The 115,343-nt window shown below is 30.7% G+C and carries 102 protein-coding genes, 2 tRNA genes and 3 pseudogenes (2 of these 107 cut by a window edge); 51 read left to right on the top strand and 56 right to left on the bottom strand.

Features of this window, described 5'->3' with window-relative positions; genetic code table 11:
• The 6 genes from BST83_RS16270 to metG all read right to left on the bottom strand — a co-directional run.
• On the bottom strand, positions 1 to 26 hold the 5' portion of the coding sequence (locus BST83_RS16270) for a YiaD family glycine zipper/OmpA-like lipoprotein (RefSeq protein WP_104810687.1). Its footprint begins 682 nt before the window's first position; the window shows 26 of its 708 coding nt (coding positions 1-26); its start codon is at positions 24 to 26; the stop codon falls past the left edge of the window.
• 5 nt (positions 27 to 31) lie between these two features.
• Positions 32 to 490 (bottom strand): lipocalin family protein, encoded by a 459-nt coding sequence (locus tag BST83_RS16265; RefSeq protein ID WP_104810686.1) that lies wholly within the window; start codon positions 488 to 490, stop codon positions 32 to 34.
• A 166-nt stretch (positions 491 to 656) separates the two neighbouring features.
• On the bottom strand, positions 657 to 1,559 hold the full coding sequence (locus tag BST83_RS16260; protein WP_104810685.1) for a histone deacetylase family protein: 903 nt from the start codon (positions 1,557 to 1,559) through the stop codon (positions 657 to 659).
• A gap of 88 nt (positions 1,560 to 1,647) precedes the next feature.
• Complete coding sequence (locus BST83_RS16255; RefSeq protein ID WP_104808311.1) at positions 1,648 to 2,550, bottom strand: IS1595 family transposase; 903 nt, start codon at positions 2,548 to 2,550, stop codon at positions 1,648 to 1,650.
• 33 nt (positions 2,551 to 2,583) lie between these two features.
• Positions 2,584 to 3,951 carry a hypothetical protein gene (locus tag BST83_RS16250; RefSeq protein ID WP_104810684.1) on the bottom strand — a complete coding sequence of 456 codons (1,368 nt, stop codon included), beginning with the start codon at positions 3,949 to 3,951 and terminating at the stop codon, positions 2,584 to 2,586.
• Between the two features lie 13 nt (positions 3,952 to 3,964).
• Positions 3,965 to 6,022 carry a methionine--tRNA ligase gene (metG, locus tag BST83_RS16245; protein WP_104810919.1) on the bottom strand — a complete coding sequence of 686 codons (2,058 nt, stop codon included), beginning with the start codon at positions 6,020 to 6,022 and terminating at the stop codon, positions 3,965 to 3,967.
• Positions 6,023 to 6,159: 137 nt separating this feature from the next.
• On the opposite strand from metG, the gene BST83_RS16240 reads away from it, so the two are divergent.
• Genes BST83_RS16240 through BST83_RS16230 form a run of 3 tightly spaced genes read left to right on the top strand, consistent with a single transcriptional unit; the run spans position 6,160 to position 8,162 of the window.
• Entirely contained in the window at positions 6,160 to 6,780 is a 621-nt protein-coding gene (locus BST83_RS16240) for a hypothetical protein (RefSeq protein ID WP_240614796.1), read from the top strand.
• Positions 6,770 to 7,774: a S66 peptidase family protein gene (locus BST83_RS16235; RefSeq protein WP_104810683.1), complete on the top strand. Its 1,005-nt coding sequence runs from the start codon at positions 6,770 to 6,772 to the stop codon at positions 7,772 to 7,774. Before BST83_RS16240 ends, BST83_RS16235 begins: the two co-directional genes overlap by 11 nt.
• Before the next feature lie 28 nt (positions 7,775 to 7,802).
• A complete protein-coding gene (locus BST83_RS16230) occupies positions 7,803 to 8,162 on the top strand; it encodes a YraN family protein (RefSeq protein ID WP_104810682.1) in 360 nt (119 codons plus the stop codon).
• Positions 8,163 to 8,165: 3 nt separating this feature from the next.
• Here BST83_RS16230 and BST83_RS16225 read toward each other — a convergent pair whose 3' ends face one another.
• The gene (locus BST83_RS16225) at positions 8,166 to 9,536 is read right to left on the bottom strand and encodes a TlpA family protein disulfide reductase (protein WP_205853597.1); all 1,371 of its coding nucleotides are present in this window, start codon (positions 9,534 to 9,536) and stop codon (positions 8,166 to 8,168) included.
• Between the two features lie 102 nt (positions 9,537 to 9,638).
• Between BST83_RS16225 and BST83_RS16220 the strand changes: the two genes are divergently transcribed.
• Positions 9,639 to 10,436 (top strand): SDR family oxidoreductase, encoded by a 798-nt coding sequence (locus BST83_RS16220; protein ID WP_104810680.1) that lies wholly within the window; start codon positions 9,639 to 9,641, stop codon positions 10,434 to 10,436.
• On the opposite strand, the gene BST83_RS16215 is transcribed toward BST83_RS16220, so the two are convergent.
• Positions 10,433 to 10,792: a hypothetical protein gene (locus BST83_RS16215; protein ID WP_104810679.1), complete on the bottom strand. Its 360-nt coding sequence runs from the start codon at positions 10,790 to 10,792 to the stop codon at positions 10,433 to 10,435. The genes BST83_RS16220 and BST83_RS16215 overlap by 4 nt on opposite strands.
• An 81-nt stretch (positions 10,793 to 10,873) precedes the next feature.
• Here BST83_RS16215 and BST83_RS16210 point away from each other — a divergent pair, with 81 nt between their 5' ends.
• A complete protein-coding gene (locus BST83_RS16210) occupies positions 10,874 to 11,398 on the top strand; it encodes a CvpA family protein (RefSeq protein ID WP_104810678.1) in 525 nt (174 codons plus the stop codon).
• 242 nt (positions 11,399 to 11,640) lie between these two features.
• On the opposite strand, the gene BST83_RS16205 is transcribed toward BST83_RS16210, so the two are convergent.
• The 18 genes and pseudogenes from BST83_RS16205 to BST83_RS21565 form a co-directional block, all read right to left on the bottom strand.
• Positions 11,641 to 12,012, bottom strand: coding sequence for a carbonic anhydrase (locus BST83_RS16205; RefSeq protein WP_240614795.1), 372 nt, complete (start codon positions 12,010 to 12,012; stop codon positions 11,641 to 11,643).
• 80 nt (positions 12,013 to 12,092) lie between these two features.
• Positions 12,093 to 13,955, bottom strand: a complete 1,863-nt coding sequence (locus BST83_RS16200; protein ID WP_104810677.1) for a SulP family inorganic anion transporter — start codon at positions 13,953 to 13,955, stop codon at positions 12,093 to 12,095.
• 96 nt (positions 13,956 to 14,051) lie between these two features.
• On the bottom strand, positions 14,052 to 14,447 hold the full coding sequence (locus BST83_RS21580) for a DUF2490 domain-containing protein (protein WP_367889183.1): 396 nt from the start codon (positions 14,445 to 14,447) through the stop codon (positions 14,052 to 14,054).
• Positions 14,448 to 14,496: 49 nt separating this feature from the next.
• Positions 14,497 to 14,679: a DUF2490 domain-containing protein gene (locus tag BST83_RS21575; protein ID WP_367889182.1), complete on the bottom strand. Its 183-nt coding sequence runs from the start codon at positions 14,677 to 14,679 to the stop codon at positions 14,497 to 14,499.
• A gap of 46 nt (positions 14,680 to 14,725) precedes the next feature.
• Entirely contained in the window at positions 14,726 to 15,355 is a 630-nt protein-coding gene (locus tag BST83_RS16190; RefSeq protein WP_104810676.1) for a carbonic anhydrase family protein, read from the bottom strand.
• A gap of 13 nt (positions 15,356 to 15,368) precedes the next feature.
• The gene (locus BST83_RS16185; RefSeq protein ID WP_104810675.1) at positions 15,369 to 16,157 is read right to left on the bottom strand and encodes a universal stress protein; all 789 of its coding nucleotides are present in this window, start codon (positions 16,155 to 16,157) and stop codon (positions 15,369 to 15,371) included.
• Between the two features lie 6 nt (positions 16,158 to 16,163).
• Positions 16,164 to 17,756, bottom strand: a complete 1,593-nt coding sequence (locus BST83_RS16180; RefSeq protein WP_104810674.1) for a SulP family inorganic anion transporter — start codon at positions 17,754 to 17,756, stop codon at positions 16,164 to 16,166.
• Between the two features lie 85 nt (positions 17,757 to 17,841).
• Complete coding sequence (locus BST83_RS16175) at positions 17,842 to 18,147, bottom strand: hypothetical protein (RefSeq protein ID WP_240614794.1); 306 nt, start codon at positions 18,145 to 18,147, stop codon at positions 17,842 to 17,844.
• Between the two features lie 50 nt (positions 18,148 to 18,197).
• Complete coding sequence (locus BST83_RS16170; protein ID WP_104810672.1) at positions 18,198 to 18,956, bottom strand: tetratricopeptide repeat protein; 759 nt, start codon at positions 18,954 to 18,956, stop codon at positions 18,198 to 18,200.
• 91 nt (positions 18,957 to 19,047) lie between these two features.
• Entirely contained in the window at positions 19,048 to 20,817 is a 1,770-nt protein-coding gene (locus BST83_RS16165) for a BatD family protein (protein WP_104810917.1), read from the bottom strand.
• 21 nt (positions 20,818 to 20,838) lie between these two features.
• Positions 20,839 to 21,651 (bottom strand): tetratricopeptide repeat protein, encoded by an 813-nt coding sequence (locus BST83_RS16160; RefSeq protein WP_104810671.1) that lies wholly within the window; start codon positions 21,649 to 21,651, stop codon positions 20,839 to 20,841.
• Between the two features lie 3 nt (positions 21,652 to 21,654).
• The gene (locus tag BST83_RS16155; RefSeq protein WP_146092185.1) at positions 21,655 to 22,701 is read right to left on the bottom strand and encodes a vWA domain-containing protein; all 1,047 of its coding nucleotides are present in this window, start codon (positions 22,699 to 22,701) and stop codon (positions 21,655 to 21,657) included.
• A 34-nt stretch (positions 22,702 to 22,735) separates the two neighbouring features.
• Positions 22,736 to 23,038: a four helix bundle protein gene (locus tag BST83_RS16150; RefSeq protein WP_302849494.1), complete on the bottom strand. Its 303-nt coding sequence runs from the start codon at positions 23,036 to 23,038 to the stop codon at positions 22,736 to 22,738.
• A gap of 99 nt (positions 23,039 to 23,137) precedes the next feature.
• Entirely contained in the window at positions 23,138 to 24,145 is a 1,008-nt protein-coding gene (locus tag BST83_RS16145) for a vWA domain-containing protein (protein ID WP_104810670.1), read from the bottom strand.
• Positions 24,132 to 25,046, bottom strand: coding sequence for a hypothetical protein (locus BST83_RS16140; protein WP_104810669.1), 915 nt, complete (start codon positions 25,044 to 25,046; stop codon positions 24,132 to 24,134). Before BST83_RS16140 ends, BST83_RS16145 begins: the two co-directional genes overlap by 14 nt.
• Before the next feature lie 7 nt (positions 25,047 to 25,053).
• Positions 25,054 to 25,923 carry a DUF58 domain-containing protein gene (locus tag BST83_RS16135; protein ID WP_104810668.1) on the bottom strand — a complete coding sequence of 290 codons (870 nt, stop codon included), beginning with the start codon at positions 25,921 to 25,923 and terminating at the stop codon, positions 25,054 to 25,056.
• Positions 25,924 to 25,998: 75 nt separating this feature from the next.
• On the bottom strand, positions 25,999 to 26,448 hold the full coding sequence (locus BST83_RS21570) for an AAA family ATPase (RefSeq protein WP_367889200.1): 450 nt from the start codon (positions 26,446 to 26,448) through the stop codon (positions 25,999 to 26,001).
• Between the two features lie 63 nt (positions 26,449 to 26,511).
• Positions 26,512 to 26,882, bottom strand: a pseudogene (locus BST83_RS21565) (AAA family ATPase); the annotation flags it as partial.
• Positions 26,883 to 27,127: 245 nt separating this feature from the next.
• On the opposite strand from BST83_RS21565, the gene BST83_RS16125 reads away from it, so the two are divergent.
• The 4 genes from BST83_RS16125 to BST83_RS16110 all read left to right on the top strand — a co-directional run bounded on the left by BST83_RS16125 (position 27,128) and on the right by BST83_RS16110 (position 34,798).
• Positions 27,128 to 27,691, top strand: coding sequence for an RNA polymerase sigma factor (locus BST83_RS16125; protein ID WP_104810667.1), 564 nt, complete (start codon positions 27,128 to 27,130; stop codon positions 27,689 to 27,691).
• 69 nt (positions 27,692 to 27,760) lie between these two features.
• Complete coding sequence (locus tag BST83_RS16120; RefSeq protein ID WP_104810666.1) at positions 27,761 to 28,750, top strand: FecR family protein; 990 nt, start codon at positions 27,761 to 27,763, stop codon at positions 28,748 to 28,750.
• A 20-nt stretch (positions 28,751 to 28,770) separates the two neighbouring features.
• Positions 28,771 to 31,707, top strand: a complete 2,937-nt coding sequence (locus BST83_RS16115; protein ID WP_104810665.1) for a TonB-dependent receptor — start codon at positions 28,771 to 28,773, stop codon at positions 31,705 to 31,707.
• A 391-nt stretch (positions 31,708 to 32,098) separates the two neighbouring features.
• The gene (locus BST83_RS16110) at positions 32,099 to 34,798 is read left to right on the top strand and encodes a TonB-dependent receptor (RefSeq protein ID WP_104810664.1); all 2,700 of its coding nucleotides are present in this window, start codon (positions 32,099 to 32,101) and stop codon (positions 34,796 to 34,798) included.
• A gap of 514 nt (positions 34,799 to 35,312) precedes the next feature.
• Here the strand turns inward: BST83_RS16110 and BST83_RS16105 are convergent.
• Positions 35,313 to 36,311 (bottom strand): IS1595 family transposase, encoded by a 999-nt coding sequence (locus BST83_RS16105; RefSeq protein WP_104809245.1) that lies wholly within the window; start codon positions 36,309 to 36,311, stop codon positions 35,313 to 35,315.
• A gap of 131 nt (positions 36,312 to 36,442) precedes the next feature.
• Here BST83_RS16105 and BST83_RS16100 point away from each other — a divergent pair, with 131 nt between their 5' ends.
• The gene (locus BST83_RS16100) at positions 36,443 to 37,141 is read left to right on the top strand and encodes a class I SAM-dependent DNA methyltransferase (protein ID WP_170062802.1); all 699 of its coding nucleotides are present in this window, start codon (positions 36,443 to 36,445) and stop codon (positions 37,139 to 37,141) included.
• Here the strand turns inward: BST83_RS16100 and BST83_RS16095 are convergent.
• Positions 37,114 to 38,016 (bottom strand): IS1595 family transposase, encoded by a 903-nt coding sequence (locus BST83_RS16095; protein WP_104808686.1) that lies wholly within the window; start codon positions 38,014 to 38,016, stop codon positions 37,114 to 37,116. The genes BST83_RS16100 and BST83_RS16095 overlap by 28 nt on opposite strands.
• A 135-nt stretch (positions 38,017 to 38,151) precedes the next feature.
• Here BST83_RS16095 and BST83_RS16090 point away from each other — a divergent pair, with 135 nt between their 5' ends.
• Positions 38,152 to 38,685: a GNAT family N-acetyltransferase gene (locus BST83_RS16090; RefSeq protein ID WP_104810662.1), complete on the top strand. Its 534-nt coding sequence runs from the start codon at positions 38,152 to 38,154 to the stop codon at positions 38,683 to 38,685.
• Positions 38,686 to 39,327: 642 nt separating this feature from the next.
• Here BST83_RS16090 and BST83_RS16080 read toward each other — a convergent pair.
• The 12 genes from BST83_RS16080 to BST83_RS16025 all read right to left on the bottom strand — a co-directional run bounded on the left by BST83_RS16080 (position 39,328) and on the right by BST83_RS16025 (position 48,317).
• A complete protein-coding gene (locus BST83_RS16080) occupies positions 39,328 to 40,371 on the bottom strand; it encodes an IS5 family transposase (protein WP_104808384.1) in 1,044 nt (347 codons plus the stop codon).
• Between the two features lie 39 nt (positions 40,372 to 40,410).
• A complete protein-coding gene (locus BST83_RS16075; RefSeq protein WP_104810661.1) occupies positions 40,411 to 40,947 on the bottom strand; it encodes an IS630 family transposase in 537 nt (178 codons plus the stop codon).
• Between the two features lie 13 nt (positions 40,948 to 40,960).
• Positions 40,961 to 41,455: a winged helix-turn-helix domain-containing protein gene (locus tag BST83_RS16070; protein ID WP_104810660.1), complete on the bottom strand. Its 495-nt coding sequence runs from the start codon at positions 41,453 to 41,455 to the stop codon at positions 40,961 to 40,963.
• Between the two features lie 139 nt (positions 41,456 to 41,594).
• A tRNA-Leu gene (locus BST83_RS16065) sits at positions 41,595 to 41,683 on the bottom strand.
• Between the two features lie 17 nt (positions 41,684 to 41,700).
• Positions 41,701 to 41,772: transfer RNA gene (locus BST83_RS16060), tRNA-Gly, on the bottom strand.
• 295 nt (positions 41,773 to 42,067) lie between these two features.
• A complete protein-coding gene (locus BST83_RS16055; RefSeq protein ID WP_104810659.1) occupies positions 42,068 to 42,517 on the bottom strand; it encodes a 6-pyruvoyl trahydropterin synthase family protein in 450 nt (149 codons plus the stop codon).
• Positions 42,518 to 42,617: 100 nt separating this feature from the next.
• The gene (locus BST83_RS16050; RefSeq protein ID WP_104810658.1) at positions 42,618 to 44,114 is read right to left on the bottom strand and encodes a GH3 auxin-responsive promoter family protein; all 1,497 of its coding nucleotides are present in this window, start codon (positions 44,112 to 44,114) and stop codon (positions 42,618 to 42,620) included.
• Positions 44,115 to 44,116: 2 nt separating this feature from the next.
• Positions 44,117 to 44,917: a M23 family metallopeptidase gene (locus BST83_RS16045; protein ID WP_240614793.1), complete on the bottom strand. Its 801-nt coding sequence runs from the start codon at positions 44,915 to 44,917 to the stop codon at positions 44,117 to 44,119.
• 107 nt (positions 44,918 to 45,024) lie between these two features.
• The gene (nadD, locus tag BST83_RS16040) at positions 45,025 to 45,609 is read right to left on the bottom strand and encodes a nicotinate (nicotinamide) nucleotide adenylyltransferase (protein WP_104810656.1); all 585 of its coding nucleotides are present in this window, start codon (positions 45,607 to 45,609) and stop codon (positions 45,025 to 45,027) included.
• 93 nt (positions 45,610 to 45,702) lie between these two features.
• Positions 45,703 to 46,284 (bottom strand): guanylate kinase, encoded by a 582-nt coding sequence (gene gmk / locus BST83_RS16035; protein WP_104810655.1) that lies wholly within the window; start codon positions 46,282 to 46,284, stop codon positions 45,703 to 45,705.
• A 92-nt stretch (positions 46,285 to 46,376) separates the two neighbouring features.
• Positions 46,377 to 47,243: a YicC/YloC family endoribonuclease gene (locus tag BST83_RS16030; RefSeq protein ID WP_240614792.1), complete on the bottom strand. Its 867-nt coding sequence runs from the start codon at positions 47,241 to 47,243 to the stop codon at positions 46,377 to 46,379.
• A 159-nt stretch (positions 47,244 to 47,402) separates the two neighbouring features.
• Positions 47,403 to 48,317, bottom strand: coding sequence for a DMT family transporter (locus tag BST83_RS16025; RefSeq protein ID WP_104810654.1), 915 nt, complete (start codon positions 48,315 to 48,317; stop codon positions 47,403 to 47,405).
• Positions 48,318 to 48,599: 282 nt separating this feature from the next.
• On the opposite strand from BST83_RS16025, the gene upp reads away from it, so the two are divergent.
• Positions 48,600 to 49,253, top strand: coding sequence for a uracil phosphoribosyltransferase (gene upp / locus BST83_RS16020; RefSeq protein WP_104810653.1), 654 nt, complete (start codon positions 48,600 to 48,602; stop codon positions 49,251 to 49,253).
• 52 nt (positions 49,254 to 49,305) lie between these two features.
• Here the strand turns inward: upp and BST83_RS20835 are convergent, their stop codons facing one another.
• Positions 49,306 to 50,175: a DUF6427 family protein gene (locus BST83_RS20835; RefSeq protein WP_104810652.1), complete on the bottom strand. Its 870-nt coding sequence runs from the start codon at positions 50,173 to 50,175 to the stop codon at positions 49,306 to 49,308.
• Positions 50,176 to 50,216: 41 nt separating this feature from the next.
• Between BST83_RS20835 and BST83_RS16010 the strand changes: the two genes are divergently transcribed.
• The 3 genes from BST83_RS16010 to BST83_RS16000 all read left to right on the top strand — a co-directional run bounded on the left by BST83_RS16010 (position 50,217) and on the right by BST83_RS16000 (position 51,643).
• Positions 50,217 to 50,438 (top strand): DUF6341 family protein, encoded by a 222-nt coding sequence (locus BST83_RS16010; protein WP_104810651.1) that lies wholly within the window; start codon positions 50,217 to 50,219, stop codon positions 50,436 to 50,438.
• Between the two features lie 9 nt (positions 50,439 to 50,447).
• Entirely contained in the window at positions 50,448 to 51,119 is a 672-nt protein-coding gene (trmB, locus tag BST83_RS16005) for a tRNA (guanosine(46)-N7)-methyltransferase TrmB (protein WP_104810650.1), read from the top strand.
• Positions 51,120 to 51,313: 194 nt separating this feature from the next.
• Positions 51,314 to 51,643 (top strand): MGMT family protein, encoded by a 330-nt coding sequence (locus tag BST83_RS16000; protein ID WP_104810649.1) that lies wholly within the window; start codon positions 51,314 to 51,316, stop codon positions 51,641 to 51,643.
• Here the strand turns inward: BST83_RS16000 and BST83_RS21180 are convergent.
• The gene (locus BST83_RS21180) at positions 51,638 to 51,760 is read right to left on the bottom strand and encodes a hypothetical protein (RefSeq protein WP_302849471.1); all 123 of its coding nucleotides are present in this window, start codon (positions 51,758 to 51,760) and stop codon (positions 51,638 to 51,640) included. The two genes, BST83_RS16000 and BST83_RS21180, sit on opposite strands and share 6 nt — an antisense overlap.
• A gap of 124 nt (positions 51,761 to 51,884) precedes the next feature.
• Here BST83_RS21180 and BST83_RS15995 point away from each other — a divergent pair, with 124 nt between their 5' ends.
• From BST83_RS15995 to BST83_RS15910, 17 genes and pseudogenes are all read left to right on the top strand, one after another.
• On the top strand, positions 51,885 to 53,024 hold the full coding sequence (locus BST83_RS15995; RefSeq protein ID WP_104810648.1) for an Mrp/NBP35 family ATP-binding protein: 1,140 nt from the start codon (positions 51,885 to 51,887) through the stop codon (positions 53,022 to 53,024).
• A 4-nt stretch (positions 53,025 to 53,028) separates the two neighbouring features.
• Positions 53,029 to 53,265 (top strand): NifU family protein, encoded by a 237-nt coding sequence (locus BST83_RS15990; RefSeq protein ID WP_104810647.1) that lies wholly within the window; start codon positions 53,029 to 53,031, stop codon positions 53,263 to 53,265.
• Between the two features lie 259 nt (positions 53,266 to 53,524).
• A pseudogene (locus tag BST83_RS15985) lies at positions 53,525 to 54,579 on the top strand (NAD(P)/FAD-dependent oxidoreductase).
• A gap of 628 nt (positions 54,580 to 55,207) precedes the next feature.
• Complete coding sequence (locus tag BST83_RS15975; protein ID WP_104810645.1) at positions 55,208 to 56,365, top strand: homogentisate 1,2-dioxygenase; 1,158 nt, start codon at positions 55,208 to 55,210, stop codon at positions 56,363 to 56,365.
• Positions 56,366 to 56,543: 178 nt separating this feature from the next.
• A complete protein-coding gene (gene hppD / locus BST83_RS15970) occupies positions 56,544 to 57,704 on the top strand; it encodes a 4-hydroxyphenylpyruvate dioxygenase (RefSeq protein WP_104810644.1) in 1,161 nt (386 codons plus the stop codon).
• 148 nt (positions 57,705 to 57,852) lie between these two features.
• Entirely contained in the window at positions 57,853 to 58,770 is a 918-nt protein-coding gene (locus BST83_RS15965; RefSeq protein ID WP_104810643.1) for a tryptophan 2,3-dioxygenase family protein, read from the top strand.
• Positions 58,771 to 58,914: 144 nt separating this feature from the next.
• Positions 58,915 to 59,646, top strand: a complete 732-nt coding sequence (locus tag BST83_RS15960) for a DUF3108 domain-containing protein (protein ID WP_367889181.1) — start codon at positions 58,915 to 58,917, stop codon at positions 59,644 to 59,646.
• Positions 59,647 to 59,748: 102 nt separating this feature from the next.
• Positions 59,749 to 61,017, top strand: coding sequence for a M23 family metallopeptidase (locus BST83_RS15955; RefSeq protein WP_104810641.1), 1,269 nt, complete (start codon positions 59,749 to 59,751; stop codon positions 61,015 to 61,017).
• Positions 61,018 to 61,020: 3 nt separating this feature from the next.
• On the top strand, positions 61,021 to 62,589 hold the full coding sequence (gene pgi, locus BST83_RS15950) for a glucose-6-phosphate isomerase (RefSeq protein WP_104810640.1): 1,569 nt from the start codon (positions 61,021 to 61,023) through the stop codon (positions 62,587 to 62,589).
• A gap of 301 nt (positions 62,590 to 62,890) precedes the next feature.
• Positions 62,891 to 66,094, top strand: coding sequence for a TonB-dependent receptor (locus BST83_RS15945; protein WP_240614791.1), 3,204 nt, complete (start codon positions 62,891 to 62,893; stop codon positions 66,092 to 66,094).
• 331 nt (positions 66,095 to 66,425) lie between these two features.
• Positions 66,426 to 68,978: a TonB-dependent receptor gene (locus tag BST83_RS15940; RefSeq protein WP_104810638.1), complete on the top strand. Its 2,553-nt coding sequence runs from the start codon at positions 66,426 to 66,428 to the stop codon at positions 68,976 to 68,978.
• A 12-nt stretch (positions 68,979 to 68,990) separates the two neighbouring features.
• Positions 68,991 to 69,293 (top strand): hypothetical protein, encoded by a 303-nt coding sequence (locus tag BST83_RS15935; protein WP_104810637.1) that lies wholly within the window; start codon positions 68,991 to 68,993, stop codon positions 69,291 to 69,293.
• A 74-nt stretch (positions 69,294 to 69,367) separates the two neighbouring features.
• The gene (locus tag BST83_RS15930; protein ID WP_104810636.1) at positions 69,368 to 70,129 is read left to right on the top strand and encodes a hypothetical protein; all 762 of its coding nucleotides are present in this window, start codon (positions 69,368 to 69,370) and stop codon (positions 70,127 to 70,129) included.
• A 98-nt stretch (positions 70,130 to 70,227) separates the two neighbouring features.
• Entirely contained in the window at positions 70,228 to 70,650 is a 423-nt protein-coding gene (locus tag BST83_RS15925; protein ID WP_104810635.1) for a hypothetical protein, read from the top strand.
• 52 nt (positions 70,651 to 70,702) lie between these two features.
• A complete protein-coding gene (locus BST83_RS15920) occupies positions 70,703 to 71,380 on the top strand; it encodes a lysophospholipid acyltransferase family protein (protein WP_240614790.1) in 678 nt (225 codons plus the stop codon).
• Between the two features lie 7 nt (positions 71,381 to 71,387).
• The gene (locus BST83_RS15915) at positions 71,388 to 72,368 is read left to right on the top strand and encodes an acyl-ACP desaturase (protein WP_104810634.1); all 981 of its coding nucleotides are present in this window, start codon (positions 71,388 to 71,390) and stop codon (positions 72,366 to 72,368) included.
• 200 nt (positions 72,369 to 72,568) lie between these two features.
• Positions 72,569 to 73,612: an IS5 family transposase gene (locus BST83_RS15910; RefSeq protein WP_104809756.1), complete on the top strand. Its 1,044-nt coding sequence runs from the start codon at positions 72,569 to 72,571 to the stop codon at positions 73,610 to 73,612.
• A gap of 88 nt (positions 73,613 to 73,700) precedes the next feature.
• Here the strand turns inward: BST83_RS15910 and BST83_RS15905 are convergent, their stop codons facing one another.
• On the bottom strand, positions 73,701 to 74,264 hold the full coding sequence (locus BST83_RS15905) for a GNAT family N-acetyltransferase (RefSeq protein WP_104810633.1): 564 nt from the start codon (positions 74,262 to 74,264) through the stop codon (positions 73,701 to 73,703).
• A gap of 9 nt (positions 74,265 to 74,273) precedes the next feature.
• The gene (locus BST83_RS15900) at positions 74,274 to 75,056 is read right to left on the bottom strand and encodes a nitrilase family protein (protein WP_104810632.1); all 783 of its coding nucleotides are present in this window, start codon (positions 75,054 to 75,056) and stop codon (positions 74,274 to 74,276) included.
• Positions 75,057 to 75,125: 69 nt separating this feature from the next.
• On the opposite strand from BST83_RS15900, the gene BST83_RS15895 reads away from it, so the two are divergent.
• Positions 75,126 to 77,864 (top strand): PD-(D/E)XK nuclease family protein, encoded by a 2,739-nt coding sequence (locus BST83_RS15895; protein WP_104810631.1) that lies wholly within the window; start codon positions 75,126 to 75,128, stop codon positions 77,862 to 77,864.
• On the opposite strand, the gene BST83_RS15890 is transcribed toward BST83_RS15895, so the two are convergent.
• A complete protein-coding gene (locus BST83_RS15890; RefSeq protein ID WP_104810630.1) occupies positions 77,865 to 78,656 on the bottom strand; it encodes a universal stress protein in 792 nt (263 codons plus the stop codon).
• A gap of 94 nt (positions 78,657 to 78,750) precedes the next feature.
• Here BST83_RS15890 and BST83_RS15885 point away from each other — a divergent pair, with 94 nt between their 5' ends.
• The 3 genes from BST83_RS15885 (at position 78,751) to BST83_RS15875 (ending at position 82,483) form a co-directional block, all read left to right on the top strand.
• Positions 78,751 to 80,082, top strand: a complete 1,332-nt coding sequence (locus tag BST83_RS15885) for an MATE family efflux transporter (protein WP_104810629.1) — start codon at positions 78,751 to 78,753, stop codon at positions 80,080 to 80,082.
• Between the two features lie 176 nt (positions 80,083 to 80,258).
• On the top strand, positions 80,259 to 81,668 hold the full coding sequence (locus tag BST83_RS15880) for a sensor histidine kinase (RefSeq protein WP_104810628.1): 1,410 nt from the start codon (positions 80,259 to 80,261) through the stop codon (positions 81,666 to 81,668).
• Positions 81,669 to 81,700: 32 nt separating this feature from the next.
• On the top strand, positions 81,701 to 82,483 hold the full coding sequence (locus tag BST83_RS15875; RefSeq protein ID WP_104810627.1) for an enoyl-CoA hydratase/isomerase family protein: 783 nt from the start codon (positions 81,701 to 81,703) through the stop codon (positions 82,481 to 82,483).
• A 100-nt stretch (positions 82,484 to 82,583) separates the two neighbouring features.
• Here BST83_RS15875 and BST83_RS15870 read toward each other — a convergent pair whose 3' ends face one another.
• Positions 82,584 to 83,168 carry a hypothetical protein gene (locus tag BST83_RS15870; protein ID WP_104810626.1) on the bottom strand — a complete coding sequence of 195 codons (585 nt, stop codon included), beginning with the start codon at positions 83,166 to 83,168 and terminating at the stop codon, positions 82,584 to 82,586.
• Positions 83,169 to 83,361: 193 nt separating this feature from the next.
• Here BST83_RS15870 and BST83_RS15865 point away from each other — a divergent pair, with 193 nt between their 5' ends.
• Positions 83,362 to 84,234, top strand: a complete 873-nt coding sequence (locus BST83_RS15865; RefSeq protein WP_104810625.1) for an AraC family transcriptional regulator — start codon at positions 83,362 to 83,364, stop codon at positions 84,232 to 84,234.
• A gap of 6 nt (positions 84,235 to 84,240) precedes the next feature.
• Positions 84,241 to 84,414, top strand: a complete 174-nt coding sequence (locus tag BST83_RS19955) for a hypothetical protein (protein ID WP_170062801.1) — start codon at positions 84,241 to 84,243, stop codon at positions 84,412 to 84,414.
• 103 nt (positions 84,415 to 84,517) lie between these two features.
• Here BST83_RS19955 and BST83_RS15860 read toward each other — a convergent pair whose 3' ends face one another.
• From BST83_RS15860 to BST83_RS15850, 3 genes are all read right to left on the bottom strand, one after another.
• Positions 84,518 to 85,177 (bottom strand): HD domain-containing protein, encoded by a 660-nt coding sequence (locus BST83_RS15860; protein WP_104810913.1) that lies wholly within the window; start codon positions 85,175 to 85,177, stop codon positions 84,518 to 84,520.
• A gap of 1 nt (position 85,178) precedes the next feature.
• Positions 85,179 to 85,418 (bottom strand): hypothetical protein, encoded by a 240-nt coding sequence (locus tag BST83_RS15855; RefSeq protein WP_104810624.1) that lies wholly within the window; start codon positions 85,416 to 85,418, stop codon positions 85,179 to 85,181.
• Between the two features lie 92 nt (positions 85,419 to 85,510).
• Positions 85,511 to 85,921 (bottom strand): BrxA/BrxB family bacilliredoxin, encoded by a 411-nt coding sequence (locus BST83_RS15850; protein WP_104810623.1) that lies wholly within the window; start codon positions 85,919 to 85,921, stop codon positions 85,511 to 85,513.
• A gap of 154 nt (positions 85,922 to 86,075) precedes the next feature.
• Here BST83_RS15850 and BST83_RS15845 point away from each other — a divergent pair, with 154 nt between their 5' ends.
• From BST83_RS15845 to BST83_RS15805, 9 genes are all read left to right on the top strand, one after another.
• Complete coding sequence (locus BST83_RS15845) at positions 86,076 to 86,834, top strand: TerB family tellurite resistance protein (protein WP_104810622.1); 759 nt, start codon at positions 86,076 to 86,078, stop codon at positions 86,832 to 86,834.
• Between the two features lie 147 nt (positions 86,835 to 86,981).
• Entirely contained in the window at positions 86,982 to 90,461 is a 3,480-nt protein-coding gene (ileS, locus tag BST83_RS15840; RefSeq protein ID WP_104810621.1) for an isoleucine--tRNA ligase, read from the top strand.
• Between the two features lie 4 nt (positions 90,462 to 90,465).
• Positions 90,466 to 90,843: a TraR/DksA family transcriptional regulator gene (locus tag BST83_RS15835; RefSeq protein ID WP_104810912.1), complete on the top strand. Its 378-nt coding sequence runs from the start codon at positions 90,466 to 90,468 to the stop codon at positions 90,841 to 90,843.
• A 53-nt stretch (positions 90,844 to 90,896) separates the two neighbouring features.
• The gene (locus tag BST83_RS15830) at positions 90,897 to 91,550 is read left to right on the top strand and encodes a hypothetical protein (RefSeq protein WP_104810620.1); all 654 of its coding nucleotides are present in this window, start codon (positions 90,897 to 90,899) and stop codon (positions 91,548 to 91,550) included.
• Between the two features lie 34 nt (positions 91,551 to 91,584).
• On the top strand, positions 91,585 to 92,202 hold the full coding sequence (locus tag BST83_RS15825) for a lipoprotein signal peptidase (RefSeq protein ID WP_104810619.1): 618 nt from the start codon (positions 91,585 to 91,587) through the stop codon (positions 92,200 to 92,202).
• Between the two features lie 101 nt (positions 92,203 to 92,303).
• The gene (locus BST83_RS15820; RefSeq protein ID WP_104809756.1) at positions 92,304 to 93,347 is read left to right on the top strand and encodes an IS5 family transposase; all 1,044 of its coding nucleotides are present in this window, start codon (positions 92,304 to 92,306) and stop codon (positions 93,345 to 93,347) included.
• A gap of 474 nt (positions 93,348 to 93,821) precedes the next feature.
• The gene (locus BST83_RS15815) at positions 93,822 to 94,088 is read left to right on the top strand and encodes a DUF4230 domain-containing protein (RefSeq protein ID WP_104810618.1); all 267 of its coding nucleotides are present in this window, start codon (positions 93,822 to 93,824) and stop codon (positions 94,086 to 94,088) included.
• Positions 94,089 to 94,303: 215 nt separating this feature from the next.
• Positions 94,304 to 96,100 (top strand): excinuclease ABC subunit UvrC, encoded by a 1,797-nt coding sequence (gene uvrC, locus BST83_RS15810; RefSeq protein WP_104810617.1) that lies wholly within the window; start codon positions 94,304 to 94,306, stop codon positions 96,098 to 96,100.
• Positions 96,097 to 98,295, top strand: a complete 2,199-nt coding sequence (locus BST83_RS15805) for a patatin-like phospholipase family protein (protein WP_104810616.1) — start codon at positions 96,097 to 96,099, stop codon at positions 98,293 to 98,295. The genes uvrC and BST83_RS15805 overlap by 4 nt, the downstream gene beginning before the upstream one ends.
• Before the next feature lie 52 nt (positions 98,296 to 98,347).
• On the opposite strand, the pseudogene BST83_RS15800 reads toward BST83_RS15805, so the two are convergent.
• Positions 98,348 to 100,602: pseudogene (locus tag BST83_RS15800) on the bottom strand (inorganic phosphate transporter).
• Between the two features lie 458 nt (positions 100,603 to 101,060).
• On the opposite strand from BST83_RS15800, the gene BST83_RS15790 reads away from it, so the two are divergent.
• Positions 101,061 to 102,059, top strand: a complete 999-nt coding sequence (locus BST83_RS15790) for an IS1595 family transposase (protein ID WP_104810615.1) — start codon at positions 101,061 to 101,063, stop codon at positions 102,057 to 102,059.
• Positions 102,060 to 102,386: 327 nt separating this feature from the next.
• Here the strand turns inward: BST83_RS15790 and BST83_RS15785 are convergent, their stop codons facing one another.
• The gene (locus BST83_RS15785) at positions 102,387 to 102,704 is read right to left on the bottom strand and encodes a hypothetical protein (RefSeq protein WP_104810614.1); all 318 of its coding nucleotides are present in this window, start codon (positions 102,702 to 102,704) and stop codon (positions 102,387 to 102,389) included.
• A 546-nt stretch (positions 102,705 to 103,250) separates the two neighbouring features.
• Here BST83_RS15785 and BST83_RS15780 point away from each other — a divergent pair.
• Positions 103,251 to 105,956, top strand: coding sequence for a TonB-dependent receptor (locus tag BST83_RS15780; protein WP_170062800.1), 2,706 nt, complete (start codon positions 103,251 to 103,253; stop codon positions 105,954 to 105,956).
• 118 nt (positions 105,957 to 106,074) lie between these two features.
• Positions 106,075 to 107,244, top strand: a complete 1,170-nt coding sequence (locus BST83_RS15775; protein ID WP_104810612.1) for a beta-helix domain-containing protein — start codon at positions 106,075 to 106,077, stop codon at positions 107,242 to 107,244.
• Positions 107,245 to 107,500: 256 nt separating this feature from the next.
• On the opposite strand, the gene BST83_RS20830 is transcribed toward BST83_RS15775, so the two are convergent.
• The 4 genes from BST83_RS20830 to BST83_RS15755 all read right to left on the bottom strand — a co-directional run bounded on the left by BST83_RS20830 (position 107,501) and on the right by BST83_RS15755 (position 112,809).
• Positions 107,501 to 107,641 (bottom strand): hypothetical protein, encoded by a 141-nt coding sequence (locus tag BST83_RS20830; protein ID WP_240614789.1) that lies wholly within the window; start codon positions 107,639 to 107,641, stop codon positions 107,501 to 107,503.
• A gap of 75 nt (positions 107,642 to 107,716) precedes the next feature.
• A complete protein-coding gene (locus tag BST83_RS20190) occupies positions 107,717 to 110,548 on the bottom strand; it encodes a TonB-dependent receptor (protein WP_205853596.1) in 2,832 nt (943 codons plus the stop codon).
• A gap of 142 nt (positions 110,549 to 110,690) precedes the next feature.
• On the bottom strand, positions 110,691 to 112,091 hold the full coding sequence (locus BST83_RS15760; protein ID WP_104810611.1) for a T9SS type A sorting domain-containing protein: 1,401 nt from the start codon (positions 112,089 to 112,091) through the stop codon (positions 110,691 to 110,693).
• 271 nt (positions 112,092 to 112,362) lie between these two features.
• Positions 112,363 to 112,809, bottom strand: coding sequence for a cation transporter (locus BST83_RS15755; protein WP_104810610.1), 447 nt, complete (start codon positions 112,807 to 112,809; stop codon positions 112,363 to 112,365).
• A gap of 156 nt (positions 112,810 to 112,965) precedes the next feature.
• On the opposite strand from BST83_RS15755, the gene BST83_RS15750 reads away from it, so the two are divergent.
• Positions 112,966 to 113,838 (top strand): DMT family transporter, encoded by an 873-nt coding sequence (locus tag BST83_RS15750; protein ID WP_104810609.1) that lies wholly within the window; start codon positions 112,966 to 112,968, stop codon positions 113,836 to 113,838.
• Between the two features lie 77 nt (positions 113,839 to 113,915).
• Here BST83_RS15750 and BST83_RS15745 read toward each other — a convergent pair whose 3' ends face one another.
• Positions 113,916 to 115,343, bottom strand: partial view of a M16 family metallopeptidase gene (locus BST83_RS15745; RefSeq protein WP_104810608.1) — the 3' portion only. Its footprint extends 621 nt past the window's final position; only the last 1,428 of its 2,049 coding nucleotides appear in the window; its start codon lies off the right edge, out of view; the stop codon is at positions 113,916 to 113,918.

Below are 115,343 nucleotides of genomic sequence, written 5' to 3'. Positions count from 1 at the left end.
GTTATTTTAGTGATTAAATTTTTCATCTTAATTATTGTTTTGTAAAGTTCATATTAATAATAAATTGTTTTTCGTCTACATTTAAGTACTGTTTCCATTGCATTGTAGTTTCAGATAATTCTGTTAATTGCAATCTAAAGCCAGCTTTGTTTTCGTTATTTTTTGGTTTTAGTAAAAAGTCGTAATATCCAGAAGCTGCATCAATTTCTTGAACTACAAAAATAAAATCTCTTTCTCCAGATACACAATTTGTGCTATTTATGGTATACGTTCCTGTGTTGTTATTTGGTACAAACTTCCATGAACTACCTTCAAAACATTCTTTTGGAGCATCTTTAAACATAGTCACTTTATAATCACCAGTTTTACTGTAAACAATTTTATTTAAGGTCCAATTTCCTTTAATAATCTTTTCTTTTGTTCTTACATTTTTTGAGGCACCGCAAGAGAACAGTATCAATGAGAGTGCAACTACTATTAAATTTTTCATAATTTATATTTTTGTTAGACTGTAAATTAACAAATAACTACATCACAAATTTTTTATATTAATTAAATTAACTAAATTTTTCACGAGATAATTGCCTGGTTATTTTGAGGTTTTTTTGTGCATCTTATTAATATACAAATTCTTCTATTTTATTTTTATAAAACCATTAAAAATAAATTTCTTGTGCTACTCTAAAGGTATTTGCATGTGCATTTACAATAATATTTACATCTTTAGAATATCCACCGCCCATAGAGCACATCACCGGAATTTTATACTCAAAACAAGTTTGTAATACAAATCGATCACGTTCTTTACAACCCTCTATGGTTAAGGCAAGTTTGCCTAATTTATCAGTTTCAATAACATCAACACCACATAAGTAATAAATAAAGTCTGGTTTTTCTTGGTTGATGAGTTTTGGTAAGGTTTTTTCTAAGATGGATAAATATTCAGCATCTTTTGTGTTATTTTCTAGTGCAATATCTAAATCAGATTTTTCTTTTACAAACGGATAATTGCTTTTTCCGTGCATCGAAAAGGTAAAAATAGAAGCGTCATTTTGAAAAATTTCTGCGGTTCCGTTTCCTTGGTGCACATCTAAATCTACAATCAGAATTTTATGTGCCAAACTTTTGTTCTGTAAATATTTTGCAGCAATTGCCTGATCATTTAACATACAAAAAGCTTCACCACGGTTAGAAAATGCGTGATGTGTGCCACCAGCAATATTCATCGCAATTCCGTGTTTTAGCGCAAATTCAGACGCTTTCATGGTTCCGTCTGCGATGATCATTTCTCTTTCTACTAAAACTTCGGATAAAGGAAAACCAATTTTTCTCGCTGCTTTTTGTGATAAAGTAATATTTAGTAAATCAAAAAAATAATCTGAATCATGAACCGTAAAAAAATGTTTATTGTTGGGTATTTCTGGTTCAAAGAAGTTTTCTTCTACACAAGTTCCTTCGTAGAGTAATTGTTGAGGTAAAAGGTCATATTTTTCCATTGGAAAACGATGACCTTCTGGTAACTCGTGTTTATAAATAGGATGGTACGCTATTTTAAGCATGAATTTATTTTTAATCTGTAAATTTTCTAAAGATAAATTCTTTTGAAAATGACATATATTCTGTTTTTATGTAAAAATCTTTATTGAGTTATACGCTTAGCATCTGTTTTATTTGATTTTGATATATTGGTTTACTTTCTACCATTCTATTAATCGTTTTATGAAATATGCTGGTTTTAAATTGAGATCGATTAATTCTAAAACAAAACTCATCAAAGTATGCTTGAATATGCCATTTACTTACATGAGTTGGTATTGCTCTCAACCATGACTTAACTTGCATAATCACAATGTGTAATTGTTTGAAATTAGCACCATTATTACTATATATTTGGTCAATGTCATACATCTCTTTTAAAGGTTGGTAACCTCTCCATTTATCAGTTACTATTTTAGCAGATGTACTTATATGCTCTTCAAATATCGGGGTTAATGATTTTGCAGAATAGTCTTTGATGGATCTGATATAAACTCTTTTAACTTTATTGCCATCTGTTAATTCTACTGCGATAACAGCCTTTTTCTTTTTCGTATCATAACTTCTTCCTTGTTTGCCTTCTTCTTTCCCTCCAACAGTAAATTCATCAACATGGATTAATTTCTCTAAAGGATATTTTTGACTGCTTTTCATTGCTTTACGCACTTTTTGCATGAAATACCACGCTGTTCCTTGGCGAATGCTAAAACGTTTTCCCATTTGAATACTTGAAATACTTTTACTACTTGTACTCATTTCAAAAACCACACAAAAGGCTTTTTGCAATCCAAATTTAACTTTATGAAATAAGGTGTTTGCAGTGGCGCTTTCTACGTGTTGACAGTTATAACAATGGTATCTATAATCTACTTTTTCACAGCCTTTGGTATGACCACATTTCATACAAGTAAATCCATCTTGCCATTTTATTTTGGCTAAATACGCTTTACACGCAGCATCATTTGGTAATTCTTTTATAAAGTTTAGTATATCTTGACCTTCAAATTGTTCCATATCTCTTGTTTTAAAGGTTATAATATATGGAAATTAAATGACTAACTCAAAATCTTTATATTTAAAAACGGTACTTCCTTTATTATTAGACTTAAAATCTATCATTTTATCAAAAGCATTTTCTTTAATTTCTCCTTCAACGTGGTTAAAGTTCTCATCAAACAAAGATTCTATTCTGGTTGTTTTATTATTAGAAAAAGAGTTAAATGCAATTTGAGTCGGATTAAAAAATACAGTGGCAGAACCAATAGTGCCCAGTGGAATTCCGCCAAAAGGCATCATCATTCCTCCGCTTGATTTTTGAACAATATAACCGCCAATAATTACATGATATTGATTGTTCACTTTTCTTGCAGAAATGCCCGAATTCCCTTTCGAAATTCTTTTTAAAAAACGATTTGTTTTGCCTAGCTCTCTATAGGCGTCATACATTCCGCCTTCTTGAATAATTGCGGTATTTTTAAAAGTGATTTCTTCGTCTTTACTTGCTGAATATTCTTTAATTAAATTGCCAGTTTCAAAATCTAAAATTTCAACAGAAAATTGATCTTTTGTTACTGCAATTGTAAAAATATTTTTACCATTTAAATAAGAATTTGTTCTTTTTGCTTTCTCGCCTAAAGCCGGTTTATTAAACTGAAATGAATCCGCTTTATAAGTGTCTAAATCTATTTCTAAAACTTGAGTAAACATTTTATGATGATCTAGTGTAAAAAATATCGAATTTTCTCTTACAAACATTTTTGTTTCTTCAGAGGTTAATTCTATCGAATTTGGGGTGTTTTCTTCAAACTTTTTAAGATCATTTCCTGTAATTAAAAATGACAAAATATTCGTGTTTTTTCCTTTATAGTCAATAAATCTTAGAGCAGAAATATCAATATCATTTTTTATAGGAGTTCCGTATTCATCAAAAGAATAGAGATACAAATGGTTTTCTAATTTTGATCCAGAAATTAAATAAAATTGGTTTTTAGAATTGACAGTTTGTATAAACTCTTCATCTTCACCTATTGAAAACTCTTTTAATGAGGTAGCACCGTCTTTAAAAGAAAAGTTAACAAAGGCGAAATTATTTTGATTTTTATCGGTTAAAAATACACGGTATGAATCATTTTTAGAAGCACTAGAGCCAATTAAAACTTTATATTTTCTACTTTTTTCTTCGGATGTTATTTTTGCTATAACTTTAAAATTTGCATCAACTTTATACCCATAAACGTTTTTAGCATCGGCTACAAAAAAAGCGATTTCGTTGGTTTCTGTGTTTACAACCGGAATTACATCTTTAATATCAGAAGAAGAGGTTTTTAAATCGTTGTTAAACGAAAGCACTGTTTCTTGTGAAAATGTTGCAATACTAAAACTTAAAATAATTAAACTTAAAAAATTCTTTATCATATTTTCATCTTTTCTAGCTTACTTTTTGCCCGTTTTTAACGGTCTTTTCTGGCTCAACAAATGCTAATTTTCCATCAGGCGTGTCTGTCATTAAAATCATTCCGTTGCTTTCTATGCCTTTAATTTTTCTTGGCGATAAATTGATTAATACAGAAACTTGTTGACCAATAATTTCTTCTGGCGAAAAACTTTCTGCAATTCCGGATACAATCGTTCTTATATCGATACCAACATCCACTTTTAATTTTAATAATTTTTTGGTTTTAGCCACTTTTTCGGCTTCTAAAATAGTTCCAATTCTGATGTCTAGTTTTGTGAAATCTTCAAAATCAATTGTTTCTTTTTGAGGTTCTACAACTCTTTTTTCATCTTCATTTGCTTTTTTAGTCGCAATTAATTTTTCTAGTTGCGCTTCAATAGTTTCGTCCTCAATTTTAGAAAATAATAATTCTGCTTGATTTATTTGATGATTTGCAGGCAATAAAACGGCTTTTTCTGAAACGTCTTCCCAAGTTAACTTGTTAGTACGAATATTTAAAATACCTTTCAATTTATCCGAAGTAAAAGGTAAAAAAGGTTCAGAAACGACTGCTAATGAGGCAGATATTTGCAATGCAACAAATAAGATTGTTTTTACGCGTTCTTCATCAACTTTAATTACTTTCCAAGGCTCTTCATCCGCTAAATACTTGTTTCCAAGTCGGGCTAAATTCATTAATTCTTGGCTCGCTTCTCTAAAACGATATCTTTCAATCGATTTTCCAATACTATTCGGAAACTCTTTTACAGCAGCCAAAGCATCTTCATCAGCTTCTGAGAAATCTTTAGGAGAAGGCGCAACTCCGCCATAATATTTGTTGGTTAAAACGACAACTCTGTTAATGAAATTACCAAAAATGGCAACTAATTCGTTGTTGTTTTTTGCTTGAAAATCTTTCCAAGTAAAATCGTTGTCTTTACTTTCTGGCGCGTTCGCTGTTAACGTATAACGTAAAACATCTTGTTGGTTAGGGAAATCTTCTAAATATTCGTGCAACCAAACTGCCCAGTTTTTAGAGGTTGATAATTTATTTCCTTCTAAATTTAAGAATTCATTTGCAGGCACATTATCTGGTAAAATATAGTCGCCATGCGCTTTTAACATCGCAGGGAAAATAATACAGTGAAAAACAATATTGTCTTTCCCTATAAAATGAACCAGTTTCGTATCGTCTTTTTTCCAATAATCTTCCCAGTTTTTTCCTTCTCTTGCTGCCCATTCCTTGGTAGATGAAATGTAGCCAATTGGTGCATCAAACCAAACATACAACACCTTGCCTTGAGCGTCTTTTAACGGGACAGGAATTCCCCAATCTAAATCTCTAGTTACAGCTCTTGGGCGTAAACCATCTTCCACCCAGCTTTTTACTTGTCCGTACACATTTGGTTTCCAATCGTTTTTATGACCTTCTAAAATCCATTCGCGTAAAAAATCTTCATGTTTATCTAAAGGTAAAAACCAGTGTTTCGTTTCTTTTACCGTTGGTGCATTGCCTGTAATTGCAGATTTTGGATTGATTAAATCTGTTGCGTTATGACTTGTTCCGCAGCTTTCACATTGATCGCCATAACTTTCTTCAAAGCCACATTTTGGGCAAGTTCCTACCACAAAACGATCTGCTAAAAACTGATTTGCTTCTGCATCATACAATTGTGCTGAAATTTCTTCAATAAATTCGCCATCAGTATACATTTTTTTAAAAAATGCTGATGCCGTTTCATGATGAATTTTAGCGGAAGTTCTTGAGTAATTATCAAAAGAAATTCCGAAATCTTCAAAAGATTTTTTGATAATTCCGTGATATTTATCGATAATGACTTGCGGCGAAACACCTTCCTTTTTGGCTTTCATTGGTATGGCAGCACCATGTTCATCAGAACCAGAAATGTATGCAACATCGTTACCCGTTAAACGTAAATAACGCGCATAAATATCTGCAGGAACGTATACACCTGCTAAATGACCAATATGAATTGGACCATTTGTATATGGCAAAGCGGCTGTAATTGTATATCTTTTAGGAGCACTCATGTGATCTTTTGTTTTAATTTTGGACTGGTTTTTGAAGTGCAAAAGTACGGAAAAGCAATTTTTAAATCCGATAGAAAATAGATACATTTACATTGATTAGATATTTGGTTTGTTAGGCATTAGAAAATTGATTTATTTTGAATCGAAGAATATTAATTAGTACTTTATTTTTGATGATATTTTCATCAACAATTGCGCAAGAAAAGTTAGATTCTATAAAAGGAAAAGACAATCCAATTGTATTTGGCGATTTCCTTGTTGGATATTCAAATACAGGAAAAACTGCAATTACGGTTGGTTTGAATCTTAATTATCAATTAAAAAATGATTTGTACACCTTTAGAACTTCAGAAACTACGAGTATTGATAAAATAGATTGGTTTCTTTTTATTCCAATTTCTATTGTAAGTAATACAACAACGGAATATGCTTTACTATATGGGAAAAGGCATGTTGAAGACGGATTGGCGTATCACTTTTCTGGCGGAATTTCTTACAATATAAATGAAGATGTGAATGGTAAAATTAAAACAAAGGATACCTTTGCAGGATTCCCTTTAGAAATAGGAATGAGCTTTTTTAAACCAAGAAAGGAAAGATTTAGAATTTTTTACGGATTAATTCCGGTTGGTAAACCAACAAGTTTTGGAAGATCTTTTGGATTTAAATTATACGCAAACATTGCTAAAAAATCGTATGTTGGTTTAGGCTTAACATTTGGATTAGGTTGGCACAAAATATATGAGAATGAAAAATAATGTAATCCCTTTTTTATTGTTGATGACTTTTTCATCCGCATTTGCTCAAAAGAAATTTAAAACACCTCCCTATTTAAAAGTTGGCGATTCTATAGCAATTATTGCACCCGCAGGAATTTTAAAAAACAAGGAAGAAACGATTCAAAAAGCAAAAGAATTAGCAGAAAGTTGGGGATTAAAAGTTGTTTTAGGTAAAAATTTGTTTAATCAGAATAATCATTTTTCTGGTACAGATGACGAACGAACTCAGGATTTTCAAGAAGCTTTAGACAATAAAAATATCAAAGCAATTTGGGCAGCAAGAGGCGGATACGGCTCTGTTAGAATTTTAGATAAACTTGATTTTACGAAGTTTAAAAATAGTCCAAAATGGGTTATTGGCTATTCGGATATTACTGCGTTTCACACTCATATTCATACTTTAAAAGTAGAAACAATTCATGGGATGATGGGCACAAATTTAGGTGAGAAACCAGAGGATATTATTGAAACAATTTCATCATTTAAAAAGGCGCTTTTTGGCGAAGAAATTGCGTATTCAATTCCATCATCAATATATAACCGCGTTGGCATTTCGGGAAAATCTGGGCAAGTTGTGGAAGGTCAAATTATTGGTGGGAATATTTCTATTTTAGCCTCTATGTTAGGTTCTAAAAGTCAAATAAATACGGATGAAAAAATTCTTTTTATTGAAGAGATTGGAGAATATAAATATGCTGTAGATAGAATGTTACAAAGCTTAAAACGTGCTAGATATTTTACCAAAGTAAAAGCGGTGGTTGTTGGTGACATGTCAAGAATTAAAGCAAACTCAACAGAATGGGGAAGTTCTATAGAACAATTAATTTTGGATGTTTTGCCAAAAGATATCCCTGTTTTATTTAATTTTCCGGCAGGTCATGAACCAGATAATAGAGCTTTGATTTTTGGCAGTAAAGTTTTGTTAACGATTGGAACTGGCATTGAGCAGTCCACTTTAAAGTTTTTAAAGTAAATTAGTCATGAAAAATGAATACTAATAAATGGCAGAGCACAACGAACTTGGTAAAAAAGGAGAAAAATTAGCAATCGATTTCTTAATTGAAAATGACTACAAAATTTTAGAAAAAAATTACCGTTATTTAAAAGCCGAAGTAGATATTATTGCCAGAAAAAAAGATGTTTTACTAGTAGTGGAAGTTAAAACAAGAAGTTCTGATTATTTTGGAAATCCGCAAGATTTTATTACCCCCAAAAAGATAAAACTATTAGTTTCTGCAATTGATTATTATGTAGTTCAAAGAGACTTAGATGTAGAAGTTCGTTTTGATATTATTGCGATTATCCATCAAAAAAACAAGACAAAAATTGAACATTTAGAAAATGCTTTTTTTCATTTTTGATAGTTATTTAGTGTCAAAATATTCTTTTACATCCTCTATTTCATCCGGTTTCGCAATAATTTTTTTATTTTTATCTAACACAAAATAAGTTGGTGTAGAAAAAATTTGATAGGTTTTAGCAGTTTCATTCTGCCATTTATTTAAACCCAACACGTTATGCCAACCGAATAAATTGGTCTTAGAATAGTTTTCCCAAACAAAAGCATCATCTTCTAAAGCAAAAGCAATTACTTTTATACTCTTCTTGTTTTTTAAATAGGTGTGTAGCTGCGGCATTTCTCGCATGCAATGAGAACAACTTGTACTCCAAAAAGCCAAGACATATTTTTCTGCATCATTTAAAGTTGAAAGCTTTAAAGTTTTTCCGTTTTCTTTCCAAGAAAAATCTGGCGAAATTCTACCAATTTCAGTAGCAAATAAAGCTATTTTTTCTACTTTAAATTTTTGATTCTGTAAAATTTCTGGTAGTTTATTGTATTTATTTTCAAATAGATAATCTATTATTTCTAAATTTTTATAGCCTTCAAATTGCACTATTAAAAACTCAATAATATCTCTTTTATAAGCCTGATTTTTAATTTTAGAAAGTACTGTTTCTATCGATTCTTTATATAGTTTTTGTTGAGTTCTATTGTCATCAGAATAATTAATATAAAAGACGTAAGACACAATTCTATCTGTTAAAAAAGAAGAATTTAATAGGGTTTTATTAGAAAAATCTAATTTGTCAAAAAATGTATTTTTAATGTTAAAAAGATATGCATCTACAGAAGTTAGAATCTCGGCAGAATTATTTTGAACACTAGCTTTTATAATCGGAGCAATATACTTTTCTTTTGAGGTCTCTATGAATTTATTTTGAATGGTATTTACCTTTTTATAAGCATTTTTATAGGCCGTTTTTAAGTTTGATTTTGGGTTTTGAACCGCTGCAATTTGTATAGAATCTAATTTCCCCTGTGCTGTAGAAATCGCTGTTATATATTCCCTGTACAACTTATTTTCTGATGATTTTGAAAACGTAACAGATTGCTCTGGAGAATCTGGGTTAAAAGTAAATGAAATGTTTTCTTTGTTGTAAAAAAAGTCTAAAAACCCTTCACCTTCAGTTCTGTAATTAATTCTATATGCACCCGCTTTTGCTTGCGGTTTTAGTGTAAACTCAAAACGACCAACCGCTTGTTTTTTTCCATTAACCGCAATAGAATCTGTTTTTATAGTCGTGTTGCCAACAAAAACTTGCTTTGTGCCTTCGATTCTATATAAAATGACCCAATCGCTGTCTATTTTTGGGTTCATAGCACCTTTTATAAAATGTTGCGCATTTGTTATAGAGGAGATAAATAGGATAAAATAAAGAATATTTTTCATCATTTTTTTATATTTTGTTTTCTGAATTTTATGTTCAAAAAACGCATCAAATGTACTATTTATGTATCAATTTAAGTATATTGTAACGTTAAATATAAATTAATTATGAGTTGTTTTTCTGATAAAATAATATGGATAACTGGCGCTTCTTCAGGGATAGGAAAAGCTTTGGCAATAGAGTTGTCCAATCAAAATGCGAAGCTGATTTTATCATCAAGAAAAAACCAAGAGTTAGCGTTGGTTAAAAAGCTTTGTAAAAACCCCGATGATGTAAAAATAGTTTTGCTAGATTTAGAGGATTACACAAATTTACAATCAAAAGTTGATGAAGCTATTGCTGCTTTTGGCAAAATTGATATTTTGGTAAATAATGGCGGAGTCAGTCAAAGATCTTTTGTTAAAGATACTCAAATTTCTGTGGACAAACGAATTATGGATATTAATTATTTAGGAACTATAGCTTTATCGAAAGCTGTTTTACCACATTTCATTAAAAATGAAAACGGCCATTTTGTAGTAACGACAAGTATTGTTGGTAAAATAGGAACTCCTTTGCGATCAAGTTACGCAGCAAGTAAGCACGCTTTGCATGGTTTTTTTGACAGTTTACGGGCAGAACATTATCAAGATAATATTGCTGTAACATTAGTTTGTCCGGGGTTTGTAAACACAAATGTTTCTAAAAATGCGTTAACAGGAAACGGAACTCCACAACAAAAAATGGATGCTGCGACTGCTAACGGAATTGCTCCAGAACGTTTTGCTAAATTAATGGTAAAATCGATTCAAAACAAAAAAGAGGAGGTCTATATTGCCGGTGTAAAAGAGAAATTAGGGGTGTATGTAAAACGCTTCTATCCGAAGTTACTCTCAAAAATGATTCGTAAACTTAGTGTTACTTAATCTTCAAAATACTCTAAAGACTCAAAATAAGAAACAATAGCGTCTTTCATTAAAACAGTTTGTTCACCGCCTTTTAAATTTGGCAATTCTGTAAGCGTTTTAAAATGTGGCCAGCCATCCTGATCAAAAAAATCGAATTCATAATATCCGTAAGGCTCTAATAACTTGCAGATTGCAATATGCATCAGGTTTACTTTTTCGTCCTTTTTAAACTCTCTATGACCCTGCCCCAGCTCTTGCACGCCAATTAAATAGACTATTCCGTCTAAATTTAATTCCTCTCCTTCCGAAAAATCATCGGTTAGTTTTGTAACTAAATATTCCCACTTTTCTTTTAAATTACTAACTTTTGTCATAAAAACTGTTTGAAGTGCAAAGATACACTGTCCATTTTTAAATTTTAAAAATATGATGTAGATTTACAAAAACTATTTGGAATGAATACTTTCGATATCATTATTGGTGCATTGCTGCTTTTTGCTTTTGTAAGAGGTATTATGAAAGGCTTTTTTGCAGAAGTTGCTTCTTTAATGGCAATTATTGCTGGTGTGTTTGTGGCCATTCACTATGCACATTATATAGAAGTCTATTTAGGAAATACAAGCTACATAGATTGGTCTGACGAAACCAACAGAATTGTAGCATTTGTAGTTACTTTTATAACGGTAGTACTTGTGGTAATTTTGATTGGAAAAGGTTTAACCAAAATTGCAGATGTTGCTGCTTTAGGAATGTTGAATAAACTTTTAGGAGGTATTTTTGGAACCTTAAAAATAGCTTTAATTTTAAGTGTGATTTTTACTTTTTTTGGCAGCCTAAACAATACAATTCCATTTTTAGAACAAAAAACATTAGATGAATCTTTTCTTTACAGTCCTGTAAAAAAGATTGCTCCTGCTTTGTTTCCATCAATTGTAAAAGAAGATAAAGAGGGTAAAACATCAATAAAAGTAACTAAATAAAAAAAGGCTTACAGTTGCAACCCTTTAGGTTTATAAACTAGTTTGCAGTAACGTAACTTTTGCACTACTAATATGTTAAACATCACCAATTATTTTAATTTCTCCGGTATCTTCTATTTTTTTAGAATCGGACTTTTTTCTCTGATTCGTTGTTTTGTTATTCGAACATTTTTTTCAGTAGTTTTGACAACAAACTCATTATTTGAATACTTGTGTTTCCCTTTCACTTGTATTCATATAATTTAACTGTTGGCTGAATGTTTAGAGTAAACATTAATGTTTTTTAGTTTAACATGATCACAGGCTGATTTAATAACAACACAACTTTCATGTTCTAGAACAAAAACTAATTTACTTTCTGCAACTTTACAAGAATATTTGATGCTTCCTAAAATATCAGTATTTTTAAAATTACCAGCAACTCTAGCAACAAAAGCATCTCCGATTGTTTGATCAAAGATTAATGCTACAGGAACTTTAGAGTCTATACACGAAAGCACGATTGCTTTTGGGTGCTGACCATCGGTTGTCTTATAAATTAACGCTTTATGATCTATAGTATACACTTCGTTTCTTATAAAATCAGAATTACCTTCAATTAAATCTTGTAACAACGTTCATTACTGTTAATTGGTCTTGTGCTTCTTTTGTTATTGCTTTATTTCTATGTGGTATAATAAAGTATTTTTTAAGTTTAATTTTTGTCTTTTATATTTTGTTTGATCCAATTTGCACATTCATCAAAAGATTTAAAAATGTGTTCTTTTGGAATAAAATCTGGAATGATATCAATCCGTTCCATCATATATCTGGGCTGTTTTAATAAATTTACGAATAAAACTTCGATATTTTTAGTTTTTAATCCTAGTAACATATCTTCCATTGCATATAAACCAGACTGATCCATATATTGCATCCTTCCTAAACGCATAATAACCGTTTTTGCGGTATCTGGAATTTGTTCAGAAAGCGCCTGAAAATCACTTGTTGATCCAAAGAATAAGGGTCCTTTAATATGTTTAATAAAAACCTTTTCTTTTAAATTAGTAGAAAAACCTAGTTCATCTGCCCAAGCTTCTTCTTTTAAAGTTTTAATACCTGATCGTTCTGCTGTTAAATCTCCAATTTTCTTCATGAACATTAGTGATGCGATAACAAGACCAATTCCAACCGCATACACTAAATTCCAGAAAGTAGATAGAATTAAAACCACTACCATAATTAACACTTCTGAGCTTACTTTAAAAGGTCCTATTTTAATGTCTTTTGGTAAACTTGGTATTGCTTTTAATCCTTTATAATCCATCACTCCAATACCTACTGTAATTAAAATACCGGCTAAAACTGCAGCAGGAATCTTAGATGCAACAGGTCCTAAACCTAGCATAATTATTAGTAACAGAATACCAGCAATCATTCCAGAAAGCTTTGTTTTTCCACCTGCATTAATATTTACAACCGTTCTAATAGTTGCTCCTGCACCAGGAATTCCGCCAAACAAAGCAGCGAGACTATTTCCTATTCCTTGACCCACCAATTCTTTGTTGGGCTTGTGTTTTGTTTTTGTCATGTTATCTGCAACAACACTTGTTAAGAGCGAATCTATTGCTCCTAAAAGCGCTAATGTTAAAGCTGTAAAAACATAAGGAGTAAGGCTTGATAAAGTAAATCCCGAAAATATTTCCCATCTAATTTGCGGAATTCCACTAGGTATTTCTTGAATAGTTCTATACTCTAAACTAAAACCAACTGCAATTCCAGACATTACAATTAATGCAACGAGTGTACTCGGAATTTTAGTTGTTATCCGCTTGAATCCGTAGATGATAATAATAGTTCCCAGTGCTAATAAAAGCTCTAGTAAATTTATATTTTGAATCGCTCTTGGAAACGCTTTAATTGCTCCTAAAGCTCCGGAAGTTTCTTTTGCCGCTAAAGTTTGGGATTCTATCGCTATATCTTCAGTAGTTATTTTATTTCCTCTTATAGTCGTTTCTTCAAAGTTTTCTAAAACTAAAATTCCTTCGTTAGCCTCATCCTTTAATATATTTCTTAAAATAACCTCTTCTGCTTGTGGTTTAAATGTATTTACAAATTCTGTATCTTCTTTTGGATAATAACCTACAGAGGGTAAAATTTGTGTTAGTAAAATGATTACTCCAATTGCGGTCATAAAACCAGACACAACTGGATATGGAATATATCTAATATATTTTCCTAGACCTATTACCCCTAAAACAATTTGAAAAAGGCCGGCTAACAAAAACACCGTTAAAATGGCAGGTAAAGCCTTAGAAAGATCACCATCATTAGCAGCAACAATACCGGCAACTACCACCATGCTTACCGCCGTCATTGGTGCAGTCGGTCCAGAAATCTGTGTACTTGTTCCTCCAAAAAGAGCAGCAAAGAAACTGATAAAGATGGCGCCATACAAACCGGCGCTTGGTCCTAAACCAGATGAAACCCCAAATGCTAAAGCTAAAGGTAGCGCTACAATACCAGCAGTAATACCGCCAAAAGCGTCACCTTTTATATTTGAAAAAAGTTTTTTCATGTTTAGTATTTAAAAGCAGGTAAGTTAATTAATCTTTGTTCAAAAAAAAAGTTTAACATTAAAAAGTCTAAGACTATTTAATGTTACCTTTTTAAATTAGAAATTTACAAAGGTTATTATATTTAATTGGTCTCTACTTGATCTTTCAAAGAACTGGTTCATATGACCTACTTCAATCCATATTTCTGTATTTATATTATACCCAATACCAACATAAAGCCTATTTCTGTCAAAAACAGAAGTTTTTGTGTTTAAAAATATTTCGTTGTGAGCTGATAAATAATACTTGTTATTTTCCATAATATTTATTGGAATATTTAGAGATAAAAAATATCTAAAACGCATCTTGAAATTAGATTCTACAAAACGTTGTTCAAATCGATAACGATGACCTAACTTAACTTTACCAAAAGTTTGAATAGCAGTAAATTGTTGAAAAATACGATGTTGCTTTATTGTTAGAATTAGAGATGTAATTTTCTGATAAAACATATCCGTATCCTAATAGCACATTGTTTTTCTTGTTATTAAAGGTTTATACTTAACCAGTTTTTATCAATAGTTGTTCTAAGTCGCCAATTGTATTGTGGTTTCTGTATTGTACTTCGTTATGAATGCTCCATTTGGAATTTAATTTATTATTTCCAATATAAATAAGCCAATTTCCAAAATCATTGTTTTGGCTCAAAGTAATATAAGGCAGTAAAAGTATTGCTACTAACACTGTCTTTTTAATTGTATTTAATATTATATTTTTTTAAAGCTTAAATTTATCCAATAAAGGTTACTGTTCCTATATTGATATCATACATAGCACCTACAATTTTAATTTCTCCATTTTTCTCCATTTCATTGAGTATTGGAGATTCATTATGAATTCTATCAATGGTTAAAAGAATATTTTTTTCGGCAACAGCATCCACAAATTCTAAATTTTTTGAATTCCTTAAACTGAAGTCTTTAGGTTCTGTAACAGCGTTTACTGCGGGGGTAATCTTTTCAAGTAACTTAGTTAAGTTACCCATTTTGGCATTGTCACAGGCACCTTTTACTGCACCACATGCAGTGTGCCCAAGAACTACAATTAATTTAGTGCCTGCTAATTTACAAGCAAACTCCATGCTCCCTAAAATGTCTTCATTTACAAAGTTTCCTGCAATTCTTACACTAAAAATATCCCCTAAACCTTGGTCAAAAACTAATTCTGCGGATACTCTAGAATCTATACAGCTTAAAATGGTTGCAAAAGGAAATTGCCCATCACTAGTGTCGTTTACTTGCTCTAAAAGATTTCTATTGGCTTTTAGGTTGTTTTGGAACCTTTGGTTTCCTTCTTGTAAATATTGTAGTGACTTCTGAGGCGTCATTGTTGCTTGTGTTTCTCTTGTATGTGCTTTCATAAATATTGGTATTTTAAGTTGTTAAAATAAGTGAGCAATTAAGTTTGTTTATTACATCTTTAATGCTCGGGTTTATTGAGTTAGAATTGTTTTTTTCTCTGTTTACAAAAAGTAAATCAACATTGCTTTTTATTAGATAATTAGAAATGTTTTTTAAAACATTATCTCCTTTGCTAAAAATATATTCAACTGTTTTGGAGTCTTTTAAAAATGTTTCTTTATTTAAACGATCTGAATTGTTCGCAATATTAAAAGCCTTTATAGGCTTTTGGGTAGAATTTATAATGTTTTTTATCAGCTCGCCATTAGGTGTTGTATCATTAAATAAACCTAAAGAAAGTTCTTTATTTGGTTCTAAACTATGTTTATTATCAGTAATTATAATTGTTCCTTTGTGTTTTTCAAGGATAAATTGTATGATATTATCACCAAAAAAGCTTAGAACTTTAGGTTTTCTTTTCTCTAAAAAAATGATATCTGGCTTGGTTTTGTCAATATATTTAGCTATTTCGTTTTTTATATTTCCTATTGTAAAGGCGTGATTAATCGTTACATTATATTTTTTTGATATAGGACTTATTATGCTTTTTATATTTTTATCGATAGAAAAATATTCCTTATTTATAGTTCTCATTGCAGACAATTGACTTTCTTTTTCAACAACTTCTATTGGTTTTTTTGCATAGAAAAGGTTAATGTCTGCATTTAGTATTTTAGCAATACTTACACTGCTTTTTAGTATTTTACTTGTAGATTTGTTTAAATCTGAAAGTACTAATATATTATATTTATTTATTTTCATGACATTTTAACTTAAACTAATACTTGATTTTGGTCTTAATTCAAAGAACTCAATAAAACTCGAGGGGTTTTCTATAATACCTCGTTTAGAAACCAATTTGATATCAATATTTCTTTCTTTAGCTTTAAATGTAAAATCATCAAGTATTTCTATAATATCATGATCTAAGTATCTAGTTGTCATTAAGTTAATTTCTAAAAAAGTATCTCTTGGCAAACTATCTAATTCTTTTAGAATGGCTCCTTTATTAAAAAAGGTGACTTCTTCTGCAAGTGTCATTTTTATTTTATGTTTTCCATTACTTTTATCTTCAATATGGAGAAAATGAGAGTTTTGGTAACTTTTCATTAAAATAACGATGATACCTACTAAAAGTCCTAAGCCTATTCCGTATAATAAATCTATAAATACAATACCTAAAACAGTTACTGTAAAAGGAATAAATTGTTTCCAACCTAATTCGTACATTTTTTTAAATAGGGCAGGTTTTGCTAATTTATAACCAACAGTTAATAGAATTGCTGCTAAAACGGATAAAGGAATTTTATTTAATAGAGTAGGAATTAAAATAACAGAAATTAATAAAAAGAAACCGTGAATAATTGCAGACATTTTGCTTCTTCCTCCAGATTGAATGTTTGCAGAACTTCTAACAATTACTTGCGTAATTGGCAAACCACCAATAAGACCAGAGATAATATTTCCTGTTCCTTGAGCTAGTAATTCTCTATTTGTAGGTGTTACATTTTTATGCGGATCTAATTTATCTGTAGCCTCCACACATAATAAAGTTTCTAAACTTGCTACTAAAGCAATAGTAAATGCTATAACCCAAATATCTGGATTTGTAATTGCACTAAAATTAGGAAAACTAAATTGACCTATAAAAGAATCTAAATTATCTGGCACAGGAACATTTACTAAATGAGAAGCGCTAATGCCAAATTTAGAATTAGATGCGGTTACAAAAAAGTAAATAATACCCGCAACAACAGCTACTAGTGGCCCTTGTACTAATTGAAAAATTTTACCTTTTTTTGATAAAATACTACTCCAAAGTAATAAGATACCTAAACCAATAACACCTATTAAAGTAGACCCTAAACTAATGTTGTTTATAGTGTTGATAATTTCTGAAAAGGTGTTTTCACCATCTACTTGAAAGAAAGCGAAATCTCCTTCCGGATCTGCATCATAACCAAAAAAGTGAGGAATTTGTTTTAGAATTATGATAATTCCAATTCCTGTCAACATTCCTTTTATTACGGATGAAGGAAAATAATATCCAATAATTCCTGCTTTTAAAAAACCGAAAATTAATTGAATAAACCCTCCTAAGACAACAGAAACTAAAAAGTTTTCATAGCCACCTAAGGTGCCAATTGCTGTTAATACAACTGCCGCTAAACCAGCAGCGGGTCCACTGACTCCTATCTTAGAGCCACTTATACTTCCAACTAGTATTCCTCCAATAATTCCTGCAATTAACCCAGAAAAAAGAGGTGCTCCACTTGCTAATGCAATCCCTAAACATAAGGGTAATGCTACGAAAAACACTACAATACTTGCAGGTAAATCGTTTTTAATATATTTAAACATATATATATAATTTTATCTCTAAATAATTTTATTTAGAGTGTTTTAAATTTAAAAGATGATTTAACTTGTCTTAATTAACGATAGGTTATGACAGTAATTCTGGGGGTGGAGTTGTTTTTTTTGGATATTCTGAAAGGTAGTTTTTAGACTGAAAACGTACATTTTTCTTTTTTTGAATTCCAATCAATAATAAGTTACAAAAATTTTCTGTTGCATGAATTTTTATTTTTAAATCCTTAGCAGCTCCTTTTCCTTTATTCTCTTCTTCTTCTTCATTGATATCAAGAAAAAAAGCAATATCTTGAATATCATCAATCAAACTAATTACTGTAGGCGTAATCAATAGAAATGAAAATAGTAAAGTAAAAAAAAGGGCAATTATAACTTTCAATGATTTTTTTTGGTTTTTAGTAAAAATAAGAAAGGTTTTTGAAAAACGTGTTAAAAAGTGCTTAATAATTTTATATCATCAGCAATAATCCAACCAATTTTGCCATCTGCTAATTTAATCTTTTTCCAGCTATCAATTGCATCTAAAACTAAAACTTTTGTGCCTTCGTGCAAAGTAAACACTTCTTCCGAGTTAAAAGTTGGCGCATTTCTAACTTCTGTTTCTTCAGCAAAAACAATCGCTTCTTTGTTGTTTTTAGAAATTGAATACTGATTAAATGTTATTATTAAAGCTGTAATTAAAAGAATAAAACTTAGCGAACTTGTTACAAAATAGAACCGTTTTATAAAAGGAGTATCGGCAAAATAAAACAGTAAAAACAGTAAACTACCCAAAACAGAAAACACAATAATTACAATTGCCCATTGATTGTAAGAGAGTTGTTGTAGGTAATTAATATTAAATTTTTGAAATACTGTTTTTGGCAATTCTTCAATCTTATCGAGAGCTAAACGTTTTGCAAAAATTAAATTATTTTTTACATCTTCATTTAAAGGATTCTTTTTTAAAGCCTTTTCAAAGTAATAAATAGATGGCCCAACTTTATTTAATTTGTAATAAGAATTTCCTAAATTATAGTACAATTCTGATGATATTAAACCTTGAGATTCAATTTCTTTATAGCGTTCTATTGCTTTCTCAAATTTTTCGTTTTTATACAAATCATTTGCTGACGAAAACAGATCATTTGCATTTTGTGCAGCGATTGTATTTGCAATTATCAGTACTAAAAATAAGATTTTTTTCATTCGAATAAAAAATAATTACTATTTTAATATTTAATCGTTCGCTTGGTAAAGGTATGAGATTTTTTACGTACTAGGTTAATGATGGTTTAACTTACAATTGTTTATCTAATTGTACAATTACTTGTTTTGCTCTTTCAAATTCTTCCTTCATTTCTGTATTTGTAATTGGCGTATAACGCGCAAAATCCGAAGCTTTTAATACATCAATAAATTGATGTATTGTTGGCTCATCAACCTTTTTTTGTTGTAAAATCTGAGTTATATTTTCTTTGCTAATATCCGCAATTTCGATGCTTAATTTCGCTTTTAAATAATTGTGTAGCGCACGCTCTAAAGCTTCATAAAAAGCCTCTTTTTTACCCAATTGTTTTTGTGCTTCGGATAAATACTTTTTAGCCAATCTTTCTGCTTTTCGTTGTTTTCGACCAATAACATCACTATTTCGTTTTTCATTATTTTTTGCGATGACGATTCCTATTGGAATTGCAATTAAAGGCAATAATAACAATAAATAAAATAAGTTAGATTGATAAAAATCGCTACTTTCTTTAGCTTCAAAATTGCTGCTGGTTAGAATATATCTAAAATTATTTCCGGTAGAAATAACGTTTTGTTTCTGGATAGAGTTTGCGTCGCTACTAGAATTTGTTACTAATTCTTTCCCTTCTAAAACTTCAACATATAAATCATTTGTGGCAATTGTTTCGTACTTTTCTTTTGTAGGGTTAAAAAAGGAAAAAGTAGTATTTGGTATTTTATATTTGCCTTTGTATTGAGGTACAATGGTGTACACATCTGTAACAGAGCCAAAAATTCCGTCGGGCTTAACGGTTACACTTTCTTTTCTTTCTGGTTGATATTTTTCTAATTCCGCGGGAGTTTCAATCACGGGCAATTCAAATAACTTTAGATTTCCTTTTCCAGAAACAGCCACCTTAATTTGCGAAGACTCATTTGCTTTTAAATCATTTTTACTTAGAGAAACATCAAAAGAAAAAGTACCCACAGCACCTGTAAAGTTCTCTGGTTTTCCTTCTAAAGGAAGACTTTTAGGACTGATTATCTTTTTAGCAGAAGCAAATTCCTTTTTGATATTTTTTGTAATTACATTCCCAAAAAAGTCTGCTCTTCCCGAAGGAACTCCAATAACTATATCCATTTTCATAGGATCAATATTGAGATTTCCTGTTTTTGTAGGAATTAATAATGCTTTCTGAAGTACAATATACCTGTAGTTTTCATTATTGTATTTTCCGATTTTTACAGGAAAACCCTCAATTTTAATATCTTGATTCCAAAAACCATTGTATTGCGGTGCTTCCGTTACAGAAGTATCGTAAACACTTACGTTTTCGCTTACATACAATCTGTATTCTACATAAATTCCTTCGCCCACAAAAGGTTGATTTTTAGAAACCTCTGCAACTAAATGGATGTTTTGCTGCGCAATATATTCTGGATCATTTGGGTTTTCTGGAATATCAATTGGATCTAAAACAATTATTTTCATTATTTTAGAATTTAAAATGCCGCCATTATATTTTATACTTGCAGCATCAATAATAAGCTCTCCTTTTCGTTTAGGTTCAATAATATACGTGTAAGATTGTGAAAAACTTACTTTGCCGTTTATCCAAGACTGACTCACAGACTGACTCGGACCTTGAACTACTTTGAAATCTCTAAAACTTGGTGGCGTAAAATTATCTGCGCCTTGTTTGTTTATTGAAAATTCAATTCGTAAACGCTGGTTTAAGCCCAGTTTATTTTTACTAACATCTACTGATAATTCTGCATCTTGTGCAAGAATTGTAAATGATAGTAAACTTATAAAAACACATGTGTAAAGTTTCAATTGCATCGCCATCTTAAAACATCAAATTTACCAATCTTTTTCTTGTTGTACTTTTTCGCCTTTCGCTTTTTCTGCATTCATTTTCTTTTGCGTCTTTTTCTCTTCGTTATTTAAGCTTTCCAGCAATTGTTTAATTTGCTGCGGAGACATTTTTCCTTTTTGAGGTTTAGGCTTTTCATTCGGATCTTTTTTATCATCATTTTTAGGATCTGGCTTTTTATCACCTTCGCCGTCTTTATCTTTATCATCCTTTTTATCCTTATCGTCGCCGTCTTTCTTATCCTTATTTTTGTCTTTATTTTGATCGTCTTTGTCCTTTTTATCTTGATCTTTGTTATCCTTTTTATCTTTGTTTTTATCGTCTTTTTGATCTTGTTTTTCCTTCTCTAACAATTCTTGAGCAACCGCTAAATTGTAACGCGTTTCATCATCATTCGGGTTGTTTCTTAACGAGTTTTTGTAAGCATCTACCGCACCTTGAAAGTTTTTAGTTTCCATCATAGAATTACCAAGATTGTGGTAAGCCTCTGCTTTTGTAAACTTGTCTGTGGCTGTTTTTGCTGATAATTCATATTGAGGAGCAGCTTCTTTAAAATTATTATTTTGATACATGGCATTGCCTAAATTATAACTTGCTTTGTCATAATTAGCGCTGTTTTCTAATGCTTTTTTGTAAGCTACAGAAGCATCTGTATATTGTTTTTGTTGATATAATTGATTGCCATCTCTTACCATACTTCTAGCTTTTCGCTGCAATGCAATAGAATCTTTTTGGGCAAGTATTTTTGTTGATGATAAAAACATCAAGCATAAAATAAGTATGTTTTGTAATATTTTCATGGTTTATTTTTTTGCTTTTTCTTCATTAAATAAATCGACCTTTCTTAACCATTTTGTTTTCTTATCAAATAAGAAAATATCTAAGACTAAAAATAAAATTGCAATTCCTAAAAACCATTGAAATTGATCTTTATAATCAGAAAATTGCTTGGTTTCAAATTCGCTTTTTTGAGCGTTTGCAATAATATCAGAAATTTCTTTTACAGGATTTTCGGTAACATTACCGTCAATATATTGCCCGTTTGCAATTTCTGCAATTTCTTCTAAAATAGTAGGTTGACGCTTTGTAATTACAGTTTCGCCGCTATTATCTTTTTTGTAGCCAATCATAGAGCCACTGTCGCGCATTGGTATTGGGGCTCCTTTTTCTGTACCTACTCCAACGGTATAAATCTTTATACCTTTATTGGACAAATCTTGTGCCACTTGTTTGGTTTCTTCTTGATGATCTTCACCATCAGAAATAATAACTAAAAACCGATTGGTTTGTTCTTCGTCGTTGTAGTACGTTTTAGCCAATTCTAATGCTTCATTTATGGCGGTTCCTTGACTAGAAACGATATCTGGATTTGCGTTCTGCAAAAACATATTTGCAGCCGCATGATCTGTTGTTATTGGTAAAAGTGGATACGCATTACCAGCATACACAATAATACCAACTCGATCACTACCTAATTGATCTATAATTTTTGAAATGATTTGTTTTGCTTTTTCTAATCGGTTAGGCGCAATATCTTCGGCTAACATACTTTTAGAAACATCCAACGCAAAAACAACGTCTACACCTTCTCTTTTTATGGTTTTTAGCTTAGATCCCATTTTTGGGTTTACTAAAGAAATCACCAAAAAAGCAACTCCTAAAAGCAACATTATTAATTTTAAGGTTGATTTAAATGTGGATGAATTTGGGGCTAATTTTTTAAGCAATTCCGGATTAGAGAATTTACGTTGCGTTCTTTTTTTCCACCATAAAACCAACAGAAAAACAACAAGCATTGCAGGAATAATTGCTAGGAGATAAAAATAAATTGGTTCTTCTAATTTGTACATTTTATACTGTGTAATTGTTTAATCGTTTATGCGTTTAATTGTTTTTTAACTGGGACTTTCTTAAGGCATTCAACATATTCGATATTTTATAAATTCTTTCCCTTAACTTTAAATAATCATTCTCAGAAATAAATTCTAATTCTTTTGATACTATTAAATGATTTAAAACTTCCATTGTTGTACTAAATGCAATGGTTGTAAAATGTGCTTTATCTGTATTTTTAATTCTTGATGTACCCTCTGCTAAATTGGCTCCAATAGAATTTGTTGATCTTCTTATTTGACTAATTAGTCCAAATTTTTCTTTATCAGGAAAAGTAGAAGTTACTTTATAAATGTCTTTAGAAATCTAAATTGCTTCTTTTTAAACTTCTGATTTTTCAAATGAAAAAGTATACATACAATTATTGTTTTACAATTACACAATTACACGTTTTTAAATAAAACTCTTAAATAATGTGTTTCTTAATATAAATTCTAACAGTAAAAAACCAATAGCTAAAAAGACTAAGTCTCTATACATTTCTTGATAATTGTAATATTTAAATTCTTCTATTTTTGTTTTTTCGAGCTTATCAATTTCGTCATAAATTTCTTTTAAGGATGTATTGTTTGTTGCTCTAAAATATTTTCCTTGTGTTTCTTTTGCAATTTCTTTTAGCAAAGCTTCATCAATTTCTACTTGTTGCTTTCTAAAGTTTAATTGACCAGTTCTTGGGTCTTTACTCCAAGGAAAATCAGCCATTCCGTTGGTTCCTATTCCTATAGTGTAGACTTTTATACCTAATTCTTTGGCGAGTTCTGTAGCTGTTCTCGGGTCAATATTACCAGAGTTATTAACACCATCTGTCAATAAAATAATCACTTTAGATTTTGCCTTACTTTCTTTTAATCTGTTCACTCCAGAACCTAAACCCATTCCTATCGCTGTTCCGCCTTCAAGTTGTCCCCATTTTAATTCAGAGATTGTACGTTTTACAATGTTTTTATCACTAGTAATAGGTGTCTGCGTAAAACTTTCGCCTGCATAAACTACAATCCCGATTCTGTCATTTGGTCTTCTATCAACAAAATCTACAGCTACTTTTTTAAGCGCTTCTAACCTATTTGGCTTTAAATCTCTTGCCAACATACTTGCCGAAACGTCAATAGCCATTACAATATCTATACCTCTGTTTGTTTTTGTCTTTTTACTTACAGAAACATTTCTTGGTCTTGCCAATGCAACTATAATTGCCGCCAACGCTAAGATTCTTAAAAGGGATAAAACGGGTTTTAATTTCGACAAAATAGAGGTTGTTGCTTTAAAACCTTTAACACTTGGTATGGTTAAAACGGCAACATCTTTTTTGCGCATAAAGAAATACCATACGGCTAAAAGCGGAATTAAAATCAACAGCCACAAAAACTCCGGATTTAGAAATTCAAAATTATTCCAATTCATCATCTTTCTTAATTGGTTTAGGTTTTAAATTACTAATAATGTCTTGTGCATCTTTTCTGTCCTCTTCAATTTCTAACGACAAAGGTTTTGATTTGGCAAACTTTACTAAATCTGCTTCTTGCAATAATTCTTTTAGTTTTTTAATGGTTTCTTTCGATGTATTTATGGTTTGTGCTTCATTAAAATCTTTTAACATTTCTACAATTTCATCCGTAGTTTTTTCTAAAGCGGGCACTTTTAATTCGCGTTCAATATAACCACGAACAATTTCTGTTAATTCACTATAATATTCTTTAACTTTATTATTTTGCCATAATAGTTTTTCATCCAATTCATTCAATTTAAAAATAGCTTCTTCATAAGGAGGCAAAACTTTATAAGTAGGTTTATCTTCTTCAATTTTTCTTTTTCTGATAACAAACCAATAAATCCAAAAACCTATGATTGCCAAAGCTGCTAATAAAAGGTAGATATAGATTTTAAAATCATCAAACGTATACGGTTCTGCTTTGATGGTTTTTATGGGGTACTTTTTAACTTTTGTAGTATCTATTGCAACTGTAGCAACATTTATCAATAAAGAATCTGTTAAATACGCTTGATTTCTGATAAATACTTGTTGCTGCGGAATGTAATATGCACCACTATCAAAACCAGTTAAAACATACTTTTGAATAAGCATAGTATTAAGCGTATCAACCTTTACAGAATCAATAACTTCTAAGCCTTTTAAGACTAATTTTGGCAGAATAACATTGTCAATTTCATTTACAGAAATTTTTAAATTAAACTGTTCACCTATTCTAATTTGCGAAGTTTCAATTTGAGCTTTTACTTTTGGATGTTGAGCAAAAGTGATGGTTGTTATCAGTAAAAAAATATGTAAAATGTATTTTTTCATTTTTTGCTTATCTTCCTTTGTGTTTAAAATAGCCTAATAATTTTTTAATATACCCTTCATCAACTCTAGTGTTAATCGTGCCTGCGCCACTTCTTTTAAAAGTATTGATATAATAATCTGTTAAACGTAAAGCATTTGCCTTGTAATTTCTTCGGATGGTTTTTGAGGATGTATTTACCATTTGAACAGCACCCGTTTCTGAATCTAACATTTGCACCATTCCTAAATTCGGAATTTCTTCATCGTGTTTATCAAAAATTCTGATTCCTGTTAAATCGTGTTTTTTCGCAGCAATTTTTAATGTTTTTTCATAATCATCATCAATAAAATCTGATAACATAAAAACAATCGCTCTTTTTTTCATCACACTTGATAAAAATTTTAAAGCTACAGAAATATCCGTTTTTTTACTTTTTGGTCTGAATTCAATTAATTCTCTGATAATTCTTAATACGTGACTTTTTCCTTTTTTCGGCGGAATATATAACTCAATATCATCAGAAAATAAAATTAATCCTACTTTATCATTATTTTGAGTGGCAGAAAAAGCAAGAGTTGCCGCAATTTCTGTAACTGTATCTTTTTTAAATTGTGTAGCTGTTCCAAAAGATTCTGAACCAGAAATATCGACCATTAATAACATCGTTAATTCACGTTCTTCTTCAAAAACTTTTACATAAGTCTCGTTGTAACGCGCAGTAACATTCCAATCAATCGCTCTAACATCGTCACCAAATTGATATTGTCGTACTTCAGAAAAAGTCATACCACGTCCTTTAAATGAAGAATGATATTCTCCTCCAAAAATATCATTAGACAAACGTCGTGTCTTAATCTCTATTTTACGAACTTTTTTAAGTATCTCTTTAGTATCCATGGTTTCAATTGTCAGTTAACATTTATCAATTATCAGTTTTAGATTGTATGCGGATAATTGTTTATTGATAATTGATTAAGGTACTTCAACTTCATTAATAATTGCGTTAATAATGTCTACAGAAGTTACATTTTCTGCTTCCGCTTCATAGGTAATTCCTATTCTGTGGCGTAAAACATCAAAAACGACTGCTCTAACATCTTCCGGAATTACATAGCCTCTTCGTTTGATGAAAGCATAACATTTCGCAGCTTTTGCTAAGTTGATACTTCCACGAGGAGAAGCTCCAAAACTGATTAAATCCTTTAATTTAGGTAAATTATATTTTTCTGGATACCGTGTTGCAAAAATGATATCTAAAATGTATTTTTCAATTTTTTCATCCATATAAACTTCATTCACAGCTTGTCTTGCTCTTAAAATTTGTTCTACGGATATTACAGGATTCACGGTTGCATAGTCTCCAGATAAATTCTGACGCATAATGATTTGTTCATCTTGTAGTTTTGGATAATCGATAACCACTTTTAGCATAAATCTATCAACTTGTGCCTCTGGTAAAGGATAGGTTCCTTCTTGTTCAACAGGATTTTGGGTGCCATTACTAAGAAAGGTTCGTCTAACTTAAAAGTGGTATCACCAATTGTAATTTGTCGTTCTTGCATTGCTTCTAACAACGCAGATTGCACTTTTGCAGGCGCTCTGTTTATCTCATCGGCTAATACAAAATTCGCAAAAATGGGACCTTTTTTAATAGAAAAATCATTTACTTTCATGTTGTAAATCATGGTTCCAACAACATCTGCAGGTAATAAATCTGGTGTAAATTGTACCCTACTAAAACTTGCTTGTACCGCTTTAGAAAGAGTATTAATTGCTAAAGTTTTGGCCAAACCAGGCACGCCCTCAAGCAAAATATGTCCATTACCAAGTAAACCGATTAACAAACTTTCAATCATTTGTTTTTGCCCAACAATTACTTTATTCATTTCTAAAGTAAGAATGTCTATAAAGGCACTTTCTCTTTCGATTTTTTCATTAATAGCTCTTACATCTACATCCATATATAATATTTATTAAGTATTCAATTTTTTCGACCAACAAAGCTACAATATTAACAATTTTAATCTTGTTAAATTTTGGTTAAAGATAATTGGATATTTTTTCACTATTTTTGAAAACTTTGTAATCTCTAAAATCATAAATGGAAAAATTTACAGATAAATTTATTTGGAAATCATTAAAAGAAGGAGACTTAAATGCATTTTCTGTACTTTTTGAAAGCTTTTATCCAAAATTACATAGTTATGGGTTAAAAATTTCAAAAGATGTTACCATTACAGAAGATTCTTTGCAAGATTTTTTCTTGTATGTTTATGAGCACAGAGAAAGTTTAAGTGATTTAGAAACTATTGCTCCTTATCTTTTTACATCTTACAGACGTTTTTTATTGAAGATGATGAAAAAAAACGCAAAATTAAAATATAGCGATTATTCTGATGAAACTATAGTAGACCTTAAATTTACACCAGAAGAATTATTAACAAATCAAGAAACAGAGAGGTTTAAGAATGAAAATCTTTCAGAGTTATTAAACAAGTTGCCAAAAAGACAAAAAGAAGCTATTTATTTAAAATACTATAGCGGCTTAAAAGCGAAAGAAATTTCAGAAATTATGGGTGTAAATTATCAAAGCGTATTAAATACACTTCATAAGGCAATAAAGAGTTTAAAAGAAGAAGTGGCCATTATAAAATTATTTAATTAGGCTTTAACATATAATTAAGAGTATAAAAAAATAAAAATACCCTTATATAATTACATTGATATAATTAAAATGAGTAAGAAAAAATATAATACCATTAATGATTTTTTAGAAGACGCATCTTTTGAAAATTGGGCATTACAAAATAATGGTACAGACATAAATTTTTGGGAATTTTGGATTGCAAATAATCCTGATAAGGAAGAAATAGTGAACAAAGCGAAAGACCTTATTTTGGGTTTTTCTTTTGATAAAAAGTTTGTTAATAAAGAAAAAGTTGCACTTGAATGGAAAAAATTAGAAGCTAAAATTCAAGCAAAAAAAATAGCGCCAAAAAGAAAAGTTCGTTTTTTAAGACAATTTAGTGCTGCAGCATCCATTCTTTTATTAATTTCTTTAAGTTTTTATTTCACAAATAGTGATGATAAGGTTACTCATAAAACAGATTTTGGTGAAATCCTAAATATAAAATTACAAGATGGTAGTGACGTTACTCTAAACTCAAACTCTAGTTTATCGTATTATAAAAATGAAAGCAGAAAAGTTTGGCTTACTGGTGAAGCTTTTTTTCAAGTTGATAAAAAAGTAGTAACTAATGCAAAATTTTGGGTTTTAACAGATGACTTGTCTTTAGAAGTTTACGGTACTTCATTTAACGTGAATACCAAAAAGAAAAAAACAGACGTATACTTAGAAGAAGGTAATATTTGGTTAAAATTTAAAAATGGTGATGATAAAAAAATGATTCCTGGTGGTTATATTTCTTATTCATCAAAGAAAAATAAAATTTTAGAAGACAAAAATATTTTAAACCCAATCATAAAAACTTCTTGGAAAAACGGTTCTTTATTATTTGAAAACCTATCTTTGGAAAAAGCAATGGAAAAAATAGAGGAAAACTATGGTTATTCTATCGTTTTTAAAGATGAGAAAAGTAAAAACACTTTGATAACAGGAGCGGTACCTAGCAAAAATATCGATATCTGTATAAAAGCCATTGAAAAATCAGTTGATGTAATTATAATAAAAAAAGGTGATAGCTTAATTATCAGGAAGAAATAGGTGTAACTTTAAATGGGTGAATGGTTAGAAAATTAGTATTCATAAAACTTATATTAATTGTTTTTGTAACTTTTACTTTTCAAACAACAAGTGCACAAGAGCACGAAAAAAACACAATTCCTTTAGCTAGATTATTAGACGAAATTAGTAATAAGTATAAAATATTCTTCACGTACAATGCTAATTTACTTAACAATAAGTACATTCAAGAAAAAGGCTTTGCAAACTTAACTTTAAAAGAATCTATTTCTTTATTAAAAAAACTTACTCCTTTTCTATTTGATGATTTAGGAAATAACTATTATGTTATTTACACAAAAAAGGGCTTAGATGAAAATAAATTTCTTTCGAAAGTAAAAACTATCTACTCTAATGATTTTTTTGTTGACAGTACCTTTAATAGAAATAACGTAATTGTTCGTGGAATCGTTTTAAGTTCAGACAATATGCCGCTTAGTGGTGCCACTTTGCAAGAAAAGGAATCTTTAGGAGGAACAACTACAAACTTAGACGGAACTTTTGAATTTGAAATTCAAAAAGAAAATAATATTGAAATTAGTTTTTTAGGACACAATTCTAAAACATTAAAACTCAAACCAGGTCTTTTTAATACAATTATTTTATTGGCTGGTCAAGAATTGAAAGAAGTGCAAGTTGTGGGCTCTAGAAATAAAAATAGAGTGGCAAATGATACACCAGTAGCTATAGATTTTATAGATATAGAAATAACATCAACAAAAAGCAGCCAAATAGAAATAAATCAATTTTTGCAATATGCAATACCTTCATTTAATGCAACCAAACAATCTGGCGCAGATGGTGCAGACCATATAGACCCTGCAACAATTAGGGGTTTAGGACCTGATCAAACCTTAGTTTTAATTAATGGTAAAAGAAGGCATCAGGCGTCTTTAATTAACTTATACGGAACGAGAGGAAGAGGAAATTCTGGCACCGATTTAAATGCAATTCCTATTTCTGCTATAAAAAGAATAGAATTGTTAAGAGATGGCGCTTCTGCGCAATACGGTTCTGATGCAATTGCAGGTGTTTTAAATATTGTTTTGAACGATACGGATAATGAATTAAATGTAACTTCTACGCTAGGTTTTAATAATGCGGATAGCAATGCTACTTTTCCGAATAGAGTCGATGGTTTTACCTATAAGTTAGGATTAAATTATGGTACAAAAATTAGCAAAGGAGGTTTTATAAATTTTACTGCCGAAGCATTATCTGCAGATAACACAATAAGACCAGCAACTGCAGCAAGAGAAAAATTTGGACAAGCTGCCGTAAAAAATGTAAGCATCTTTGTAAATTCTGAAATCACTATTTATAGAAATACAAAAGTATATTTCAATGGAGGTTTTAATTACAAAGATACAGAGGCTTTTGCTTTTACCAGAAACCTTGACAGTGAACGAAATGTTCTTGATATCTATCCAAAAGGATTTAACCCCTTGATTACGTCAAATATTTTAGATAATTCAGTGTCATTTGGAATGCTTACAAGTTTTAAAGAATGGAATGTGGATGTTAGTAATACTTTTGGAAGAAATAATTTTCATTACTTTATTCAAAATACATTAAACGCTACACTAGAAGAAAACTCTCCAACAGAGTTTGATGCTGGAGGTCATCAATTAATACAAAACACAACCAATATCGATTTTTCTAAATATTTTTTAGCAAAAACGTATGGGTTTAATATTGCTTTGGGTTTAGAATATAGATTAGATAAATACAAAATATTTTCTGGAGAAGAAGGGTCTTATGCTTCCTACGATATTAATGGGGATTTAGTAAGTTCGCAAACTCCACTGTCAGAATATAAAAGGTATAATGGCGAAATTAGACCCGGTGGCTCGCAAGGTTTTCCCGGCTATTCTCCAGAAAACGAAGTGGATAGAAATAGATCAAACTCTGGTGTTTATTTAGATACGGAAATAGATTTTTCTAAAAAATTTATGATTGGCGCCGCTCTGCGCTATGAGTATTATAGTGATTTCGGAAGCACTTTGAATTATAAATTTGCATCTAGATATAAAATTACTCAAAAATTTAATTTAAGAGGGTCTTTTAGTACCGGTTTTAGGGCTCCTTCTTTGGCGCAAAGTTATTACAATTTAACATTCACAAATTTTATTGGAAACACCCCGTCAGAATCACTTTTAATAGCAAATAATAGTCCAATTGCTCGAAGATTTGATATTGATAGGTTAACTGAAGAAAAAGCTGTAAATTATAGTTTGGGGTTTACCGCTAAATTAAGTCCAACTTTTAACGTTACGATTGATGGGTATTATGTATTTATTGAAGATAGAATTATTTTAAGCGGTAATTTTGATGCCTCAAATTTAGGTTTAGGCATAGATAATGTTCAATTTTTTGCAAATGGTGTAGATACAGAAACTACGGGTGTAGATTTGGTTTTAAATTGGAAGAGGAAAATGAAGAACAGTGAATTATCATTGGATGTTTCTGGTAATATTAATCATATGATTATTACAGATATTAAAAATAAAATGTTAGATAAAGAAACTTTTTTCGGCGAAAGAGATCAACAATTTTTATTAGCATCTGCTCCTAAAAGTAAATTTAATCTTGGTGTTAATTACCAATACAAAAAACTAAAAACATCTTTAAATTTTACGAGATTTAGTGAAATAAAATTAATTGATTGGCAAATAGCTCAAGATGTATCTAATTTCAATAATTCTGAAACTGAAAGGTTAAAGTCTGCAACAGATATTTATAAACCAAAAATAACAACAGATTTACACTTTAGTTATCAATTAAATAATACAATTAACGTACAATTAGGAGCTAATAACTTGTTAAATATTTACCCAACCAAACAAAATACTTTTACTGATAGTGGTGGTTTGTGGGATGCTACACAAATGGGAACAAATGGCTCGTTTTACTATACAAAATTGAATTTAAAACTTTAATCTAAAAGAATTCTGCGAGTCCGTGCATTAATATTTTTGTTGAAATAATTACTCCTATAGAATTTACTGTAAACACACTGTCTTTCAGGAGTTTAAAAATAACAATTATCTTTTTATTATTTTTTTAAAAAATAAGTCAATTTTTAAGGGTATATTTTTCGTTTTACTGTCTTATATAATAAAGGGGTGTGTGCTTTTTAATGCAAATAACTCTAAGAGTGCATACCCTTAAGACTACTGGTCAAGAGAGGGTTTTCAAAACAGTTGGTTTTCATCAAACCAAAAATATAGTTTTTTTCCCTTGATATCTATATGGCGCTGCTTACCCGAGCTCGTTTCTTTAAGACAAAGACCTACTGCGCACATTTATTAACTAAAAATTTATTTATTTATGAGACAAAAATATTTATTAAAACTATGTACCGTGGCTATGACGTTCCTAATACCTCTTGGTTTCATGGCACAAACAATTAAAGGAAAAATTACAGACTCTTCTGGGGGTACTTTACCTTACATGAATGTAGTTGAAAAAGGAACTAAAAATGGAACTGTCACAGATGATAATGGAGAATTCTCTATTACAGTTAAAAGTTTACCAACTATAATTACTGTTTCTTCAATGGGTTTTGCAACAAAATCTGTAAAAGTAGCGAATAGCGATTACTTAACAATTGTTGTTCAAGAAGACAACGCGTTAAATGAAATTATTTTAGTTGGTAGTAGAGGGAAACCAAGAACTGCTTTTGATTCTCCAGTACCAATTGACAACATTAAAATATCTGAATTAACACAAACAGGTCAGGGAGTTTTAGATCAGCAATTAATGTTTAAAGTACCTTCTTATAATTCTACGCAGCAACCTGTATCGGATGCTGGGGCTCATTTTAGTCCGGCAGATCTTAGAGGTTTATTTCCGAGTAGAACACTTGTTTTAGTAAACGGAAAAAGAAAGAACGCGAGTGCATTGGTATATAGTTATGTAACTCCTGGACGAGGTGAAGTTGGTGTAGATATGAAATCTGTTCCTTCAGCAGCATTAGAGCGCGTTGAGATTTTAAGAGATGGCGCAGCTGCTCAATATGGTTCAGATGCGGTAGCTGGTGTTATCAATTTAGTCCTAAAAAAATCAATGGATCCATTTGTAAATACAAGTTATAGTGTAACTAGTGAGGGTGATGGAGAACAATATCAACTAGAAACAGGTTTTGGAGTTAATATTAGAGATAAAGGTTATGCAAATTTCACTTTTAATTATTTTGATGCAAAACGCACACAACGTGCAGGAACTGTTACAAGTGTAGAAGATGAAGCGGGATATTGGGGCGTTACAGATGCAACTGATTTTAACACAACCGATTTAACTGCTTTTCTGGATAAAAACCCAAGTGCAGGTTTTCAAGTTGGTACGCCGGATATGACAATTACGAATTTTTCATATAATATGGGATATACATTAGATGAAGAAACAGAAACTGAAGTATATTCTTTTGGAACATTAACAAACAGAAGTGGCGCTGCACCACAATTTGCAAGAGTTCCTTATTGGGTAGGTGGTTTTCAACAAATATATCCTGGACAAGATTTTTTCTTAGCAGAAATGGCTCCTCAAATTGTAGATAATACCCTAGCAATAGGAATAAAAACTGTTTATAATGGATGGAATTTTGATTTGAGCTCAACTACGGGTAAAAATAGAATTGATTATTATATTAATAATTCTTTTAACCAATCATATGGTGCAAGTAGTCCATCAGATTTTTATAATGGGGCTCATCAGTTTAGTCATGTTGTTAATAATTTAGATGTGGTTAGAACTTTTGAAGGAGACGACGATAGATCTATTTCTGTAGCTTTTGGCGCAGAACATAGAACAGAACGTTTTTTAACTGAAGAAGGCGAATTGGCTTCTTATAATGATGCTACTCCAAATATAGCGGATAGAACAGGTTCTGAATCTTTTGGTGGTTTTAAGCCAGAGAATGCATCTGATGATTATAGAAGTAATATAGGAATCTACACAGATATAAGTGCAGATCTTTCGGAGTCTTTTTTAGTTGGAGGAGCGTTGCGTTTTGAAAATTATTCAGATTTTGGGTCTAACGTAAGTTGGAAATTAAATTCAAGATGGAAAACTGATAATGATAAGCTAGCAGTAAGAGGATCTGTAAGTAGTGGTTTTAGAGCGCCGTCATTACACCAAATGTTTTATACAGCTATCACAACTACTTTAACTGCAAACGGAATTCAACAAAACGGAATTCTTAACAACTCTGATCCAGCGCTTAGAGCATTGGGTATTCCTGAATTAAACCCTGAAACCTCTAACAGCATTGGTGCTGGTATTTCTTATCGAATTACTAGAAAACTTGGTTTTACTTTAGATCTTTATCAGATAGATGTTAATGATAGAATTGCACTTTCTGGTCAAGTAACGCCAACCGGGGACCCTTCAAGTCCTATAGATCAAACTTTAGATGCTGTTAATGTAGGGGCCGCAGGGTTTTTCTTAAATGCAATTGATACTAGGACTAAAGGTATTGATTTAGTATTTAGTTATGATAATATTAAATTAGGTGATGGTATATTAAGTGGTAGCATTGCTGCCAACTTTAATAAGACAGAAGTAACAGGGTTTAATTATCCAAAATTTATAGAAGATAATAATTTACAAAATGCAATTTTTTCTAGAGAAGATATTTCTAGAGTTGAGTCTTGGAGACCAAGACAAAAAATTATTGCTTCTGCAAATTATAGAATTGACAAGCTTACAGCAGGTTTATCTTTTATGAATTATGGATCGGTAACGTATAGACACGCTTCTGATGCTTCTAACGATGCAACTTTTGGGGGTAAAACTTTAACCGATATAAACGTTAGTTATGAATTAACAGATAAACTAAACCTTACAGTAGGGGTTAACAATTTATTTAATGTGTATCCAGATACTTTTGCTGATGCATATAGTAAAACTGGTGGTGTACCTAACGATAGAAATTTAGATTTTGTAGGTAGATTTAAATACCCTTGGCAAACAACTCAATTTGGTATTGATGGTACAAGAATATTTACAAAATTAGCATTCTCGTTCTAAAATATTTCGAACTGGTAAACCAATACCAGTATGATTGGTTTATTTAGATTAATAAAAAGTGCCACTCGAAAGAGTGGCACTTTTTTATTTATAAGAAAATAAGTAGAAAGCATTCAATTTTATTTTGTAAGCGAAAGTACCTTTCTTGTGCAGGAGTCAAAGTAAAATTTATCGGAAATAGTATATCAAGTAGGCACTAACACTCACAAACGAATGGGAATTATTTTTTACCTTTAAATAACTTATTAAATATGTACCCAACTAAACAAAATAATTTTACTGATAGTGTTGGTTTATGAGATGCTACACAAATGGGAGCAAACGGCTCATTTTAGTATACAAAATGGAATTTAAAACTATAACTATTAAACATTTAATTGGTTTTTGTTGTTTTCTTTGAAAAAAAAGTAAATTTTTAGGGTATCCTTTTTGTTTTTCTGTCTTATATAATAAATCGGTTCTCTCTTTTTACTGAAGTAAGGCCTAATTAAACACATTTATTAACTAATAATGGCTAAGTTCTAAAAAGCATATTGTTTATAGCTATTTCTTTGAATTGTATCCAGACTTGATTAGAAGCTAATGCAATACTAGCAAGTGTTGCCATTTTATTGGTCTTATTCTTTATTTTTTCTAGTACCAAAAACCAGTTTAAATAATTTTGCAGATATTTAGTTGCTACACCATTAAAGGATTCCATAAATTTCCTCAATCTCATATCCATATTATTCACATTCTGAACATGATATATTTTATCAACTGTTTTCTGTCCTTTTGATGCGTTGAACTTCTTATGAATAATTGTATTAGATTTTGCAAAGGCAGCATAACTTCTATGACTGTCACTGCAAAGTACTGTTGCTTTATCGAGCTTACCTTGATACACCTTGTTTAGGTCTTTTTTACTAATTCGTCCTGTTGTAACCACTTCAAAATCCTTATTTCCAGAACGATCGCAGGTAGCAATTACGGCTACTTTTTCATTAGATATACCTGCTTTGCTAGCTTTTTCTCCTCGTTTCTTAGGTTTTCTTTCTAAAGTACGATTCCCTTTTTCTGAAATTGGAAAAAACAAATCATCACTCTCTACAATACCTTCAAATTCGGATACTGAAACGCTAGAAAATGAGGTTAATAATTTATGACGCCAATCAAATGAGGTCTGAATTGAGATTCCTGTTTCCTTTGCACTTTTTCTAATACTATAGCCCGATAGTAAACAATAAAGATACTTGTTAATCTTGTCTTTCTTTTTTAATGCAAACCAAAATTTCCCTGTCGTTTCACTAAAGTTTTTACCACAACCATTACACAAATAGCGTTGTACGCCTTTTAATGTACCGTTTGCACGTATGCGTTCGCTTTTACAATGAGGACAAGTAACTGCTTTTCGTTCTTTATCTTCTTCTAAATGTGAACCCGATGTTGATAAAGACAGTAAAGAGTTTACAATATCTTGTTGGATAATTAAGCTACTGCTCAAAAAATAATCTCTAAAATCAGATGGTATCATAAATGTTCTTTTTTGCTAAGATAACACATATTTAATTTAGAACTTAGCCAAAATTTATTATTTGAATTATTAAAATGCTGCTTTTTTTAAAGCAGCATTTTTTTTATCTTTATTTTAAAAATATCACAGATATGCAAAGCTTGTATTCTAACGGATTTGAAAAAATTTATGATGAAATGTATCAAACATTTATAGATTATAAAGAGGAGTTTACTTTTTATAGTGCTATTTTAAAGCAACATCAAAAGAACCAAGTTTTAGAAATTGGTTGTGGTTCGGGCAACTTAGCAAATATTTTTATTGATAACAAGTATGTGTATAGTGGTTTAGATTATAGTTTAGACATGATTAACCTTTGCAAATCTAAAAATCCTGAAAACAATTTTATTTTAGGTGATATGACAAATTTTTCATTAAAAAATAAAACTGAAAGTATTTTAATTACTGGCAGAACTTCTAGCTATTTATTATCAAACAAAGACATTTCTGGCTGTTTAAAATCGATTCATCAAAATTTAAAACCAAACGGATTGTTGTGTTTTGATTTTATAGATGCTAGCCGATTTTTTAAAGAAATAAAAGGTGGTCAAGAGGTGAAACACACGGCTGCCTTTCATCAGAAAAAATACGAAAGAATAAGTTTTTTTAATACCAATACATCCGAAAATTTAATGTTTATTTGGGATGCAAAATATTATGAAATAAACGCAAATAAAACAAAACTAATTGCAAAAGATTCATCCGAAGTTAGAGCTTTTACCAAAAATGAGTGGGAATTATTTTTACATATAAATAACTTGAGTTATACGCTTAGCGTCTGTTTTATTTGATTTTGATATATTGGTTTACTTTCTACCATTCTATTAATCGTTTTATGAAATATGCTGGTTTTAAATTGAGATCGATTAATTCTAAAACAAAACTCATCAAAGTATGCTTGAATATGCCATTTACTTACATGGGTTGGTATTGCTCTCAACCATGACTTAACTTGCATAATCACAATGTGTAATTGTTTGAAATTAGCACCATTATTACTATATATTTGGTCAATGTCATACATCTCTTTTAAAGGTTGGTAACCTCTCCATTTATCAGTTACTATTTTAGCAGATGTACTTATATGCTCTTCAAATATCGGGGTTAATGATTTTGCAGAATAGTCTTTGATGGATCTGATATAAACTCTTTTAACTTTATTGCCATCTGTTAATTCTACTGCGATAACAGCCTTTTTCTTTTTCGTATCATAACTTCTTCCTTGTTTGCCTTCTTCTTTCCCTCCAACAGTAAATTCATCAACATGGATTAATTTCTCTAAAGGATATTTTTGACTGCTTTTCATTGCTTTACGCACTTTTTGCATGAAATACCACGCTGTTCCTTGGCGAATGCTAAAACGTTTTCCCATTTGAATACTTGAAATACTTTTACTACTTGTACTCATTTCAAAAACCACACAAAAGGCTTTTTGCAATCCAAATTTAACTTTATGAAATAAGGTGTTTGCAGTGGCGCTTTCTACGTGTTGACAGTTATAACAATGGTATCTATAATCTACTTTTTCACAGCCTTTGGTATGACCACATTTCATACAAGTAAATCCATCTTGCCATTTTATTTTGGCTAAATACGCTTTACACGCAGCATCATTTGGTAATTCTTTTATAAAGTTTAGTATATCTTGACCTTCAAATTGTTCCATATCTCTTGTTTTAAAGGTTATAATATACGGAAATTAAATGACTAACTCAATAAATAACTTTAAATTGGTGGAATTTATAGACAGGAAAAGTTATGCTTTTGATACGTATGTTGTAGTTGCTAAAAAAATATAATAATGATACAATACACAAAAGCGCAATCTAATAACGAGTTAGAGCAAATTTTAGAACTTCAGAAAAATAATTTATTCGAAAACTTATCTGAAGAAGAAAAAAAAGAACATGGTTTTGTAACCATCAAACATACGTTCGAAATCTTAAAAGCCATGAATGATGTTTGTCCGCATACAATAGCTAAATTTGAAGACAAGGTTGTTGGTTTTGCGCTGTCTATGACCAAAGATTTTGCTGAAGATATTGAAGTTTTAAAACCAATGTTTTATGAAATTTCTAAACTAGTTTCTGATGAAAAATACATTGTGATGGGGCAAATTTCTATTGATAAAGATTTTAGAAAGCAAGGCGTCTTTAAAGGACTGTACGAATTTATGAAAACAGTTATTTGTTTAAACACCTTCGATGCTATAATCACAGAAATAGATATTAAGAACGAACGCTCACTTAATGCGCATGAATCTGTTGGTTTTAAGGTTTTAAAAGATTTCAAAGCGGGTGATAAAAACTGGAGAATCGTTTTATTGAAAATATAATTTAATAACCAATATGTTAATATTTTCACAATATTACTTGCTATATTTAATTAATAGAGCAATCTTTGTTAGGTTCTAATTTAAATAGATATTTATAAACCAAAAATAACAACAGATTTACTCTTTAGTTATCAATTAAATACTATAATTAATTTACAATTAGGAGCGAATAACTTTTTAAATATTTACCTAACTAAACAAAATAATTTTACTGATAGTATTGGTTTATGGGATGCTACACAAATGGGAGAAAATGGCTAGTTTTACTATATAAAATAGAATTTAAAACTACAATTATTAAACACTTAATTCTTTTTTGTTGTTTTCTTTAAAAAAAATGCAAATTTTTAGGGTATTTTTTTTGTTTTTCTGTCTTATATAATAAATCGGTTCTCTCTTTTTACTTAAGTAATACCAATTTAGTTAATAAATGCCGCATTAAATGCATTTAGAAAATGATGATTTCCAGTTATAGATTTAATCGTTTCACTATCCATTTTCGTGACGGTTTAAGACCGTTGCAAAAAGCGAACTTAATTATTTTTACTTTTTAGAGTTCCCTTTTTTTTAGCTAAAACATCGATTATGCTATTTTTTTTCTATTTTAAGTGAGTAAATGCCTTTTTTAGGCTTCATTTTTCCTTAATTTTTACAATTAGACGCAAATATCCCTGGACTTCGATATAAATTGTAGCATATTGCCTCCATCAAATTTTGTGTATGCATTTTTTTCATCCCTCTATATCTTGCAATTCCACCTTTAAACCATAATTTTATTCCTCCAAAAGTACGTTCTACTTTAAACCTTGTTTTTCCTATTAATTTATTGAATCTAGTTTCCCATTTTGTTAACGGTTTATTTTTTACCGCCTTTTTAAGGATATGATTCTTTAAATTACGCTTCTTTAAAATCGCAACATTTTTCTTTGATTGGTACCCTTTATCAGCCTTTAGAGGGATGCCTTTTGGTAATGCTACATTTACAGTTTCTAGAACTTCCTCCAAATTTGCAATCTCATTTTTGCTGGCAGTTGTGGTTAGTACTCCTAGAACAAGTCCTTCGTTATCCGTTACATGATGCTTTTTAAACCCAAAATGGTACTTTCCTCTTTTCTTTAACCAAGTACCCTCTTTATCGACACTATCTGGATATTCTTTGTGTACTTCTACTTGGTCTGCACAGCGGTCTTCGGTTACCTTAAAATTTGTTTTTCCTTTTGGTCTAAGTGGCGTATCTATTACACTAGCGTCTATTATTAAACCTGTTTTTACAATGATATTATGTGCTTCTAGCTGTTTGTTTATGGAGGTAAATAATTTTTCGAAGGTTTGTGTTTTGGTTAATGCGGTTCTAAACCTACTTAAAGTACTATGATCTGGAGCAACCTGTTCAATGGTCATCCCACAAAAATAACTAAAGGAAAGACTGTCATTTATTCGGTCTTCAACTTCATAATCGCTTAAACCATACCAACTTTGTAAAAGACACATTTTAAAAAGTAATGTCCCATCATAAGAAGGCTTGCCAGTGGCACTTTTTCCTTTTAAATAATCATTATTTATTAGGATAGAGATCGTATCCCAATCGATAAGGGTGTTTATTTGGGTGAAAAATGTCTTTTTAATTTTTCTTGCTCGTAAATCGCAAATGCTATCGGCTAAAGTTGGTTGTTTTTGTATTTTCATACACTAAATTTACAACTTAATATACTTACAATCAAATATTTAACATAAATAATTACGTGTTATTTTTGTGCTTTTTATTAGGTACTTCCTTGCAACGGTCTTGGTTTTATGTAGCCATTCTTTAAGGTTTTCCATTTTTTCAAAGCGTTGATTTTTAAATCTATTTTTAATGTATTGCCAAACTTGTTCACAAGGATTTAACTCTGGATTATAAGGGGGGATTCTTAATAAATGAATATTTTCAGGTATTTCGATATTCTTTGTTGAATGAAAACCTGCGTTATCGATCACCACAATTTTATATTCCTTAGGCTTATATAAAGAGAATTCTTTAAGATAGGCTTCGAATATTTTAGTATCAACACCATTAATTTCCCATACAAAACAATCTCCATTGATTGGGGAATAACTTCCATATAGATAAGTTGTTTTGAAAATATGCTGATAAGTAACTATTGGTTTGACTCCATTAGCTGTTAAATATTTTCCTAAATGATTCATCATTCCAAATCTAGCTTCGTCTTGAAAATATAGATTTACCTCTTTGTATTTATTTTTATTTAGACTTAATCTAATGTTGTTTAGCGCATTAGGTAGTTTTTAAAAAGGCTTTTTCAGCCTCTACATTTTTTTTGTAATGAGATTTTCGCGGGCTTTTAAGTTTTGTTTTAAAATGTTGCTTTAAATACTCTCGAATACGTTGATATTTTATCTCAATCCCATAGGTTTCATTTACCCATATTTGCGCATCCCAATATCCTAAAAAAGGGTTGAGAGGGTCATTAACTCTTTGCGATAAACCTAAATGAATTTCAGAAGTAATAATTTTTGATTGTTTATTTTTTGGCTTATCACTAATCATTTGATCAATTCCAAATAATCTATAGGTTTCTATCCATCTTTCTAATGTTCTGATGTGAACTCCTACAGAAGCTGACACTTCTTGTCGAGTTTTAAACTTTTTTGTCTTTATATAAATTAAAGATTTTACTCGCTTTTCCCCTTTTAATGTTGTTTGCTTTGACACTAGTTCTTTAAGCTCAATTAGTGATTCTGAAATATCTAAACTTGCTATTCTTCCCATAACGTAATATAATGAAAATATACGGCATTAAAAAACTATTTTGATATTAATCCGATACTTTTAAAAATTGCTAGTGTTAACAAGGGGTGCAAAGGGAATAAAAAAAGGGACAAATCAAAAAAAAATGATTTGTCCCGGTTGGTACTGAAGGCGGGACTTGAACCCGCACGGCCATTACTGACCACTGGATTTTAAGTCCAGCGTGTCTACCAATTCCACCACTTCAGCGTTGGTATTTTGAATAGAGCGAAAGACGGGATTTGAACCCGCGACCCCCACCTTGGCAAGGTGATGCTCTACCCCTGAGCTACTTTCGCAGTCTTTATGTTAATGAACTTAAGCGTAACGCTTAGTTTGCTTTTTTTAGTTACTTTAAAACTAACTTAATTAAATATTTAATATTCTAATTGAAAATTAACATCCTTCCTATTAAGAGCGGTGCAAATATAACAAGTTTTGACTATCTGACAAATAAATTTTGATTTTTTTATCAATGTTTTAGCTCTTTTTGAAAATCATTTTCAACTACAGATTCCATATTTTTACAAGTAGCTAATTTTTAATATTTTAAATGCGTAAGTTTAAAACGTGTTTTAAAGATTTTTTAGAATATTAATTTTCACTAGCAAACCATTCTGCAAAACTTGTATCTGTTTCTGATAGTTTTATAGAATGTAATTTGATATTACTCGGCAATCTACTTTTTATTTTTTGAGCAAAATCTATCACCATCATTTCACTAGTTGGTTGGTAATCAACTAAAATAACATGATGATCTCTGTCTTTCAACTCTTTTGCCAATTCTATATGTGGTGTATTTTGATTAAAGACAGTTGCGTGATCAAATAAATCTACAATTTCTTCTTTTACAATTTTTTTTAAATCGCCAAAATCAATCACCATTCCAAACTTTACATTGTTGCTGTCCGTAATCGGTTTTCCAGAAACAGTTACAGAGAGTTTGTAAGAATGTCCATGAACGTTTTTACACTTTCCGTCATAACCATATAATGCGTGTCCAGTTTCAAATTTAAACTGTTTTGTAATTCTAATTGTGCTCATTATCTTCTTCTTCTATATTTGTTATAAAAATAAACAATAACCAATCCTATTGCTAAAACTAGAAATAAATAATCTCCTCCCATTTTGTAATTTTATATTGTTAATCTATTATGAAATCCTTTAAAACGTCAGCAATTTTTCGATTGTCTGACAATTGCGGAATCTTATTTTGCCCTCCAAATTTACCAATAGATTTCATATATTCATGAAAACCACCTTTTTTAACTTTTCTAATGATTAAAGGTCGTAAAACTTTACCCGTAATTAGGTCTAAATAATAAATGTTTTGTACCTGCATAGAAGCATCAATTTTTGACGCAAATTCTTCCAAGTTTTCTGGTTCATTTTCAAATTCTATAAACCATTCATGATAGGGCAAACCCTTTGCTGGATTTACTTGCGGCGCAACTGTAAACTCGCTAATATTTATTTTTGTATCAGAAATCGAATCGTTCAATGCTTTTTCAACTTCTTTACCAATAACGTGTTCGCCAAAGGCGGATATAAAATGTTTAATTCTACCTGTAACTTTAATTCTATAAGGTTTTGTTGATGTAAATTCTACAGTATCTCCAATGTTATACCCCCAAAGTCCGGCGGTTGTGTTTAAAATGATCACGTAATTCACGCCAATTTTTATATCTTTTAAAGAAATTCTGGTAGGATTCTCATCAAAAAAGTCAGTAGACGGAATAAACTCATAGAAAATTCCCGAGTTTAATTGCAATAACATTCCTTTTTCTGTTTGACTATCTTGATACGCAATAAATCCTTCGGATGCAGGATACAATTCTATATAAGCTATTTTTTTACCTATTAAACTTTCAAATTTATTCTTATAAGGTTCAAAGTTTACACCACCATAAATAAAGAAGTTAAAATTAGGGAATAATTCTGAAACCGATTTTCCTGTTTTTTCAATTAATTTTTCAAAATACATTTGTACCCAAGATGGTATGCCGCTAATCACAGTCATATTCTCATTAATTGTTTCTTCTACAATTGCATTTACCTTTGTGTCCCAATCTTCAATACAATTGGTCTCCCAACTTGGTAATCTGTTTTTTAATAAATATTGAGGAACATAATGTGCCACAATACCGCTTAACCTGCCTAATTTAACACCATTTTTATCACTTAAAACAGGGCTTCCTTGTAAAAAGATCATTTTACCGTCAACAAAGCTAGCATCTTTTTTTTCTAGGATATAAAATAATAAAGCATTTCTTGCAGCTTTAATATGAGTTGGCATCGATTCTTTTGTAATAGGAATGTATTTTGCGCCCGAGGTTGTGCCTGAAGTTTTGGCAAAATAGAGCGGTTTTCCTATCCATAGAACATCAGATTCACCAGCTACAATTCTATCCACATAAGATCGTAAACCTTCGTAATCAGAAACTTTTACACGATTTTTAAAATCATCATAAGTAACAATATTTTTAAAATCGTGGTCTTTGCCAAAAGCAGTATTTTTAGCTTTGCTGATTAGATTTTTAAAAACTTTATCTTGAGTTTTATGCGGATTGTTTGCCCAATTAAAAACTCTTTTTGTTGCAATTTTAGCAAACGGAATTGCAAATACAGATTTTATGCTCATAATTAAAAGTCGATCAAATTTGTAGGATTGATAGCGTAACCGCCACTCCAAAGTTCAAAATGTAAATGTGGCCCAGTTGAAAACTCTCCTGTAGATCCAACGCTAGCAATTACCTCTCCAGATTTCACAAGATTTCCTTGCTCTTTTAGCAGATTTCCATTGTGTTTATAAACAGAAATATAATCATAAGCATGCTTTAAAATAATTACATAACCCGTTTCTGTGGTCCAGCCAGAAAAAATAACAGTTCCGTCTGCAATTGCTTTAACAGCAGTGTTTTTTTTAGCAACAATGTCTACAGCTAAATGATTTTTTTTAATATCAAAACCTTGAGAAATTGTACCTGTTAAAGGCGGGAAAAAAACAATTTTTACATTTGTTAATGCATTATTTTGAATAGGGAAACGATCTTCGATATCTATTTTTTCTCTAAAAATAGAATCCTCTTTAGAGGCGTTTAATAAACTATCTTGTATGCTAATTCTCTCTAATAACTGCAGAGAATCTAACACTTCTACTCTAATTTCTCCTGTTAAAATAGGCTGTAATGCTTTTGTAAAATTTTGTAAAATGGTTAATCTTTTCTTTAAAGAATCTGTCTGAATTGCTAATTTGGTCGCTTTTATTTTTAATTCTGTAGATGAGTACCCAGGAATATACTGCTTTACAGGTGTAAATGTGATGAAAAAAGTGGTGACTAAAATTAATAAAAAAGAAAGAACACCACCTAAAACAAAGACGTTTAACAAAGATAATCGTAAAGAAAAACGTTCTTCAAAAGTACCTTCATTTAAAACAACCAACCTATATTTATTGGTTAGTTTTTGTTGTAATTTACCTTTTTTTTCTTTTGTTTTCCCACAAAATGGCGTTTTTATTGAAATTTAGATACAACGTAAAAGTAGCGAAACTATTTTTTATAAAAATTCATTTCATCAATGTATTCCCAAACCTCTTTGGTTAATAACGGTTTTACGTTCTTTTTATTTTTAATTCCCTTTCTTATCATTGTAGACGAAATTTGCACAATCGGCGCATCAACTAAATGAATTTTTTGATTATTTTTAAACTGATGCTCAATAACTCCTTCTGCAATTCTTGGATAGACATAAATGTGATGATGCTCTAAAATCGTTTCATAATTCTTCCATTTATGAAAACTTTTTAAATTGTCTTCGCCCATAATTAAACAAAATTGATTATTTGGATAATTTTCTGAAATATGTGCTAATGTAAAAACGGTATAATTTGGTTGTGGTAGTTTAAACTCAACATCAGAAGGTTTTATTTTATTATAACTTTCTGTTGCTTTATAAACAAGTTCAAATCGATGGTGATTTTCTAATAAAGAACTTTTCTTTTTAAACGGATTATGAGGCGTCACAATCATCCAAATTTCATCTAAATCAGAATGTTCAACCATATGATTTGCAATGATTAAATGGCCAATATGAATTGGGTTAAATGTGCCAAAGTATAATCCTATTTTACTCATGTTATTAAGTTTGAAGTAGGGAGTTTGAAGCCTGAAGAAGAAATTTTATTTAAACTTCCTTTAAATTTGATATCTTCAGATTTCAGTCTATTTTTATTTATTTAAAAAATCAGCAACCAACTCTTCAGCTTCTTTTAAAGCAACTTCTAATTCGTAGTTTTTGATAATTTTATCAAATTGCGGTGCAGTTGCTAATTCTACAGAAGCTTTTGCAATGCGCATATTAATTTTTTCTTCACTTTCTGTTTTACGCTTTTTTAAACGTATTTTTAATTCATCTACACTAGGTGGTTTTACAAAAACTGACAGCGTTTCATCTGGAAATTTCTTTTTAATTCGCAAACCTCCCACAACATCAATATCAAAAATAACGTGTTTTTTTAGTGCCCAAATACGTTCAATTTCACTATTTAAAGTTCCGTAAAAACTATCTCTGTACACTTCTTCCCATTCTAAAAAGTCATCACTTTTAATATGGTTTTTAAACTCTTTTAGAGATATAAAATAGTAATCAATTCCATTTTCTTCAAAACCTCTTGGATCTCTTGAGGTTGCTGATATTGAGAACTCTAAATTAAGTTTCTCCTGCTTTAATAAGTGGCGAACGATGGTTGTTTTACCAGATCCAGAAGGGGCAGAAAACACAATTAATTTTCCTTTAAAATCTTTACTCATAATTTTGTTTTTACGTTTCCAAGGGATGTATCCTTGAGCGCAGTCTAAAGGTTATTTTTGAATGCGCAGTAAACTTCAGCTTTAAGCTTCATTTATAGCACATTTAAAATTTGTTCTTTAATTTGTTCTAGCTCGTTTTTCATTTGAATTACTGCTTTTTGCATTGGTGCAAAATTTGCTTTAGAACCTGTTGTATTTATTTCTCGTCCCATTTCTTGCACAATAAAACCTAGTTTCTTGCCATTAGAATCTTCTGTTTCTAAGGTTTGTAAAAAGTATTCTAAATGATTTGCCAAACGTACTTTTTCTTCATTAATATCTAGTTTTTCTAGATAATAAATCAACTCTTGCTCAAAACGATTTTGATCTGTTTCTACTTTTAAATCGTCAATAGCTTTTTGTAAACGCGCTTTTACGTTTTCAATTCTATCTGCATCAAAAGAATATACTTCTTCTAAATATTTTTTAATGTTGGTAATTCGTTCTCTAAAATCGATTTCTAAAGAAGCAGCTTCGTCAATTCTATATTGTACAATTTCTTTGATGGCTACATCTATATTTTTGTTGATGAGATTCCACTCGTTTTCATCTAATTCTTCACGTTCTGTATTTAATGCATCTGGCATTCTAATTGCCATTTTTAGCAATTCAACATCATCAGAAGCACCCGTTTGAACAACATTTCTTAATTGCTGCATGTATTGTTTTACAACGCTGTGGTTTACTTTTGTAGAAGTTTCATCCGCAGTCATTTCAACAAAAATTGAAAAATCTATTTTACCTCTAACTAGAGCATTTGCTAGTTTTTTACGAACATCCAATTCTTTTTCTTTATAGTAAGAAGGAATCCTAACGTTTAAATCTAAATTTTTGCTGTTTAGGGATTTTATTTCTATCGTTACTTTTTTGGTTGGCAGTTGCAACACAGATTTTCCGTAACCTGTCATAGATTGAATCATGCAATCGTTGTTTTAAATGAGGAGCAAATATAAGTTTTATTTTGTAGAATTTTTTACTTGTTGAGAATGCAAATAGATTAAATTATTTGGATACAAATTTTACAGATTTACACAATTTTATGGAAGCTTAATTTTATTAAAATAAATAATTAAAGCGCATTAATTCGTCTTTGATTTAATTGGTGTTTTACTTTTTACTTGTTTGGTAACTAAAAATACACCAAGAAAGATGATAATTGTTGCAGAAATTTTTACTAAATTTAAAGAATCACTTCCAACAATTAACGCGTAGATAGTTGCTATTACGGGTTGTAAATAGATAAAAACACTAACAGTTGTTGGTTTTAATTTTGTTAAACCATACAAGTTAAAAAGGTAAGTAATACAAGTTGTAAAGAGGATTACGTAACCAATATTCCAATATATTCCTGTTGGTATATCTTGCCAAGTAACGGTTGTTAACTCTTTGTAGGAAAACGGAATAACAAAAATTAATCCGAATAAATATAGCCATTTAACAAACACAATTGGATGGTATTTTGCAATTAAGTTCTTTGCCAATACCAAATATAACCCATACGAAGCTGCATTTACAAAAACTAAAAAGTTACCTAAGCTACTATTTGTGGCATTTCGATTGTTAGCACTGCCATAGGTAATTAATAAAATAGCGCCAATTAAACCAATAAAAATTCCTAAAATTCTCTGTTTCTCAATCGGTTTTTTAATAATTATACTCGAAAAAATAAGCACCATTATTGGCGAAGTAACCATAATAACAGAGGCACTTATTGGTGTTGTTAAACTTAATCCTTTAAAAAAAGCGAGCATATTTAAAGCAGTTCCAAAAAATGCAGCGAACAAGATTTTTTTATAATCACCTTTTGCTATTTTTTGTTGTTTTATGAAGAGGCCAGCAATCCAAAAAATAATTGTTGCACCAGCAACACGTAAAAAAATAAATGCATAAGGCTTTATATGTAAAGGCATTACCTCTTTTGCAATTGTATAATTAACGCCGTATATTAAGGTAGCAATAGAAACTGCAATTAATGCTACTATTCTTTTATTCATTAAGTAAATAAGCTCTAAAAATTACGGGCAAAGTTGATGATAAATTTTAAAAATTAGGTATAAAAAAGAGTTTCAATTAATTGAAACTCTTTTCACTTTGGTTATCTAACTTTTGGCTAGTCCACCAAAGGTGGAATCCTTATAATGTACTAAAAATAGTATTTCTTCAGTTTACTAATTAACAATACTTTTTAAGAAGCATTTTTAATTTAAATTCAGATTTTTTGTTACCTGCAAGATACAAATTTTATAATACTATATTTGTTGTCATAATTTATTAAAATGGAGATACACTATATTGGCGAATCAAATTCAGTTTTAAACACTTTTATAGCCGAAATAAGAGACAAAAACATTCAAAAAGATTCCTTACGTTTTAGAAGAAATATAGAAAGAATTGGAGAAATTTTAGGTTATGAACTAAGTAAAAGCCTATCGTATTTAAATGTTTCTATTGAGACACCTATGGCTAAAAAGAATGTACAATTACCTAATAATAATTTAGTTTTATGTTCCATTCTTAGAGCCGGTTTACCTTTGCATCAAGGGCTTTTAAACTATTTTGATAAAGCAGAAAATGCTTTTATTTCTGCATTTAGACATCATCCATATAATGATGACGAGTTTAAAATTGTGGTAGAATATTTTGCATCACCAGAAATAGAAAATAAAACGTTGTTATTAGCGGACCCTATGCTAGCAACTGGGCAATCTTTAGTTGCTGTTTATGAAGCTATAAAAAAACACGGAACCCCAAAAGAGTTGCATATAATTGTTGTGATTGCCGCGAAAGAAGGTGTTGAATTTATAGAAAAACATTTTCCAGAAAATACACATTTATGGGTTGCTGCTATAGATGATGAACTGGATAGTAAAGGGTATATTATTCCTGGTTTAGGTGATGCAGGAGATTTGGCTTTTGGTAAAAAATTATAGAAAAAACAGAAGTAAATACTACCTAGTAAAAAGCCATATAAAATTAAATTCTTCACATTTTTTTCTTTATTAATTGAATTCCGTTTGTAATAATTACGGAAGCAGGAAATAGTATAAAAAGAACTTCTGAGCCGTTTTTAGCTGGTAATAGCGCTAAAAAAAGAAGTACGATAAAAAAGTTTGTTATTAGTAAGCTCCAACTTCTTCTAAACGTATTACTAACGCCTATCGTTTCTAAAGATTTAAAAATAATAGAGAAGAGTGAAGCTATAAACACGCACAGAAAAAACCAAATAAATTTTGTTTTGGTGTAAAGTTCAAGGTCAAAATTGATATTAAAATCAAAAAGTTTAGTGAATTCCTCAGTCTTATCAAACCAAAAATAGTAAGTAAAATAAATAAACAACGGTGTTATAAAGCCTATAATAGGTGTAAAAAGTGTATGCAGTGTTATTTTTTGGTGTAAAGAGATACCAGTAAAAATTAATATAAAAAATAAAATAGAAATGGGTTCTAAAAGAAACAAGGTTCCTAGCCAAAACCCACTATCAAACAACTTTTGAATCACCTTTTTAGACGAACGTAAACTATATAATTTCCGTAAGATAAATAGGTAAATTGTTACTAAAATCAGGGTCTTGTAAGTACCCAATTCTGGCAAAATACAGATTACAAAAAGGGTGAAAATAAAGTACGCATACGAATTATCAAAAGTTAATTTATTCTTGTTAAGTATAAAGTTGAAAAAGAAAAAAACGCTTAGAAAAAGTAACAGTAAAACAAAGCTTTTCAGCAATTTATCCGCAGAAAAATCAGTATTAAAAAAAGCAGAAATAACAACTATTAAATAACAGATTAGAAAAAAAACAAGTATGCCTATAAAATTAATAGGTTTAGATTTGTTTAAAAAATTGGCTAGCATTGTTTCTTTTGTTATTTTTGCAACGTAAAGATAATTAAGTTATGATAGCAAGCAATATTTTTAAGTGGATTGGTAGTTTATTTACTGATGTTTTTTTTCTTCCTTTTAACTGGCTGCGCACTGAGGTTGCCTCAGCCGACTTTGGATGGTGGATTTCTAATGCAGTAAACTGGACGTTTTTAATTGTTTTATTATTTTTATTTAAATACTGGATGAGTGAATCTCGTCGTTTTGTAAAAGAAGGAACAGAAGACAAGGCTTAAATTTATAGATTGGGAAGTAAAAACAAACTAAAGCGTTTCGAAGAAAACGAAACGTTTAAAAATGTCATTCAACCTACTAGAGAAGAAGTTGTTACTAACTTTTCTTTAAAAGGAAAATGGCATTCTTTTTTTAAAAATGACAATCCTATTGTTGTTGAATTAGGCTGCGGTAAAGGTGAATACACTATTGCCTTGGCTAGAAAAAATCCGAATAAAAACTTTATAGGAATTGATATAAAAGGGGCTCGTTTTTGGCGAGGAGCAAAAGTTGCTATTGAAGAAAACCTCGATAATGTTGCTTTTGTAAGAACTCAAATTGAGTTGGTCGATTTTATTTTTGCTGAAAATGAAATTTCAGAAATCTGGATTACTTTTCCAGATCCACAAATAAAGTTTCAGCGCACCAAACATAGAATGACAAATGCTACTTTCTTAAAAAAATACCATCATATTTTAAACGAAAACGGAATTATGAATCTTAAAACAGATTCAGAATTTATGCATGGTTACACTTTAGGTTTATTGCATGGCGGAGGTCATGAGGTTTTATATGCAAATCATACCGTTTATAAAAATGATGGCGCACCAAAAGAAGTTACAGAAACGCAAACTTTCTACGAAAACCAATATTTAGAAGTTGGGAAACCTATTACTTATATTAAGTTTAGATTAAAATATTAGTACGTAATTGCGAAACTAGATAAAGTTGAAGCAATTTTTTTTTACTGATGTTTCAATGATTATTTTTTCAAGTTTTGAGGAAGCTCATTTTATAATTTTAAACGCTTCTTTTTTAATAGAACTCAGTGAATCTCTTACTTTCTCTTTAAAAACTCGTGTAAAAGCTATTTCATAAAAGTTTATATCTTCACTTCATGAAAGAATCTGACAATTTTTTTGATAAAGTATACCAAGTTGCACGCTTAATTCCCTATGGTCGCGTTACAAGTTATGGCGCAATTGGTGTTTATTTAGGTGCAGCAAAATCTGCTAGAATGGTTGGTTGGGCCATGAATAAATCGCATAATTTAGAAGATGTTCCTGCGCACAGAGTGGTCAATAGAAAAGGATTATTAACAGGGAAACACCATTTTGATGGCACAAATTTAATGCAACAATTGCTAGAAAACGAAGGTATCGAGGTTATAGATAATCAAATTCAAGATTTAGAAAAAGTGTTTTGGAATCCTATAGAAGAACTATAGAAAAGTTTCATTAAATTTATCCCCTTTCCAATTAGTTATAGCTTTTTTTAGTAATTGCTCTAAAGAAGTTTTTGTTTTAGGCACTTTTTTAATCATAATTACAAAAATTGGCATCATTTTAATTCGTAAAATTCGTCTCTATAATTTCCATTTATCAACAAATAAATAATCACAATATAATCACTTTAATTTCTTAATACTAAGGCGTATCTTTGTAATCAAGATTAAATAAAAATAAGACGTGAGTTTTACAAAGCAAGATATATATAAAGCATTAGAAACTATTACTGCGCCTGGCGAAGGAAAAAGCTTAATAGAAAACAATAATGTTACAAATGTGGTCACTTTTGGCGATGAAGTAATTGTTGATGTAACCATCAGCAACCCTACTTTACAAGCAAAGAAGAAAATTGAGTCAGAAATTTCGAAAGTAATTAAGATTGCTGTTGGAGAAAAAATTGAGGTAAAAATCAATGTAAAAGTTGAAAAGCCAGAACCAAAAGAAACTCCAAACCAGATTAAAGGAAAAGCAATTCCTAATATCAAAAACATCATTGCAATTGCATCAGGTAAAGGGGGTGTTGGTAAATCTACCATTACATCAAATGTTGCAATTTCATTAGCTAAAATGGGTTTCAGTGTGGGTGTTTTAGATGCAGATGTGTACGGACCATCACAACATATTATGTTTGATGTAGAAAAAGCAAGACCACTTTCAGTAAAAGTTGATGGTCGTTCAAAAATGCAACCTGTAGAAAATTACGGCGTAAAATTATTGTCTTTAGGATTTTTTACAAATCCTGATGAAGCTGTAATTTGGAGAGGTCCAATGGCGTCAAAAGCATTAAATCAATTAATTTTTGATGGTGATTGGGGCGAATTAGATTTTCTTTTAATCGATTTACCTCCAGGAACAGGTGATGTGCATTTATCAATTGTACAAGCTTTACCAATTAATGGCGCAGTTGTAGTTTCAACACCGCAAAATATTGCACTAGCAGATGCAAAAAAAGGAGTTGCTATGTTTCAACAAGAAAGTATTAATGTGCCCGTTTTAGGAATTATCGAAAACATGGCCTATTTTACACCAGAAGAATTGCCAAATAACAAGTATTATATCTTTGGTAAAGACGGTGCGAAAAACTTGGCAATAGATATTAAAACTAAATTTTTAGGCGAAATTCCGTTAGTACAAAGTATTAGAGAATCAGGAGATGTTGGGCATCCAGTAGCTTTGCAGGAAGGGACTGTTTTAGAAAAATCATTTACGGATATTACCAAAGAAATCGTTTCAGAATTATTAAAAAGAAATTCAAATTTACCACCAACAGAAGTTGTGAGAATTACAACAATGAGTGGTTGTAGTTCAGTAAAAAAATAAGCACATGACAGCACAAGAAACAATAGATAATGTAGAAAAAGCATTAGATGAAATCCGTCCTTTTTTAATGAGTGATGGTGGCAATATCAAGCTGCTTTCTATAGAAGATTCTGTTGTAAAAGTCCAATTACAAGGCGCTTGCACAGGTTGTTCTGTAAATCAAATGACTTTAAAAAACGGAGTTGAAGCAACTATAAAAAAATATGTGCCTCAAATTCAGGAAGTTATTAATGTTGCTTAACTGATAAAAACAAGTTTTTAAACGTTTAGAAAAATAGAGTTTTGGGCATTCCTAAAAAGGTCGGGCTTTACATTATGTCTTTTTTTTTAAAAAGAAACAAAAAAGTTAATAATATCAATAGTTATTCGAAAGGTTTCGATCCCTAATGCGATCCTCAATAAAAAAAATAGAGTAACGTCATTGCGAGGTACGAAGCAATCTGCTTATTTATGTAAAGATTGCTTCGTACCTCGCAATTACGAAGTAAAAGAAAATAGAAATGATTACAACAGATATATTAATTATAGGTGCAGGACCAACAGGCTTATTTACCGTTTTTGAAGCGGGTTTGTTAAAATTACGTTGTCATTTAATTGATGCTTTACCACAAGCTGGCGGTCAATGTTCAGAAATTTATCCAAAGAAACCAATTTATGATATTCCTGCATATCCAGAAATTTTAGCGGGTGACTTAACAGATAAATTACTAGAGCAGTGCAAACAGTTCGAACCAGGTTTTACACTGGGCGAACGCGCAGAAACGATCGATAAACAAGAAGATGGCTCTTTTATAGTAACAACAAATAAAGGAACAAAACATCAGGCAAAAATTGTTGCAATTGCTGGTGGTTTAGGAAGTTTTGAACCTAGAAAACCGCCAATTCCTAATATTATAGATTTTGAAGATAAAGGGGTAGAATATATTATTCGTGATCCAGAATTTTATAGAAATAAAAAAGTAGTGATTTCTGGTGGAGGAGATTCTGCTTTAGATTGGTCAATTTTTTTAACCAATATTGCGTCATCAGTAACTTTAATTCACAGAAGAAACGAATTTAGAGGCGCTTTAGATTCAGTTGATAAAGTACAAGAATTAAAAGACGCGGGTAAAATCACCATGATTACGCCTGCAGAAGTAAAAGGAATTGTTGGTACTGGCAAAGTAACAGGAGTTTCTGTGGTGCAAGAAGGTGGTGAGGAATTTACTATTGAAACAGATCATTTTATTCCGCTTTTTGGATTGTCTCCAAAATTAGGTCCAATTGCAAATTGGGGTTTAGAAATCGAGAAAAATGCTATTAAAGTAGATAACGCTTTAGATTATCAAACCAATATCCCAGGAATTTATGCAATTGGTGATGTAAACACATATCCGGGGAAATTGAAATTAATTTTATGCGGATTTCACGAAGCTACATTAATGTGCCAAAGTGCTTTTAAACGTATTTTTCCTGATAAAAAGTATGTAATGAAATACACAACCGTAGGGGGGTCGATGGTTTTGACGGCACAAGAAAAGAAGCTCCAAAAGCTGTGATTAAAAAGATTGAGTAAGCTGTATCGTCTCGTTATTGATCGTTTACGAAGCAATCCGTTTATGTAATTACTTTTTTTGGATAAAAACTAGAATTTCCAAAGCTTTAAACTGTTTTCATTTTAGTCCTTATGAATTTGGTTTAGGTTTATTTGGCTTACTTTTTTTTGGTTTAGGTTCATTGATAGTTGTTTCAATTTTTCTGTTATACTACAATAAAATCCCAAAAAGAAATAATTCAGTAAGCGAATTAACCAATCCAATATATCAAAAAAAAGATATTTTACTACAATTAAGTAGCAACGATGCTAATTTATAAGTTTGCAAAGTTCCATATTAACCTTTGTTAAAGCTTTAGTGTTTGTCTTTATTGCCTTTGTGGTTTTCATTCCGGTTGATCAACTTTTTGGAGTTGCAAATTCTATTTACTAGGATTTTTAAAAATATACTTTCCTTTTTGTACCTTTGTTAATGTCACTAAATCGATTGAGATGTATTTAGACTTATTAACACATTTAAAATTCTTAATAAAACGCAATCCTGAATGAGGGTCTAATGTATCAATCTTTCAATTTAAAAATGTAATAATTGCGCGCTCAGAAATGCATTGTTATATTGTTTTATTAACTCATTAATACATTAAAAAAAATGCCTTTTTATCATCAATTAGGGATAATCCCACCAAAAAGACACACACAATTTCGTAAAAAAGACGGAACGTTATATTACGAACAATTGTTCGGTACCATTGGTTTTGACGGAATGTCTACCAATTCATATCATGAATACAGACCTACAATGGTTAAGAAAATTGGAAAGCAATACTCTGTAAAACCAAAAATTGCCAAAGCCAATAACATTCAATCTTACAGGTTTCGTGGATTTCAAGTTCCGCAAGAAGACGATTATTTAGAAAGTAGAAAAATCGTTTTAACAAATTCAGATTGTAACATCATTTTAGCGGCGCCAAAAAAATCGACTACAGATTATTTCTATAAAAATACAGATGCAGATGAGGTGATTTTTATTCATAAAGGAAGCGGGAAACTAAGAACACATCTTGGAAACATCGATTTTAAATATGGAGATTATCTCGTAATTCCGCGTGGCATTATTTACAAACTAGATTTTGATGATGAGAATAATAGACTTTTCATTGTAGAGTCCTATTCACCAGTCTACACGCCAAAACGCTATAGAAATTATTTCGGACAATTACTAGAGCATTCTCCTTTTTGCGAGCGAGATATCCGAAGACCATATGAATTAGAAACAAATTACGAATTAGGAGATTTCTTAATCAAAGTAAAAAAACAAGGCGAAATTACAGAAATGACATACGCGTCGCATCCTTTTGATGTGGTTGGTTATGACGGTTATAATTATCCGTATGCATTTTCAATTCACGATTTTGAACCAATAACAGGTCGTATTCATCAACCGCCACCAGTGCACCAAACCTTTGAAACCAATGCGCTTGTAATTTGCAGTTTTGTGCCACGTATGTATGACTATCACCCAGACTCAATTCCTGCACCTTACAGTCACAGTAACATCGATTCAGATGAGGTATTGTACTATGTAGATGGCGATTTTATGAGCAGAAATGACATCGATCAAGGTCATATCTCTTTACATCCGTCAGGTATTCCTCATGGACCGCACCCAGGAACTGCAGAAAAGAGTATCGGAAAAACAAAAACAGAAGAATTGGCCGTGATGGTAGATACTTTTAAACCCTTGCAGGTTACAGAAGAAGCAATGAAAATTGCCGATGAAGAATATTATAAATCTTGGTTAGAGTAAAATAATTATTAGAAGCTATTTCCTGCTTTCCTCTATATCTTTTTGTGAAAAACAAAAAGTATGCCGATGCAATCAGGGCTAAACTTGTTTAAAAAACATAGCTTTAATTAAATAACTCATTTATAAACACAAAGACGACATAGGTTTTTAAAACCTGTGTCATCTATAAAACATAAAGATGGCAAAAGAAATAAAATTAGGAGACTACGATTTAGAAAAAATATTCGAAGGAGCACAAGATTTCCTTCCATTACTGGGAACAGATTACGTAGAATTCTACGTTGGTAACGCAAAACAAGCTGCACACTTTTATAAAACAGCATTTGGTTTTCAATCGCATGCGTATAAAGGGTTAGAAACAGGCTCTAAAGATTCTGTGAGTTATGTGCTAACGCAAGATAAAATTAAAATTATTTTAACAACCCCGTTAAATAGCAAATCACCAATAAACGACCATATTGTGCAACATGGTGATGGTGTAAAAGTGGTAGCACTTTGGGTTGAAGATGCAAGACAAGCTTACAAAGAAACTACATCAAGAGGTGCAAAATCGTACATGGAACCAACTGTTGAAAAAGACGAATTTGGTGAAGTTGTAAGAGCAGGAATCTATACATACGGAGAAACGGTGCACATGTTTGTAGAGCGTAAAAACTATACAGGAACATTTTTGCCAGGATTTGTAAAATGGGAATCAGAGTATAATCCGCCAAGTTCAGGTTTAAAATACATAGATCACATGGTTGGTAATGTGGGTTGGAACCAAATGAATACTTGGGTAAAATTTTATGAAGATGTTATGGGTTTTGTAAACTTTTTATCTTTTGATGATAAGCAAATTCATACAGAATATTCTGCATTAATGAGTAAAGTAATGTCTAACGGAAACGGGAGAATTAAGTTTCCAATTAATGAGCCAGCAAAAGGAAAAAAACGTTCTCAAATTGAAGAGTATTTAGACTTTTATGAAGGTGCAGGTGTACAGCATATTGCAATGGCTTCCGATGATATTATAAAAACAGTTTCGCAATTAAAAGCAAACGGAATAGAGTTTTTGTCAACGCCACCGGAAGCATATTACAGAGCAGTTCCTGGAAGATTAGAAACTTTTAGTCACGAATTGAAAGAAGATATCGAAAAATTAAAAGGCTTAGGAATTATGATAGATGCCGATGAAGAAGGGTATTTATTGCAAATTTTCACAAAACCATTAGAAGACAGACCAACGTTATTTTTTGAAATTATACAAAGAATGGGTGCAAAAGGTTTTGGGGCAGGAAACTTTAAAGCATTGTTTGAATCTATAGAGAGAGAGCAAGCTAAAAGAGGAACGTTGTAAAAAGAGAAAAGACAAAATTAGAGCCAAGAAACAAGACAGATTTGATGAACTGAGTTATTTCAATTTTTATTTTAAATTGCACTAAATTTCAAGAATCAAAATCCATCTTGTTTCTTGGCTCAAAGTCATCTTGAATCTAAAAACTAAAATGAACAAAGACGAAATATTAAAAGCAATAGAAGAAAAGTACGATAAATTAGGTGTTCCTGTAGATGCAATGTTAGAAGGTTTGCTCTGGAGTACACCAATTACGTATTGGGATTATATTCAAACAGACGCGCTTTTAGGTTTGCAAATTCCGAGAACAACACAGCCAGATGAAATGGTTTTTATCATGTATCATCAAGTAAATGAGTTGTTATTTAAAATGATTTTATGGGAAATTGATCAAGTTGCAAAAACCGAAGAGGTTTCTGCTGATAAATTTTCAATGCATTTAGGCAGAATCAGTAGGTATTTTGATATGCTTTGCAGTTCTTTTGATGTGATGGCTGACGGAATGGAAAAAGAGCAATATTTAAAATTTAGAAATACATTAACGCCCGCAAGCGGATTTCAAAGTGCACAATACCGTAAAATTGAATTTGCATCCACAGAATTAATTAATTTAATTGATGCACGTTTTAGAGCAGATATTGATAGAAATTCGTCATTTAAAAACGCATACAATCATTTGTATTGGCAAGCTGCAGGTAAAAATTATACAACAGGACAAAAATCGACTTTATTAAATCTTTTTGAGAAAAAATATTTAGGGGATTTTATCGATTTCATGGAAGATTATAATGACATTAATCTTTCAAAAAAGTTTAAACAATTACCAAAAGACGTTCAAGAAAATAAAGAACTAATAAAAGCAATGCGTCATTATGATTATACCGTAAATGTAAAGTGGGTAATGGCTCATTACAATGCCGCTGGCAAATATTTAGGAGGAAAAGACAAAGATTTAGAAGCAACAGGCGGCAGTAGTTGGCGTAAATATATGCACCCAAAATACCAACGAAGAATTTTCTATCCATTTTTATGGAGTGAAGAAGAATTGAAAAATTGGGGAACATTCTAAAAATCATAAAGTTGTATTAAAAAGTCGTTTACAAATTATTTTAAACGATTTTTTTTGTTTTTGGAACGGTAATTGTCATTCCTTTTTTATAAGTTTGAATCTTTTATGAAAAAATATATCCTATTAGTTTTTATCTTACTTTTTTTGACAACTACTTTCAGTCAAGAAAAACCCGTTGCTTTTAAAAGTGGAGAATGGTTGCGTTATAAAATGAGTTACAGTGGTTTTATACGCGCAGGAACAGCAGTTTTAGAAGTTAGTGAGAAAGAATATAATGGTAAAAAAGTTTTTTATTCTAAAGGTACAGGTTGGACTTCTGGTATGATAAAATGGTTTTTTGAAGTAGATGACCTATACGAATCGTATTTTGACCAAGCAGATGTAAAACCATATCTTTTTAAAAGAAAGATTGATGAAGGTGGTTATAAAAAACATAGAATAACTTCTTTTAATCACGAAGCTAAAAAAGCATATATTCAAGATTTTACATTGCAAAAAGATACTTCAGTAGCTTTCACAAATGTGCAAGACATGCTTTCTTCTTTCTATTTTTTAAGAAATACAGGCACAAAAGATTTAAAAATTGGGGATGAAATAAAACTAGATTTGTTTTTAGATGCTCAAATATACCCTTTTAAACTTCGCTTTTTAGGAAGAGAAGTTTTAAAAACCAACTTCGGGAGAGTGAATACTTTAGTTTTTAGACCCCTGGTTCAATCCGGTAGAATTTTTAAAGAACAAGAGAGTGTAACACTTTGGATAACGGATGATGCAAATAAAATTCCAATAAAAATGGCAGCTTCTTTAAGAGTAGGTTCTTTAAGAGCAGAGTTGGAGGGCTATAGAGGTTTGGCAAATCCTTTTCAAAGTTTTTAGAAAAGTTTAACAAAATCGCGGCATCAAGTTGTACTTTTTAGATTGAAAATAAATCAATTTTATTTGTACTTTTGAAAATTATCCAAAAAAAGTATAAAATTTTTGAAAAAAATAGCCATTTTATTAGCTGTCATTTTATGTTTCTCTTCTTGTAAAAAAGAAAAACATAAACCTGCAGTTAAGATTGAAGTACAACCTAAGCCAGAAATTAAATTTGGTTATAAATTAGATGATTACAAAGTGATACATGACACCATTAAAAATGGGGAAAGTTTTGGTCAAATTTTAGACAGACATCATGTTTACTATCCAAAGATAAATCAAATTGCAACTTCAATTACAGGGATTTTTGACGTTAGAAGAGTAAGAGCAGGTAAGCCTTATATGATTCTAGCCAGCAAAGATTCTACAGAAAAAGCCCAAATTTTCATTTATAAACACGATAAAATAAATGCAACAGTTGTAGATTTTAAAGGCTCTTCAATTACCGCTAAACGTTTTAAAAAACCAATTAAGGTCGTAGAAAAAGAAGTAACGGGAATTATAAATTCTAGTCTTTCTGAAACTATGGACGGTTTAGGGTTAAAACCAAATTTAACATGGACAATTGCAGATATTTACGCTTGGACTTTAGATTTTTATGCACTTCAAAAAGGAGATTCTTTTAAACTTGTTTATGAAGAAAAGTTTATAGATGACAGCATTTTCGCGGGTTATGGAAATGTAAAATCAGCAGTTTTTAATCACAAAGGGAAAAATTTATTTGCTTTTAGATTTATTGCAGATTCTATAAAAGGAATCCCAGAATTTTACGATCAAGCGGGTAATATGTTGCGCAGTCAGTTTCTAAAAGCGCCAATCAAATTTCAATATAGAATTTCCTCAAGATATAATTTAACAAGAAGAATTGCGTATTATGGAAACAAAATTAGACCTCATAAAGGTACTGATTTTGCTGCAAATATTAATACGCCAATTATCGCAACCGCTAGCGGAACGGTTGTCGAATCTGAAAGAAGAGGCGGTAATGGTAATTATGTAAAAATTAAACATAACAGCACGTATTCCACGCAGTATTTGCATATGAGTAAAAGAAAAGTAAATAAAGGAAATTACGTAAAACAAGGAGCTGTTATTGGTTGGGTAGGAATGACCGGGAATACTGGAGGCCCCCATGTTTGTTATCGTTTTTGGAAATTTGGCAAACAAGTAGATCCTTTAAGAGAAAAATTACCATCCGCAGAACCTTTGGCAGAGAATATTAAGCCTGAGTATTACAAGTTTATTAAACCTTTAAAATATCAATTAGAAAACAAACAAGTTCCAGTAAAAAAACTTCAAATACTTACTGAAACAATTGCAAAAAAATAAAAAATGGCTTTAAAAAATAGTAATCCAACTACAACACAATCTTGGAAAGAATTAACAAATCATTTTAAAGATATTCAAAACATCAATATTAAAGATTTAAGTAAAGAAGAGCACAGAAAAGAAGATTTTTCTATCGAATTTGGTGATTTATTAGTTGATTTTTCTAAAAACAGAATCACAAAAAAAACGATTCATTTATTAGTAGAATTAGCTAAAGAAGTAGGATTAAAAGAAGCAATTGAGAGTCAGTTTACTGGTGATAAAATTAATGTAACGGAAGACAGGGCCGTAATGCATACTGCTTTAAGAAGTACTTCTGATGTTCCTGTTTTGGTGGAAGGGAAAAACATAAAACCACAAATACAAACCGCTTTAAGAAAGATAAAAAGCTTTAGTAATAAAGTGATTTCTGGAAAGTGGAAAGGATATACAGGTAAATCAATTACTGATATTGTAAATATTGGAATTGGTGGTTCGGACCTTGGGCCAGATATGATTGTAGAATCTTTACAGTTTTATAAAAATCAATTGACAACGCATTTTGTTTCTAATATTGATGGAGATCATGTTTCTGAAATTATCAAGAAATTAAACCCAGAAACTACCCTGTTTGTAATTGTTTCTAAAACATTTACAACCCAAGAAACCATCACAAATGCAGAAACTTTAAAAAATTGGTTTTTAAAATCGGCAACTATTTTTGATATTCCAAAACATTTTGTGGCAGTTTCTTCCAATTTACAAGCGGTAGATAATTTCGGAATTGACAAAAGCAATGTTTTCCCTATGTGGGATTGGGTTGGAGGTCGTTTTTCTTTATGGTCTGCAGTTGGTTTATCAATCAGTTTGTCTGTTGGTTTTAATAATTATAAAGCACTTTTAGAAGGGGCTGAAGAAATGGATATTCATTACAGAAATGAAGATTTCGATAAAAATATTCCTGTTATTTTGGCGCTTATCAGCATTTGGTACAATAATTTTTACTTAGCAGAAACCGAAGCTGTTTTACCTTATTCTCAGTATTTAAAGAAACTTCCAGATTATTTGCAACAGGCAATTATGGAAAGTAACGGAAAAGGAGTTGATAGAAACGGAGATAAAGTTGATTATCAAACAGGAACTATTGTTTGGGGAAGTACCGGTACAAATATGCAGCATGCTTTTATGCAATTAGTGCATCAAGGTACAAAGTTAATTCCTGCAGACTTTATTGGTTACAAGCAATCATTGTATGGTTTAACAGATCATCACAAGAAATTAATGGCAAATTATTACGGACAAATGGAAGCTTTAGCTTTTGGTAAAAGTAAAGAAGAAGTTCATTTAGAATTAAAGTTTTCTGGTGATGAAGCTAAAATAAATCAATTGTTACCTTTCAAAGTTTTTGAAGGTAATAGACCAAGCAACGCTATTCTTTTTGATAAATTAACACCTAGATCTTTAGGTAAGCTAGTAGCGTTATACGAGCACAAAATATATACCCAAGGTATTTTATGGAACATCTATAGTTTTGACCAATTTGGTGTTGAATTAGGGAAGGAATTAGCTAAAAATTTGTTGAATAAACAATAAAACGGTATTCATTATACAATTAATTAATATTTTAACTTTTATATGTCTTTGAATTAACATATATAAATGTATTTAAGTATTTCATTTTAAATCAATTAAGATTTAATACACCCCTTTTCATTGTCTTAATTTATTGTTAAAAATTAACATTAAATTAACATTAAAAACCGAAAAAAGATAGAATTTTGCAAAAAAATAAATAACCGCAAAATTTAACAATGAAAAAATAACAAAATTTTTACTAACATTTGTTGCGATTCTATTCGCTTCAGTATCGATTGCGCAAATTACTTCATCTAGTATGAATGGAAGAGTTACAGATGATGCAGGGCCTATAATGGGAGCCTCAGTATTAGCAACACACACCCCGTCAGGTACAACTTACGGTACTACAACAAATATGGAAGGGCGTTATAATTTGCCCGGTATGCGAGTAGGTGGTCCTTACAGTATAAAAGTATCTTATCTTGGTTATGGAGAAAACGTTACTTTTAATATTATGATCAATTTAGGAGCATCTTATGTTCATAATATAGTTTTAACTGAGGAAAATGTTTCTTTAGATGAAATACTTATTTCTTCAAAAAGATCAAAGTTTTCAGCAGATAAAACAGGTGCAACAACAAATATTTCTAACGCAGATTTAGCAATTATGCCAACTGTAAGCAGAAGTATTACTGATATCGCTCGTCTTTCGCCATACGCAAATGGTATGAGTATTGCTGGTGGTGATGGTCGTTCAACCAACTTTACAGTTGATGGTGCTAACTTTAACAATAATTTTGGATTAAGTTCTAGTTTACCTGGTGGTGGAAGTCCTATTTCAATAGATGCTATTGAAGAAATTCAAGTTGTAATTGCTCCTTTTGATGTTCGTCAAACGAACTTCATCGGCGGAGGTATCAATGCAATTACCAAATCTGGAACTAATAAATTTAAAGGTTCTGCATATACTTATTTTAACAATCAAGATATGCGAGGTAACAGAGTTGGTGACGTTGATTTTGGAGTTAGACCGGAAGAATCTTCAACAACTTATGGTATGACTTTTGGAGGGCCAATTATTAAAGATAAATTGTTCTTTTTTGTAAATTTAGAAGCTATAGATAAGCCAGGTCAAGTTGTTCTTTGGAGAGCTTCTGAAGACGGTGTTGCCAATTTAGATTTATTGCAGTCTAGAGCAAGCACAGCGGATATGGACAGAGTTAGAAACCACCTAAAAGATAACTATGGCTATGAAACAGGTTCTTATTCAGATTTTCCTGGAGATGAAACTAACAGAAAACTTTTAGTTCGTTTAGATTGGAACATCAATGATGCACACAAATTAAGTATGCGTTATAATTATACCAAAAACCAGGGATGGAACCCTACGAATGGAAACTCAACTGATGCAGGTGTCCGTAACAGAAATATGAATCGTATTTCAGAAAATTCTATGGCTTTTTCTAATTCTATTTATTCCACAGACAATATTGTGAATACAGTATCCTTCGATTTGAATAGTAGATTTTCTGATAAATTATCAAATCAGTTCCTTGCTACGTATTCTCAAATTAAAGACGCACGTGGTTCTGAATCTTCACCATTTCCGTTTATAGATATTATGAATGGAGTAACACCAGCAGGCGGTCAAATTGTAGAACCTTACATATCTGCAGGTTATGAATTATTTACATGGAACAACGCTGTAAACAACAACACCTTAACAGTTTTTAATAATTTAACGTATTATGCAGATAATCATAAAATTGTTGCAGGTGTAAGTTTCGAGCGTCAATTTGCGAACAATTCATATATGCGTAATGGAAGAGGTTATTACAGATACGCTAGTATAGATGATTTTTTGAACCAAGCTGCACCAAGAGATTTTGCATTAACGTATGGTTATGATGGTGAGGTAAACCCTACTGCAGAAGTTGCTTTTAATCAGTTAGGAATATATGCTCAAGATGATTGGGATATAAATAAAAACTTTAAATTATCTTATGGTATTCGTGCCGATTATTTAAGATATGACGATAATATTCTTACAAATAATTCAATTTTAGACCTTGATTTTGGAGGTACTAGCATTGATACAGGTGTATGGCCAGAAGCCAATGTTTTATTTTCGCCAAGAGTTGGTTTTGCTTGGGATATTAATGGAGACAAGACAATGAAATTACGTGGTGGAACAGGTGTTTTTACAGGAAGGTTGCCACTAGTGTTTTTTACAAATATGCCAACAAACTCTGGTATGGTGCAGGGTAGTTATGCTGCAGTTACTAGATATAATGCAGATGGTTCTGTAAGATCTGCAGATCCTGCTTTAGCAGGTTTAGCAGGCCCTATAATTACGAACACAGATGAAATGATTCAACGTTTAGGATTGCCTAACACAATTACTCCAGAAGATGGTGTTTTGCCAAGGGATATAAATAGTGTAGATCCTAATTTTAAAATGCCACAAGTATGGAAAACTTCTTTAGCTTTAGATTATGAAGTTCCAGTTGATTTCCCTCTTTTTGTTACAGTTGAAGGAATTGCTACAAGAAATATTAATGGTGTAATGCTTAAAAATCTTAATTTAGAACAACCAGATGCCACTTGGGAACGCTTTTCTGGACCAGACAATAGATATATTTACCCAAGCTCAGCTGATATAGAATACACATCTAGAGACGCTTTTGCTCTTTCTAATAATAGTGAAGGTTGGGGAGCAATTGGTAATATAACCGTAAATGCAGAGCCAATAAAAGATTTAAAATTAATGGCTGCATATACCTATACTGAATCACAAGAACTTTCTGGGATGCCAGGAAGTAGTGCGCGTTCTGCATACAATGGTCTTATTTCAATTAATGGTCCACATTTACCTAATCTAGAACGTTCACAGTTTGTGGTGCCAAGCAAAGTAATTGCATCTGCTTCTTACAAAATTCCATGGGCAACTGATAAATTTAAATCGTCTACTTTAGTGAACGTATTTTATTCTGGTTCTAATGCATATACTTATGGCTATACGTATTCTAATGATATGAATAATGATGGTATTTTTACAGACTTAATTTATATTCCTTCAGGAAGAGGTGATATTAATTTTATATCTCAAGCAGACGAAGATGCTTTCTTTAATTTTATGGAACAAGACAGTTACTTAAAAGCAAATAAAGGTAGTTATGCAGGAGCTAATGCAGCTGTTGCACCTTGGGTTCATAATTTCGACTTAAGAATATTACGTGAATACTATATTAAAGTAGGTGAAACTAATAATACTTTACAATTTAGTTTTGACATCATGAACGTTGGTAATCTTTTAAACTCAACTTGGGGTGTTACTCAAAGTAATAGAGTGTCAAATAATGGACAAATTTTAAAATATGAGGGTGTAGATACTACGAATAACGAGCCTACTTTTTCTTTCACAAAAATTGGTGGTGAGTATATAAATGAAACATTTGATTATGATTTTAACTTTAATCAGGCTTGGAGATTGCAAGTAGGAGTTAAGTATTCTTTCTAAACATAGATTTTCTTAATTTTGAAAAGAAAATACAAGTTGATTTGTTTTGACGAACTAACTTTAAACAAAAATTCTATTTAGAAATAGAAATTTTCTCTAAAACCACCTCAATTGAGGTGGTTTTTTTTTTACAAAAATTAGTAATTTAACAAATTATTAATTTTATGTTAATAAAATTTTTGATGTTTAACATTTGGATAATTTTCTAAAAAGCATTTTTTTTTTACAATTAATTATCTTAATTTCGCATTAATATTTAACATTTAGTTAACATATCACGTCTGTAAAAGAAACATTTTTACAGAAATTTAAATAACACATAATTTAGACAATGAAAAATTTTAAAAACTTATTATTTATAGCTTTGTTTTTTGCAACAGCTACAGTTTTAGGACAAACTAAAATTTCAGGTATTATCGTTGATGAAACAAATCAACCTTTACCCGGAGCAAGTGTTTTAGAAAAAGGAACTAAAAACGGAACAACTACTGATTTTGATGGTAATTTTACATTATCGGCAAAATCTAACTCTGGTGTTCTTGTTATTTCGTTTATTGGTTACACTAGAAAAGAAGTTGTTTTTTCTTCTTCAAAAACGAACATTGGTTCTATTAAATTAGTTGAAGACCAAGGCTCTTTAAATGAAATAGTTGTAACAGCTACTTCGTTTGCAATTGATAGAAAAACGCCAGTGGCTGTTTCTACAATAAGAGCTGCAGATATTGTAGTAAAATTAGGAACTCAAGAATTCCCAGAAATTTTAAAATCAACTCCTGGTGTTTATGCAACTAAAACAGGCGGTGGTTATGGAGATTCTAGAATTAACTTAAGAGGATTTGGTTCAGAAAATGTTGCGGTTATGATTAACGGAGTTCCTGTTAATGATATGGAAAACGGATCAGTATATTGGTCTAACTGGGCTGGTTTATCAGATGTAACATCTGCAATGCAGGTTCAAAGAGGTTTAGGAGCTTCAAAAGTTGCTGTGCCTTCAATTGGAGGAACTATCAATATTATCTCTAAATCTTCTGATGCAGAAAAAGGGGGTAACATAAAAATGAGTACTGGTAATAATGGGTATCAAAAATATGGAATGACTTTATCTACTGGATTATTAGATAACGGCCTTGCAATTACTGCATCGGCTGCTAAAATTTCTGGTGATGGTTACGTAGATGGACTTCAATTTAGTGGTGTAAATTATTTTTTGAATGTATCTAAAGTTTTTAACGATGATCATCAGTTATCTTTTAATGTAATTGGCGCTCAACAAACTCACGGACAAAGATTTAATACAAGAACTATTGCTCAAAATAGAGCAACTGAACAAGGAGGTAAAAGATTTAATCCAGATTGGGGTTATAGAGATGGTCAAGTAGAAAACATTTCTTACAACTTTTATCACAAACCACAAATATCTTTAAATCATGATTGGACAATTTCTGATAGAACTTTCGTAACAACAGCATTGTACGCTTCTTTTGGTAATGGTGGAGGAAGAAGAACTCAAGGTTCTGGAAAATTTACTAATAATGATTACAGACTTGGAGATATAGATCAGCCAATTGATTTTGATAGAATTGTACAAGAAAATAAAGACAAAGGAGCTTTAGGTTCTACGGATGTTTTTGCAGCGTCAAATAATTCTCACGAATGGTATGGAGTTTTATCAACTTTAAAAACAGATTTATCCGAGAATTTAAAATTATCTGTAGGGTTAGATGGAAGATATTATGTAGGAGATCATTATTATGAAATTACAGACTTACTTGGAGGACAATATTATTTAAACCCAAATAAGAACGACAATAACTTTAATGAAGCTTTACAAGTAGGAGATCGTTTTAATAGAGATTATGAAGGTAGAGTTTTAACAACTGGAACATTTTCTCAATTAGAATATTCAGTAGACGACTTATCTGTTTTCTTATCTTCTTCTATTTCAAATACTAGATACGGTAGATCTAGTTTCTTAGATGATGCTACAAATGTGAACGGACAAGTATCTGATAACATAAACTTTTTAGGTTATGGTACTAAAGGTGGAGCAAATTATAATTTAGATGATAATCATAATGTTTTTGCGAACATAGGATATTTTTCTAGAGCGCCTTTTTTAACAGGTGGTGTATTTCTTGGTAATGGAGAAAACGTAGATCCTAATGAAGACGCTACTAATGAAAAGATTTTTAGTGCAGAAATTGGATACGGATTTAGAAGCGAAAAGTTTAATGCAAATGTAAATATTTACAGAACTTCTTGGTTAGATAAATCTATTTCACCTGCAATTTTAGACCCTAATAATGTTGGTCAATTCTTAAATACAAATATAACAGGACTGGATGCTTTACATCAAGGTATAGAAATTGATTTTGTATATCAATTAACTGATAAATTAAATATTACTGGAATGGCATCTTTAGGAGATTGGGAATGGAAAAGTGACGTAAAGGCGGATGTATTTCTTGATTCAGGAGTATTATATAGAGAAATTACTGTAAACGCTGATGGTTTAAAGGTTAATGACGCAGCTCAAACAACTTATGCTTTCGGTTTAAATTATAAAGCTTTAGATAAAACATCTGTTTTCTTAGATTACAACTATGCTGGAGACTTATATGCAAATATCGATTTTAGTCGAGGAACAGAAGATGGTTTAAATACATGGAAAATGCCTGCATATCACTTATTTGATTTAGGTTTCAATCATGGATTTATTATTGGTGAATTAGACGCATTAGTTACTGGTAATATGAACAACATTTTTGATGTTGAATATATATCTGATGCTTTTGATAATGCAGATACACACTCAGCTCAAGATGCAGGAGTATATTATGGAGCTGGTAGAACATTTAGTTTAGGATTAACAGTTAACTTTTAAAAAATATAAATTATGAAAAAATTTTTATTATTATTATCAGTTTTTACGATGGTTTTCACTTCTTGTGACCCATTAGAAGACATCAACGCAGAAGTTGATGCAAAGGCAAACCCGATTGTTGGAGATGTGATTTTTACAATGTCAGATGAGGATTATGAGGCTATAGACGTAACTTTTGGTAATTTCTCTTCAGATGCAGATGCTAAAGAAATGATACCTAAATTATTAAAAAGTAAATATCCTGTTTGGGGTAATAAATCTTCTGCAACGGTAACTTTTAAATTATATAACAAAAAAATGATGAAAAAAGTTTAGTTATTTATACAGCTAAGTCTTCAGATTATACAGATGCAGGTTTAAAATACACAACTATTTCCAGTGATGCTCAAATGACACAATTATTAAACTATTTGTATCCTTCAGCAGCAAACAGGGTGCTAGTTTCTTTAACGTATGATAAATACGATAGTGGGGTTACTTTAAGAGGTGTAGAAGATGGTTTTATTTACTCTAATGGTGCTTGGGAGAAATCTATGGGAATTACTTTAGCTGAATATGCAGCAATGGGAGAGTCTAGAGCTCAGTTTTCTTCGAAGGATGAAGCATTAGTTAAAATTCCAGTATTTTTAAAGAATAAATTTGCTTACGAAGCACCAGTTGCTGGAAATATTCAAGGTGTAATGTATAAACTTTACGTTACAGATACTCAGGATGTTGATGGTGATGGAAGTGTAACAGACAAAACAGTATATAGTTATGTTGTATTTTACATTTACGACGGTATGAATTGGATAAAGTATGAGAATACAATTAATGAAACTATTCAGTTTGGTCATGACGGTACAAGTTGGGTTCCAGACAATACAATTAAATACACTTTAATTAGAAAAGATGATTATGCTTATATGGCATCTCAACTAACGGGTGCTGAATATACAGGACTTGTTGGTAACCTTGCTACCTATGGTGATTTTGATTATAACTGGACTAAAACGCAAATTTATTTTGCTTTAGCATTATTTTTAGAACATCTTGATCCTAATGCAGCAGAAGGTCAAAAATATACTTTAACGTATGTTATTTATGATAATGGTGAGAATGATTATCAAACAAGTTTTATAAAAACAGGCGGAGTTTGGGTTGTTAATTAATTCAAATTAAAAATTTTGCTAAAAACCACCTCAATTGAGGTGGTTTTTTTTTATATAAAATTAGTAACTTTACACCCTTAAAAATTAACAACATTATTATGAAAGATATTCATTCTTATTGGGCTTATTTAGTCTTGGCAATTTTAATTTTTGCTGTCGTAAATGCTATTATAGGGTTTACACAAAAAAAACAGTTTACAGACAAAGATGTGCGCATTGGTTTATTTACATTAATTGTAGCTCACATTCAATTATTAATTGGGTTGGTTTGGTATTTTATGTCCCCTTGGTTCGAAATGCTAAAAACAGATGCAGCATCAGTAATGAAAGACAAAGCAGCACGGTTATTAGCAATAGAACACCCTATAATAATGATTTTAGCAATTGTATTTATAACAATTGGTTGGTCTAAACACAAGAAAAAAACAGAAGACGCTGCAAAATTTAAAACATTCGCAATCTTCTACGGAATCGCTTTGTTATTAATATTGTCTAAAATCCCTTGGAGTAACTGGTTTTAAGTATGAAAATTATAAGCTATATCTTATCATCAATTTTTGCATTGGTTTTTATTTGTTTCTAATTATTTTTCATCCTTTACAGTGGATTGGTTTGAAGGTTTTTGGCTATAAAGGACATAAATTTGTAGTAGATTACATGAATTTGGTTTTAACAAAATCATTATTAATCCTGGGCACGCCAGTATCTATAGAAAACAAGCAGAAATTACCCGATAACACAACGCTAATTTTTGTTTCTAATCATCAAGGTATGTTTGATATTCCTCCAATTATTTGGGCGTTTAGAAAGTACCATCCAAAGTTTGTTTCTAAAATTGAATTAGGAAAAGGAATACCAAGTATTTCATTTAATTTAAGACATGGTGGAGCCGCTCTGATTAATAGAAAGGACCCAAAACAAGCAATTACCGCTTTAGGTAATTTTGCAAAAAAGATACATAAAAATAAGTGGTCTGCAGTTATTTTTCCTGAAGGAACAAGAAGTAGAGATGGCAAATCAAAGGCTTTTGCAATAAACGGATTAAAAGTGCTTACAAAATATAATAAAGAAGGATTTGTTGTACCTTTAACAATTAACAATTCTTGGAAAGTTTTCAAGTATGGAAAATTTCCTTTAGGCGTTTTTAGTCCGATTACGATTACCACACATGCACCAATAAAAATCGATTCTTTACCTTTTGATGAGTTATTAGCACAAACAGAAAAAGTTATAAAAGAACACCTAAAATGATACAATTATGTCAATAAAGAATATCAGAATGGAAGTAATGCAAACACTAGAAAAGAATGTTGATAGTTTTGTAGATGAATTTTTAATTCCAGCAGAAAAAATTTGGCAACCAACAGATTTTTTACCAAACTCCCAAAAAGACACCTTTATTTCTGAAGTAGAAGAAATTAGAGAACTGTCTAAAGAATTACACGACGATTTTTGGGTTGTTTTAGTTGGGGATACAATTACCGAAGAAGCTTTACCAACCTATGAATCTTGGTTGTTAGACATCGACGGCATTTCTCAACAACCAGATAATGGTTGGGCAAGATGGATAAGAGCTTGGACATCCGAAGAAAATAGACATGGTGATGTGTTAAACAAATACTTGTATTTATCAGGACGTGTAAATATGCGTGAAGTAGAAATTTCTACGCAGCATTTAATTGCTGATGGTTTTGATATCGGTACAGCAACAGACCCTTATAAAAACTTTATATATACAAGTTTTCAAGAATTAGCAACGTATGTTTCGCACAATAATGTAGCAAAAATTGCGAAACAAAAAGGACACAAATCATTAGCCAAAATGTCTAAAATTATTGCGGGAGACGAAATGCGTCATCACCAAGCATATTCTCATTTTGTAAAAGAGATTTTTAAGATAGACCCGTCAGAAATGATGTTGGCGTTTCAACATATGATGAAACATAAAATTGTTATGCCTGCCTTGCATTTAAGAGAATCTTTTGGTGCAAAAGGAAGTTTATTTGATAATTTTTCTACGGTTGCGCAAAGAATAGGAGTGTATACTGGTTTCGATTATGTAGATATTCTAAAAAAATTGACGGTAAGTTGGGAAATAGATAAAATAAAAAACCTTACACCAGAAGCAGAAAAAGCAAGAGATTATTTAATGAAACTGCCAGAAAGAATGCAGCGAATTACAGAAAGAATTGTTGTTCCCAATACAAAGTTTGAGTTTAAATGGATGATACCAGCTTAAAGTAATTTCTATTATAAGTCAAATTTTAAATTTTTTTAAACCCTTTTAGATAGCAAAATCTTGAAGGGTTTTTTATAGATATTTTTTAATCAAAAGGTAAGACCGTTGCAAGGAAGTACCTAATAAAAAGCACAAAAATAACACGTTATTATTTATGTTAAATATATGATTGTAAGTATATTAATCTGTAAATTTAGTGTATGAAAATACAAAAACAACCAACTTTAGCCGATAGCATTTGCGATTTACGAGCAAGAAAAATTAAAAAGACATTTTTCACCCAAATAAACACCCTTATCGATTGGGATACGATCTCTATCCTAATAAATAATGATTATTTAAAAGGAAAAAGTGCCACTGGCAAGCCTTCTTATGATGGGACATTACTTTTTAAAATGTGTCTTTTACAAAGTTGGTATGGTTTAAGCGATTATGAAGTTGAAGACCGAATAAATGACAGTCTTTCCTTTAGTTATTTTTGTGGGATGACCATTGAACAGGTTGCTCCAGATCATAGTACTTTAAGTAGGTTTAGAACCGCATTAACCAAAACACAAACCTTCGAAAAATTATTTACCTCCATAAACAAACAGCTAGATGCACATAATATCATTGTAAAAACAGGTTTAATAATAGACGCTAGTGTAATAGATACGCCACTTAGACCAAAAGGAAAAACAAATTTTAAGGTAACCGAAGACCGCTGTGCAGACCAAGTAGAAGTACACAAAGAATATCCAGATAGTGTCGATAAAGAGGGTACTTGGTTAAAGAAAAGAGGAAAGTACCATTTTGGGTTTAAAAAGCATCATGTAACGGATAACGAAGGACTCGTTCTAGGAGTACTAACCACAACTGCGAGCAAAAATGAGATTGCAAATTTGGAGGAAGTTCTAGAAACTGTAAATGTGGTATTACCAAAAGACATCCCTCTAAAGGCAGATAAAGGGTACCAATCAAAGAAAAATGTTGCGATTTTAAAGAAGCGTAATTTAAAGAATCATATCCTTAAAAAGGCGGTAAAAAATAAACCGTTAACAAAATGGGAAACTAGATTCAATAAATTAATAGGAAAAACAAGGTTTAAAGTAGAACGTACTTTTGGAGGAATAAAATTATGGTTTAAAGGTGGAATTGCAAGATATAGAGGGATGAAAAAAATGCATACACAAAATTTGATGGAGGCAATGTGCTACAATTTATATCGAAGTCCAGGGATATTTGCGTCTAATTGTAAAAATTAAGGAAAAATGAAGCCTAAAAAAGGCATTTACTCACTTAAAATAGAAAAAAAATAGCATAATCGATGTTGTAGCTAAAAAAAAGGGAACTCTAAAAAGTAAAATTAATTAAGTTCGCTTTTTGCAACGGTCTTAAGGTGTAAGGATTTAAATCAATTTCAAATAAACAAACAGCATCTTTTTTATAATGTTCGGGTAAACTATTGGTATTTTTTAAATTAAACATCCCAAGAAAATCAAAACCTGCATTTTTATAATATTCAATTAATTTGATGTTTTTGCCTAAAGTATCTAACCGTACAAACTTAATTCCCTTTTCAAAAGCCAATTCTTTAGCCCATTCCACAATGGTATGAACAAAATTATTTCCTCTAAACTTAGGGTTCGTTGCAATTCTATGAATATAAATAGCTGGATCCTTATTTTTTTCTTCCCAAATTTGAGCATCACTAAAAGTAATTGCCCAAATACAAGCAACTTGGTTTTCTATTATTAATTTAAATTGTCTGTTTTCTGCAATTTCAGTGATTACCAATTCTCTTTTAAAATCAGGCCAAACAATCACATTTTCTTTCGTTTTCTGATATTCCGCAGCTAATTTATAAAGTTCAAATACGGTATCAATATCTGCAATCGTTATATTCTTAATTTCCATTATTTATTACTAAATATTAATATGAAACGAATCCATATCATTTAAAAAACCGAGCGTTTCTCTTACTTTAGCTTGATTTTTTTTATTGATAATGGCACTAATAATTCCTACCTCATTTTTAGCCAAACTAGAAAGTTCCTCGCCTAAATAATCAATTGCTAAAGAATTTCCAGAATACTCGTAATTACTAGCATCTTTTCCGGTTCTATTCACACCAACAACGTAGCTCATATTTTCTATGGCACGCGCTTTTAAAAGTGTTTCCCAAGCTTTTATTCTTGTAATCGGCCAATTTGCCATAAAGATTAAAAGATCGCAATTTTCGGTATTCCTAGCCCAAACAGGAAAGCGCAAGTCATAACAAATTAAAGGGCAAATTCTCCATCCTTTATACGTAACAATTAACTTTTCTTTGCCAGAAGTGTACACTTTATGTTCACCAGCCAAAGTAAAAGAATGTCTTTTATTATAAGTTTCAATTTTTCCTGACGGATGCACAAAAATTAATCTATTGTAATAATTTTCACCATCACTAATTACCAAACTTCCAGTTATGGCGATTTGCTTTTCTGTTGCTATTTTTAGCATCCAAGAAACGGAAATTCCGTCCATTTTTTCAGCCACTTTTTCAGGGTTCATCGTAAAACCGGTGGTAAACATCTCTGGCAAAACAATTAAATCGGTGTTTTCTGGTAAACTGTTTATTTTTTCTTCAAAAAAAGTTAAATTCTTCTTCGGATTTTCCCAAAATAAATCTGCCTGAACCCCAACAATACGTAATTTGTTCTTCATTAAAATAAATTTAAAGATTACAGAGCTATAAATGTAAGTTTTTGTAATTTAGGAATCAAAAAAAAAGCCATGCAATCTTTTATTTCTGAAACGTTAGATGATATTTTACAAACCACAAAATCGTTTGAAAATGTTGTTTTTGTATTGCCATCTCAAAGAGCAAAAGTATTTGTAAAACAAACGTTTAAAGATAAAATTGCTGTTGGTTTTTTGCCAGAAATGCTAAACATAGAGCAGTTTATTCATCAAATATCTGGCGTGCAAAAGGCAGATAACATTCAGTTATTATTTCATTTTTATACCATTTACAAAAGCGTTGAGAAGAATCCTGATTCTTTTGATATATTTTCTACCTGGGCATTGACCGTTTTACAAGATTTTAATGAAATTGATCAGCATTTAATAAATACCAAAGAGATTTTTATTTATTTAAGAGATATTGAACGTTTGCGAAAATGGTCTGTAAAAGGTACTTTTAAGGAAACGGAATTGATAAAAGACCACTATTCCTTTTTAGAGAAACTAAACAGCTATTACACTGCTTTTTATCAGTTTTTATTGGATGAAAATATAGGATATCAGGGTTTAATGTACCGAGAAGCTTCTAAAAAAGTAGCTATCTTTTTAGAGAAAAACACCGATAAAAAATTCTTTTTTATTGGATTTAATGCCCTTAATAAAGCAGAGGAGTTATTGTTTCAGAAAGTTTTAGAACACGGAAATTCAGAAATTTATTGGGATATTGATGAAGCCTTTTTTAATTCCAATCACCAGGCTGGTAAATTTATCCGGAAATATAAAAAAGAGTGGAAGTATTATGAGAAAAACAAACTAAAATCTTTAGGAAATACATTTTCAGCGCCAAAAAAAATACAAGTTATTGGTGCTGCAAAAAACAATACTCAGATAAAATATATTGGTGAAATCTTAGAGGAACATCCTGGTTTTAAAAATACAGCGCTAGTTTTAGCAGATGAAACGTTGTTGCCAATTACGCTAAATTCGTTGCCTAAAAACATCAATGCAATTAATATTACAATGGGGTATCCTTTAAAAGATATTCCAACAACAAGTTTATTGTTTTCTATTTTTCAGTTATTCGTTTCTCAAGAAAAATTACAAAAAAGTATCATAAATGAGTATTATTATAAAGATGTAATTCGGTTTTTTAAGCACCAATCTATTTATGGGTTGATTTCTAATATTGATAATTTTACAGCAGAAATTGCAAAAGAGAATCAGACTTTTATTAGTGAAAACCTACTTGAGAAGTTTTTAGAAAATCAGACTTCAGAGGTAAAGAGGGTACTTTTAAATCTTTTTAAAACTTTCGATTCCGTATCAAATTTTATGGAGAGAATTTTAGATTTAATCAATCTTTTAAAAGAGGATGTAAATGATTTAGAAAAGGAATATTTGTTTCGTTTTTACACCGTTTTTACGCAGTTAAAAACGTTGCAAAATGAGTTTGAATATTTTACAGATTTAAAAACATTATCGCTCTTTTTTAGACAATTAATAGGTTCAGAAAGTTTGTCGTTTCAAGGAGAACCGCTAAAAGGATTGCAGTTAATGGGTATGTTAGAAACGCGTGTTCTAGATTTTGAAAACATCATTTTAGCATCTGCAAACGAAGGAGTTTTACCAGCAAGTAGTCAGCAAAATTCTTTTATTCCTTTTGATGTAAAAGTCGAATTTGGTTTGCCAACCTACAGAGAAAAAGATGCTATTTTTGCGTATCACTTTTTCCGATTAATTCAAAGAGCAAAAAACGTTTTTATACTCTACAACACAGAACATGATGTTTTTGGAAGTGGTGAAAAAAGTAGGTTCGTAACACAATTAGAAATGATGAGAGCAGATATTGTTCATAAAATTGTTTCTCCAAAAGTGGTTGCTCAAAAAACGGAATTGAAAGAAATTACCAAAAATGAGTTGGTCTTTGAACGCTTAAAAGAATTGGCAACGCAAGGCTTTTCTCCTTCCTCTTTAACTAATTATTTATACAATCCTATTGCTTTTTACAAACAGAAAATTTTACGAATAAAGGAATTTGATGACGTAGAAGAAACCGTTGCTTACAATACGTTAGGAACCGTTGTACATGAAACGTTAGATGAATTGTATAAACCTTTTATTGGTCAATTTTTAACTGCCGATGACATTTTTGGAATGGAAAAAATAGCCAATGATTTGGTGGTAAAACATTTTAAAATTCAATTTAAAAATGGCGATTTATCCACTGGTAAAAATCGTTTAATTTTTGAAGTAGCAAACAGATTTGTTACTAATTTCTTAACCCAAGAAAAGTTATTGCTAAAGGATAAAAAAAATCAGTTAAAAATTATCGCTACAGAAGAAAACTTATCCGCAGAAATAGAAATTGACGGAATTGATTTCCCTATTAAAATACATGGAAATGTAGATAGAGTTGATGAGTTAAACGGCGAAATTAGAATTATCGATTATAAATCTGGGATGGTGCAAAGCTCAGAATTAAAAGTGCTAGACTTTGAGCAATTACGAGCTAAAGAACAGTATAAAGCAATTCAGGTTTTATTATATGGCTTTTTATTTACAAAAAGTAAAAATTTCGACAACTCTAAAAACTTAAAAGCCGGAATATTTTCTTTTAAAAATTTAAATCAAGGGTTTTTAAGCATTAACTTTTCATCAAATTATAGAACTCCAGATTGTACAATTACCGAAGAAAAGTTACAAGAATTTTTAGTGGAAATAAAAGAATATATCAAAGAAATTTACAACCCTGCAATTGGTTTTATTGAGCCGCCAGATTTGAAGTATTAATTACTTCCCTTTTAAAATCAATAAAGGTACATCTGTGTAAAACTCTTCTTTTAAAACGGTATTTTTTTCCCACAATTTTTTAAAGAAACCTCTTTTACGTCTAAAAACGCACAACATATCTGGTTGATACTTTTGAAAATGTTGCAAAACTCCTTGAAAGATTGTTGCATTTTCGGTAATTGTTAAAGAAGATTTTAGTTTTTCTAAATCTTTGTTTATAACCAAATCTTCATCCGTATAGTCAGCAGTTTTTACTTGTAATAAATTTACTTCAGCATTAAACTTCTTAGCTATAAATTGTAATGGTTTTAAAGCAGTTTTACTTTTTACAATTCCAGATTTAAATGCTATTAAAATGTTTTTAACAGGGATGTATTTATATCCATCAGGAACGGTCAAAATAGGTAATTCTGAATGTTTTACAAGTTTTCCTGCGGTTTTTCCTAAAAAAATCTCTTCTTTTATAGAGTTACTTTTTGCACCAACAATTATTAAATCTATATCCATTTCTTGATCAATAGCTTCCACACTATCGACTAAAGAACCTTTTGCAGAAATTAACTTTACAGACACATTTTTTCTATCAACAGAATTTACGATTGCTCGCAAATATAAATTTGTTTCGCGTTCAATAATAGTGTTCACGTTTATCATAACACCTGCTTTCGTTTGCACACTGTATGCTCTAAAAACAAGCACATTTGCATTTACTTCCGCAGCAAAATTAATAGCATATTGTAAAGTGTTTTGTGCACTTTCTGTAGATCCAATTGGCACTAAAATGTTTTTCATGATATAATTTTATAGACGCCAAAGTTACTCATTTTTCAGAAAGTAAAGCATCCTCAACCTTTTTAGATATGTATCTTTGTTAAAAATAATATTTTTGAAAACGAACATTAGCTTTAAGCATATTAATAAATTGGCAATTCCGGCTTTAATTGCAGGTATTGCAGAACCTTTGTTATCTATTACAGACACTGCAATTATAGGTAATATCGAGCAAAATGCTACAGAAAGTTTGGCAGCAGTTGGTATTGTTGGTGCATTTATTTCTATGTTGGTTTGGGTTTTTGGACAAATTAGAAGTGCAATTTCTTCTATAATTTCTCAATATGTTGGTGCCAATAAATTGGATGAAATAAATACGTTGCCAGCTCAAGCGATCGCAATCGTAGTTTTATGCAGTTTATTAATTTTGGCAATTTCGTATCCTTTTGCAGCAGAGATTTTTCAGTTCTACAATGCATCAGGTCCCGTTTTAGAAGCGTGTATTATTTATTTTAAAATTAGAATTTTCGGATTTCCTTTTTCACTTTTTGTATTTTCTGTTTTCGGAATTTTTAGAGGCTTGCAAAACACGTTTTATCCTATGATAATAGCTATTGCAGGCGCTTTGTTAAACATCGTTTTAGATATTGTTTTTGTATACGGAATTGAGGGATTTATTCCTGCAATGAATATTGAAGGCGCGGCTTATGCAAGTGTAATTGCACAAATTACTATGGCAATAATTGCGTTGTTTTTACTAATGAAAAAAACATCGATTTCATTAAAAATAAGGTTTCCGTTTCATGCAGAAATTCCCAATTTAACGGGAATGATTGGCAACCTTTTTATTAGAACAATAGCTTTAAATACTGCGTTATATTTTGCGACTGCTTTTGCCACAGATTATGGAAAAGAATATATTGCAGCCTATACAATTGGTCTAAATCTTTGGTTGTTAGGTGCATTTATGATTGACGGATATGCTAGCGCGGGCAATATTTTAGCAGGGAAATTATTAGGAGCAAGAGAGTATAAAACATTAATTGCGCTGAGTAACAAATTGCTGAAGTATGGTCTTTTTTTGGGCGCTATCATTGTTGGCATTTCCTTTTTATTTTACAACTATATTGGTCAAGTTTTCACAAAAGATCCGTTAGTTTTAGAACAATTTTATCATGTTTTTTGGATCGTGATTTTAACTCAACCCATAAATGCTGTCACTTTTATTTTTGACGGAATGTTTAAAGGAATGGGAGAAATGAAATATTTAAGAAACGTATTAATTCTTTCTACTGGGGTTGTTTTTATACCCACACTTTTCCTCTTTGATTGGCTAGATTATAAATTAGTTGCTATTTGGATTGCTTTTACGCTTTGGATTTTAGCAAGAGGAATTCCACTAATCATTAAATTTAGAAGTAAGTTTATACCGCTTGTTAATTCTTAATTTTGATGTTGTTATCGTTTTTTAAAAATCGTATCTTGTACAACCAAAATTACTTAAATTAAAAGAGCTATTTTTATTAATTTTGTTTTTTGGAACGCTTTTTGGTACCCATAAAAAAACTAATTTTCTTGAGAATATTTAAAAATATATCACTTAGAATACGCATATTTTTGTCCATGATTTTATTGGTGCTATTGGCATCCGTTTTAATTTTAGGAGTAACAGTTTATCAATATGATGAACAAACGAAAGATTATAATATTCAGCGTTTTGAGCGGAAGGAAGCTACAACTCAAGAAACTATTGAGTTAGAATTAACTAACAAAACCTCATATTTAGTAAATACAGAGAATTTATCAAAAATATTTCAAGAACGTATTTATGAAATTTCATCAATCAATAAATTAAATATATCCATTTTTGATTTGTTTGGAAATTTAATGGTTTCCTCTAAAACAAATGCTTTTGAAGACACCAAGATAGAACCTCTAAGTCATGTTGTTTTAAATGAATTGTCCCAAAATTCAAACCATAAAATACTAAAAAGTAGAGAAGATGACGGTGTTGGGTATCAAACTTCATACTCGTATATAAATGATCCTAAGTTTAAAAGAATTGGCATTTTGGAATTGCAATTTACCCAAGACAATTCTGAAATAGAAGACGAATTAACCGAGTTTATGTACCGATTAGGTTTGGTGTATTTACTGATGTTTATTATTGCAATTGCTTTGGCTTATTTATTATCGAGTTATATTACAAGATCCATACAAACGATTTCTGATAAAATGCAACAAACCCGTTTAAATGAACGGAATGAAAAAATAATTTTAAATGCAGCAAGTTCGGAAATTAAGATTTTAGTGGAAGCTTATAATAATATGATTGATCAACTTGAAGAAAGTGCAGTAAAATTAGCAAAAAGCGAACGAGAACAAGCTTGGCGAGAAATGGCAAAACAAGTGGCACATGAAATTAAAAATCCGCTAACGCCCATGCGTTTATCAGTGCAAAGTTTTGAGCGAAAGTTTAACCCGGAGGATAAAGATATTAGAGAAAAATTAGCAGAATACAGTAAAACATTAATTCAACAAATAGATGTAATGAGCTCTATTGCTTCTGCTTTTTCTAATTTCGCGAAAATGCCAACTCAAAAAAGAGAAAAAATTGAAGTAATTAGTGTCGTAAAATTGGCTTTAGAAATTTTTAACGAAGATTTTATTAGCTACAGTTCAAAACAGAAAGAGTTATATGCTAATTTGGATAAAACCCAATTAATTAGAATTGTAACAAATTTGATTAAAAATGCGATGCAAGCATGCGAAAATGAAGAAAAACCAATAATTGACGTTGTTGTTTTATCAGAAAAAAATAATGTGAAAATTACGGTCACCGATAATGGAAAAGGAATTCCTGAGAAAGTAAAAGAGTTAATTTTTGAGCCAAAATTTACTACAAAATCAAGTGGAATGGGGCTTGGTTTGGCAATGATTAAAAATATTATAGAAGCTTACGACGGAACAATTTCTTTTACATCTGAAGTAGGAATTGGAACCGTTTTTACGGTAATATTACCAAAAATATAAAAATAATAACCTTGTATCTTAAATTATAGATTATGAAATTTGATAACATTTTAGTAGTAAAAAACAACAAAATTGCACAAGTAACAATCAATAGACCTAATAAATTAAACGCCTTAAATAGCGCAACAATTCATGAATTAAGTGACGCTTTTGAAGACTTGGAAGATGACGAAGATGTAAACGTAATTGTACTTACAGGAAGCGGAGATAAAGCCTTTGTTGCAGGTGCAGATATTTCTGAATTCGCACATTTTTCTGTTGATGAAGGTGGAGGTTTAGCTCGAAAGGGACAGGAAATGTTGTTTAATTTGATAGAAAATTTATCAACGCCTGTAATTGCCGCAATTAATGGTTTTGCTTTGGGTGGTGGTTTAGAATTAGCAATGGCTTGTCATTTTAGAATTGCATCGGACAATGCAAAAATGGGTTTACCAGAAGTTTCGCTAGGGGTAATTCCTGGTTATGGCGGTACACAACGTTTGCCGCAATTAGTGGGAAAAGGAAAAGCAATGGAAATGATTATGACAGCAACTATGATTCCTGCTAATGAAGCTCTCAACTGTGGTTTGGTAAATCATGTTACGACTCAAGAAGAATTATTGCCATTTGCAGAAAAAATTGCTGGTAAAATTATGCGAAATTCATCTGTAGCAATTTCTGCTGCAATTAGAGCTGTAAACGCAAATTTTGAGGATGGTGTTAATGGTTTTGATATAGAAATTGAAGAGTTTGGTGAATGTTTTGGCACCAATGATTTTAAAGAAGGGACTGCTGCTTTTTTAGAAAAAAGAAAGCCTAATTTCCTAGGAGCATAAGTGGGGATTTTAAAAAATACGAATAAAAAAAACGAGCCAATTAAGGCTCGTTTTGCGTTAAATTATTAATTTAACTTAAATAATCATCTAAAACTATTCTTTAAATTTTAAATTCATTACTGTAACTTTCATCATCACAATACACAATAACTTTATAGTCTCCTTTTAATTCTTTATCCAAACGGTAAACTCGTTTTAACATAAGTTCACCTTTTAGGGTTTCAGAATAAATAACTTCATCCTTATAGAATAAAGTAATTCTTACAGGTTTTTTATCAAAATTCACTTTAGAAATTAAAACCAAGTTTTCTTTATTTCTGATAACTGGTTTAAAAATTATTTTTTCAGAATCTTTAATAAAAGACACATTATTGTCTTTAATCAAAAGAGATTTAATAACAATTTTAAATTCTTTATGTAATTCAATGGTGTACACTCCGTTATTTAAAGGTGATAAATCAAAAAATTTGATTAATTCTCCTTGGCTAGAAACAGTTTCAGAATGAAGTTGAAATCCATTTTTGTCTTTAACAGATAATAGCTGTCCTTTTTTAACATCCTTAAATACCACTTTTACTTTTTTGGCATCTATAGTTTTGTTAAACTCTTTTTCATTGTTTGCGTAGTTAAATAATGTTCCTAACATAAATACTACTACTAATACTCTTCTTTTAATTGTTTTCATATTATGAAGTTTTTACTAATTTATACTGCAAATTTAAGTCAGTAGTTTTGTTTAAAAAACATCATAATTGGTACATTTGTGTCTTATTTTAACTGTAAATTTAATGTTAAATCTATTTAAGGTTAAAATAACACATAATTAAGATAATTTTATATAGATAATCATTTTGTTCTTTTGTATTTTTGCAGAATATATGATACAGACAAAACCTACTCTCGAAAAGATAACTCCAAATTTTGGTAGTTCTTTGTTAGTTAAAAAACATGAAGAGTTTTTAAAAACGAATGTTCCTTTTTGGCATTTTCATCCAGAAATAGAATTGGTGTATGTTAATAAAGGAAAAGGGAAACGACATATAGGCAATCATATTAGTTACTTTAATAATAGTCAATTAGTTTTAATAGGCTCCAATTTACCACATGTTGGTTATATAGATCGCTTAACTACAAATGGTTCTGAAACTTTAATACAATTTAAGCCAGATTTTTTAGGAAGCGAATTTTTTAAGATTCCAGAAATGATTGCGGTGGAAGCACTCTTTGAACGGGCAAAAAAAGGAATTCGATTTAATATTGAAATTAAGCAAAGAATAGGAGCTAAAATTGAGGCCTTGGTAGCATTAGATGGTGTTCAGAGAATTACCTCTTTTTTAGAAATATTAAATGATTTAGCAACTACAGACGATTATACCTTGTTAAATGCTAATGGATTTGCTTTTGAAACCATACCGCAAGACAGTAATAAAATAGAAGTTATATACAATCACATTAATGAACATTTTAGAGAGCATATAAGTTTAGATGAAATTTCTAGTTTGGTTAGTATGACTGTTCCTGCTTTTTGTAGATATTTTAAGAAATCTACAGGAAAAACATTTACAAAATTGGTAAATGAATATAGAGTGGTGCATGCAACTAAATTATTAGCGGAAAGTAATTTAACGATTACGGATGTAAGTTTTGAATGCGGATTTAATAATTTTTCTCATTTTAACAAACTATTTAAAAACTTTACAGGTAAAAGTGCTTCAAAATATAGGAGTGAAATGAAAAATTTAATTCAGTAAAAACAGATGAAAAGTAAAATAGATAAAGCAATTGAATACTATATTTTTAAAAGTGAAGAAATTATAAATTTTATAAACTCTAATTCTAATTTAACTGTTGAGCAAATAATTGAAAAAGGGGAAGAGTTAGCAGTTTTAGAATCTAAAATTACCGCCCTAGAAGTAGCCAAAGTAAGTTAGAGTTTACTTTACAGGTAATTAGAATCAAGTCTTGGTTTCGGTTTCTAAAAGCGAAGCGGTTTGGTGTCTTTTATCTAATGAAAGAGGAATTTAAAAAGGAAAATTATTGTTCACCATTCCATTCATTATAAAACTGTTGCAGATATGTTTCCATAAAAGTGTGTCTTTCTAATGCAATTTTTTTTCCAGTTTTGGTATTCATTTTATCCTTTAAAAGCAACAATTTTTCATAAAAATGATTAATAGTTGGCGCATCAGATTTTTTATATTGCTCTTTTGTCATCTCTAAATTTGGTAAAATTTCAGGATCGTACAAACTCCTGTTTTTAAAGCCTCCATAATTAAAACAACGCGCAATACCAATAGCACCAATTGCATCTAACCGGTCTGCATCTTGCACAACTTCTAATTCTTTTGAAGTAAATTTTTTACCCGTTTTAGATAATGAGTTTTTAAAAGAAATATATTTTATAATATTAATTACATGGGTAATTGTTTTGGGATCAACGTTCTCTTTTTTAAGAAATTCAGCAGCTATTTTAGGCCCAATAGTTTCATCGCCATTATGAAATTTTGGATCTGCAATATCATGTAATAAAGCCCCTAAAGAAACTGTAAAAATATCTACTTTTTCATCCTTAGATATTAAAATAGTATTTTTAAAAACGCGTTCAATATGAAACCAATCATGTCCGCCTTCTGCATTCTTTAATTCGGTTTTAACAAACTCGATCGTGTTTTGAATAATTTTTTCTTGATTCATATTATTTTCTTGTAGCAAGTTCTTTATTAATGTTTTTTATTTCAAAAAGCATTACAAATAACATTGGAGCAAAAAATAAAGGTAAAAATGTTTTAAAAGAAAGTCCATTTTCTATGGTGGAAAAGACTGCAAAAATAACCATTAAAAAAAGCAGAACTCCTTGAATAATTAATATTGTTTTTTGTTTCTTCAATTTTTTAGAAAGTTCTTCTTTTGAATACGTTGATAATAGTGATGCCATGTTTTCGGGTTTCTTAAAAATAATAAATCCACGTGTAAAAACGTGGATTTATTGTTGTTTCTTGATTCTAAAGAATGGTACTATAAAAAATATTAACAGTGCTCGTTATAAGCCGCAGCAAGATTTTGTGCAATCATTTGCGCAGATCTACCTTCTATATGATGGCGCTCTAACATATGCACTAAACTGCCATCTTTAAACAATGCAATTGCGGGTGATGACGCCGGAAAAGGAATCATAAATTCTCTTGCTTTTTGAGTAGATTCTTTTTCTACGCCAGCAAAAACAGTTGTTAAGTTTGTAGGCACTTTATCTGCACCTAAAGAAGCAATTGCTCCTGGTCTTGCAGTACCGGCTGCACAACCGCAGACAGAGTTTACCATTACTAAAGTTGTTCCTTTTTTTGCTATGGCTTGCTCTACTTCTTCACTCGTATATAATGCTTTAAAACCTGCGTTGATTAATTCATCGCGCATTGGTTTTACTAATTCTTCTGGATACATAATTATTAATTTTGGAATACAAAGATAAAAATAAATTAAGCAAATTGCAAGCTGAAAAATTAATTGTTATACAATAGTCACATCAATAAAATTGATATTTTATTTTAAAACACTCCTATTTTCTTATATTTGGGGTTAATTTTTTATAAATTTTATGGGTAGTTTTACAAAATGGTTAGGTGCAGGTTTAGGTTTTACGCTTGGAGGCCCAATAGGAGCAGCAATTGGTTTTGCAGTTGGTAGCTTTGTTGACGGGTTTTCTGAAGAAGATTTAAATGGTGAGCAAAAAGAATATCAAAGAAGAGTTGGTCAAAACAGCGAAAATTTAAACACAAATTCTGGAGATTTTGAAATGAGTCTTTTGGTGTTGGCATCGATCGTTATAAAATCTGATGGAAAAGTAGATCAAAGAGAATTAGACTTTGTTCGAAGCCAATTTGTGAAAATGTATGGCAAAGAAAGAGCAAATAGCGCTTTTAAACTTTTTAAAGGAATTATAAAAAAAGAAGTTTCTGCGCGTCAAGTTTGTATGCAAATTAGAGCGCACATGCCGCATTCTTCCCGTTTACAATTGCTGCATTTTTTATTCGGTATCGCTAAAGCGGATGGAGCTGTACTTCCATCAGAAATAGAAGAAATTAAAAAAATTGCAGGCTATTTATACATCAATCAAAATGATTTTGAGTCGATTAAAGCGATGTTTTATGATGAATCTGATGCAGCGTACAAAATTTTAGAGGTTACAAAAGAGGCTACAAGTGATGAAGTTAAAAAAGCATACCGTGTAATGGCTAAAAAATACCATCCAGATAAACTACAAAATTTAGGGCCAGAGCACATAAACGGAGCGCAAGAAAAATTTCAAAGTATACAGTCTGCGTATGAAAAAATAAAAAATGAACGTGGAATGTAAATAGCCTTTTAAGGCTTAAAATAACTGAGAACTAAAGTTGAGACTTCAATTTTCTATAACTTTTAGCCTTTTCAACTTTGCTAGTTTCAACTGTCTTAAATTCCTAGAAATTCAGTAATTTCGCAATCTTATTAGAAAAGATAGAAAATGAGCGCGAAATTTCCTGAGTATAAAGGTCTTGACTTACCAAAAGTAGCAGAAGAAATTCTAAACTATTGGCAAGAGAATAACATATTTGAAAAAAGTGTAACCACAAGAGAAGGTGCAGAGCCTTATGTTTTTTTTGAAGGACCTCCTTCAGCAAACGGACTTCCCGGAGTTCACCATGTTTTAGCGCGCGCTATTAAAGATATTTTTCCACGTTATAAAACCATGAAAGGGTACCAAGTAAAGCGAAAAGCTGGTTGGGATACGCATGGTTTACCAATAGAATTAGGGGTAGAAAAAGAATTAGGAATTACCAAAGAAGATATTGGTACAGATAAAATTTCTGTAGAAGATTACAACGCAGCGTGTAGAAAAGCAGTAATGCGGTACACGGATATTTGGAACGATTTAACCCAGAAAATGGGTTATTGGGTAGATATGGAAGATCCGTATATTACTTATGAGCCAAAATACATGGAGACTGTTTGGTGGCTTTTGAAAGAAATTTATAACAAAAAATTAATTTACAAGGGGTATACAATTCAGCCATATTCACCAAAAGCAGGTACGGGTTTAAGTTCGCACGAATTAAATCAGCCAGGAACGTATCAAGATGTAACCGATACAACGGTTGTGGCACAGTTTAAAGCGATAGAAAAAACACTTCCAGCCTTTTTGCAAAATGAAGGAACTATTTATTTCATCGCTTGGACAACAACTCCTTGGACTTTGCCATCTAACACTGCATTAACGGTTGGCCCTAAAATAGAATATGTTTTAGTAGATACGTTTAATCAATATACATTTGAACCAATAAAAGTAATTTTAGCTAAAAAGTTAGTTGGAAAACAATTTGGAGGTAAAAACAGTTTTCAAGTTGAAACTTCAGAGGCATTAAGTTCTTACAATTCGGGGGATAAGAAAATCCCTTTTTATGTAATTAAAGAATTTATTGGTAAAGATTTAGTGAATAGTAAGTACGAGCAATTATTAGATTATTGTCTTCCAAACGACAATCCACAGGATGCTTTTAGAGTAATTGCTGGTGATTTTGTAACGACAGAAGACGGAACAGGAATTGTACACACGGCGCCAACTTTTGGGGCAGATGATGCAATTGTTGCAAAACAAGCGGTGCCAGAAATTCCGCCAATGTTGGTAATAGACGAGAATGATAATTTAGTTCCGTTGGTTAATTTACAAGGAAAATTTAGATCAGAAGTAAACGATCCTATTTACGGTTTTGCAGGAGAATATGTAAAATCAGAATATTTAGATGAAGCTGATTTTGAAGTAGAATTAAAAAATCAGCAAAAAAATTTAACGGAGGTTTTAAAAAATCAAGATAAATATTTATCTGTTGATGAAAGACTTGGGTTAAAACTTAAAAATGAAAACAAGGCTTTTAAAGTCGAAAAATACAAGCACAGTTACCCAAACTGTTGGCGAACTGATAAACCTATTTTATATTATCCGTTAGATTCTTGGTTTATTAAAGTTACGGATGTAAAAGATAGAATGCACGCCTTAAACAAAACCATTAACTGGAAACCTGAATCTACAGGAACTGGACGTTTTGGAAATTGGTTGGCAAATGCAAACGATTGGAACTTATCGCGATCTAGATATTGGGGAATTCCGTTACCTATCTGGAGAACAGAAGACGGTAAAGAAGAAATTTGTGTGGGTTCTGTTAAAGAATTGAAGCAAGAAATGGCAAAAGCGGTAGAAGCTGGAGTTTTAGCAAAAGATATTTTTGAAGACTTTGAGGTTGGAAATATGTCTGAAGAAAACTATGCGAAAATAGATTTACATAAAAATATTGTTGATAAAATTGTGTTAGTTTCGCCATCAGGACAACCAATGAATCGTGAAAACGATTTAATTGATGTTTGGTTCGATTCGGGCTCTATGCCTTATGCACAATGGCATTACCCGTTTGAAAACAAACAAAAAATTGACGAAAATGAATCTTTTCCTGCAGATTTTATTGCAGAAGGCGTAGATCAAACAAGAGGTTGGTTTTATACTTTGCACGCAATTGCAACGATGGTTTTTGATTCTGTTGCCTACAAAAACGTAGTTTCTAACGGGTTGGTTTTAGACAAAAACGGACATAAAATGTCTAAACGTTTAGGAAATGCAACAGATCCGTTTACAACATTAGCAACGTATGGAGCAGATGCAACACGTTGGTATATGATTTCAAACGCAAACCCTTGGGATAATTTAAAATTTGATTTAGACGGAATTGAAGAAGTAAAACGTAAGTTTTTCGGAACTTTATATAATACGTATTCGTTCTTTACTTTATATACAAATATTGACGGTTTTGCTTATGAAGAAGCAGATATTCCGTTAGAAAAAAGACCAGAAATAGACCGTTGGATTTTATCAGAATTACACACTTTAATTAATAAAGTAGATAAATTCTATGAAGAATATGAACCTACGAGAGCTGCGAGAGCAATATCAGATTTTACACAAGATTATTTAAGTAACTGGTATGTACGTTTAAGTAGAAGACGTTTTTGGAAAGGAGATTATCAAACAGATAAAATTTCTGCGTATCAAACATTATATACCTGTATGATTACGATTGCAAAATTAGGTTCGCCAATTGCACCTTTCTTTATGGACAGATTGTATCAAGATTTAAATTCTGTAACTGGTAAAGAAATATCAGAAAGTATTCATTTATCAGATTTTCCTGTTTTTGATGAACGCTTTGTTGATAAATCTTTAGAACGTAAAATGGAAAGTGCACAAACCATCTCTTCTTTGGTACTTTCATTAAGAGCGAAAGAAAAGATAAAAGTGCGTCAGCCATTGCAAAAAATTATGATTCCGGTTGATAATGCGCAACAAAAGGAAGAGATTTTAGCAGTTGCTAACCTTATTAAACACGAAGTTAATATTAAAGAAATTCAATTATTAGAAGATGCTTCAGATATCTTAATCAAACAAATTAAGCCTAATTTTAAAACATTAGGCCCAAAATTTGGTAAAGATATGCGTTCGATAGCAGCAGCAGTTGGTACTTTCTCAAAAGAAGATATTAACAAAATTGAAAAAATTGGTAACATTATTCTTGACATTAATGGAAAAAATATTACTTTGGATCTCTCAGATGTAGAGATATCATCCAAAGATATAGAAGGTTGGTTAGTTGCAAACGAAGGTGCGTTAACAGTGGCTTTAGATGTCACGATAACAGAAGATTTACGCAAAGAAGGTGTGGCAAGAGAATTGGTAAATAGAATTCAGAATGCACGTAAAGACAACGGTTTAGAAGTAACAGATAAGATTAAATTAACAATCTTAAACAATCAAAACTTACAACAATCTATTACGGATAATAAAGACTATATTATGAGTGAAACATTAACCAAAGAATTGGTTTTTGTTGATGAATTAAAAGATGGTATAGAAATAGAATTTGATACCATAATAAGTAAAATATTAATTGAAAAAGCCTAAGAAAATGTCAGATGTTAAATTAAAATACTCGGAATTAGATCTACAAGAGTTTAAAGAAATTATAAATAAGAAAATTGCTAGAGCAAAAGAAGATTTAGATTTGTTAGAACGCGCTTACAAAAACAATTCAGATAATGGTACAGATGATACATCGCCATCATTTAAATCTTTTGATGAAGGTTCAGAGGTAATGAACAAAGAATCAAATGTGCAGTTAGCAATTAGACAAGAAAAGTTTATAAGAGACTTAAAAAACGCGTTAATTCGTATAGAAAACAAAACGTATGGAGTTTGCAGAGTTACTGGTAAATTAATACAAAAAGAACGCTTAAAGTTAGTGCCTCATGCTACTTTAAGTATTGATGCAAAAAGAGCTCAGTAAAAACAGTTCAACTAAAATTTATAAAGCTTTCTTAACCGGAAGCTTTTTTTTTTATGAAAAAAATAATTTTATTATCCCTTTTAATCTTTTCAACGGTACTTTTTTCTCAGAAAAAAGTTATAAAAAAGTTTGAAACTAATTTACAAGAAATTGAAATATCAACGATTGGGTTAGACGATTTTGTGCTTGAAAATTCAACTTCAGATTTTATTGAAATCACCTTGTTTGCAGAAAACCCTAATGAACAACATATTCTTTTAAATACGGGAAACAATGTTGTTCAGATTGCATTTATAATTGAAGAATTACAAACCAAAGAAACAATTTTCAGAAAATTTATTACCAAAAGACTACAAAGAGCATCCGCCGTTATAAAAATTCCTAAAGGGAAAAAAGCAACTATTTTTGGAGAAAATATTAATATCGAATCTAAAAGTTATGAAGGGAATTTAGCTATTTTTATTGATGAGGGAATTTTAAAGTTCAATGAAGTTATGGCAGAAACGGCTATAAAACTATATGAAGGAAGTATTTATGCAACACTTAAAAACGCAAAAATTGAGGTAACTTCTAAGCTTGGAAAAATACAAATTAATGATATTTTGTATGAAAAAATATATCAAAATAAATCAGAAAAAAACCAGAAAACCTTTACGGTAACAAGCTTAAAAGCTAATATTTATTTAACTACCCAAAAAACACAATAATAGTCTTATTTTTGTGAGCACAAATTCTATAAAAATGTCTAAAAAGAACATCGCAATTCTTACTATTTTATTTACAATTATTTTAGATCAAGTTATTAAAATATATATAAAAACAAACTTTGTTTTAGGCGAAGAAGTGGTGGTTTTCGATTGGTTTAAAATCCATTTTGTAGAAAACAACGGAATGGCAATGGGTTTTGAGTTTGGCGGAAAAGCAGGAAAACTTTTTTTAACTGTTTTTAGATTGGTTGCAGTATCAGCAATTATGTATTGGTTAATTGGCAACATAAAAACGAAAGTGCACAATGCAGTGATTATTGCTATTTCGTTAATTTTTTCTGGTGCCGTTGGTAACATTATAGATTCTGTTTTTTACGGAGCAATTTTTGACGATTCTACCAATAAAGTGGCAACGCTTTTTGCAGATCAACCTTACGGAAGTATTTTTCACGGTAAAGTGGTAGACATGTTTTATTTTCCTATTTGGAGTGGAGATTTACCAAGCTGGATTCCTTTTATTGGAGGTGAACCATATACTTTTTTCCAATATATTTTTAATCCTGCGGATGCCTATATTAGTGTAGGTGTAGCATTACTTTTTATTTTTAGCAAACAAGCTTTTCCAAAGGAAGAGAAGAAAGTACAGGAGTAAAGACCGTTGCAAGGAAGTACCTAATAAAAAGCACAAAAATAACACGTTATTATTTATGTTAAATATATGATTGTAAGTATATTAATCTGTAAATTTAGTGTATGAAAATACAAAAACAACCAACTTTAGCCGATAGCATTTGCGATTTACGAGCAAGAAAAATTAAAAAGACATTTTTCACCCAAATAAACACCCTTATCGATTGGGATACGATCTCTATCCTAATAAATAATGATTATTTAAAAGGAAAAAGTGCCACTGGCAAGCCTTCTTATGATGGGACATTACTTTTTAAAATGTGTCTTTTACAAAGTTGGTATGGTTTAAGCGATTATGAAGTTGAAGACCGAATAAATGACAGTCTTTCCTTTAGTTATTTTTGTGGGATGACCATTGAACAGGTTGCTCCAGATCATAGTACTTTAAGTAGGTTTAGAACCGCATTAACCAAAACACAAACCTTCGAAAAATTATTTACCTCCATAAACAAACAGCTAGATGCACATAATATCATTGTAAAAACAGGTTTAATAATAGACGCTAGTGTAATAGATACGCCACTTAGACCAAAAGGAAAAACAAATTTTAAGGTAACCGAAGACCGCTGTGCAGACCAAGTAGAAGTACACAAAGAATATCCAGATAGTGTCGATAAAGAGGGTACTTGGTTAAAGAAAAGAGGAAAGTACCATTTTGGGTTTAAAAAGCATCATGTAACGGATAACGAAGGACTCGTTCTAGGAGTACTAACCACAACTGCGAGCAAAAATGAGATTGCAAATTTGGAGGAAGTTCTAGAAACTGTAAATGTGGTATTACCAAAAGACATCCCTCTAAAGGCAGATAAAGGGTACCAATCAAAGAAAAATGTTGCGATTTTAAAGAAGCGTAATTTAAAGAATCATATCCTTAAAAAGGCGGTAAAAAATAAACCGTTAACAAAATGGGAAACTAGATTCAATAAATTAATAGGAAAAACAAGGTTTAAAGTAGAACGTACTTTTGGAGGAATAAAATTATGGTTTAAAGGTGGAATTGCAAGATACAGAGGGATGAAAAAAATGCATACACAAAATTTGATGGAGGCAATGTGCTATAATTTATATCGAAGTCCAGGGATATTTGCGTCTAATTGTAAAAATTAAGGAAAAATGAAGCCTAAAAAAGGCATTTACTCACTTAAAATAGAAAAAAAATAGCATAATCGATGTTGTAGCTAAAAAAAAAGGGAACTCTAAAAAGTAAAAATAATTAAGTTCGCTTTTTGCAACGGTCTTGAGTAGTTTTAAATGAGAACTTAAAAGAGTTTTCCCAGCGTTTATCTAAGAAAAAATAAGACCTAAATTCATGAATCCTACTGGTTTTAAATAATCCGAATAGGGTTTTATTTATTTCTTAAAATCTGTGGAATCCTTGTCAAAACTAAATATTTAGTGTTTTAATTTCCCCTAACGTTTTAAATCAAAAAAGGTTTTTTAAAATTCGTATTTCAAGAGATATTCTCGTTTTTTTTATTGGTTTTTTTACCGCCGAATTTTGGTATGAAAAGAAAGAGAAAAATCATAAAAAGGAAGAAATACAGGTAGTTGTAAACACTATTAAAAATATGAGGAAGCTATTTGTATCTAAGTTACTTCTTTGAAGTTTATAATTATTCGGATTCTAAAAAATATTTTTACGACTATGTTTATTCTGGTAAAAAAGGTATTATTATGCTAAATGCAACCGTTGAGGTTGGTTATGACTTGTCTAAATTAGAGATTCAAATAGATTCTTTACAGAAAAAAATTTACAGCAATAAAATACCAGATGAAGAAATTACGATTTCACCAGATGTAAAATATTTTGATTTACAACAAAGTCAGTTTAATGTTTTTTCTAAATAAGATAAATCAAAAAAGTATTGAAAAAATCAACAAACCCTTGAGCTCACGTATTTAAAAACTACTACAAAAACTCGTTTTTTCGAAGAGATGTCTAAAATTTATCAATTATCAGCTGTTTACGGTTGGCAAGTTGTTGATAATGCAAACTTAAAGTTTTATCAGAATTTGATCAAAGAATAGGCTAATTTATACTTGTAAAAGTATTATTTTTGAAGATGCCTGCATCTTTAGAACTTCAAGTACAAACTTTGCCAAATGAACCTGGAGTGTATCAATATTTTGATAAAGATGATGTAATTATCTACATTGGTAAAGCCAAAAATTTAAAAAAAAGAGTTGCTTCTTACTTCAATAAAAACCATGAAAATGGCAAGACTAGAGTTCTTGTAAAAAAGATTGTAAACATAAAGCACATTGTTGTAAATACAGAAACAGATGCACTTTTATTAGAAAACAATTTAATTAAAAAGTACAAACCAAAGTACAATGTTTTATTAAAAGACGATAAAAGTTATCCTTGGATTTGTATCAAAAAAGAGCGTTTTCCGAGATTATTTATGACTAGAAGGGTTATCAAGGATGGTTCAGAATATTTTGGTCCTTATACTTCTGTAAAAACGGTAAGAGTTTTGTTAGACTTGATAAAAGAACTCTATCCTTTAAGAACTTGTAGTTTTGATTTAAGCCAAAAAAACATTAATGAAGGCAAATATAAGGTCTGTTTAGAATATCATTTAAAAAACTGCAGGGGTGCTTGTGAAGGCCTAGAAACTGAAGCTAATTATAATGATTCTATCAAAGAAATTAGAAATATTATTAAAGGAAATTTTAAAGAAAGTTTAGATAAATTTCAAGAAATGATGTTGAGGTTTGCTGAAAAAATGGAGTTTGAAGAGGCGCAAAAGATTAAAGAAAAACTTAATTTATTAGGCAATTATCAATCAAAATCAACCATTATAAATCCATCAATAAATAATGTAGATGTTTTTTCTATTATTTCTGATGAGACGCACGGATATGCAAATTTTTTAAAGATTTCAAACGGATCGATTATTCAGTCTCACACCGCAGAAATTAAGAAAAAATTAGACGAAACAGATAAAGAATTGTTAGAGTTGTTTATTGTAGAAATCAGGCAGCGTTTCAACTCCCAATCGCCAGAAATTTATGCTCCTTTTAAAGTAAATGTGGGCGAAAGCGTAAAAGTTACCATTCCGATATTAGGAGATAAAAAACGCATTGTAGAATTATCAGAAAGGAATGCAAAATACTACAGACAAGAGCAATTTAAGCAGATTAAAATTGTTGATCCAGACAGACATGTAAAAAGAATTATGGCGCAAATGAAAAAGGATTTACGCCTTTCTGTAGAACCAAGACATATAGAATGTTTTGACAACTCAAACATTCAAGGTACAAACCCTGTAGCGGCTTGCGTCGTTTTTAAAGATGGGAAACCAAGCAAAAAAGACTACAGGCATTACAATATAAAAACGGTTGTAGGCCCAGATGATTTTGCTTCTATGGAAGAAGTGGTGTATAGAAGATACAAACGTTTGTTAGCCGAAGAAGAACCTTTACCGCAGTTAATTATTGTGGATGGAGGAAAAGGACAATTATCATCCGCTTTAAAAAGTTTAGAGATCTTAGGTTTGCGCGGTAAAATTGCCATCATCGGAATTGCAAAGCGTTTGGAAGAAATTTATTATCCAGAAGATCCTATTCCTTTATATTTGGATAAAAAGTCTGAAACTTTAAAAATCACACAGTATTTAAGAAACGAAGCGCATCGATTTGGAATTACTTTTCATAGAAATAAACGTAGTAAAAGTGCCATAAAATCTGAATTAGAGCAAATTCCTGATATTGGTGCACAGACTATTACAACTTTATTGCGTAAATTTAAATCGGCAAAACGTGTAAAAGAGGCTTCTTTTGAAGATTTAATTGAAGCAATTGGCAATGCGAGAGCAACCAAAGTACACGAATATTATCATCCTAAAAAAGAATGAAAAAATTTATAGCGACCTTTTTTTTACTGATTTCTATCGTTTTTTATAGTCAAGAAAAACAACCAAAAATAGGGTTGGTTTTAAGTGGTGGTGGCGCAAAAGGTTTTGCGCATGTTGGTGTTTTAAAAGAAATAGACAAAGCAGGAATAAGATTAGATTATGTTGGTGGCACTAGTATGGGCGCCATTATTGGTGGTTTATATGCTGCTGGCTATTCTGCAGACCAAATAGAAAATATTATAAAAGAAACCGATTTCTTATCGCTTGTAACAGACCAATTACCAAGAAATTCAGAAACTTTTTTTGAGAAAGAATATGGCGAAAACACCATGATCACTTTACCTGTAAAAAGAGGTGTTATAGGTTTGCCGAAGGCAATCTCTAAAGGACAAAATGTGCTTAATTTATTGTTGGAATTATTTGATTCTTTAGATGGTAATCAAGATTTTTCTAAATTACCTATTCCGTTTTTTTGTATTGCAACAGATGTGGAAACTGGCGGACAAGTTTTGCTAGAAAAAGGTTCTTTGCCTTTGGCATTAAGAGCAAGTGGCTCATTTCCAACATTGTTAAATCCGGTTGCTTTAAATGGTAAATTATTGGTTGATGGGGGTATTGCTAATAATTTTCCTGCAAGCATCATGAAATCTAAAGGAATCGATATTCTTATTGGGGTGGATGTAGAAGGTGAGTTGCAAAAAAAAGATAAGCTTAACTCAGCTTTAGCTATTATGAATCAGATAATGAGTTATCAGATGTATAATAAAACAAAAAAAGAGAAAGAAAAAATTGACATTTATATACATCCTGATATTTCTAATTTTAGTGTGGTAGATTTTGATAAAAAGGATGAAATTCTAAAAATAGGAATTGATGAAGCAGTAAAATATACCGAAGTTTTTAAGGAATTAGCAGCAAAACAAAAAATAAAAAGAAATAGAACAGTGCTAAAATTAAACAATGAAAAGTTGTTAGTTTCTAGCATTGCTATTGATGGTGCAAAAGATTATACCAGAGCTTTTGTTCTTGGAAAATTAAAATTAAAAGAAGGAGATAGCCTTACTAGAAGAGAGATGACAAAAAAGATTTATTTGTTATCAGCAACAAAAAATTATGATCGAATCGAATATAATTTGAGTAAAAAGATAGATCAATCCTATTTGTTAAGTTTTTATTTGAAAGAAACGAGTGAAAATGCAAGTTTAAAATTGGGTGTTCATTATGATTTTTTATACAAATCTAGCGTATTGGTAAATTATAGTCAAAAACATTTATTCGTAGATAACGATAAGCTTTCTTTAGATATGATTCTAGGAGATAATTTAAGATACAATTTAAATTATTTTGTTGACAACGGTTTTTATATCAGTTACGGTTTTAGGTCTAGATATAATCATTTTAGCTCAAACTCAAAGTTTAACCCAATACTTTCGGCGTTTCCAAACGTTACTAATATCAATTTAAAATATACCGATTTAACCAATCAATTTTTTGTACAAACTACTTTTGACAGAAAATTTGCTTTAGGTTTAGGAGCAGAATATAAATATATAAAAGCAACAACGCCTACCATAACGTTAAATGGTCAAGCAACTATTATTGATAAAAGTAATTATTTTAACACTTTCGGTTATCTAAAGTTAGATACATACGATAAAAACTATTTTCCTACAAAGGGATATTTTGCTGATTTAAATTTTAAATGGTATTTGGCTTCTTCAGATTATAATGAGGATTTTCAAAGTTTTGGGCAAGCAAAAGGAACAATAGGTTTTGCCAAAACATTTTGGGATAAATTAACCTTTCAAATGACCAGTGAAGCAGGTTTTACATTAAAGAACCCGGAGTCTGAAGTTTTTGATTTTTATTTGGGTGGTTATAACCAAAATTACATAAATACCTTTGTTTCTTTTTATGGGTATGATTTTGCAGAACTTTCTGATAACACTTTTTTAAAGTCTGAGTTTAATTTTAGATATGCGATGGCAGAAGACCATTACGCTATTTTTATTGCAAATTACGGAAGGTTAGATGAGAATGTTTTTAGGGACGTACAGCTATTTGAAAACATTAAATCTGGCTATGCTGTGGGTTATAGTTACAATAGTTTAATTGGTCCTTTAGAAATTAAATACAGTTGGTCGCCAGATATCAATCAAAATTTTTGGTTGTTTAATTTGGGCTTTTGGTTCTAATTAAAAAAACCATGAAAAGCTTCATGGTTTTTTTAATTATGAGATAAAACAGTTACTTTTTCATCTGTTTGGTACTTAAATAAAACTCCTCATAAGTTTGTAATAAACTTATCAAAGCACTTATTAAATCTTTCGTTTCGAGTAAAACACTAAAATATAACGTTGTGTTTTTAGGACTTGTTTCATCAGTTCTAATTCTTGCAACTTGGTTCTCTATAGATAAAGAAACACTTTTTAATAATTGATTCTTTTCTTTTAGAAGGGTATTAAGATCATCGAAATTTCTGCTTTCAAAAACCTCAGCTTCTTTTGTTAATAATTCAGATAACTCAATATCAATTTCTTTTAAATCTTTTAGTTGTCCTTTCTTGAGATTTTTATGATTGTTGTTAACGTGTTTAAAACTCGCTCTAGAAATATAACTAATAGACTGTGCAACATCTTGTAAATAACCTAAAACCATTATGTAAAATCTACTAGCTTGTACAGAAGTATCGTCTAAAGATTTAATAAAATAGAAAACGCCATCTTTTAAATTATCTATTTCATTATTTAATTTTTCTACGTGTTTGTCTGTTTTACGTAACTTGTTTAGATCATGATTTGTCAAGTCATCTACAACATTTGTATATAATTTATTTACACGATTTATTACTTCGGATATATGATCTGCACTTTCTTCAATTACACCGTTAATTGTAATTAATTCTTCTCTTTCTATATATTGCTGTTTTTTACTTCTTTAGATTTATTTCTAAGGATTAAAGTATTTCTACCCATTAAAATAGCAACTACTGCTAATAAAATAGGAATCATAACCATATCCCAACTAATTAGATAGGCAACCAAAGCGGCAGCAAAGAAAGCTACTATTGCGGTTAAAAACCATCCGCCAATTACGTTAATTACACCTGCAACTCTATAAACAGCACTTTCACGACCCCAAGCCCTGTCTGCTAAAGAGGTACCCATAGCCACCATAAAAGTTACATATGTTGTAGACAAAGGTAATTTCATAGAAGTGGCCACAGAAATTAAAATTCCGGCAACAATTAAGTTTACGGATGCTCTGATCATATCAAAAGCAGGCAATTCAAATTTTCTGTCTTTTGGTAATTTTATAACAGGTTTTTGAAATTTAGAATCTATAAAATCTAATGTAGATTGTGGAACGAGATAACTAATACCAGTATTAATAGACATGGCAGCTCTTACAATAATTCTTGACAATCCATTGGGTTGAAATTTTTCATGACCATCTCCTTGACGAGATAAATCAATACCGGTTTTTATTACATTCTGTGCTTTACTAGAAGTCCATAACGTAATAACCATAATGGTACCAGCCAGTAATAATAACCAAACATTAGATGGTACTTTTTCTGCTAAAATACCCATAGAAAAAGAATCTGCTGCAACACCAGATACAGCCCAAGCTTCATAAGAGTTCCAAGCAGCTATTGGTACACCAACAAAGTTCACTAAATCGTTTCCAGAAAAAGCCATTGCTAAAGAGAATGTACCAATTCCTATAATTAATTTTAAGATATTAATTTTAAAAAATTGAATCAATATTTGAGAAATAACAGACCAAGCAACAAAACTTCCTGATATAATAACAAAAGTATTTCCTTCTATTAAATGACTCACATCTTCGTAGAAAGGAGTTCCTTTTATACCTTTAATGATAATAAAATAGGTAATTGCAGTAATTGCAAAACCGCCAAAAAGGGCGCTTATATAAGTGGCTCTTTTTTCGAAATTGAACGTGTAAATTAATCTTGACACAAATTGAACCAGGGCTCCGACAGAAAAGGCTACAACTACAGAGAGTAGAATTCCGTTAATAATTTCCGTAGCTTTTTCATGGTTGATGTAGCTCCAAATATCTGAAATTGAATGAGAATCATTTGCAGAAATTTTAAGTAATGAAATACATACTGCAGCACCTAATAATTCAAATACAATAGAAACCGTAGTTGATGTTGGCATTCCAAGCGAATTAAAGATATCTAATAAAAGGATATCAGTTATCATTACAGCCATAAAAATGATCATAATGTCTTGAAACATAAACATGTTAGGGTTGAAAATTCCTTTACGAGCAACTTCCATCATACCGCTAGAAGTAACTGCGCCAAAGAATACACCTAAACTAGCAATAATCATAATTTTTTTTACAGGTATTGCCTTAGAGCCAATTGCTGAATTTAAGAAATTTACAGCATCATTACTAACTCCTACAACTAAATCTACTACAGCTAAAATAGCTAAAGCAACAAGCATTAAAATATATGGATCTCCCATTTTTATCAATAATTTTAGATTTGCAAAGGTACAAACACAAAAAATTGTGAATGTTAGGTTTATGTTATGTTAATATGTGTTAAAAATGGATATCTACTTATAATCGATACAATAAATGATTTGTACTGAAACTAATATCGGTATAATTTGCTTCTGTTTGAACTTTTAAACTATGGCCAGCAATATATTTAGAAAAACCTAAAGTATACTGGTTTTCTCTACTTTTTTTTATCCGAAGAAACGTTTGTACATCGGGCAGAGATTTCTAGTGTTTTAAAAACTAAATATCCAGTTTGTAAATTTAAGCCAATACCAACTTGAGCTTCATCTCGTGTTAAAGTTCCATCAGAATTTTTTGGTAAATAATTCTTTACGTCTCTATTTTGAATATTCTGCTATAAAAGAATAAGGCTAAGTTCTAAATTAAATATGTGTTATCTTAGCAAAAAAGAACATTTATGATACCATCTGATTTTAGAGATTATTTTTTGAGCAGTAGCTTAATTATCCAACAAGATATTGTAAACTCTTTACTGTCTTTATCAACATCGGGTTCACATTTAGAAGAAGATAAAGAACGAAAAGCAGTTACTTGTCCTCATTGTAAAAGCGAACGCATACGTGCAAACGGTACATTAAAAGGCGTACAACGCTATTTGTGTAATGGTTGTGGTAAAAACTTTAGTGAAACGACAGGGAAATTTTGGTTTGCATTAAAAAAGAAAGACAAGATTAACAAGTATCTTTATTGTTTACTATCGGGCTATAGTATTAGAAAAAGTGCAAAGGAAACAGGAATCTCAATTCAGACCTCATTTGATTGGCGTCATAAATTATTAACCTCATTTTCTAGCGTGTCAGTATCCGAATTTGAAGGTATTGTAGAGAGTGATGATTTGTTTTTTCCAATTTCAGAAAAAGGGAATCGTACTTTAGAAAGAAAACCTAAGAAACGAGGAGAAAAAGCTAGCAAAGCAGGTATATCTAATGAAAAAGTAGCCGTAATTGCTACCTGCGATCGTTCTGGGAATAAGGATTTTGAAGTGGTTACAACAGGACGAATTAGTAAAAAAGACCTAAACAAGGTGTATCAAGGTAAGCTAGATAAAGCAACAGTACTTTGCAGTGACAGTCACAGAAGTTATGCTGCCTTTGCAAAATCTAATACAATTATTCATAAGAAGTTCAACGCATCAAAAGGACAGAAAACAGTTGATAAAATATATCATGTTCAGAATGTGAATAATATGGATATGAGATTGAGGAAATTTATGGAATCCTTTAATGGTGTAGCAACTAAATATCTGCAAAATTATTTAAACTGGTTTTTGGTACTAGAAAAAATAAAGAATAAGACCAATAAAATGGCAACACTTGCTAGTATTGCATTAGCTTCTAATCAAGTCTGGATACAATTCAAAGAAATAGCTATAAACAATATGCTTTTTGGAACTTAGCCAAGAATAATCATTATGTTTATGCATTGCATCAACAAAAAGGGTAGCGATATTTGTGGAATAAAAACCAGTATCTTTTAACATATAATCACCTGAATTACTTCTTGTTTTGGGTGCGTTATTATTAAAATCGTATGCAAGGCCAATAGATAATTTTGTTTCTTTTTCAAAGTTTAAATTGCCTCCTTTATAATCTCCATTATTTTTAAAAAGACCAAAAGGAAATAATTCAATTCTGTTTGTATATAAATGATCGCTAATATTTCTACCTTCACCTCGAGCAATAGAAAAAATTTCTTTTACTAAAAATATATCTGTAAAATTAAATTAATGTATTAATTGCACAGCTATATCTCTATCGATAGTAAATCCGCTATTTAATAAAGAACGATCTACTTGTTGCAAGTTTGCAGAGGAAATTACACGTTCTTTATTACCTGGTAGTTTCGTCTGTACAAACCATAATACAAAGTTTCCAGAGAAATTCCATTTTAAAACAGCGTCTAAAATATATATTGGAGAGCTACTTGTGAAGATAGAACCACCAGATTGATCTCTGTTCGACAACCCTAATTCTTCTTTATAGTTTAATTTTGGTGAAAGCGCAAAACCATCAAATTTTAACCGGAATTTTCTAATTAACATAGAACTAAATACAAGGGATAGAAAGTTCGTTTTCTAAGTCCCAACAAGAAGTTACAAGGGTTTTGAGCCTTAAATCAACTCGCATAGACCAAGAGCTGCCTTGACCAACTAAATTAATAGTCCTTTTTCAAATTCAGCAGCATTCGTTTCTTTTACATTTGTGCTTAAAAACGCAATTATACAAGCTAAGAGTATTACATTTTGTAGCATTTTAGATTTCATAACTATTAGCTTTTCTCACTTCAAATAACTAACAATAATATGAATTTAAACTATTAAAAAATTATAAAAGTGCCTTGGCCATAGGTAGAAAATCATATAAAATAGTTGACAAAAACTAATATGTTATTGTGATATGTAATCTTAAATATTACCGTAAAGACTCGACCTTACAGTGATTTATATATTTGTTTAAAATTAAAAAACTGTTAACAATTTTAACTTTCTTAACCTTAATTTAACGTTTCTATAATGCAAACATAATTTAGAAATAACATAGAGTTTACAAAGTAGATAGACTTTTGCAGAAGTAATTAAATGAAAAAAATGAAAAAAATTTTATGTATTATTTTGTTAATTTGGGGTCAGTTTATAAACGCTCAAGACAAAGGCACATTAAAAGGATTGCTAACAGATAAAGAAACAAATAATGAATCTTTACCTTTTGTAAATGTTCTTATAAAAGGAACTACTACAGGTACAACTACAGATTTTGATGGTAACTATTCCATTAAAGTTCCTGCAGGAAATTATATTGTAGTTTTTAGTTTTTTAGGATACAAGGCCGTTGAGAAATCATTTGCTATAACAGCTGGAGAAACAGTTGTAATCAATCAATTATTATCTGCAGAAGAAGGAGTTGCTTTAGATGACATTGTCATAACTACAACGTCAAGTAAAGAATCTGCAACTGCTTTAATTCTAGAGCAAAAGAAAGCAGTATCGATTAAAACAACAATTGGTGCGCAAGAATTAGCTATAAAAGGAGTTTCTGATGCAGAAGGTGCAGTTACAAAAACAGCAGGGGTTTCTAAAGGTTCTAAAAATGTTATTGTTAGAGGTTTGGGTGATAGATATAATTCTACTACATTAAATGGATTGCCATTGCCATCCGAAGATCCTGAGTATAAAAATATTTCCTTAGACTTTTTTGATACAGGTATTATAAAAAATATTGAAGTTAATAAAGTTTTTACATCAGATTTAAGTGGTGATGTTGGTGGGGCAAATATCAATATTTCATCAAAAGAATTGGTAAAAAGAAGCATGTTAAATTTAAGTGTTTCTGCTGGGGCTAATACGCAAACAGTTTCTAAAGACTTTTTAACAATTGATGGTCCAAATAAATTTGGCACTCAGAATATAGGTATTCCTGTAAATGATTTAACGAAATATAGTTTCAATAATTCATGGAAACCAGAAAGTCAAAATTTTCAATTAAATAACAGTTTTTCTTTCTCTGGAGGAAAAAAATATGATATTAATGACGATACCTTTAGCTTTTTTATCGTTGGTGGTTTTGATGGAAGTTATAATTATGTTGATGGTAACATTAAACAAACAACAAGTTCTGGAGAGGTTTTTCAAGACCAAGACTTTACAAAATATGATTATACAGTTTCTCAAATGATCATGGCGAACTTAAATTATAAGTTTGAAGGCGGTCATAATATTGCATACAATCATTTATTTATACATAACAACAAACAATCTGTTGGCGATTACTTCGGATTTAACAATCCTGAGCAAGATGGAGATTTAGAGTTTCAAAGAAGACAACAAACGAATAATAATGAATTGTATGTAAATCAATTAATTGCAAATTTTAAATTTTCTGATAGATTAAATTTCGAAACAAAAGGTTCTTTAAATTTTATTAGAGGAAACGAGCCAGACAGAAGAACGAACAAATATCTTTTAAGAGACGATTACTACAGTCCACAAACAAGTTCTGCAGGAGAAAATGAGCGTTACTTTGCAAAGTTAGAAGAGAATGATTATGCAGCTAATGGTAAATTTTCTTACAAATTAAAAGAAGATGAAGATATTAGCGTTTTAGAATTTGGTGGAGATTACAGATATACAGAACGCTTGTTTTCTGCAACAATTTTTAACCACGATTTTTCTAGCCGAGTTGCTATTGATTTAGATAATCCGGATGCAATTTTTAATCAAAATTCTATAGACAATTCTATTTTCGAATTAGAAACGGGTAGAGGTAGTGCAAACAATCCAAACGCATTTATACCTTTTACGTATAGAGGAAAAAGACAAATATATGGTGCTTTTGGTAATTTAGTGTATCAATTTAGTGATAATTTTATTGCTTCTTTTGGCGCTAGATTTGAAAAAATTCAACAATTAGTTACTTACAATACCAATATAGCACAATCTGCTGTTGATGGCGCATCTAACTTAGATAGAACGTATGTTTTACCAAGTTTTAATTTAAAATATAATTTTAACGAAAATAGCATTGTTAGAGTTGCAGGAAGCCAATCGTATACGTTTCCCCAGTTTAAAGAAACTGCACCCTTTAAATATCAAGATATTAGTTTTTCATCGCAAGGAAATCCAGATTTAAAACCATCAGATAATTATAATTTAGATGCTAAATATGAGTATTATTTCTCATCATCAGAATTAATTACAGTTACCGGTTTCTATAAATTTATAAAAGATCCAATTGCTCGAAGTGAAATTCCTTCAGGAGGTAACACACTTACGTATTTAAATGTTGGAAATGATGCAAGTGTATATGGTTTAGAAATTGAAGCTAGAAAAAGTATCTATAAAATAGAAGAAAAAGATTTAGAGATTATGGCAGGTTTAAATACGTCGTTATTGGTTTCTAATATTAATTTAGACAGTAATTCTGTTGCTCAGTTTACAAACTCAACCAGTAATTTAGAGGGGGCAACGCCATTTTTATTAAATGCAGATATTTCTATCAACAAAAAATTTGAAGACAATACGTTTATCTCTTCATTAGTCTTTAATTATTTCAGCGAGAGAGTTTATTCTATTGGTACAAGAGGTTTTGAAAATGTTTTAGAAAAAGGAATACCAACGCTAGATGTGGTTTCCTCGTATGAATTCAATAAACATTATAGTATTAAATTAAAAGCGATAAACTTAGTAAACCCTGATTTTCAAATATCAAGAGCAGGTTTTAACGGAGGGGATTCTGTAGTGTTAAGAAATTATAAAAAAGGTGTTAACTTAAGTATAGGATTCTCATATAATTTCTAGGTTTTAATCAATTTTAATAACAATTCTTTAATATTTATTTAAAGTAAAATAAACCTTGTTAGCGCAACTTTGTAGGTTATAATTAAACTAAACAATTTAAACAAAAGAATAAGAAGAAATGAAAAAAACAATTTTATCAATCGTAACAATTGCCTCATTAGTATTTACAGGATGTTCTTTAAGTGAAGATGATAACACGCCAGTTGATGGAGGAGTTATTACAGCTCAAAATTTAGCAGGAAACTTAACATCAGACTTAACTATAAAATCTGGAATTGCTCATAATTTAACAGGAGCTCTTTTAGTAAAAGACGGCGCAACCTTAACAATAGAGGCCGGTACAACTATCAATGCTTTAGCGGGTGGTACAGATGTTTATATTTTGGTAGAAAAAGGTGGTAAATTAATTGCGGACGGCACAGCTGCAAATCCTATTAAATTTACTTCTAGTGTTACTAGTCCAAAAGCTGGTGACTGGGGAGGTATTATTTTAAATGGGAATGCACCTTTAAGTCGTCAATCTGGTTCAGATAGTAATGCTGCAACAGAAATTAAGAACTCAATTCTATTTGGCGGTTCAGATGCTGCGGATAACTCAGGTATTTTAAATTATGTTATTTTAGAATATACAGGAGCAAGAATTGACGACGAGGCAGAACACAATGGTTTAACCTTAAATGGTGTTGGTTCTGGTACAACAATTTCCAACATTGCTATTTTTAATGGAGATGATGATGCTATCGAATTCTTTGGAGGTACCGTAAATGCAACAAATATTCTAGTAGTAAATGCTAAAGACGATATGTTCGATTTTACCCAAGGTTATGCGGGTACTTGTACTAACCTATATGGTGTTAGAGAAAATGGTTATACAGCTGTAACTTCAGACCCAAGGGGAATTGAAGCTGATGGTAATTTAGATGGTAATTCTCCTTCGGATATCAACCAAGCTAAATTCACAATTAATGGTGTAACAATTATTAATAATGCTGATGGTGTAGAAATGTCTGACGGAATTAAAATCAGAAGAGGTGCTATTGCTACAATTACAAATGCTTATTTAGTTTTGGGTTCTGGCGCAAAATTTGGAGATGTAATTGATTTACAAGATTCTAAATCTGATGCAGATGATGCCACTAAAATAACTGCTGTTGCTAGTATTGCAAATGGTTTGGATATTACGGATGTAAAAAACACAGTAAGTGGTGGAGCAACAATTACTTTGACAACTGGTACAACTGGTGGTGCAGATAAATCTGTATTTGCTTGGACAGGATATTCGTTCTAAAGTATTAGAAACTTATTTAATAAAAAAAGCAGACTTTTTAAAGTCTGCTTTTTTGTGTTTATTTTAACTTAGTTTTTTTTATCAGCGCAACAATCCATTTTACAATCCTCTTTACAAGGTGTTTTTTTTGCTTTCATTTCGCAGCTATCTTTGCAAGCATCAGAGCAAACATGTCCTTTTACAGTTTTATCAACTTTGTTTGAAGATTCTGAAGCTTTGTATAGTTCACCTCCAGCAATACCGCTTACAAAAGCAATTAAATCTTCTTTGGATGTTTTATTTGCATCAAACTCAATGTTTGCATGCTGTCTGTAAAAATAACTTTAGCACCTAAAACACCTTCTTTTTTAGATAATTTAGATTGAATAGTTTTTGCACAACCAATTTCGGAAGTCATTCCAGAAATAGCTAAAGCAACTTGTGTTTTTTCACTGGCAAATCTACTTTTGCTAATTATTTTTTTGCAATAAGTTTAATTAAAAGTAATACTAACCCCTAAAGAAAATAATATTCCTGGTGAAAAACTTCTAAATAAACCACTTTTTTCATCATTCCAAACATAGTTACTTTCTCTTTTGTCTTGTAAAATATTATTAGCTTTTAATGTTATTTTCTTACTGATACTCTCTCCATTAAATACTTTTGAAGCAGAAAAATCAAGGTTGTGAAATGGTTCTGAATAGATATCAGGAATACCACCAAAACCAACAAATTCTAAAGTTGGTCCTTGAACATTATAAAAAACACCTACTTCCAATTCTTTTTCGCTTTCATTTACTACTAAACCAGCATTAATCATATAAGGTGATTGACCTTGAAGCTCTCTTTCTCTGCTAATCACTTGACCAGGATCTGCTAAAATAACTCTACTGTCATATTCAATATCACTCATTGTTTGTTTGGCGCTAATGAAAGAAGCATTTGTATTAACATTAAATGTTAAATTATTAATAACAAATAGATTTTTTCTTAATTCAAATTCTATACCTCTAACGGTTGCTTTTTCGTTATTAATTGCTGTAAAATCATTTGGAGTGTCATCACTCACAACAGAAATTTCAATTGGGTCTTTAAAATTTTTAGAAAAAAGACTAAAAGCAAACATTTCACTTTTGTTTCCAAATATTTCATATCTTAAATCTATATTATCAATATATGAAGATTTTATATCTGGATTACCAAGGAAAAAGGTTTCTGTAACAGGGTCAATTAGATATGCTGAAGAAGCCTCTCTAAAAGTTGGTCTTGCAGTTGTTTTATAATAAGAAGCTCTAATGTTACTTTTTTCATTTGGCGAAATAATTAGGTTTAAGTTTGAAAATAAATCTTTATCATCTAAAAATAATTCATTTTCAAATTTTGTTCCCAATAAATTTTCACCTGTATATCTAAGTTGATATGTTTCAAATCTAACTCCAATAACAGCTTTAATCATTTCTGAAAATTTTAATTCAGATGAAAAATAGAAAGCATCATTTTTTGATTCAGAATTATAGACATTTGTTCTTTCGAAACCTCCTTTAATATATGAACCAGTAGTTGTTTGAAATAAATTTGGAGATTGTACCCAGATATTTTCATCAGCAAGAATTGCATTTGGGTCACCACCTAAAACTTGGCTATTTCCATTATAAAATATGTCAAATCTTTTAGAGCTGAAATCACGTTCTTTGCCAATGTAAGAAGCTCCTGCACTAATTTTGCCACTAAAAATATTGGTTTCAAATGGGATTTCTAAATCTACTTTGGCCACGGTGCTTTTTTCATCCAAATCTCTCCATAATCTTGATGGAGATGCAATTGCATTTGGACTTATTTGATAGAAAGTAACATCTTCATCTGTTTCAAAAATGGTTCTTCTAAAATCTTTATCATTCAATGTTGATGATGATTTCGCAAATTTCCAGTTTACAGTAAATAGGTTGTCACCAATGTTATGTTTTCCATAAATAGGAATACTTCTAAGGTTTCTTTGTGTATAGGTTATTACACTTCCTTCTCCCCAGTAAGGGTTTTCAATAAATGTTTGACGTTTAAGGTTAGAAGCATTAGATTCTCCATTTTGTAAATCTATAAAGTTAATTGCAATTTTGTTTTTACTGTCTTTAAAGGTTACTCCTAATAATGTACTTAAATAGGTGTTTTTTGTTCCTAAAATACTATTCTGAATTAGGTCATTTTGAGTTCCATCTGTTGGCGTTCTAAAAACAGTTGCTCTATAAAAGTCATCATAAAAAGTAGTTTCTGATTTATAACTTATTGCAGCAAGATAGCCAATAGATGATTCTCCATCTTTTTTGAATTTATATCCATTTGAGGCAGAAAAGCCAAAACTATAATTTAAATCACTCCTTTCTTGAATAGGAGCCATATTTTTATTTAGTTTTTTAGTATTTTCAGTTAAAATAGCTGCTTCGTCTGCAGGTACTAATGGAAGTGGTAATGCAGGAGGTAAGTCAAGAGTTGGATCAATTAGTAAATTTCTAGAACCATCATCTTTGCCTCGCCAGTCTGTGCTGCTTTTTACGTCTGCCAAAAAATTACTATTAAAGTGCATATCTGGGTTATATCCTGTGCTAACATTCAAATTGTATTCAGGATTAAACGAAAAATCTTTTAGGTTAATATCAACTGTACCACCCGTAAAATCAGCACCAATTTCAGAAGACGCAGATTTTTTTACAATAATATTTTCTATTAAGTTTGTTGGAAAAATATCCATAGGAATTGTGTTTCTATCTGGATCTAAACCTGGCAACTCCATTCCATTAAGTGTGGTTTTTGAATAACGGTCACCCAATCCACGAACATATACAAATTTACCACCTTGAACTGATATACCTGGAACTCTTTTAATTGCACTTGCAACATCACTATCACCAGCTTTTTTAATTGCTTGAATTGATAAACCATCAACTAAGTTAATAGATCTCTTTTGAAGATTTAAAACTGAAGCTTCTGAATTCTTTTTGGAGGTTGTTTTTATAATGACTGCATCTAATTGATTGGATTCAGCTTTAAGAGTTACTTGAATAAACGTTTCTTTGTTTGATTTAACAAGAACATCACTCATTTCTATGGTTGCATAGCCAACAAAAGAGAATACTAGTGTATAAGTTCCGGGTTGAACTTTTATTTGGAATTTACCATCAATATCTGTATTTGCACCGTTTGTTGTACCTTTTACTAAAATACTGGCAAATGGTAAAGACTCGTTAAACTCACCATCCATAACAACACCTGTTATAGATTGAGAAAAAGTACTAATACTAAATAATAGAAGTAAAGTTAAAATATATTTCATAATTATAAATTATTTATTTAAGATATAAGGAGACAAAAGTATTATTATTCAGGATATTGAACGTTAAATTAACGTAAACAAAAAAGAGCTTTAGTTAACTAAAGCTCTTTAAATTAAATGATTAAATTATATTAAAATATAATTAATTTTTAATTACTCTTTTAACCTCTCTTGTAGAATCAGAAGTAACTTCAAGAATGTATACTCCTTTAGCTAATTCAGAAACGTTAATTGAATTTGAATTTTTGTTTTGTTTTACTAGTTGACCAGTAATGTTGTATAATTTTAAAGCTTCAACTTTAATTTGTCCAGAAACATTTAGGTTATTGCTAAATGGATTAGGATAAACAGAAAACTCAGTTTTAACGATATTTTCTTCAACACTTAAAGTACCCTTACCACTTGTAAAATAAGCTGTCCAAGGATAGAAATGTTCTTCTGTAGATCCACTTCCTGGAGCTTGCGCAGAAAGAATTTCAGCATGATCACTTGTTAATGAAGTTGAAATAGAAGCAAGAGTATTTGTAGTCACAAAATCTAGGTTAGAAAAAGTAAGTGTTCCATTCCCAAAAGTAGTAGCATCAATGCCTTCAATTTTATTTCCAGCCTTAAATCCTTTAAATACAATATTATTGTTAGCGCCCATAGCAGAAGCTTTCCAATGACCATAAGTATCAGATTGAGCAACGTTTGCATTACCAATAGCCGTTACACCAATAATTGTGTAAGAACCAGTAACCACAGGATTAGAAGTTGATTCTGTACCATCTATTTCAAATACATTATCTCCAATTTCACCCATTGCAACATAAGCGTTTGTAATGGTACCAGAATAAGCTTGATCTAAATCAATAGCATCATCAGTTGAGTTGTAAACTAATATCTTATCAACATTAACATTACCTCCAAATATTTCAATACCATCATCAGCATTAGAAATAATTTCAATGTTTTCAATAACAGTTCCATTACCAACACCACCAAGTGTAAGTCCGTTTATTTCATCACCATTAGCAATTGTAGCGCCTCCATGACGAACAGATACATATTTTAAAGAGCCTGAATTATCATCTGTAGCAGAACCACCATAGTTTGTCCAAGTTTGGCCAGCAGCAATACCTTCAATATTTGCAGTGTTATTAGCACCTGCGCCAATTACGTTGTTACCTAAAACAATAACTCCTCCCCAAAGACCACCTAAATCTAAGTTATGATTTGGAGCTACATAAGTGCCAGAAGCAACATTTGCAGAAGTAAGTGCATCATATTCAGTAGTGAATATAATTGGTAAAGCAGCAGTTCCGTTAGCAATAATTTTACCACCTTTAGCTACAACTAAGGCAGATGCATCAACAGGATCTGATTTAAAAACAGCTTTAATAACGGTTCCTGGTTGAATAGTTAATGTTACACCAGCATTAACAACAACTTTTCCATTTAAAGTTTCATCTCCAGACCAAGTAGTATTTGTCGTTAACATAGTAACTTGGCTGAAAGCCAAAGTACTTGCAAAAAGAACACAAAAAAGTAAGATTTTTTTCATAATAAAAATTATTTATTGTTTATTTAAGCCACAAAAGTAATTTAGAATTCATTTCTTTGGGTTAACTGATTATTAAGTATTTATAAGGTATGTTAATATTTTGTAAATTATTAAATATACCATGAATTCGACAATATGATTATGGAGATAGAGATAAAAAAATAATTATTTAACAATTTTTTTTAAATGGTTTTAGCTTAGTTCTAAACAATAAAAAAGCCGCCTCAACTTTAGAATTGAGGCGGCTTCTTTTTTAATTTTTTATTTTAATCTAACTTTTTTTATCAGCGCAACAATCCATTTTACAATCCTCTTTACAAGGTGTTTTTTTTGCTTTCATTTCGCAGCTATCTTTGCAAGCATCAGAACAAATATGTGCTTTGTTAGAAGTTTTAACTTTGTTGAAAGATTCTGAAGCTTTGTATAGTTCGCCTCCAGCAATACCGCTTACAAAAGCAATTAAATCTTCTTTGGATGTTTTATTTGCATCAAACTCAATGTTTGCGATGCTGTCTGTAAAAATAACTTTAGCACCTAAAACACCTTCTTTTTTAGATAATTTAGATTGAATGGTTTTTGCACAACCAATTTCGCAAGTCATTCCGGAAATAGCTAAAGAAACATTTTCTTTTTTCACTTCTTCGGGTGCTTCATTTTTGCATCCAGTTAAAATAAAACAAGCAATTGCAATCGAGAATATGATTTTTTGAACTTTCATTGGATAAATTTTATAGGTTTTTACTAATTTTTTAATCGTTTACAATCCTTTTTAAGGGGTATCAGATATTATGATTGATATATTAAACAAATTTATCAACAATAAAGCATGTATTTAAATAATTAGTAGACTTTTGTGCAAAATTTAATCAAACTTATGAATATTCAACAAAAAAAGTGGTTGTATTTGGTCTTACTTTCATTAGTTTGGGGAAGTTCTTTTATTCTGATGAAAAAAGCGTTAATTGGGTTAACTCCAGTTCAATTAGGTGCTTTGCGTATTTTAATTGCTGGTTTATTTCTTTTGATGATTGGTTTTAAGAGTTTAAAAGAGATCAAGAAAAAACATTATAAACACATTCTTTCTACAGCACTTTTGGGTACTTTTTTTCCTGTATTTGCATTTGCATTTGCTGTTTCTGGAATCGATAGTTCTATTACTTCTATTTTAAATTCCTTAACGCCATTTAATACATTTATTGTTGGTGTCTTAGTTTTTGGGTTTTCGTTTAAAAAGCAACAATTTATAGGGATCTTTATTGGCTTAATTGGTACCGTTTTATTGATTTTAAAAGGTTCAGATTTAAACCCGAATCAAAATTATTGGTTTTCAATATTAGTTGTAATTGCTTCTGTTGGATACGCTTTTAATGTAAATATTGTAAAGAAACATTTATCAGATATTAGTGCATTAAGTATTGTGGCTGGTAATTTTTTGTTGTTAGTAATTCCGGCTTTTATAGTTTTGCTTTTTACAGATTTTTTTAGCACTTTCGAATATACAGAAACCAAAATGAATGCACTAGGTTATCTTGCCATTTTAGCAGTTTTAGGAACCGGCGTGGCAAAAGTATTTTATAATAAAATGGTGCATTTAGCATCGCCAATATTTGCATCATCCGTAACTTATTTAATTCCTATTGTTGCTGTTTTTTGGGGAATTTTAGATGGCGAAAAACTTGATTTAATTCAGTTTTTTGCAGGTGTAATTATTTTATTTGGTGTGTATTTGGTAAATAAAAAAAAGTAGTTTTAAGAAATAGTTCTCAAATAAAAAGAGCCAAAACTGAATGTTTTGACTCTTTTTAAAATAGTATTTAAAGAATTTTATTTAAAATCAGCATCTGTAACACCTTCATTTACTTTTATTTCTTGAATTTCGAAATTCAATTCCATTGGTCCCATCTTTTGAATTATAGAATATGGAAATTTAACTCCGTTTACTTCTTTGTAATCAGAAAAGAGAGTAGGAATCTTTACATCTGCTCCGTCTGGACCTTTGGTAACTTTTATAGATTTTACTTTTAAACCCGTTTCCATATCGTAGAAAACCTCATTGTCTTTGTGTTTTAAAACAATAGTATTTCTACCATCAATAGGTTCAATTCTTAACAATGTGCCAGATTTATAATTTAAATCACTAATAATAGCATTACCTTCTTTTGCTTCTTCTAAATCATCACCTTCCATATCTGTGCGCTGACCTCTGCTTTCAGAATAGCCTTTTTCGCCATCAAAAATAGATTTTTGCATCACATTGCCCATTACAGCTATTTCTTGCGATATTTTATTAGGTGCAGAAGATTTGCTTGTCATTACTAAAGGAGTACCCTGAATTGTTGCATTTGCAACCATCATAGTTGTTTTTATTGCCATTACTTTATCTTCACCACCAATAGCAGTTATGTACTTGTCAATTACATTTGCAGCCGTCATACCCTCTGGAATTGGTAACGTCATTGCTGGTTTTTCTGTAGGATTACCATATGTATCAAAATATTTAATAACGTAATCTGTGTTTTCCAGGTTTTTAAGAACATCAATTCCTTTTCCTGTTATAATAATTTTAGCTTTATCTCCTCTAAAATATTTTATTGCAGCATTTTGGACATCATCTAAAGTGACTGCTTTAATATTTTTAATGTAATTTGCATAGAAGTCTTTTGGTAAATTATAGCGTTCTATATTTAAAGCAAAATTAGCAACAGTTCTAGGTTTTTGTACATCCATTACAAAGCCACCAATGTATTCTTCTTTAGAATTCTTTAATTCTTCTGACGTTACTTTTTCATATCTAATTCTGTTAATCTCTTTTTGAATTTCTACTACAGAACTGTCTGTAACCACGTTTCTAACACTTGCAGTTGCTCTAAAAGTACCAGCATATTTATCTTGTCTTAGGCTAGCATAAGAACCGTAAGTATAACCTTTATCTTCACGTAAATTCATAAATAAACGTGCAGTACCCCCACCACCAAGAATATTACTTGCCATTAATGCTGCATAATAATCTTTATCACCTAAAGTTAAGTCTACATTATTAATTACAGCAATTTCTGATTGTACCGCGTTTTGCATATCAATAAAATTAATTTCTGTAGTTGCTACACTTTCAGTTCCTGGTATTGTATATAAAGGAATTTCTCCTTTTTTCCAATTAGAAAATATACTTTTTACTAACTTTTCTATTTCTTTTGTATCAATGTCACCTTCTATAACCAAATATGCATTGTTTGGTTTAAAGTAGCTATTGTA

This window comes from Polaribacter filamentus, from assembly GCF_002943715.1.
Lineage (GTDB): Bacteria > Bacteroidota > Bacteroidia > Flavobacteriales > Flavobacteriaceae > Polaribacter > Polaribacter filamentus.
Note: the sequence above shows the minus strand (reverse complement) of the source record. Positions and strands in the feature narration are given on the sequence as shown.

Coding starts and splice junctions, on each gene's coding strand:
- BST83_RS21580 (WP_367889183.1), bottom strand. CDS start 14,447: ATGTTTTATCAGAAAATTACATCTCTAATTCTAACAATAAAGCAACAT.
- BST83_RS15760 (WP_104810611.1), bottom strand. CDS start 112,091: ATGAAAAAAATCTTACTTTTTTGTGTTCTTTTTGCAAGTACTTTGGCT.
- BST83_RS19955 (WP_170062801.1), top strand. CDS start 84,241: ATGAAAAGTAAAATAGATAAAGCAATTGAATACTATATTTTTAAAAGT.
- BST83_RS16185 (WP_104810675.1), bottom strand. CDS start 16,157: ATGAAAATAAATAAATATAATATATTAGTACTTTCAGATTTAAACAAA.
- nadD (WP_104810656.1), bottom strand. CDS start 45,609: ATGAGTAAAATAGGATTATACTTTGGCACATTTAACCCAATTCATATT.
- BST83_RS15990 (WP_104810647.1), top strand. CDS start 53,029: ATGACAGCACAAGAAACAATAGATAATGTAGAAAAAGCATTAGATGAA.
- BST83_RS15910 (WP_104809756.1), top strand. CDS start 72,569: ATGAAAATACAAAAACAACCAACTTTAGCCGATAGCATTTGCGATTTA.
- BST83_RS16010 (WP_104810651.1), top strand. CDS start 50,217: ATGATAGCAAGCAATATTTTTAAGTGGATTGGTAGTTTATTTACTGAT.
- BST83_RS15975 (WP_104810645.1), top strand. CDS start 55,208: ATGCCTTTTTATCATCAATTAGGGATAATCCCACCAAAAAGACACACA.
- BST83_RS16155 (WP_146092185.1), bottom strand. CDS start 22,701: ATGTACAAATTAGAAGAACCAATTTATTTTTATCTCCTAGCAATTATT.
- BST83_RS15925 (WP_104810635.1), top strand. CDS start 70,228: ATGAAAGATATTCATTCTTATTGGGCTTATTTAGTCTTGGCAATTTTA.
- BST83_RS15750 (WP_104810609.1), top strand. CDS start 112,966: ATGAATATTCAACAAAAAAAGTGGTTGTATTTGGTCTTACTTTCATTA.
- BST83_RS15865 (WP_104810625.1), top strand. CDS start 83,362: ATGATACAGACAAAACCTACTCTCGAAAAGATAACTCCAAATTTTGGT.
- BST83_RS16110 (WP_104810664.1), top strand. CDS start 32,099: ATGAGACAAAAATATTTATTAAAACTATGTACCGTGGCTATGACGTTC.
- BST83_RS16145 (WP_104810670.1), bottom strand. CDS start 24,145: ATGAATTGGAATAATTTTGAATTTCTAAATCCGGAGTTTTTGTGGCTG.
- pgi (WP_104810640.1), top strand. CDS start 61,021: ATGGCTTTAAAAAATAGTAATCCAACTACAACACAATCTTGGAAAGAA.
- BST83_RS15940 (WP_104810638.1), top strand. CDS start 66,426: ATGAAAAATTTTAAAAACTTATTATTTATAGCTTTGTTTTTTGCAACA.
- BST83_RS16210 (WP_104810678.1), top strand. CDS start 10,874: ATGAATACTTTCGATATCATTATTGGTGCATTGCTGCTTTTTGCTTTT.
- BST83_RS16115 (WP_104810665.1), top strand. CDS start 28,771: ATGGTTAGAAAATTAGTATTCATAAAACTTATATTAATTGTTTTTGTA.
- BST83_RS15785 (WP_104810614.1), bottom strand. CDS start 102,704: ATGTTAATTAGAAAATTCCGGTTAAAATTTGATGGTTTTGCGCTTTCA.
- BST83_RS15780 (WP_170062800.1), top strand. CDS start 103,251: ATGAAAAAAATTTTATGTATTATTTTGTTAATTTGGGGTCAGTTTATA.
- BST83_RS20835 (WP_104810652.1), bottom strand. CDS start 50,175: ATGCTAGCCAATTTTTTAAACAAATCTAAACCTATTAATTTTATAGGC.
- BST83_RS21180 (WP_302849471.1), bottom strand. CDS start 51,760: ATGATGCCAATTTTTGTAATTATGATTAAAAAAGTGCCTAAAACAAAA.
- BST83_RS16255 (WP_104808311.1), bottom strand. CDS start 2,550: ATGGAACAATTTGAAGGTCAAGATATACTAAACTTTATAAAAGAATTA.
- BST83_RS16140 (WP_104810669.1), bottom strand. CDS start 25,046: ATGAAAAAATACATTTTACATATTTTTTTACTGATAACAACCATCACT.
- BST83_RS16200 (WP_104810677.1), bottom strand. CDS start 13,955: ATGAAAAAACTTTTTTCAAATATAAAAGGTGACGCTTTTGGCGGTATT.
- BST83_RS15905 (WP_104810633.1), bottom strand. CDS start 74,264: ATGGAAATTAAGAATATAACGATTGCAGATATTGATACCGTATTTGAA.
- BST83_RS16030 (WP_240614792.1), bottom strand. CDS start 47,243: ATGATTCAATCTATGACAGGTTACGGAAAATCTGTGTTGCAACTGCCA.
- BST83_RS15775 (WP_104810612.1), top strand. CDS start 106,075: ATGAAAAAAACAATTTTATCAATCGTAACAATTGCCTCATTAGTATTT.
- BST83_RS16120 (WP_104810666.1), top strand. CDS start 27,761: ATGAGTAAGAAAAAATATAATACCATTAATGATTTTTTAGAAGACGCA.
- hppD (WP_104810644.1), top strand. CDS start 56,544: ATGGCAAAAGAAATAAAATTAGGAGACTACGATTTAGAAAAAATATTC.
- BST83_RS15965 (WP_104810643.1), top strand. CDS start 57,853: ATGAACAAAGACGAAATATTAAAAGCAATAGAAGAAAAGTACGATAAA.
- upp (WP_104810653.1), top strand. CDS start 48,600: ATGGAGATACACTATATTGGCGAATCAAATTCAGTTTTAAACACTTTT.
- BST83_RS16050 (WP_104810658.1), bottom strand. CDS start 44,114: ATGAGCATAAAATCTGTATTTGCAATTCCGTTTGCTAAAATTGCAACA.
- BST83_RS16160 (WP_104810671.1), bottom strand. CDS start 21,651: ATGAAAATATTACAAAACATACTTATTTTATGCTTGATGTTTTTATCA.
- BST83_RS16135 (WP_104810668.1), bottom strand. CDS start 25,923: ATGGATACTAAAGAGATACTTAAAAAAGTTCGTAAAATAGAGATTAAG.
- BST83_RS16125 (WP_104810667.1), top strand. CDS start 27,128: ATGGAAAAATTTACAGATAAATTTATTTGGAAATCATTAAAAGAAGGA.
- BST83_RS16025 (WP_104810654.1), bottom strand. CDS start 48,317: ATGAATAAAAGAATAGTAGCATTAATTGCAGTTTCTATTGCTACCTTA.
- BST83_RS15880 (WP_104810628.1), top strand. CDS start 80,259: ATGATTTTATTGGTGCTATTGGCATCCGTTTTAATTTTAGGAGTAACA.
- BST83_RS16215 (WP_104810679.1), bottom strand. CDS start 10,792: ATGACAAAAGTTAGTAATTTAAAAGAAAAGTGGGAATATTTAGTTACA.
- BST83_RS16220 (WP_104810680.1), top strand. CDS start 9,639: ATGAGTTGTTTTTCTGATAAAATAATATGGATAACTGGCGCTTCTTCA.
- BST83_RS16230 (WP_104810682.1), top strand. CDS start 7,803: ATGGCAGAGCACAACGAACTTGGTAAAAAAGGAGAAAAATTAGCAATC.
- uvrC (WP_104810617.1), top strand. CDS start 94,304: ATGCCTGCATCTTTAGAACTTCAAGTACAAACTTTGCCAAATGAACCT.
- BST83_RS15855 (WP_104810624.1), bottom strand. CDS start 85,418: ATGGCATCACTATTATCAACGTATTCAAAAGAAGAACTTTCTAAAAAA.
- BST83_RS16080 (WP_104808384.1), bottom strand. CDS start 40,371: ATGAAAATACAAAAACAACCAACTTTAGCCGATAGCATTTGCGATTTA.
- BST83_RS16250 (WP_104810684.1), bottom strand. CDS start 3,951: ATGATAAAGAATTTTTTAAGTTTAATTATTTTAAGTTTTAGTATTGCA.
- BST83_RS16225 (WP_205853597.1), bottom strand. CDS start 9,536: ATGATGAAAAATATTCTTTATTTTATCCTATTTATCTCCTCTATAACA.
- BST83_RS15790 (WP_104810615.1), top strand. CDS start 101,061: ATGATACCATCTGATTTTAGAGATTATTTTTTGAGCAGTAGCTTAATT.
- BST83_RS16265 (WP_104810686.1), bottom strand. CDS start 490: ATGAAAAATTTAATAGTAGTTGCACTCTCATTGATACTGTTCTCTTGC.
- BST83_RS15930 (WP_104810636.1), top strand. CDS start 69,368: ATGACACAATTATTAAACTATTTGTATCCTTCAGCAGCAAACAGGGTG.
- BST83_RS16235 (WP_104810683.1), top strand. CDS start 6,770: ATGAAAAATAATGTAATCCCTTTTTTATTGTTGATGACTTTTTCATCC.
- BST83_RS15850 (WP_104810623.1), bottom strand. CDS start 85,921: ATGTATCCAGAAGAATTAGTAAAACCAATGCGCGATGAATTAATCAAC.
- BST83_RS15830 (WP_104810620.1), top strand. CDS start 90,897: ATGAAAAAAATAATTTTATTATCCCTTTTAATCTTTTCAACGGTACTT.
- BST83_RS15755 (WP_104810610.1), bottom strand. CDS start 112,809: ATGAAAGTTCAAAAAATCATATTCTCGATTGCAATTGCTTGTTTTATT.
- BST83_RS16170 (WP_104810672.1), bottom strand. CDS start 18,956: ATGAAAAAAATCTTATTTTTAGTACTGATAATTGCAAATACAATCGCT.
- BST83_RS15945 (WP_240614791.1), top strand. CDS start 62,891: ATGAATGGAAGAGTTACAGATGATGCAGGGCCTATAATGGGAGCCTCA.
- BST83_RS16055 (WP_104810659.1), bottom strand. CDS start 42,517: ATGAGCACAATTAGAATTACAAAACAGTTTAAATTTGAAACTGGACAC.
- BST83_RS15915 (WP_104810634.1), top strand. CDS start 71,388: ATGTCAATAAAGAATATCAGAATGGAAGTAATGCAAACACTAGAAAAG.
- BST83_RS16095 (WP_104808686.1), bottom strand. CDS start 38,016: ATGGAACAATTTGAAGGTCAAGATATACTAAACTTTATAAAAGAATTA.
- BST83_RS15890 (WP_104810630.1), bottom strand. CDS start 78,656: ATGAAAAACATTTTAGTGCCAATTGGATCTACAGAAAGTGCACAAAAC.
- BST83_RS20830 (WP_240614789.1), bottom strand. CDS start 107,641: ATGACTTCCGAAATTGGTTGTGCAAAAACTATTCAATCTAAATTATCT.
- BST83_RS16090 (WP_104810662.1), top strand. CDS start 38,152: ATGATACAATACACAAAAGCGCAATCTAATAACGAGTTAGAGCAAATT.
- gmk (WP_104810655.1), bottom strand. CDS start 46,284: ATGAGTAAAGATTTTAAAGGAAAATTAATTGTGTTTTCTGCCCCTTCT.
- BST83_RS15835 (WP_104810912.1), top strand. CDS start 90,466: ATGTCAGATGTTAAATTAAAATACTCGGAATTAGATCTACAAGAGTTT.
- BST83_RS16165 (WP_104810917.1), bottom strand. CDS start 20,817: ATGCAATTGAAACTTTACACATGTGTTTTTATAAGTTTACTATCATTT.
- BST83_RS15935 (WP_104810637.1), top strand. CDS start 68,991: ATGAAAAAATTTTTATTATTATTATCAGTTTTTACGATGGTTTTCACT.
- BST83_RS16105 (WP_104809245.1), bottom strand. CDS start 36,311: ATGATACCATCTGATTTTAGAGATTATTTTTTGAGCAGTAGCTTAATT.
- BST83_RS15805 (WP_104810616.1), top strand. CDS start 96,097: ATGAAAAAATTTATAGCGACCTTTTTTTTACTGATTTCTATCGTTTTT.
- BST83_RS15825 (WP_104810619.1), top strand. CDS start 91,585: ATGTCTAAAAAGAACATCGCAATTCTTACTATTTTATTTACAATTATT.
- BST83_RS15870 (WP_104810626.1), bottom strand. CDS start 83,168: ATGAAAACAATTAAAAGAAGAGTATTAGTAGTAGTATTTATGTTAGGA.
- BST83_RS16190 (WP_104810676.1), bottom strand. CDS start 15,355: ATGAAAGCACATACAAGAGAAACACAAGCAACAATGACGCCTCAGAAG.
- BST83_RS15875 (WP_104810627.1), top strand. CDS start 81,701: ATGAAATTTGATAACATTTTAGTAGTAAAAAACAACAAAATTGCACAA.
- ileS (WP_104810621.1), top strand. CDS start 86,982: ATGAGCGCGAAATTTCCTGAGTATAAAGGTCTTGACTTACCAAAAGTA.
- BST83_RS16000 (WP_104810649.1), top strand. CDS start 51,314: ATGAAAGAATCTGACAATTTTTTTGATAAAGTATACCAAGTTGCACGC.
- BST83_RS16100 (WP_170062802.1), top strand. CDS start 36,443: ATGCAAAGCTTGTATTCTAACGGATTTGAAAAAATTTATGATGAAATG.
- BST83_RS15900 (WP_104810632.1), bottom strand. CDS start 75,056: ATGAAGAACAAATTACGTATTGTTGGGGTTCAGGCAGATTTATTTTGG.
- BST83_RS15895 (WP_104810631.1), top strand. CDS start 75,126: ATGCAATCTTTTATTTCTGAAACGTTAGATGATATTTTACAAACCACA.
- BST83_RS16260 (WP_104810685.1), bottom strand. CDS start 1,559: ATGCTTAAAATAGCGTACCATCCTATTTATAAACACGAGTTACCAGAA.
- BST83_RS15860 (WP_104810913.1), bottom strand. CDS start 85,177: ATGAATCAAGAAAAAATTATTCAAAACACGATCGAGTTTGTTAAAACC.
- BST83_RS16070 (WP_104810660.1), bottom strand. CDS start 41,455: ATGGGAAGAATAGCAAGTTTAGATATTTCAGAATCACTAATTGAGCTT.
- metG (WP_104810919.1), bottom strand. CDS start 6,022: ATGAGTGCTCCTAAAAGATATACAATTACAGCCGCTTTGCCATATACA.
- BST83_RS16180 (WP_104810674.1), bottom strand. CDS start 17,756: ATGTTTAAATATATTAAAAACGATTTACCTGCAAGTATTGTAGTGTTT.
- BST83_RS15820 (WP_104809756.1), top strand. CDS start 92,304: ATGAAAATACAAAAACAACCAACTTTAGCCGATAGCATTTGCGATTTA.
- BST83_RS15845 (WP_104810622.1), top strand. CDS start 86,076: ATGGGTAGTTTTACAAAATGGTTAGGTGCAGGTTTAGGTTTTACGCTT.
- BST83_RS20190 (WP_205853596.1), bottom strand. CDS start 110,548: ATGAAATATATTTTAACTTTACTTCTATTATTTAGTATTAGTACTTTT.